Raw genomic sequence first — 115,343 nt, 5'->3', positions numbered from 1 at the left:
ATTCAGGAGCGATATGGCTACCGCATCCGGGTGCGTCTTTTTTAATTGTTCGATTAAACCGGCAATCGTCTCATCCGACAGGGGCATAAGCACCTGTCCATCGGCTCCTGTGCGTTCGACTACTTCCAGCACCGATTCGTACAGGACTTCGGCGGGGGGGATGGCCAGTTGAAACAGGTCGGGTCGTTGCTGCGTTCCGATGAGCAGCAGGTCTTTAAACCCTTTCGTGACCAGCAAGGCAACGCGTCCCCCCTTTCGTTCGAGCAGGGCATTGGTTCCTTTCGTGGTGCCCAGTCGCATATCCAGGGGAGGAAACGGTTGGGTCAGTGGTGTTTTCGTGAGTAACCGGGTGGCCAATACGGGAGCTTCTTCGCCGGTGAACAGTTCAACGGTATGGGGTTGCCCGAATGGACCGGCCGGAGGTGGAGCAGGCTGGTCGTTTTCCAGGGTAATCTGCCCCTCCGGGCTACAGGAGGCTATTGTATATAGGGCACTGGTTTCTAGAAGCCGCAGCTGGTAGCCATCGAAAATGGGGGCCGTAAGCCAGGGAGCTACTAATTTGCCATCGAGTAACTGGCCCCGCAATCGGCTGCTGCTCAGAACTTTGGTGCGGTGCAGACTGCCGTTGGGGGCCAGGGCCAGGCCATCCGTAAAGGTACCGCCCGTATCAATCCAGATTTGGTACATGGGTCAATGAGCCGTTGACAACCAGTCGGGCAAAGAGAACAGGAGGCTGAATCCCGAACAATGTCCCACCTGCCAACACGATAGTTTGCATTAGGCGAACGCGCTGCTGGGTCCAATCGAACCTTTAGGCCGTGCGTACCGCCAAAAATAGCCAACCTTTAGCGTTTCACAGGACTTATTTCTGCCAGCACCAAACGAGTTGGTGTATAGTCTAACCTGACTTAACCCGTAAATGATGCTTTTGGTGAGGTTTAGTTAGGCATCATTCTTCAGCACCATTATTTATCGAACACCACTTTATAGACTGCAAAGCGCAGGGTTTGACTCGTTACATCATTGTTGGCAATTACGTAGAGCGTGCCGTCGGGCGCGATGGCAATGTCGAACTGGTCGAAGCGGAACGCCATCCGGTTGCCCCTGCCGGACTTGGTCGCTCCCGTTTGCCCGAAGAATTTTTTGTTGCCCACCACCGTCGTCACATTCCCCGACGCATCCACCTTCCGCACACAGCCCGACCCGTAATCGTTCACGTACACATTGTCGCTTTCATCAACGGCAATGGTATTGCCTCGGGCGTAGCCGCCATCCTGGAACCGGGCTGCGCTGCCTGCGCCATCTACGTAGCCTTTCTGGCCCGCCGTTCCGGCCACAAGTTTGAGGGTATTGTCGGGCTGGAGTTTCCAGAGGGCCTGGTTGCAGAAAACGAAGACACTTTTAGCGTTGGTACCCAACTGGGCGTTGGCCTGGTCGGGCGTGCCTTTGAGCTGGCCGTTCACCAGCGTTGTCGAGAAACTGGACGCTGTATTGCCCCCTGCTGTTCCGTTCACAATGCCTACCAGTTCATTGTTGAAATTGGCGCAGATGTAGCTGTATTTGCCCGTTGCTCCACCCGGCTTGAGCGAGAAAGATTGAGCTTTGGGGTCCGCGGCTGCTGACTTGGTGAAGTTACCAAAGCGGTAGGTGTAGTAGTAACCCGCGCCCGTGTCGCCAACGTAAACCTGATCGCTGGACGTGGCAATGCCAACGGGGCTATCGGCCGTTGTCTGGAAGGGGGCCACGCCCAGGGTGGTGAGGTCCATCCGGTACACGGTTTTCTGACCGGGGCCGGTTATGTACAGTAGGTTAGGTGCATACGCCATCCGAACGCCATCGGCCCCGGACGTGGCAAACGCCGGAATACCCGCCAGTTTGGTAACCGTCGCTTTGGCCGAAAGTGGAACAATCACCGTAAAGTCGGTGGGCGAGGTGCCGGACTTGCCCGCGTCCTCCAGCGTGATTTTTCCCGTTGTAGCACCATCGGGGACAATAACTTTCAGGGCGGTCGTGCTGGTTCGGGTAATGCCTGTAGCCGCAATGCCGTTGAATTTCACGGCTGTATTGTTGGTGAAATTCAGTCCCGTAAGGGTAATCTGGTCGCCTTCTTCACCCTGTTCGGGTGTGAAACTTGTAACGACGGGGCCGTCGATGAACGTGAAATCGGTGGCGGAGGTGGCTGTTCGTCCCTCTGTTTCAACGGTTATTTTTCCGCTCTGCGCCGTAGCCGGAACCGATACCACCAACTGCGTGGACGAAGCTGTTGTAACCGTAGCGACTCCAGTGCCAAACTTCACGACGTTTTTAACCGGATCGGTAGAGAAACCCTCTCCGCTAATGGTTACGGCTGTACCCACAACACCCTGCACGGGCGTGAAACCCAAGATTGAAAAGGGTGATGGCTCCGGTTCGCTTTTCTTGCAGGACAGGAGTACGCTCAACAGGAATACGATGGTAAGCAAGGCGTTTTTCATGATTTCAAGCGGTAAGTATATTGGTCAATCTGTATGACACATAGTGGATTATGGCCGTTGATAAGAAAGGTAATGAGAACTTTAGGAGAGAGTACTGGCCATTTGAGCAAACGGCGACATTGGCTTAGCAACCGGTAGCATAGGCCCCAAGCGTTTGTGCCCACCGTTGCGCAGGAGCAACTGGGATTGGGAGGCTAACTTAGCTTGTGCCGCTACGATGGGTACCACTTCACCGTCTTCTAGCTCGAACCTAATTGGGGCCTACCGGGCTAAACAGGTTGTTCGCCGATCACTACGGGCGCATCCGGATTACCTCAGAGCAGAGCGATATCAATGTCTTTGCCCCCTGAACAGGCTCAGGGGTGAGGTGATGACCAGCTACAGAGGTTTGTGCGTTAACTCAACTACTGGCCGGAGGGTTGTCGGTTCGTAGTGCGTATCAACTGGGTTGTATTGTTGTGCCAAGCCAATGGCCTGATTATTCATTGTCTGGCTGCGGTTAATTCGGTACCAACTAAAGACGAGTATTACTCCTGTTCCTGTTTACGACGTGTCCACTTGATCGGATTCACTAACGGAAACGGGTATGTGGTGCCCAACTCAACGCCCCAATTGGCCAACTCCTGAGCACTGTTGAGCGATAACAGATGAAGCTTATCGGCGGGTACGTGCTGGAGTTCGGGGCACCAGCGTTTAACATACTCGCCCTGGGGATCGTAGCGGGTGGCCTGGGTATACATGTTAAAATAACGGTCGCCGTGCGCATCCGCTCCAACCTGGGCCACCATGTTCCAGTTTCCCCAGTTGCTGGCCGGATCGTAATCGATCAGCAGGCTTTCCATGTAGGCTGCTCCCCATGGCCACCACACGCTCAGGTCAGACTTTTCGCCCCGGTGGAGCAGTAGGCTGGCCACGTTCTGACGACCCCGGTTAGACATATAGCCCGTGGCGTTTAGCTCCCGCATGTTAGCATCCACGAATGGAATGCCGGTTTGACCAGCGGCCCATCTGGCAAACAGGTCATAATCCTTTTTCCAGCCATCCGTCGGTACATTCCGTGGGCCGCTGGCCAGAAAAATACGGTTGCCCTGCCGGGCGGCCTGAAACCGAAAATAATCCCGCCAGATCAGTTCAAAGATTAGCCAGTACGTCGATACATTTTTTTTGCGCTCCTGTTCGTAGCGCCTGACTTCCCAATATACCCGGCGGGGGGATAAGCAACCGTTGGCCAACCAGGCCGAAAACTTACTCGAATAGTCTTCGCCCAGCAGCTGATTGCGGGTATGTTTATAGGTACGGAGCAGGTCCCGTTGCCAAAAATACGTCTCTATCCGTTGCAGGGCTGCGGTTTCGCCCCCTACGAAATGGATGGCGGCCCGGTCGTTCGGCGGGGGTACCTCCAGGCCCAGGGTCTCCAGGGTGGGCAACTGACCGACGGCAATATCGGGCAGGGGAGGCAAGGTGGGCATGGGCGTTTCTTCCCGTACCCGGGCCTGTTTTTCGCAGCTTTTCCGGAAATCCCGGTACGCATCCGGTACCTGAGCTATGCCAAACGGTAAATCGTCCGGATGATACAGCGAGAGCATCCAGACCAGGTTCAGTTGCGCGCCACTGGGTTGCAGCGCCTGTCGGACCTGCTCTTCCAGGCGTGTTTCTTCGGTGGTGGCTTCCTGTCCGGCGTAAACGGCGCTGGCCCGGTGCTGCTCTGCCAGTTCGGCCAGCACCTGAGGGGGCGCGCCCGTGCGAATCAGCAGATCGGACCCTTGCCGACGCAGATTATGGCGTAAATCGGCCAGACTTTCGAGCAGAAAGCGCATCCGGTGCTCCCTGGCTTTGGGAAAAGTACTACCCGGCAGGGTTTCAATCGAAGCAGGATCGAGGATATAAACGGGCAACACGACCTGAGCGTCCTGACAGGCTTGATACAACGCGGTATTATCGTGCAGTCGCAAGTCGTTTCGAAACCAGTGGATAATGGTATTTTTCATGGAATTAGTCGCTCTGCCAGACGGGTCAACGCGGTTGTTTCGAACGAATCACCTCGTTTGAGAGCAGGCCCGCCTATAATCGTATGCTCGCGTTAACTGGCTGTAATTCACTTACGAAACGTGGTGATCGCTTCCTGGTAGATTCGAATGCCCGGAATGTCCCTGGTTCCATCGGCAATCGCTTTTTTTATCAGGCTCTCATCAATACTCCAGTAGCCATTGGGCACTTGGTTGGAATCTACAATGGTAAAAGCCCATCGCATCTGAACGCCCTTGGGCAGGGGCGAAAGCGTTACGTCAGGATTCAGCCAGTCTGTTTCGGAGGCATCAGCCGATTCGGTAAGCGCACGTTGCCCATCCGCTTCGGCCTGCTGGTGTTCCCGGATTCGCACCACTTCCTGATTATACCGCTCAACGGCTTCTTTCAGGGGTTGCATAGCGGATTCGATGGGTGCTACCAGTTGTTTCTCCAGTTCCATCCAGTCATGTTTCTGGTGGTCGATTTCGCGGGTAATCTTCAGCCGCTCGGCAGCGATGAGCTTAATCAGGTCCTGACCCCGGGCTACGTGTTTGATCAGGTTCTCCTGCTGCTCCGGCGTTCCGCAGAAGGCAGGTTGCCGACGTAAAAACGCCAGGTACTCGGCAATAGATTTGTCCAGAATTTCACGGCCAGGGTCCTGGGTGAGCGAGACGAGCGACAGGTCGGAGGAGGGTGACGTTGGGTTGTTCATAATCCAATAATCAATTAGTGGGCGTAAATGTTGGCACAAACCGGTTGGCCAGGCAGTTTGCTGGCTTTGACCAAAACAAACATTCCTGCGCCGTGAAGAACCCGGTCCCGCTTAACGCACTGGTAATCCTACACTCATCCTTTCCGGACTGGTGCATTATGACCGGCTATACGTTCTCCCTGAGCGGGGCCTTTTCCTACCTGTTTGGCTACCTGTTTTTTCTGATCTATCCGGCCTGGACCTCCGTGCAGGCCGGATGGCAAACTGGCCCGTCATCCGCTTTTATCGGGAACAAAACCGCCAATAACCCCGTATTTGCGTAAGTTTGGGGTATACTAACAACAACCTATCCGATGCATGGCTGAACACAAGCCTTTAATATTAGTCACGAATGATGATGGCATTACGGCCCACGGCATCAGGACGCTCGTTGAACTAATGAAGCAACTGGGTTCGGTGGTGGTCGTAGCACCCAACAGCCCCCAGTCTGGTATGGGGCACGCCATTACGATTGCGAATCCAATCCGCCTGTATCCCTCTGATTTGTACGGCGAAGTGCCCGCGTACGAATGCTCCGGCACCCCCGCCGACTGCGTGAAACTGGCGAAACACCACGTGCTGAAAGACCGCGCCCCTGACCTGGTCGTGAGTGGTATTAACCACGGCAGTAACTCGTCGATCAGCATTTTGTACTCCGGCACGATGTCGGCGGCAATCGAAGCGGCCATCGAAGGTATTCCGGCCATTGGCTTTTCCCTCGGCGATTTTACCCGCCAGCCTGATTTCTCGCATACGCATGAGCACATCCTGAGCATCGCCCGCAATGTGCTGGAGAAAGGATTGGAGCGCGGAACGGCGCTGAACGTGAACTTCCCGGCCCGTGCGGCCGAGGCTCTGAAAGGAATTCGTATTTGTCGGCAGGCGAATGCCAAATGGCAGGAGGTGTTTGATGAACGGCGTGACCCGCACGGGCGACGGTATTTTTGGCTGGCCGGTGATTTTGTTAACTTCGATACGCACGCCGAAGACACGGACGAGTACGCACTGGCTAATAACTATACGTCCGTTGTACCCTGTCAGTACGACCTGACGGCCTACCGCATGATGGACACGTTAAAGGACTGGAAACTTTAAACTTAATGATGAATTATAAATGATGAATGAGTGATTGCTAACGTGATTTCATCATTCATCATTCATAATTTATAATTCAGCTATGGCTCTTTTAGGAAACATGCTTAAAAGTGGCATTCGCTTGACGAATGTCGTCCGGTTGCGAACGGCTTCCCCTTTTCGGCAGCAACGGAAAACGTTTCGGAAATTAGTCCGGAAAGCACAGTTCACGAAGTTCGGGGAGGCCTATCGCTTTGAGGAGTTACTCCGGTCGGCCGAGTTTGGCCCTGCCCGCGAGTTCTACGAAAAGTACAAGCAACAGGTGCCTATCCATGACTATAATAGGATGTTCGATGGCTGGTGGCACCGGACGCTGGCCAACGAAAAAAACGTAACCTGGCCGGGTAAAGTAAAGTATTTTGCCCTGAGTTCGGGTACGTCGGAGGCCTCCACCAAATACATTCCCGTTACCCGGGCCATGACCAAGGCCATCAAACGGACGGGTGTCCGGCAGATTCTGACGCTTGGCCGATACCAGAACTTACCCCCAACCCTGTACGAGAAAGGGTGCCTGATGCTGGGAGGCAGTACCCAGTTAAACAGGCGGGAGGGCCATTTTGAAGGCGACCTCAGTGGCATTACAGCGGGTAAAATTCCCATCTGGTTCGAGCGGTTTTACAAGCCGGGCCGGAACATTGCTCAGGAACGCGACTGGGCACTGAAGCTGGACGAAATCACGGAACAGGCAGGGAAGTGGGATATTGGGTACGTGGTGGGCGTTCCCGCCTGGATTCAGTTGCTAATGGAAAAGATCATTGCCCGCTATAACGTCAAAACTATTCACGACGTATGGCCTAATCTGATGGTTTTTTGTCATGGCGGGGTTTCGTTTGAGCCGTATAAAGCGGGTTTCTCTAAGCTCCTGGCGCACCCCATTACTTACATCGAGACCTATTTAGCTTCGGAAGGGTTCATTGCGTACCAGACGCATCCGGATGCGCGTGGGATGCAACTGGTGCTTAACAACGGGCTGTTTTTTGAGTTCATCCCGTTCAACGAGCAGAACTTTTCACCCGATGGCGAACTGGTGGAGAAGCCCAAAACACTCATGATTGACGAGGTAGAGGAAGGTAAAGAATATGCCCTGCTCATTTCGACCTGCTCCGGTGCCTGGCGCTATTTAATTGGTGATACCATCCGGTTCATCGATCCGAAACGGGCCGAAATCGTCATTACGGGCCGTACCAAGCACTTCCTGAGCCTGTGTGGTGAACACCTGTCGGTGGATAATATGAATAAGGCCATTGAAACCGTAGCCGATGCCCTGGGCATTTCGGTGCGGGAGTTTACAGTGGCGGGTGTAACGCACGATACGCTGTTTGCCCATCAATGGTACATCGGCACTGACGATGCCGTGGATGCTAACGAGTTTCGCAATCAGCTCGATGCCAAGTTGAAGGTGCTCAATGACGATTACGCCGTGGAGCGTAAACACGCGCTTAAAGACATCAGCGTGACGGTGTTGCCCACAAAAACCTTCTACGACTGGATGGCCTCAAAAGGAAAAATGGGCGGTCAGCACAAATTCCCCCGCGTCCTGAAAAAAGATATGGTGAAGGAGTGGGAAACGTTCTTAGGTAAATGATGAATTATAAATGATGAATGCCCACAAATCATTCATCATTCGATACTCACCAGTTCAACGCTTTCTGCAATGGTTCGAGCAACCGCGAATAGGTGATGTTGGCGGCTCCGATCAAGAAAACGATACCGGTTGTGCGGTTGAATATCTTGACGACGCGTGGCGTAAAGAGCCGTTTGAGCCGATTGGCGTAATAAGCCAGGGCCGTTTCGGTAGCGAACACACCCACCAGGGCAGCAATCATAAACCCGTATTGCTGGGCATCGGAGTAGTGCAGGTGCGAGCGAATATACGCCACTATAGCTACCCAGGCCACAAAATTGACCGGGTTGAGCGCGTTCAGAAAAAAGCCGGTCGTGAAGTAATACACGAAATTACCAAACCGGGTTTTGGGATAGGCCAGCCGGGGCGTTCCTTTCAGGATATTGACCAGACCCAGGGCAATCAGAAAGACAACGCCCACTACCGCCATCAGATTCTCGAACCACTGCGCCTTTGGGATAAAGGCCGTTCCCAGCAAAGCCGCTGCAACAAACAGAATATCGCCGACAATAACGCCAAAAATGATTTTCATCCCCGACCGAAATCCGTTGTCGACACTATTCTGAATCAGGGCAAAAAACACCGTCCCGAACGTCAGGCAAAGGGCGGCACCCAGCAGAAAACCAAGGAGTATAGGAAGAAACAAAATCAGTTTACAGTTTGCGGTTTGTAATTTACGGTTCCTGGTTTAAGCCGGGCCACTGGCACGGTTGGGGTGGTATGTTGGCTACTTTATGCGTAAGCCAACCGTGCGACGGACCGCCGTAAACCTCAAACCGTAAACCATAAACCCGGTACCATGTTTAAATTCCCCGCAACCGGGCCACGATTAACAGGCCGCTTACGCTGAGCGAATCGGTAATCTGACTGCTCATCGCCATCTGTACCGCGTCGGCTAAGGGAAGTTTCCAGACACGCAGGTCTTCGGTTTCTTCCGGGGCGTGTTCGCCCTGCTGCAGGTCTTCGGCAATGTACAGAAACCCTTCCTCGTCGGTAGCCGAGTTGGACGTATGAATCCGGGCAATCTTAGTCCATTTGCTGGCTTCGAGTCCTGTTTCCTCTTTCAGTTCGCGCCGGGCCGATTCGAGCGGGTCCGTACCAAGCGGAGAACCTCCTTCGGGAATTTCCCACGAATATTCATTGAGCGGATACCGGTACTGGCCAACGAGGTAAGTATTCCCATCGGCATCAATCGGGATGACACCCACCGCTTTGTTCTTAAAACTAACCACGCCGTAGATGCCGGGTGTTCCGGCTGGGGTCACCACGTCTTCGTGCCGGATGGCCAACCAGGGGTTTTCGTAGGTAACCGACGATTGGAGCGTTTGCCAGGGGTTTTCAGTCGAGTTCATGCGGACGAAAGTACAAACATTCCCGCTACGAATGGTTAACTTTGTCTAAACTAACCGCCACCAGCTACCCTTCATGAGTGCCAGTCAACAAACAAAATACCGCTGGATGGGCATCTCATTGGGACTGAGTATCGTTCTGCTGGTCCTTAAATTCACGGCCTATTTCCTGACCTATTCAACGGCTATTCTGACGGATGCGGTCGAATCCATCGTCAACGTAATTGCCAGTGGATTTGCGTTTTACAGCATCTACCTAGCCAATCAGCCCGCTGACCAAAACCATCCCTACGGACACGGGAAAATCGAGTTTTTATCGGCGGGGTTCGAGGGGTCAATGATTCTGTCGGCGGGGCTGGTCATTATGTGGCAGGCTATCCTTAGCTTTTTCGAGCCGAAAACGCTCACGCACCTCGACTGGGGTATCGCTCTGGTGGGGCTTACGGCCATCGCCAACGCCTTTGTGGGCTGGATGCTCATCCGAACGGGTCGGCAGGCTGACTCTGCCGCGCTGACTGCCGACGGCAAGCACCTGCTCACCGATACGGTTAGTAGTATAGTAGTCATAATTGGGGTTGGTCTGGTGGCGCTGACGGGTAAAGGGTGGATTGACAGCGCCCTATCGGTCGTGTTGGCCATCGTCATTATTTACAACGGATTTATGATTACCCGTCAGTCGGTGGCCCGGCTCATGGACGAGACCGATGTGCCAACGCTGCACCGGGTAGTCAATTTGCTGAATGTTCACCGGGACCACAACTGGATTGACGTGCATAACCTGCGCGTTCAGAAATACGGTGCCGACCTGCATATAGACTGCCATCTGACGCTTCCCTATTACTGGGAACTGACGCAGGTACACAACGAAGTTCACCACTTTGAAAATACCCTGAAAGCAGGGTTTCAGGGTGAAGTTGAAATTTTCGTTCACACTGATCCCTGCATAAAAGAGTGCTGCCATTACTGCCGGGTAGCCAACTGCCCCGTGCGGGCCTTCGCCTTTGTGGGCGACGTTAACTGGACGGCCGAAAATTTGCCCCTGAATCAGAAGCACTTCGTGCCGCTAGTAGCTCCTGCAGCCTCCGGTTAGGCGTAAATGGTTATGCAACCGTATTGGTCAGCGTACCAATTCCTTCAATCGTAATGCTTACTTCATCGCCGGAACGGAGCGTGAAATCGTCACCCGGTACAATGCCGGTGCCGGTCATCAGGTAGCAGCCGTTCGGAAATGAACACTCGCGGTAGAGGTATTCAACCAGTTCGGTATGTTGCCGCTTCATCTGGTTGATGGCGATATTGTTAGTAAAAACGGCCTGCCCATTGCGCACAATTTCGAGTCGAATCTGGGTGTCTGGGGCTATAGGGGCTTCGGGGACGTGCAGGCAGGGACCTAAAGCCGCGCTGCCGTCGTATGACTTGGCCTGCGGTAGGTACAGCGGATTTTCGCCTTCGATGCTCCGCGAACTCATGTCATTGCCACAGGTGTACCCCACAATTTTGCCGGATGAACTGATGAACAGCGTTAGCTCCGGTTCCGGTACATCCCAGGTCGAGTCGGCGCGGATACGCACGTTGCCGCCCGGACCCACGACGCGTTCGGCGGTGGCTTTAAAAAACAATTCGGGCCGCTCGGCATCGTAGACACGATCATAAAAGTTGTCCCCTCCGGACTTCTTCGACTCTTCCATGCGGGCATTGCGGCTGCGCAGGTACGTAACACCCGATGCCCACACTTCCTGGCGGCCAATGGGGGCCAGCAGTCCCGTTTTTGTCCAGTCCTGGTATTCATCGCCGGGTGTAGCGGTGGCAATCAATTTCTGCAAATGAGCATGAAGGTCGTCGCGGTTGATCAGCGTGTCCCAATCGGCAACGGGCACGGCATAAAATTGATTCTGGGACTCAATAACGAAGCCGGAGCGGGTTTTGTAAAGTTTCATGGAAAGAAATAATGTACAATCTACAAAGATTTCTTGCAGTAGACTTTACTCTATCGTACTATTGCGATGTATTAATTCAGACTTATAACTGATGGGCCTGTAACCGACATGGGATTAGCGAAAACCGACCTGTTTACCAATCAGCAAAACCGCGTGGCAGAACTGGCCAAAGCCTTTGCCCATCCGGCCAGGGTGGCTATTTTGCAATTGCTGGCCGAGAAAAAAGCCTGCGTCTGTGGTGATTTGGTAGACGAACTGCCACTGGCGCAGGCTACGGTATCCCAGCATTTAAAAGAACTCAAACGCATTGGCATCATTAAGGGCGATATTGACCCACCCCGCGTGTGCTACTGCATCAATGAGCCAGTCTGGGAAGAAGCCCGGCAGGTATTTGGGCAGCTACTGGATACGTTTCGGGTGGAACAAAGTTGTTGTTAAAGAAATGCAGGTATCCTGGACTTCAGTCCGGCAATCGTAGGTTAGTGTTTCCAGCCACAACCCAGCCCATGGTTACCGGACTGAAGTCCGGAATACCTGATAAATCGTAGCTATTTTTTTGCCTTTACCAATCGTAATAGTACGATAAATTAAACCACATTAACCATGAACACAGCCGAAGAACTCAAGGAACTAGTACGCCAGAAATACGGCCAAATTGCCCAGGCCGAAAACGCACAGGGTGTAGCCGTTGGTGGGTGTAGTCCGGGACCCTCCAGTCCGGGACCCTCCAGTTGTTGCGGGCCAGCCGCAACAGATGCTTCTTATAGCATTTTGATGAATGACGAATACGCGTCGGTAGAGGGGTATGCGGTTGAAGCCGATTTGGAATTGGGCTGCGGCCTGCCCACGCAGTTTGCCCACATAAAGGCCGGTGATGTGGTTGTTGACCTTGGTTCGGGTGCGGGGAACGATTGCTTCGTGGCGCGTGCCGAAACGGGTGAAACGGGCCGGGTAATTGGCCTCGATATGACGCCTGCCATGATAGACCGCGCCCGCAAAAATGCCAAAACGCTGGGCTATGCCAATGCGGAATTTGTGTACGGCGACATTGAAGAAATGCCCCTGCCCGAATCGCTGGCCGATGTGGTTGTGAGTAACTGCGTCATGAACCTCGTGCCCGATCAGAAAGCCTTTGCCGAAACGTACCGTATTTTGAAGCCGGGTGGCCATTTCAGCATGTCGGATATTGTGCTGGTCGGTGACTTGCCCGATGGATTACGGCGCGACGCCGAACTGTATGCGGGTTGTGTGTCGGGGGCAATTTCGGAACAGGATTACCTGCGCCTAGTGGCCGAAGCTGGTTTTACGGGCGTGTTGGTGCAAAAGCGGAAGGAAATCAATTTACCCGACCAGCTTTTGCTCAACTACCTTAGCCCGGATGCGTTGCAGCAGTACAAAATCAGCTCGGAGCAAGGCATTTTCAGCATTACGGTGTATGCGGAAAAACCGGGTACTTTGCAGCCAAAACCCTGTTGTGAAGCTTCTGCCAATAAGGTAACTGGAGCTGCCTGTTGCTGATTTTATGCTCATTTCTGCCCGTACATTTATTGAATTATGAGCACAACTATGGCTATAATCATTCAACCTGCCCGCCCGGAAAATTTGCCTGAGCTAGTACAGCTGCTAACCCAAAATCAATTACCCGTTGAGGATCTACCAGTCGATTTGCCCAATTTCTGGCTGGCCTTTGACGGAGAAAAACTCGTTGGTTCTATCGGGGTTGACGTCTACGAAAACGTTGGCCTGCTACGCTCGCTATGTGTGGATGCAACCCATCGGAACCGCCCCGTTGCCCGCCAGTTGTGCGACCGGGCATTTGACGAAGCGAAAAGACAGGCTATCAGTACCTTATATTTGCTCACCACTACTGCCGACCAGTATTTTCAACGTCTGGGTTTTGCGCCGGTAGACCGCTCTACCGTACCCGATGCCATCACGAAAACCAGTCAATTCAGTAGCCTTTGTCCATCCTCGGCCACTGTGATGAAACTAACACAGGCTGTATGAAACGAATTTTGGTGCTTTGCACGGGCAACTCGACCCGCAGCCAGATGGCACATGGGTATTTGCAACGCTTTGCCGGAACGAATGCCGACGTACTGAGTGCGGGCGTCGAAACGCACGGCCTGAACCCGAAAGCGGTGCAGGTTATGGCGGAAGATGGCGTAGATATCAGTCATCATACCTCCAACCTGGTGGATGAATACGCTCACCTGCCCATTGATTTTGTGATTACCGTGTGCGACAGTGCCAATGAGCGTTGCCCGGTCTGGATTGGCCGGACGCACCGCACACACCACAATTTTGAAGACCCGTCAAAAGTAACGGGCGACCCGGAAGTGGTCATGAACAACTACCGGCGTATCCGCGACCAGATTAAGGCATTCAGTCAGGCGTTTATTGAGCTGAACGTACCGGTTTGAGTGAGTTGCCAGGCGGTTTTGACGGCTAAAAGCCGTATCTTGTACGATGCTTGCCGGAAAGCAGGCATCGTACCATAATGCTCCAAAAAACCAGAGGAATCGCCCTCAGCTACATCCGCTACCGCGAAACCTCCATTATCGCCCGCATCTATACCGAAGAGTTCGGTCTGCAAAGTTACATTGTCAATAGTGTACGAACGGCCCGCAGCAAGAACAATCGGATTGCCCTGTTTCAACCGCTGACATTGCTGGAAATGGTCGTGTATAATAAACCCGACCGGGATTTGCATCGAATATCAGAAGTGAAGACCAGTGCCCCGTTTCAGAGCCTTCCGTTCGACGTGTCTAAGTCGACTATTGCGATGTTCGTGACGGAGTTTCTGAACAAGGTACTGAAGGAGGAAGCCAGTAGCCCTATGCTCTTCCGGTTTCTGGTTGAATCCGTGCTGTTCCTAGAGGAGGCCCAACTGAACTACGAGAATTTTCATATCGCTTTCCTGCTAAAGCTGTCGTTTTTTCTGGGCTTCGGTCCGGAGTCGGCCCGTGAGTTCGAGGGCCAGCTCCGCGAAAATGCCTACCCTTTTTTACCCGACAATGAGATGGACACGGCGCTGAACATCATGCTTCGGCAATCGTTGGGAACACCCATCAAACTAAGCCGGGCCGCCCGAAACGAACTTCTTGATGCCCTGGTTGCCTACTACCATATTCATATCGACTCCCTCGGCGAAGTGAAGTCATTACCCGTGCTGCGGGAAGTGCTAGGGTAGAAGGAAAGCGCTTGCTCGTTTAACTGGAAACCATTCCGGTACGCTTCTGTACACAAAAAAATGATAAAACGATCAATTGCGTCTGTTCTGATCAGTGCCTTACTCTGCGCCTGTAACGGAGAAACGAAGAAAAACGATGGCGGAGGATTGTCCGGGTCACTCGTTGGGACCTGGCAGTTGCTGTCGGGTACGCTGATTGAAAAAGGGGATACGTCGGTGACGGATTACACAAAAAACACCTCCTTCATCAAAATCATCAACGGCTCCCACTTCGCTTTCTTAAAACATAGCGTGAACAAAGACTCGGCGGCTAATTATGATTCAGGAGGGGGGCGGTACACCCTCGTGGATAGTTCGTACACCGAGCACCTGGAGTACTGCAACGAGCGGGAGTGGGAGGGCCATGACTTCACCTTCACCGTTTCCCTGAAAAATGATACCCTCGTTCAACGGGGTATCGAAAAAATAGAAAAGGCGGGTATCGACCGGTTGAATATCGAGAAATACGTGCGGTTGAAAAACTGAACGCGTAAGCTGTCTGTAAAACACAGAAACGCCGGGCTTTCAGGAGCCCGGCGTTTCTGTATCCATCTGTGCAAAAATAAAGACTATTCGTTGGCAGCTTCGATGGCGGCCTGAGCTTCCAGTGCTTCAATAGCCGATTTGTTCTTTTCGGCATACTCATCGCGCTGCTCTTCAAAGTGAGTAAAAATGTTGGATACGGCATCAACATTTTCGGCTACTTTGCTGTGCATCTCGCCAAGGTTTTTCTCCAGGAACCTGTCGTTCAACCCGTTCATATTGTCTACCTCAATTTTACCAATCTTCTCGATCAGGGCTGTTTGACTATTCTGTAGGTCTTCCAGTTCACGAACAATCTTGTTCATCAACTCAAACTTTTGTAGCTTATCCATTGTGCTTTTAATTAAGTACTGGATTAATAACTCCTGATGAGGCAAATGGTTTGACTTGATACATTCTCACCCGGTTATTCTCACCTCATTCGGGTTTCCGGGTGCTGTTCGCAACAAAGAACGCCGGACTTTCTAGTCCGGCGTTCCTGGGTTACCTACTGAGTTTATCCTTCGCTGGGCGGGTCGAGTGGGGTAATCTTCTTTTTGCCCAATACGTCGTCGATGGTTGCTTCGGCATCGGGGAAGTTGGCTTTCAGCATGTCTGATAACTGCTCTTTCAGCTTGTCGAAATAATCCGGAGCATGGTCAACGGCTCCTTCGGCTTCCGTTTTGAGCTGCATCCCTTTTTCTTTCAAATCAGTCATCAGTTTCTGGCCATCTTCCGACTGAGCGTATTTGTTAAGGGCCACTCCGGCGGCTGCGCCAAGGATAAAGGTGGCCAAATGTTTCGCGTTGACAGGCATGATTTCTACGTAGTTAGATTATGAACGAAACCTACCGAAAAGTTTTGACAAAGCAACACAAAGAAAGTACGTACCTATGCACTAGTGGTGAACTCCGCAAGAATCGGGTTTTTCTGCTACGGACTTATGGTGACTTTTGTACAGGTAAACGTCAACCAAATGAACACCAGCAACGCCTACACCTACCGGCAGATTGCCCGCGCCATCGAGCACCTGACCACCCACTTCCGGGAGCAGCCATCCCTGAGCGAACTAGCCGAAAAGGCCAACCTGAGCGAGTTTCATTTCCAGCGTCTTTTCACCGAATGGGCGGGGGTAAGTCCCAAGAAATTCGGACAATACATGACGCTCGAACACGCCAAAGCCCGACTCCGAAACGGTGCTCCCCTTGCCGATGCGGCCTATGAAGCGGGCCTTTCCGGTACGGGTCGTCTCCACGATTTATTTGTGAGCATCGAAGGCGTAACGCCGGGGCAGTTTCGGCAGGCGGGTTTGGGGATAGTGCTTTCGTATGGCGTGTTCGATAGTCCGTTCGGGCATTACGTGTTGGGCACTATAAGCGGAAAAATTGCGCTGCTGCACTTCTTGAGCGAAGGCGATGAACCCGAAACGATTCTGGTAACGGCCTGGCCCGAAGTAACCCTCCAGCACGAACCTGCCTTGCTGCAACCGCTGGCCGACCAGATTTTTTCATCTCCTGCAGCGAACGGCGCGGTACAAAAAGACCGGTTACCGGTTCTGCTGCGTGGCTCGGCGTTTCAGCTCAAAGTGTGGGAAGCCCTGCTGAAAATCCCCGAAGGCCACTTGGCCAGTTACGACCGGATTGCCGAAGCTATCGGGCAACCGACGGCTTCGCGGGCAGTAGGAACGGCCATTGGCAGCAACCCCGTTGGCTACCTGATTCCCTGCCATCGGGTTATCAAAAAGACTGGCCTCTTCGGTGGGTACCGATGGGGAGCAGAACGTAAACAGGCGATGCTTGGCTGGGAAGCCGCCCGAACCGATTCTCATTCGTAACGCATGGATACGTATACGCTCAACTGGACGGACCATCTGCAGACTTTATCCGAAAGGGGATTTGCGCTGTTGCCACCCCTTCTCTCGGCCGATGAGTGCCGTAAACTAGCTTTTTTGTTCGACCTACACGAGCACTTTCGTAAAACGATTGTAATGCAAAAGCATGGCTTTGGCCGGGGTAAATACAACTACTTCAACTATCCGCTGCCACCCACTATTGATGCGCTTCGACACGAACTATACCGGCAATTAGCCCCGGTTGCCAACGACTGGAACGGGAAACTCGGCATTACCCAACGTTATCCAAACACGCTGGATGAGTGGCTAGCCATTTGTCACGAAGCCGGACAGAACCGCCCCACACCGTTGATGCTGCAATACGGCACGGGCGACTGGAATGCCCTCCATCAGGACATGTACGGCGAGTTGTACTTTCCGTTTCAGGCCGTGTTGATGCTGAGTGAACCAGGCCCCGAATTTTTGGGGGGCGAGTTTGTGCTGATGGAGCAGCGGCCCCGGATGCAGTCGCGGGCCATTGTCCTGCAACCCAGCCAGGGTCAGGTTGTGTTGTTTACCACAAAATTCAGACCCGAGAAAGGGACGCGGGGTTATTACCGCATCGGGCTGCGGCACGGCGTCAGCGAAGTGAAAAGCGGGCAGCGTATGACCTTGGGTCTGATTTTTCATGATGCACGATAAGCTGGATGGTAAAACATACTGACCTGGGACCAACTCGTTACACTCAGGTAAAAGCATTGGCCAGACTGAAACGAAGTGGTAATATTACGCTGGCTGGCCATGCCCCCGGAAAAATATATGGCCGTCTGAATTGCCGGGCCGGGAAACGGATGAAAACGGACAATCGGGTATTTTTTCGCGATGCAGCAGAGGCAATGACCCAGGGTTTTCGGCCTTGCGCCATTTGCATGCGGGCAGCGTACCGGGCGTGGGTACCGACTACTCAGTAATCCTTGTTACTACCCTCTTTTTCTCCTAAACTTGTCAGACTGAGTTGCTTTCAAAGCCTGTTCACCTGATGAGTTGTCCATGAAAAATATCTCCCGCTGGGCCAGCCGCCACACCCGTACGGCTATTCTGTTATTAGTAATATGCGAAGTCGGTAACGCGGTCAATGGCCTGTTGCTGGGTATGAATCTGCTGGACGACTGGTCTGAAGGCGGGTTGCTACTTTCGGTTGCCGGGTTACTGACCGGGGCATTCTTCCTGCAAACCCAATCGGCACGGGTAGCTAGCATGCCTTATTGGGTCGGACGAAGGTGGCTGTTTGGGGCATTCATGACCAACTTTTTCCTGTTCGTCCTGCTGGGTGGATTATGGGCTTCTGGTGTTCAAACCCCCACTGCCAGCCATACCGCATGGGGTAGTAGAGAAATAATCATGCGGTCGGACACGCTCGTACGTCCGAAGGATGCCCGGTCTACAAACCCGGCTTATTACGAAGAACGAACGGTGATAAACGAGCAGCCCGTTGGTAATCAGGCGGGCAAGCGAGTGGGGTTTGTACTACTGTTCCTGCTGGGTATTATACTGAGCGGTTACGCAGTTGGGCTGGCCTGTAATCTGGCCTGCGCTGGAAATGGCGCATTTGCTTTCGTCGTTGCTCTCTTGGGTACGGGTATATTGGCGGGTAGTTTCTTCCTGCTGAGTCGTGCTTTTGGTAAAGTCGTCAAGCCCTGGAAGCAGATGAACCGACTTGAACGAAAGCGAACGTATGTACGTGCTTTATTTCTGTTAGGTGGTTTTTTTGCGCTATCCATATTACTGGGCCGCATTTTTAACTAGAAAACGGGTTTTAGTTTTACCAATCCAGTAAGGTCAGTCAACGAATAGAGCCTTTAGAAAGCAGCTTTTTCAGGATTAGTACACTTTGCTCCAGCTCATCCTCCGTGCTGGAGGCAAATCCCAGGCGGGTTCCATTCAGTTGCTGACCAGTCGGGTTGTGCGACTGCCCGCTTGCCATATAAAGCCCCTTAGTAGATGCCTGCCGGGCCAGTTGTTCCATGTTTACGGTCGGATTGAACGTAGCCCAGACGGCCATGCCCCCATCGGGTTTGGTAAACTGTACGGTATCAGGTAATTCGCTGGTCAGCAGGTCGCAGAAGTAGTCCCGCCGGGCGTGGTACGTGCGTAACGCTTTCCGGAAGTGACGTTTCAACTCACCCGTTTTGAACAACTGCCCAATGGCAAACTCAAGCATTGGGTCGCCCTGCCGGTCGATGATGCGCCGAAGCCGGGCCAGCTCGTCAATCAACGACGTGGGTGCTACCACATAGCCCACCCTAAACGCGGGTGCCACCGACTTGGTAAGCGACCCTACATACACGACCATGCCCTGCCGGTCGGCACTGGCCAGGGGCAGGATGGGGCGTCTCAGGTAATGAAAATCATAATCGTAATCATCTTCCAGAATGGCAAAACCGTACTGTTCCGCCAGTTGCAGCAACCGTATACGCCGGTCGGCCCGGAGCGTTACTGTGGTGGGGTAGTGATGGTGGGGATTCACGAATACCAGCCGAATCCTGTTTCTTTGACAAAGATCCGCCAGTGCATCAACATCCATCCCATACCGGTCGACGGGTACGGTTTTTAGTAATGCGCCCGTTTTCTGGATATTCATGGTTGCACCCGCCCAGGTCGTTTCACCCGTCACAACGATATCGCCCGGTCGGAGGAGTATCTGACAGGTGAGGTGCAGGCCCATAATACTGCCGCGCGTGATGAGAATATTGTCTGGTACAGTGTGCAGGCCCCTCGTTTCGTTCAGGTGCAGCGAGAGCTGTTCGCGCAGCAGTGGATGCCCTTTGGTATCGCCGTAGCCGAAGTGTGCCTGCGGATTGCCCCACCTAAAATACGACCGGTAAGCACGGCTTAGCTCATCCATCGGTGCCAGTCGGATATCGGGAAGGCCATCATCCAGTCGTAACCCCGCCGACTGAGTCAGGACGGGACGATGTAGAAAAGCCGTTGATTCGACCGGGTAACCAGGTTGACTGCTTATCGGTTTGTTCCGGAGTGGGTTGTCTCCCAGTGCCAGCGGCTGCGGCCTGACTTCGGGAAAATGCGCGGCTACGTACGTGCCACTGCCCGACTGGCTTTCGAGCCAGCCCTGCGCTAAGCCTTCATCATAAGCCGCTACGATTGTTTGTCGGTTTAGTTCCAGCAGCGTAGCCAACTGGCGGGAACCGGGTAACCGCTGACCGGGTAGGAGCATTCCCCGCTGAATGAGCAAACCAAGCTGGTCGCTTACCTGCAAAAATACGGGCGTACTCAATGACCTGTCGACCTGAATAAGTGATTTGAAGGGGACCATAACCGGACTAGCTGTTATCTTGAAATCGGACGGTTCTGCTAGTCCGGCAAAGAACGACATTTGTAGTCTAAATCAGCGAATCCTATGCAAACGTCCCGTACAACCCCCAGCCGGTTGGCCAAACGCGCCCACTACGATGAAACAACCATCCATTCCATTCTGGACGAAGCCCTTTTTTGCACCGTAAGCTTTTCCGTTGATGGGCAACCGATGGCGATTCCTACGGCCTTCGCCCGGCAAGAGAACAGCCTGTACATTCATGGTTCGGTAGGGAGTCACTTTATCCGGGCCATTGAAAACGGGGCACCGGTTTGTATTACCGTTATGCTGGCCGATGGACTGGTCCTGGCAAAATCGGCTTTTCATCACTCAGTAAACTATCGGTCGGTGGTTATCTTCGCCAATGCAGAAAAGGTGACGGATGAAACCGAGCAAATGAACGCGCTTGCCCTGATTACCGACCACCTTATACCCGGCCGGTGGGACGACCTGCGGCCTACTACAACTAGTGAAATGCGAAAGACGACGGTATTGCGTTTTTCACTGGCCGAAGCCTCTGCCAAAATTCGCGCTGGTGGCCCTAATGATGACCCCGAAGACATGAATTTGCCCACCTGGTCGGGCGTGGTGCCGTTGCAAACTGTACGATTAACACCCGTTCCCAGAGAAGATACAACGGCCGTACCCCTACCGGATTATCTGGCATGACTATCGTAGAATTGACCGTTACCGATCAGGTTCAGTACAAAACCACCTTCACCAGTGGCCTAGTTCAGCACCGCGACTGTTTCCGCATCAGCCCCGCCGATGAAGCCCGCGAACCCTTCCCAACCACCGGACAGCCTGATAGTTTTACCCTGGGTTTGCTGACAGAGACGAATGAGCTGGCGGGTGTGGTGAGCTTTGAGCGGGAAGGAAGAAATCGCGAAAAAGTTCGGCATAAAGGATTGCTTTTCAGGATGTACATATCGGCTCAGTACAGCGGTTGCGGCTACGGACGACTGTTGATGAACGAGGTGATAAAGCGCGTACTTGAACTAGGTAGCATCGAGCAGATAAACCTCACCGTTGTTGCCACTAATTACGCGGCAAAACGGCTGTATGCGTCGCTTGGTTTTACCGTATTCGCGCACGAAAAACGGGGGATTAAAGACGGGGATGCCTATTATGATGAAGAACAGATGGTGCTATTTTTGCAAACCGGCCCTGCCTGATCCCTCACAATAAATTATGACGAAACAGCATCAGTACGCACTGACCATCGAATGGACCGGCAATACCGGCGAAGGGACAGCTTCGTACCGGTCTTACGAACGAAGCCACCGTATTTCGGTCGGGAACAAGCCAGATATACCGGCCTCTTCGGACCCGGCCTTTCGGGGCGACCGGACGCGCTACAATCCGGAGGAGTTGCTAGTGGCTGCGTTGTCCAGTTGCCACATGCTGTCGTACCTGCACATGTGCGCGGTGGCGGGGATTGTGGTTGTAGCGTACGAGGATAATGCGACTGGTACAATGGCCGAAACGCCGGATGGGAGTGGGCAGTTCACGGAGGTTACGCTGAACCCGACCGTGGTCGTAACGGAAGCATGGATGGTGGATAAAGCCAATGCATTACACCATCAGGCCAACCAGGTATGCTTTATTGCCAACTCCTGTAATTTCCCGGTACGCCATAGCCCAACCTGCCGGGTTCGGGACAAGGGTTAATCCGCGTTTTTGGTTTAAAAATCAACAAGCCGGGTCTCAGACCCGGCTTGTTGATTTTGTTATTTATCCGCCAGCACTTCCTGATTCTTGAATTTGTACCAGTATTCGATCAGGTCGGCAATCAGGCCCGTCCAGCCCGTTTGGTGACTGGCCCCCAGCCCCATGCCCGTGTCGCCATTGAAATATTCGTAGAACAGGTAGAGGCCCTGGAAATTCGGGTCATCCTGCATCTTTTTGTCGTCGCCATACGCGGCTACTTTTCCGGTGGCATCACGCCGGAAAATATTGAAGAGTCGCTCTATAACCAGCATGACGGCATCTTTTACGCTCATAATGTGCCCCGAGTTGGTTGGGTACTCGACCTCAAAATCATCGCCGTAGTATTGGTAGAATTTCAATAAGGAGTCCATCAGCAGAAAGTTAACCGGGAACCAGATAGGGCCGCGCCAGTTGGAATTACCGCCAAACATGCTCATCTCCGATTCGGCGGGTACGTAGCGTACCTGATACACTTCACTGTTCAGTTCAAACTGATACGGGGTGTTTTCGTGAAATTTCGATAATGCCCGGATACCATAATCGGACAGAAACTCGGTTTCATCGAACATCCGTTTCAGAATCATTTTCATCCGGTGACCGCGCAACAGGCTCAGCAGGTGCGTTTCTCCCTTGCCCGGCTCGTGCCAGCGCGACACCAGCGAAGCCAGGTCCGGGCGGTTGGTAAGTACCCACTCCACCCGGCGTTTGAAAGCGGGCAGTTTGGACAATAGCTCTTCGTCCAGAATTTCAACGGCAAAAAGTGGAATCAATCCTACCATCGACCGGATTTTAAGCAGTCGGGCGTTATTGTCGGGCATGTGCAGCACATCGTAGTAGAACTGGTCTACTTCATCCCAGAGGCTGATATTTTGCCGACCCAGGTTGTTCATGGCAGAGGCAATGTGCAGGAAGTGCTCGAAGAACTTACTGGCCATATCCTGGTAACTGGGGCGCGTGAGCGAAATCTCGCAGGCAATACGCAGCATATTCAGGGTATACATGGCCATCCAGCCCGTACCGTCGGCCTGCTCAATGCGCCCGCCCATCGGTAACGGCTGACTCCGGTCGAATACCCCAATGTTGTCCAGCCCCAGGAACCCACCGCCAAAAATATTATTTCCCGAAACGTCTTTCTGGTTGACCCACCACGTAAAGTTTAGCAGCAGCTTATGGAAAATCCGTTCCAGAAAATTAATGTCGCCAACCCCATTCAGGTCGCGGTCAATTTCATACACCTGCCAGGTAGCCCAGGCGTGAACGGGTGGGTTTACATCGCCAAAATTCCATTCGTAGGCCGGAATCTGGCCGTTGGGGTGCATGTAGTATTCCCGCAGAATAACCGCCAGTTGTCGTTTGGCAAAGTGAGGGTCCAGCCGGGCCAGCGTGAGGGTGTGGAAGGCCAGGTCCCAGGCCGCAAACCAGGGATATTCCCACTTGTCGGGCATGGAGATGATGTTGGCCGTGTACATGTGCCGCCAGCCTTCATTGCGGGCGTACACGCGTCCCTGAAACGGAACCGGCATCTTGGGATCACCTTTCAGCCACTCATTTACATTGTAATAATAAAACTGTTTGTTCCAGAGCATACCGGCATAGGCCTGCCGCTGTATGGCCTGTAATTCCGGGTCGATAACGTTTTTCTGTAGTTCAGCATAAAAGAGATTTGCCTCTTTCAATCGCTCGTCGTGAATAGACGCAAAGCTGGCGAAAGGCTGCGCCAGTTGCGTTTGATCGCTGAAGCGGAGTCGTATACTCACACTCCCTTTTGCCGGAACCGTACGTTTATAGAGCGCGGAGGCCTTCGTACCAATCTGATTAGGATTGACAAACGATTTTTTACCCCCCGAGGTGATGAAATTGTTGATACCATCTTTGGTATACTTCGATACGTTGGGACGACCGTACAGCTGTTCTGTGTTAGTATCGTTGTCGCAAAAAAGCAGAGCATCCGCATTTTCGCAGTAGAGCTTGTACTTTCCTAACTGCTTATGGTTGACCTCAATCTGGTTATTGGCAATGCCGTGCAGCATGGGCCGAATGTTATACTGCTCGTACCCCCACGCCCATGTATTACGGAACCAGATAGTTGGCAACAGCGTAAGGGGCGCGTCTTTTTCAGACCGGTTGTGAGCCGTAACGGTTACCAACCAGTCATTTTGATCAGCTTTGGCGTATTCGATAAAAATATCGAAATATTCATCCTGATCGAAAATGCCGGTATCGGTCAGTTCAAACTCCGGCTCCTGTCGGCTCCGGCGCATGGATTCGATGACCAGCCGGTTATAGGGAAAATCCTGCTGTGGGTACTTGTACAGCATTTTCATGTACGAGTGCGTAGGGGTACTATCCAGGTAATAGTACAGTTCCTTTACGTCTTCGCCGTGGTTTCCCTCCGGCCCCGACAGGCCAAACAACCGTTCCTTGATGATATTATCTTTATGATTCCAGAAACCCAGGGCAAAGCAAATGTTCCCCTTGTTGTCAGAAATGCCGCCAATCCCTTCTTCACCCCAGCGGTAGGCGCGGGAGCGGGCCATCTCGTGCGATACGAAATTCCAGGCATCGCCGTAGGGACTATAATCTTCCCGTACAGTACCCCAGGCACGCTCGGATAAGTAAGGACCCCACTTTTTCCAGCCTTTGTTATCGGCTCGTTCGTAAATTCGTTCGCGTTCGGCAGTAGACATAATTTTCAGGAATATCAACCCGGCTGGTTGATGGGGGTTAGTCACCTGGCAGGCACATACACCAAAGGTAGCAGGCTTACGGTATTTTGTTTCGAAAAAGAAAGGTTGTGCCCGGATGTTTGTTCACTGCAATTGTTTTGCCAACAGCGATAAAATAATAACTAAAACTACATTTACCCATACTTTACAGCATGAATCCGCAACCCAATAACCCACTTCACGGTAAAACACTGGAAGCCATTTTAACCGAACTGGTTGATCATTTCGGTTGGGATGAGCTAGGCCAGCGCATCAGAATCAACTGCTTCCTGAACGACCCCAGCATCAAATCAAGCCTGACGTTTCTGCGCAAAACCGATTGGGCCAGAAAGCAGGTAGAGGAGCTGTATTTGTCTACGGTTTGAAGTTTACAGTTGGCCGACGCATCTACACGCTAGCACGTCAGCCAACCGTAAACTTTAAACCGTAAACCGATTTAACGCTCCAGCTTAAATCCGGGGTCTACTTTTATACGGTCAGGCCGGTTGGCAATGTCCCAGCCGGTGAGGTACATCCAGCGGGCAATACGCGTCACTTTGGCCGTGTTGATACGGTCGGGCTCGTCTTTTGGGGTGTGGTAATCCGCGTGGAGCAGGGTGGTGAATGCAATGGCGGGCACCCCGGCGCGGGCGTAGGGCAGGTGGTCGGAGCGGAAATACCAGCCTTCGGGGTGATCCGGTTTGTCCCAGAGGGTGTCGAGTTTAAAATGCGCTTCCGATTGATTGTAGGCCAGCGCGGTATTGACCAGCTCGGTCGAGTTGCGGTGGGGTACTTGCTGACCCAGAATGGCCGCGCTGTCGGGGTCATTCCGGCCAATCATTTCGGCATTCAATACCGCCACGATGGATTCTTTCGGTACCGTTGGGTGCTCCACGTAGTACCGCGAACCGAGCAAGCCCCGTTCTTCGGCCCCGTGAAAAATAAACAGCGCCGAGCGCTTACCTGGTTTCCGGGCAAATGCCCGGCCAATAGCCATCGTAGCCGTGCAGCCACTGGCATTGTCGTCGGCCCCGTTCCAGATAGAATCACCCGCAACTGCCCGCCGGACACCGTCGTGGTCCTGGTGGGTGCTGTAGAGTACATACTCGTTTTTAAGCGTCGGGTCGGTGCCGGGAGCTTTGGCGATGATGTTGACGGACGGGTAGCTAAAACTTTCTACGTTGACCACGTTGGTAAACTGCTGGCCGGGCTGTTTGATCCAGTCCAGGGCACTGGCCGGAAGCCAGACGGTGGGAGCCTGCGAAAAAATGCGGGTGTTGGCCCCGCCGGGTAAGTCGTAGCGCCCCCGTTCCAGCCCCGTTGTCCACCGCTCAAAATACGACTGTGCTGCTGCGTCCGATACCCATACCACGGCCAGTGCCCCGGCTTTGATGAGTTCAGCCGCCCGGCGGTTCATGGTGCCGAACAAATACCGGCGATAGCTGATTTCGGGTGGCCCTGTTCCGGAAAATTCCAGGGCTACGGCTTTGCCTTTTATATCTATGTTGGCCAGTTCGTCGGGTGTTCCTTTGCCTGCGAACACCAGCGGGGCATCCACGGAAGCAATGGCGGGTGCCAGGATAAAGGCGTCCTGACCGTGTACGAGCTGGTGCGTGCCAATGGCTAACCGGCTGGTTTCGGTGATGCGGGTACGCTGGATGTGAAAAAACTGGAAGAATGTGCCATCATCGCCACCGGGTTGCAGGCCCATAGCCCTGAGCTGGTTGGCAATCCAGACGGAGGCTTTCAGTTCGTCTAGGGAACCGCCTTCCCGGCCCCGGAAATGATCGTCTGCCAGGGAAAAGAGGTCACGTTTGATGTCACTTTCCTGGATAGCTGCAATGGCGTTGGGTGCTTTGGCTGAACCAGGTTTTGACTGGGCGTAGCCCGTTAACGCACCCAGGAGCAGGGATAGGGTAATGACTGTTGCCAGCCGTTGGCAAAATTTCTGACAATTCAGGTAATCCATGTTGTATTGGTTGAGAAGTGATTGACACGCAACAAATCTACGGACAGACGTACTATTTTAGGTCTATTTTGCCGAAAAACCTTACCTTCGGCAACCAAACAACCTGCTATGAAATGGACTCTTTTGGGAGTAATACTACTGTGGAGCGGCATTAATGGCCAATTTATTTCGGTACAATCCAGTAAAAATACGGTTGTCCTCATTGCTCGTTACGCTTCGGCTGGTCTTTAACCAGATCCAAAAATCCCTGGAAAGCACCCGTTAACATCAATCCAATCAATTCATCATGTCCGTGAAATTTTTACCCATTTTACTGCTGTTTACATCCGTTACCATTTTTTGTCAGGCTCAGTCGGCGCAGGAAAAGGTACGTCAGTATCGGCAGGCGAACGAAACCGCCCTGATGGATGAATACCGCCAGTTTCTATCCATTCCCAACGTTTCTGCCGACTCGGTTAATATCCGTAAAAATGCGGCTTTCATTCTCCAGATGATGAAACAGCGCGGTATAGCCGCCCTGCTGCTCGATGGCCCCACACCGGGCATAACCCCGGCAGTATTTGGGGAGGTTAAGGTGCCCGGAGCGACGAAGACCATCATCTTTTACGCCCATTACGACGGGCAACCCGTCAACCCAAAACAGTGGGCCGAGGGGCTGCAACCCTTCGTACCCGTTTTTATTACGGCTCCCGCAGAGCAGGGGGGTGAAATTATAACGACCTATAAATCGGGGGATGCCATCGACCCATCATGGCGGCTTTCGGGCCGGGGAAGTGCCGACGACAAAGCGGGAGTCATGACGATTCTGAACGCCTACGATGCCCTGGTGAAGACGAAAATGGCTCCTGCCGTTAACGTGAAGTTTTTCTTTGAAGGTGAAGAAGAAGTCGGCTCGACTCACCTGGGAGAGATTTTTGCCAAACACAAAGATAAACTGACCAGCGACCTCTGGGTAATTGCCGATGGACCCCGCCACGTGTCTGGAAAAAGGGTTGTACAGTTTGGCGTTCGGGGTGATGTAAATATGAGCCTGACGGTGTACGGGGCCAAACGCCCGCTCCACAGCGGAAATTACGGCAACTGGGCGCCCAATCCGGCCATGCGCCTGGTAACGTTACTGGCCAGTATGAAAGACGGGAAAGACCATGTGCTGATAAAGGGATTTTATGACGATGTGGTACCGCTAACAGCCAGCGAGAAGGAGGCACTGGTCAAAATACCCAACGTCGAAGCGTCTTTGAAACAGGAACTGGGCATCGCCCAACCCGATGGTAACGGCACCCCCTTTGTGGAGTTACTGATGATCCCGACGCTGAATATCAACGGGATTCAGAGTGCCAACGTCGGGGCTATGGCAGGTAATATTATTCCTACTAAAGCCGAAGCTGTCCTTGATTTGCGGCTCGTGCGGGGGAACGATACCGACCGCCAGATAAGCCGGGTTAGAGACCATATTCAGGCCCAGGGATACCACATCATTGATCACGAGCCAACGGATGCCGAGCGGCAACAGTACCCAAAGCTGATCAAAATAAGTCACGGGCATGGCTACAATGCCCAGCGGACACCCATGGATTTGCCCATTGCCCAGAAGGTTATTGCCGCCGTGCAAACCACCAGTCCCGATCCCATCGTGCTGTCGCCATCGGCGGGGGGGAGCTTACCATTGTATTTGTTCGACACCGTGCTGCATGTTCCCGTTGTGTCGGTGCCGGTAGTGAATTACGACAACAACCAGCACGCCGAAAACGAAAATATGAAGGTGCAGTACCTATGGGAAGGTATTGAGATAATGGCCGCTATTATGCAATTGAAATAAGTGTAACGGTCTGACGAACTCTGACAAATTTTTGAACTTTGTCAGAGTTCGTCAGACCAGCTCTTCATCACCGAATTAAACAAAAAAGTTTTTATTCATTGAAACAATTTAGTGAAATTAAATGTATATACATGAAATGTTAAAACACGAAATTAATTAACGCCTATTATTATGGAAACTGCAACAGCCACCACCTGGGTAATTGACCCCTCACACTCGGAAGTTCAATTTAAAGTAAAACACCTGGTTATCTCGACCGTAACGGGTTCGTTTGGCCAGTACGAAGGTCAGGTTGAATCACACGGTGATGACTTTACCGATGCTAAAGTCTCTTTTTCGGCGGATATTGCCAGCATTAGTACCGGAGCAGAACAGCGGGACGGCCACCTGAAGTCGGCTGATTTTTTCGATGCGGAGCAGTTTCCCAAGCTCACGTTTGTATCGACCAGCATGACCCCAACGGGTGATGACACTTTTAATGTAGCCGGGAATTTGACGATGCACGGCGTTACCAAACCGGTAACCCTGAAAGCGGAGTACGGTGGTCAGACACAGGATTTTTACGGTCAGACCAAAGCGGGCTTTGAATTGACCGGTACAATCAAGCGGAAAGAATTTGGCCTGACCTGGGATGGTATTACCGAAGCCGGGGCCATCGTTGTCAGCGATGACGTTAAACTGGTCATGAATATACAGTTGACGAAACAGGCTTAATTCAGTCGGCTTCGGGTTAAAATCCCATCACCAAAAACGCGCGTTTTTGGTGATGGGATTTTTTTATTGGCAACGGGTCGTGTTCCCTGGCATCTGGTTGCTACGGGTTCATAGGTACAAAACAGTAGGGTTAGGTAACGGCAAAAAACCTGATGGACGAACCAAAACAGCCAGGCAGGCTCCGGATGGCTGGCAGCGCCTTTTTTTATGACTACAACCACCCACAGACCCCAAATGATAAAAGTTATAAACCATAGCGCTGTTCAATCAGTTAAGCAGTCTATGTTGCCGATGGGCTAACGTACTTCACTCTATTGCTTATTTCAACGTTATGAAACCTATTTTGAAATGGACGCTGGGCACGGCTGCTGGGTTAGGGCTTGTGCTGGCCTGTACCAAGGGAGCCGACATCTTTAAGGAGATGATTCCTGAAACCGACGATCAGCCCACAACCGCCCAGGTGCAAGGCTACGTGTTCCGGCCCGCCCTTGTGCCGGCTACCGACGAAAACATCCGGCAACTGAAAGTCCCGGCGGGGTTCACCGTTACCAAATACGCCGACCAATTGGGCAAACCCCGCATGCTTGCAATCAGCCCGGCGGGTCACGTTTATTACACCGACCGGGAAGCGGGAACGGTTTCGCTGCTTCGAGACTCGAACAACGATGGAGTGGCCGACAGCAAATCAGTCGTGGCGAACCTGAAACAGGCCCATGGTCTGGCCATTTATAGTGGGAAGCTCTACATCACAACCGTAAAAGAGGTTTACTCGGCTGCCATGAATCCGGACGGTACCCTCGGCCAGCCGCAGCAGTTGATTAACGACCTGCCCGATGGTGGTCAGCATCCAAATCGGACCATTGGCTTCGGACCTGATAACCTGATGTACCTCACCGTGGGCAGTACCTGTAACGCCTGTCCGGAACCCAACCCCGAAAACGCCACCATCCTGCGGGCTAACCCGGACGGGTCAAACCGGAAAATTTTCGCCAAAGGTCTGCGCAACACCATTGGCTTCGGCTGGCACCCCACCACCAAAGAACTTTTCGGACTGGACCATGGCATCGACTGGCTGGGCGATAACGAACAGAAAGAAGAGGTGAACAAATTGGTACAGGGGGCCGATTACGGCTGGCCCTACATTTACGGAGAAGGGAAGTACAACCCCGCCGACCGGCCTAAGGGGGACACCACCTACCAGCAATACTTACAGAAGACCACCCTGCCGCTGCTCACCTACCAAGCCCACAGCGCCCCGTTAGGGATGGTGTTTTATACCGGCACAAAATTTCCGGCCGAGTACCGAACTGATGCTTTTGTGACCATGCGCGGCTCCTGGAACCGGAGTGTGCCGTCGGGTTACAAGGTGGTGCGGCTCCGTTTTGAAAACGGCCAGCCCACGCGCTTTGAAGATTTCCTGATGGGTTTCCTGATCGATAATAACCGCTCCCAGTTTGGCCGACCTGTAGGCATCGCTGTTCACACGGATGGCTCGCTTCTGGTAACCGATGACAACAACGGCGTTATTTACCGTGTGAGCCACAGCGGCTAAATCAGTAGTGAGTTGCGTCTATCAACCTTATTTACGGGGCTGCTCTCTCACGGGAGCAGCCCCTTTTCTGCTTCCTTTCACCGTACCAGCATCAGGTTACCCCGAATCACGGGTTTGGCGGGAACGGTATGGATGGTATAGACATACATACCCTGGGGCAGAGAGGTGCCGTTCAGGGTTCCGTCGAAGGGATGCGTGTACCCTTTGTCTGACGAATAGATTATTTCTCCCCACCGGTTGAAAACCGTTACGACAGCATCGGGGAAGGCTTCGATACCGGGAAGTTCCCACTGGTCGTTCATCCCATCGCCGTTGGGCGAAAACGCGTCGGGTACGTACAAGCGCGCCAGCACCGTGATGTGGATAGTATGGGTGGCATCGCAGCCCGTACTGTTTTTTACATCGACGGTATACGTAATATCATTGGTGATATCCTGCACGGTAGGATTGGCCAGCGTCGGGTTATCCAGGTATGTGGATGCTGTCCAGCCAAACTGGGTTGGATTTCCGGTATAGACAGGATTCAGGGTGAAGGTATTGCCTTTGTAGGTGGTTATCGTATCGACCAGCTGAATAGTCGGTATGGGGGCTACTACGGCTGTTCGGGTGGCGGTTACGTTGACACACTCCGGGGCCGCCTTAACGCTGTAGGTGATGAGGTGATTGCCAACACCTGCCTGCTTCGCACTGAATACCGTGCCCGTTACGCCCGTGCCCGTAAATACACCCCCTGCCGGATTCCCGGCGAGCGTATACGTAGGAACATCCGGGCCACAGACACCCGGAATAGAATCGAACCGGATAACCACGGGGGGGAGCAGCGTTAGTGATACTGGTGCAGATGTACCCACACACCCGAATAAATCAGTCGCTGTTACTACATACGACCCCGCACTGCTGGCAGCATACCGGGCAAGGTCAGTGCCCACCGCCACGCCCTCTTTTTTCCAGGCGTAGCTGATTCCACCCGTAGCAGTCAGCATAAGTGAATCCTGGGGGCAAATCCGGTTAAGACCCGTGGCTGTCTGGATGTTGGGTACCACGGCCGCCGAACGTGCCAGGTTAACGGTGTCGGTATTGGCTTTGCAGCCCAGGGTTGTATGCGTCAGAACGGCAAAATAGCGGCCTTCCTGATTCGTCTGGAGGGAATCGCCCGTGTGCGAACCCGGCACTAACTGACTGTTGCGGTACCATTGGTATTGTACGTTGGCGTCCTGGGTGGCATACAGGCCTACGGTTCCGGTAGTGGCGCACAAATGACCGCTAAGGGAAAGTTTTGCATCCTTACCAATAACACCGATGGTCACCGTTTCTGAGTTACCTATTCGGCTACAGGACGTTTTGGGCGATACCAGCACGGTATAATCACCGGCTTCGCGCACGGCCAGCGATGGTTTGGTGGCTCCCGCCAAGTTAATGCCATCCTTACGCCATTGATAGTTCCAGGTGGTGTCCAGCGAGGCTCTGAGAATGGCCGAATCGCCCTGGCAGATGGTGGCACTGCGCAATGCGGGTCTGTTGGCAATCTGGACATCCGGTTTGGGCGTTGTTTGGGGAGGGCAGTCAATAACCAGCAGCTGAAAGTCGCGCCTTACTTCCCCAATTTTTATCCCGTTGCGATACTCCTCTACTTTCACCGCGAAAACGAACAAACCCAGTTGCGTAGCCGTAACGGATAGCTGCCCCGTTCTGGCATCTACGCCCAATGCCGGACTACCCTGAATGGCATTGGCAGCACTATAGCCCGGTATCCAGCTTACGTCCGGGTAGGGGGCGGGAGAAACGGAATTCTGATTCGTACCTTTCTGATTGAGGGGCGTTATCATAGAGTACCGAAGTTCATCGCCGTCGGGGTCGGTGCCACCGAATGGAAAGGTGAATGGGTCACCCAAACAAACGTACTCGCCGTTTATGGGGCCGAAATGAGGGGACGAATTAACGAATGGCGTCCCGTTTCGCTGGAGAGCCGGAAATTCGAGGTAAAAGGTGAAGCCGGTCTGGTCGGGGCTGTTGATGTTGTTGATTCCCGCATTCCGGTTCCGTGTCTGGTAGGATATGTAGTACCCCTGCGGATCGGCGTAGGTGCTCGGATTGAGTTGAATATCGGCTTCGTAGGTAAGGGCAATAAATTTGAGGTTACGCTGGGCTGCGCAAAATTCGTTGGCGTAGATAACAGGTTCGCGGGCACTCGTCTGCCGAACGGTAAAGGTGGTCATCTGAACGTTATCCCGCTTCCGGAAAATACCCAGTATGCCCGTAGTTGCCTGTAGGGCCGCCCCGCGCGTCCCGTCTTCCAGGTAGTTGGTAACGATAATCCGGTACTGCCCCGGCACATTGGCAACGGCCCGCATTTCCAGCTGCCCTCCCACCTGGTGCGTTGCCAGCGAAGCCAGGGGGATACCCATAACAAAAAGCCAGAACAGGAAGCAGACGGTAGAAAAACGCATAATCAGATCATGCAAGGTTAAGTACGGGCTATACAGGAAACAGGCTTTAAATATACAAAGGAAATGTAGTACTAATTGACTGACTGTCCGGCAACCTGGCTTTCCTGTAAAAAAGTATACCTAGGGTCGGGTTGTGACGGCCAATCTGTTTATCAGTTGAGTAGAGTCCGCTTCTGGTGATTGGTACTCAGGTACATTTGTTGATAGGATTACGGCGAATAAACATAATTCGTTGCACGAAAAAGGGGGCCTGATGAATCATTGCTTCTCGCCTGCCCGGAGGTAGGGGAATTTTGCAACACCTTTCTCAGGATAAAACCGGTATAGTGTGCTTTATCAGGGTGGCAGCTTTTTGTGCTATACCTTAAGCGGTAATCCTGCCCAAACTACGTCTATGAAACAAATCGCCCGTGTACTCCTGTTTCTTACCATTTCTCCGTCGTTGTCGGCCCAATCGAGTCTCAAATTATGGTATAAACAACCCGCTGCCGTCTGGACGGAAGCTTTGCCCGTTGGTAACGGCCGCGTGGGTGCCATGATATTTGGGAAAGTGGACGAAGAACTAATTCAACTCAACGAGAGTACCCTGTGGTCGGGTGGGCCGGTGACGGGAAATGTCAACCCCGATGCTCCTACGTATCTGCCCCAGATTCGGCAGGCACTGGCGGAGGAGAAGTACAAGCAGGCAACCGAACTGGCCAAACGCATGCAGGGACTGTACACCCAGTCGTACCTGCCCCTCGGGGATTTGATCCTGAAACAGGACACCAAAGGAGCCACACCATCGGCTTATTACCGAGACCTGGATTTGCAGAAAGCAGTGGCCACTACGCGATTTACGGTCAATGGGACGAACTACGTACGGGAAATCTTCAGCTCGGCCCCCGATCAGTTGCTGGTCATCCGCCTGACGGCCAGCAAGCCCGGACAAATCAGTTTCGATGCCGCCACCCGGAGCCAGCTTCGGGTTAAGAATAGCGGTAATGGGCCTGGTGAATGGGTGATGCGTGGGAAAGCACCCACGCAGGTAGATCCCAACTACTACAATCCCAAAGACCGTGAACCTGTCGTTTACGATACCACCCAGGACTGTAAGGGAATGCGCTTCCAATTGCGACTGAAAGCCCTGAACAAGGGCGGAACGGTGCAAACCGACACGGCTGGTATCCACATCCGGAATGCCACGGAAGTGCTGTTGCTGGTAACGGCTACGACCAGTTTCAACGGCTACGATAAATGCCCCGATAAAGACGGAAAAGATGAAAATAAGCTGGCAGAAGGCATTATCCGAAACGCCGTTGGAAAAGACTATAAAACGCTGTTGAGTCGGCACATGACGGATTATCAGGGATTTTTCAACCGGTTTTCGCTTCAGATAACTGATACAACGAGAACGAATCCGGCTATTTCTCTACCCTCCGATGAACGGTTGCAGGCGTATAGCGCGGGAGGCTACGATCCTGGTCTGGAAGCGTTGTACGCTCAGTACGGACGGTACTTACTCATCGCCAGTTCGCGGGTGCCGGGTGTACCGGCCAACCTGCAGGGCATCTGGAACAAAGAACTGCGGGCACCCTGGAGTGCCAACTACACCATCAATATCAACACCCAGATGAATTACTGGCCGGTGGAGGTAACGAACCTGTCGGAGTTGCACCAGCCATTGCTCAGCTTCATTGGTGAACTGGCTAAAAATGGGGCTGCCGTGGCCAAGGAGTTCTACAACATGAACGGCTGGGTAGCGCACCACAACAGCGACATCTGGGCCATTGCCAATCCCGTTGGCGATATTGGACAGGGCGACCCGAAATGGGCCAACTGGAACCAGGGAGCTGGCTGGTTGAGTCAGCACTTGTGGGAGCATTACCGGTTTACGGGGGATAAAGCATTCCTGAAAGAAATGGCTTACCCGATCATGAAAGGAGCTGCGTTGTTCTATCTGGACTGGCTGGNGGNGGATAAAGACGGGNATTTGGTAGCCTCGCCCTCCAATTCGCCCGAAAACGATTTTATCGATTCAAAAGGAGAGCACGCTTCCATTTCGGTAGCGACAACGATGGATATGTCCATCATGTGGGATTTGTTCACTAACCTGATTGATGCGTCTACCGTGTTGAATACCGAGCCTGAATTTCGTCAGTTGCTGATCGAGAAACGAGAGAAGTTTTACCCCCTTCACATCGGTCATAAGGGTAATTTGCAGGAGTGGAACAAAGACTGGGAAGACGTTGACCCGCGGCACAGGCACGTGTCGCACCTGTTTGGGCTGCATCCCGGCCATCAGATAGCGCCGATTACCACGCCTGAATTTGCGGCTGCGGCCAAGAAGACCCTGGACATACGGGGGGATGCCGGAACCGGCTGGAGCCGGGCCTGGAAAGTAAACTTCTGGGCCCGCCTGCTGGACGGCAACCACGCGTATAAACTGCTGCGCCAACTGCTGAATTATACCAGCCAGACAGGGACCAAATACGGTAGTAAAGAGGGGGGAGGCACCTACCCTAACTTCTTCGACGCGCACCCGCCCTTCCAGATCGATGGTAATTTTGGCGGCACGGCGGGCATGGCCGAAATGTTGATCCAGAGCCACCTGAATGACATTCATTTACTGGCTGCCCTGCCCGATGCCTGGAAAGAAGGGAAGGTTGCGGGTTTGAAAGCACGAGGGGGTTTTGAGGTGGGGATTCAATGGAAGAACCACCGGCTCACAACGGCAACGGTTAAATCCCTGAATGGAGAACCCTGTACAATCAGAACCAGTCAACCGGTGGCAATAGACGGGAAAAAAGCCAATTCCAGAGCTACTGAAATTGGCTTTGTCACGGAGTTTTCGACAAAAAAGGGTCAGACGTACAGGCTATCAGCGTTGTAAGAGCCAGCCAGAGCTAACACGCTAGGTACCCGAGGTAATAAACAGTTGCACCTTCAACTGGTCGTTCTGTTTTTGCTGGTCACCCAATACTACCCGCTGCACGTAATCCTGTAGGGAATAATTCCGCTGACTAATCTGCTGAAACTCCGCCGATGTAGGAATCGTCAGTAACAAAGGCTGGTTCAAGGCTTTACGCTTGATGATCTGCCCAATGTAATACGTAAGATCGAACGTGTAGGAATCCATTAGCGTCAGCGCGTTTGGATCATTGATGTACGTGGTTACCGCGGCTGAACTCCCGGTTACACCACCCGGAAACGAAATGGGTAGAATATCATTCTGGGTATTGGTGAAGAACAGAGCCAGGGGAGGAAGCGGCATGTTGTCGTTCAGCGTTTTCCGAACGGGGCTGATAACCAGCAGTGCTTTGTTAAGATCGGCAAACTTCTCCGGCCGGTCAAACTGATTGAGATACGGGAATTCGATACGCGTTTGCAATTCAGCCCCCGGCATCACAAAAGAGGTGTTACCCGTCTGGCGACTGCTAACGGCATCGGTACGGGTCTTGAGCGCACTTAGTACGGTGCCACTCCGGTCATTCTGTAGCTGCGAAAAATAGTTGGCCGAAAAGGGAAACAGCAGTGTAGAGGCTGTTTGCTCAATTTCCGTCGTGCGGTAATAAAACCGCAGTCCACTGCTGGCAGTTGCGAAGCCAACAAATGTGTTGGCGGCTGAATTACAGACGAGGGCAAATCCCGGCAAAAAATCAGCTAGTGTCGTAGCATCGTTTATCGTGCCGTTTTGTAGTCTGGTGAAAAAGGTCTGCGTCAGGGCATCAGGCATCCGAATCCGCACCTGTCTGGTACGACTCAGCGGCTGGGGAATGAACGTTTTTTGTACAATTGCTTTGGGGTCGTAAGCTAACGAGCTGGTGTTATAGTACAACTGGTTTTCCATTGGCCGAAGCAACGGATGAACACTAAGATTGAACTGCGACGTGGAGTCCCCGTACACAAAGGCATACGTCAATTCCAGCACCAGCGAATCCAGCCGGATGTTGGTTTGCGTGTTCAGCGAGTTAGCCGCGTAATTGACTGCCGCAAAGCTCCGGGCGTTCATCTTACCGGTTTGCGGGTCCGTCCAGCGCCCCACCAGCAGATTTGGGTCGCTCGACGTAACAAACGAGTCAGGTCTCAACACCGTCGACAGTTTGACGGTTACTGAATCCACCGACTGCACAAGCAGTTCCTGTGGTTTGATAACCGACTGCCCTACGTTGAGATCGCCCGTTTGACAGGAAAACAGCACAATACCGGTCAGCAACAGCAAACCGGCGTACCAGAATGTACGCATAATCAAAGAATTCAGGGAATTTTTACGCCTAACTGACGTAACTCTTCATTAGTCAGCGTAGGCAATGCCTCCGTCTGCGCTATTTTTTCCACTACCCGCTCACCGACCCGACGGGCCTGCTCCTGGCTGGAAAAAGCTACCATACCAGGTACTCCCGGTATGGTAGGCTGATGAATGAATGGTTTTCCATGGTTCAGAATGTCGTAGCCCCAGCCGTTGGGAGACCTGATTACCTGAACCTGGTACTGATTTTGTTGCTGGTCATATAGCTGGTAAGCCGTGGTAACGGCCAAACCCATCAATACCAGCAGTATTAACAGCCGAATCAACGTTGTTTTTGTGCTGGTTGTTGCCACCGGCATTACTGAACCTGCTCAACGGTTGGGTCAAAGCTCCAGAGATCATCGAAGCGACTGCTGGCACTGCCTCCGGTCGTAACGTATCCTTGCCCACCGATGGCAAAGCCTACGCCATAACTCCGGGAAGCGCCTTCAAACACACCTCTCGTGGTCCATAAATCGGTTGCTGGATCGTATTCCCAAACGTCTTTGGTGGTGCTGGTGCCACTGCCCGTAACGATGTATCCTTTTCCGTTAACGGCAAACCCTACCCCATAACTCCGGGCAATACTGGCCTGATCCGTTGTGAAATCCAGTTTCTGGGTCCATAAATCCTGCGCCGGGTCATACACATACCAGTCTTTCTGGTCGATGGCATTGTTGTTTCCGGTACCTACGTAAGCCATGTTATTGATGACGAAGGCAACAGCTCCTACGCGTTTGGCCCCACCATAGCTGGCTACTTTTGTCCAGGCGTTGGTAGCCGGGTCAAAAGCCCACATATCTTTCAGGTAGTTACCATCGAAACCGGTACCTACGTAGCCCTTGTTGCCAATAGTAAAGGCAACGGCAGTCTGGCGGGCGGTACCACCAAAATCAGCTACTGCTTTCCAGGTATTGGTCGTTGGGTTGTACTCCCAGAAATCTTTCAGCCGGTCGCTATTGGCGTTGATACCCGTGCCGATGTAGCCTTTGCCGGCAGCGGCAAAACCAACACCTACGTTGCGGGCTACGCCACCAAAGTCGGCTTTCTGCGTCCAGGCGTTACGAGTGGGGTCGTAGGCCCAGAAATCCTTCAGGCGGTTGCTGTTGGCATCGGAACCCGTGCCCATGTAAGCGATGGTGCCAATAACAAAACTGGAGGCTCCAAACCGGCTCACACCTTCCAGTTGCGATTTTGTGGTCCAGTCTCCCAGCGTAGACACAACGTCGGTTGTTTTACAGCCTACGAGCGCACCCGCCCAGCCGAGGCAAAGTATCCCTAGTATCCAGTTAGTGCGATTGGCCCGGCGGGTAGTGGAAGAGAGTGAAGTCTCTGCTGATGTAGATTTCGACTGGGATTTAGTAGCCGAAAGAAATCGGAATGGTAAATGAATCATGAAAAAACGAGCGTGACGAACGAATTAAAACGTAAAGGTATAGCAATTTGAGTTAACAACGACGATGCTGGATACCTGACCAGCCTGTGTAACCCGCTTGACTCTATAATGCCACCAAAGCAATGAATTGATCCGGTTCCGCAAAATTACACCAACGGGGTACTATCTTCCAACGAGCCATTCTCATAAAAATTCTTAATTGACACCGTTGATTTAAGCCTTACTGCTGATAAAACTCAACGGCTACAACCTAAAGACCCGCTTCAGGCTGTAGCCGTTGGAATACGACTGAAAAAAAATTAGAACGTCAGATTTCTGAGTTGCCGAATCATAGAATGCCCGCCTGCTTTGCGTTGCAGGGATGAACCCAGCGTTACCAGTGAATTGCCAGGTGTTGTTGCCCGACGACCACCGGCTACAGAAGAGCCTGAAATCTCATAAAGCGCTTCGTTCAGCAGGGCTTCTTTTGTATCGCCCAGTGGCAGCAGGGTAAGGGACTCTTCCACCGCTGTGTTGGGCGTGAATCCGGTAGAATAATCGGACTGGCCCAGGCTATTATACGACTTGAAGACGATGGGCTGCATTCCCCACTTTATCTTACCCGAATCATCGGTGATCGTAATAGACCCCACATTTTTGCCGTAGGTAGTCGTGCCAATGGTCGTCACGGTCATATAAGGCCGAAGGCCATTGATGATTAGCTCACTGGCAGAAGCTGTTTGGTCCGTTGTCAGGACGAAAACCCGTGAGAGGTTGTTGCCAATGTTCTGCGACTTATCGAGGAAATTCGTGATGAAGAAACTGCTGCCGTATTCTTTTTGCAAATAAGGGGTGATGCCGGCGTTCCATTCTTCCCGGAAATACAGCTTGCTGGAGCTAACCCCTTTCCCAATCAGGCTGGCCAGATTAGCCGAGGAAGAGGTGTAGCCGCCCGGATTATAGCGTAAATCCAGCACCATTTCGTTGACTCCCTGCGCTTTGAACTTGGAAAAAACCGCATCAACCTGTGCATCATATTCGTTGGCCGTGCTGCCATTGGCACCCGGTACAAACTGATTGTACACCAGATAGCCAATTTTTTTGCTCCCGATGGTATACACAGAATCCAGGAAAACCGGATTTTCCTGGAATGTAGTAGCCGTTACGCTGATTGTTTTATCGGTATCGACCAGCGTTGTGCCACTTGCACTGGCAAGACCAAAGGTATAAGCCGTTGCACCACCGTAGAGCAGGTCAGCATAATTGGTGGTACTCAGTAGCTGTCCGTTTACTTTCGAGATGATGTCGCCCCGTTTCAAACCGGCTTTCTGTGCCGGAGAACCCGGCAGTACGTATAAAACCTGCGCAATAACCCCTGTTCCGCCCGATGTCCGCAGGTATAGATTGTATTCCATACCGGTCGTCAGCGTCTGACCACTTAATTCGGCCGTTAATGTATTCGCATCATTCTCAATCCAGGAAAACCGGTCGCCCGTTGGGTTGGTGGTCGCGTTGTATTTGTTCAGGATGGAGTCGAAAAATACGTCGGGGGCAAGAGTCGTGTCCGGACTAGCCGGAATTTTGGTGTTCCAGTAATACACGTCCCGCATGTTTGACAGAATCCAGGAATCAACGGTCGTGTTCTCGCTCGTCGAGGCTGTCGTTTGTGGCGTAATAGTATCCGGGTTTTTGGTGCAGGCCGAGAGTAAACCAATAAATCCAGTCATTAAAAAGAGCTTCGTTGACCAGTGCTGAAAAGAACGCCTGTTTTTTCGGGTGCTTTGGGTAAATGTCATCGTTTGTTGTTCCGTAGAGTTAGTAGATAAAAACATCATTTTATCTACTATGAATACGACAGGAAAATGAACAATGTTGCATCGTGCGTTTTAGTGGGGCAGTATTTAACGGTCATTTAATTCATATCTATCCCCTTCAGCAGCGTTGTGAATGCTAGGGTATTCCCTTGACTTTGTGAGTACAAACCGACTTTTGCGTCTAACGGGCACGATAAGTAGTCCGGTGTGTGTTATATCTTTGGTAGAAAGAATAGCCTGATTTTGATATAAACTAACTATTGTGGAAAGACGTAACGCGTTAAAAACAATGGCCGGGGCCGTTGGTGGATTGATTAGTCTGCCTGCCTGGGCCAACGGCTGGACGGCGGACACTGTCCGTTCGACTCCCCAATTGATTTCTCGTAGCCAGGATGGTCTGTTGGCTGAACTGGTTGAAGCCATCATCCCGGTTACCGATACACCAGGGGCGAAAGCACTAAACGTACACCAGTTCGTGCAAAAAATGATTACTGACTGCTATCCCGTAGCCGCGCAGGACACCCTGCGAAACGGACTGGACTCACTGGATAAGCTGGCAAAAACGGCGTATGGTAAATCATTTGCCGAAGGCGATGCTACCCAGCGTACGGCTTTGCTTACGCAGTTATCTCAATCCACGGATGCGGGGCAAAAAGAATTTTATTCACTGGTGAAAGGGCTGACTATTCGGGGCTATATGAGTTCGGAATACGTGATGACCAACCTGACTAATTACCAGTTCATCCCCGGCCATTACTACGGCTGTGTACCCGTTGCCCAGAAGAGTCAAAAAACAACCTCGCAGGGAAAGTAACTATCCGTTTTTGGTTTACGGGTTGTGCCGGGCCGCCGGTGCGGTTAGCTGACGCATCAGCAACATTTTTGCGTCAGTAAACCTCAAACCAAAACCATAAACCGTAAATCATACAAACCACAAACTAACCAGACATGTCTTACTTAAACATAGATGCTCAGGCGCAGAATACGTATGATGCCATTGTGATTGGCTCGGGTATTTCGGGTGGCTGGGCCGCCAAAGAATTAACCGGTAAAGGACTCCGCACGCTGGTGCTCGAACGTGGTCGCGATGTGCGGCACGTAACGGATTACCCCACCACCAACATGCAGCCCTGGGAGTTTGAGCACCGCAACCAGCTCACGCGGGAGGTACGGGAGGCCAATCCTATCATTAGCAAATGCTACGCTTTTTACGAAGGGACTCAGCAGTTTTTCGTGAAAGATGCCGAGCATCCTTACGTGCAGGATAAGCCCTTCGACTGGATTCGCGGCTATCAGGTGGGGGGGAAATCACTCATGTGGGCCCGGCAAACCCAGCGGTGGAGCGACTTCGATTTCGACGGGCCCGCCCGCGATGGCTTCGCCGTTGACTGGCCCATTCGCTACGCCGATATTGCGCCCTGGTACAGCTACGTGGAGAAATTTGCCGGTATATCGGGCAACAAAGACGGAATTGCTACGCTGCCCGATGGGGAGTTTCTGCCCCCGCACGAGTGGAACTGCGTGGAGAAACATTTTCAGCAAAAAATAGCGGGTCGGTACAAAGATCGGCACGTAATTATGGGTCGGGCGGCTCACATTACCCAACCCCAGCCGGTTCACTTCCAGCAGGGCCGGGCGCAGTGTCAGCACCGGACTATCTGCGAGCGGGGCTGTCCGTTTGGCGGGTACTTTAGCAGTAACTCGTCTACCATTCCCTGGGCGGCCAAAACGGGCAAAATGACCCTGCGGCCCAATTCGGTGGTGCATTCCATCATCTACGACGAAAAGAAAGGAAAAGCGACTGGGGTACGTATCATTGATGCCGACACGAAACAGATGCAGGAGTTTTACGCCCGCATTATCTTCCTGAACGCGGCCGCCCTGAACTCAAACCTGGTATTGCTCAACTCCACTTCAAACCGATTCCCGAACGGACTGGGTAATGATAGTGGCGTACTGGGTAAATACGCAGCTTTCCACAACTACCGGGCCGGTGTATCGGGGGAGTACGACGGCGATCTTGATTCGACTACCGATGGACGGCGGCCGAACAGCCCGTACATTCCGCGTTTCCGAAACGTGCAGAAACAGGAAATGGGCTTTTTGCGGGGATACGCAGCTGGTTTTTCGGCGGGGCGCAGTTCGCGTTCCGACCAGAGTGGGGTAGGAGCCGATCTGAAAGAAAGCTTGCTGAACCCAAAATTGGGTGGCTGGCACGTTGGGTCACACATGATGGGCGAAACCATTCCGAAAGAGTCGAATTACCTGGCCCTCGACCCGAACCTGAAAGACCCGTTTGGTATTCCGCAGTTGAAAATCTCCATCGTTTACGACGACAATGACGATAAGATGGTGAAGGATTATCAGGAGCAACTGACGGAGATGTTCACGGAAGCTGGTTTTAAGAATATTCGCGTGCGTGATGATAAGCGCAACCCCGGCCTTGATATTCATGAGATGGGAGGTGCCCGAATGGGCAAAGACCCCAAAACGTCCATGCTGAACAAGTGGAACCAACTGCACGCCGTGAAGAACGTATTCGTTACGGATGGTGCCTGCATGACCTCCACGTCAACCCAAAACCCATCCCTGACGTACATGGCCCTCACCGCCCGTGCCGCCGATTACGCCGTGAAGGAAATGAAGAAAGGGAATATGTAGTCGTAGTCATTCGTATAATTTATCCTCCGGGAAAGCTTAGCAGGACTTGTAGCTGCGCTTTCCCAGAGGTTTTTTCTGCCATTCCGACGACAGGAGGAATCCTAAGTTCTCATTTTTTACGTTTGAGATTCCTTCTGTCGTCGGAACGACAGAAAAAACCTGTGCTTTGTTAGTAGTATTTCTTCTCCCCTGTCAACTTTTGGGAGCGATATACTGCAATCTCACATTTCTATTAAATCATGACCAAATCCCCATTCGGCATTCTCTGCCTTATCCTATCGCTACTGACATTGCCCGGGCTGGCCGAAAACCCTCCCCACAAATCAGCTCACCCTGTACAGACGACAAAAAAGGCCGATGACCCGCTGGCACTGAAACTTCCGGCCGGGTTTGCGGGCAGCATCATTGCCCAGGATTTAGGCCCCACCCGGCACGTTGCCATCACCAAAACCGGCGATATTTATGTAAAACTCAATAAGCTGAAAGATGGGAAAGGGATTTACCGGCTGCGGGATACCAACAAAGACGGTGTAATAGATGAGCAGATGGGTTTTGGCGATTACCCCGGCACGGGAATTTTCCTCAAAGACGATTACCTGTACGCATCCTCCAATTCGGCTATTTACCGGTACAAGCTAACTGACAAGCAGGAGGTTATCAATCCTGATCAGCCCGAACTGCTCGTGTCGGGTTTGCGGGAAAAAGACCGCGATAAATCGAAGTCAATAGCGGTCGATAACAAGGGGAATATCTACGTCAATATAGCCTCGGATAATGATGCCTGTCGGGAAGCGGGAACCGGAAAAGGATTGATGCCGTGCCCGCTGCTGGATTCGGCGGCTGGCATCTGGCGATTTAAAGCGGATGTGCCTAACCAGTCATTCGACAAGGGTACGCGCTACGCTACCGGCCTCAAAAACGTGGTAGGGCTGGACTGGAACGATAAAACGAACTCGCTGTTTGTGACCCAGCACGGACGGGGCCGGTTCGATGATTTCTATCCCCAGCTATACACGCCCCAGATGAGTGCCGAACTCCCCGCCGAAACCATGTTTGAAGTACATCAGGGCGACGATGCGGGCTGGCCATATATTTATTACGACCCCATCCAGAAAAAGAAAATTATGGCCCCGGAATACGGGGGTGATGGTAAGAAAGTGGGTACGGCAAAAACCATTGATCCAATAGTAGCTTTCCCCGCGCACATGGCCCCGAACGGACTGCTGTTTTACACCGGAACCGCCTTCCCGGAACGGTATCGGAACGGTGCGTTTGTTGCCTTCCACTCTCAATCGCAGCCGCTGCACAAAGGGTATCTGGTGGGATTTGTGCCATTTAAGAATGGAAAACCATCCGGCCCCTGGGAGGTTTTCGCCGACAACTTTTCGGGTATCGATCTGGTTAAACCTACCGGCCCCGTACAGCACCGCCCCTGCGGACTAGCCCAGGGTCCGGATGGGTCCCTCTACGTGACCGACGACCTGAACGGAGCATTGTTCAAGATTAGTTATCAGGGAGGGGAAAAAGATAAGAAAGCAACGGCAAACATGAAAAAGAAATAACAGACGAGAATAGCTGTAGTTCAACCCCATAAAGCTGACATCGTTAGTTTTATGGGGTTATTTCTTTTACGATTCTGGTATAAGATTATGGGTATTCATATTGGTACATCGGGCTGGAGTTACGACCATTGGCAGGGGATTCTGTATCCGCATGGAACGCCCGTTCATGACCGGCTGGGGTATTATGTACAACGTTTTCAGACCGTTGAACTTAACAGTAGTTTCTACCGCTGGCCAAAGCAATCAACGTTTGCCAGTTGGCGACAACGGTTGCCGGAAGGCTTTCTGCTTACCGTAAAAGCCCCCCGTGGGCTAACCCACGCCAAAAAACTGTACGCCCCTGAGGTCTGGATGGAACGGATTAATGCCTGCTGGCACGAGTTGCGGGAAAAGCGGGCCATTCTGCTGGTGCAGTTGCACCCCAACCACCCCTGCGACTATGACCGGCTTGCTTATTTCCTGGACCAGATTCCCGACTGGATGCGCACAGCGGTCGAGTTCAGGCACCCCAGTTGGCACAACGAAGCCATCTTTAGCCTGCTGGAACAACACCGGGTTGCTTACTGCATCATGAGTGGCGCACACCTGCCCTGCATCCTTCGGTCAACGGCACCGTTTGTATACGTGCGCCTGCACGGGCCCGATACCGGGTATCTGTACGGTGGTTCCTATTCTGACACCGATTTGCACTGGTGGGCCGACCGAATCCGGGAATGGGCCAGTATGGGGAAAGAGGTATTCGTGTATTTCAATAATGACGGTGGGGGCAATGCCGTACGAAATGCCGAAACGCTGCGGTGGATGCTCGGGTAGCCGCTCCTGCCTTTCCCGTTGGTGTAAGTTCCGGTCTAAAACAGTAAACGTGACGGACCCTTATCTTTAGACACTACAGAGCACGGGTAGTTTCCCGATGCCGATAACCTGCACGTAGCATTTATGAATCAATCTCCAGACACTACCCGTCGCGCTTTTATTAAACTTGGAGCCCTGGCTGCTTCAGCCACTTTTCTGCCTCAGCTTGTGGGTTGTTCGAACAGCTCCTCATCCTCCTCTACGGAGTCAACAACCGTGGTGACCACATCGGCGGAATCAGCCAAAAAAGTGGGTCTGCAATTGTACACCTTACGCGAGCTGATGGGCAAAGATCCCGTAGGAACGCTTAAGAATGTGGCTGATATTGGCTATAAAGAAGTAGAATCCTTTGGGTATGGTGATGGCAAATTTTTTGGCAAAACGCCCAAAGAGTACGCGGCTCTGCTAAATGATTTGGGTCTTTCCGGCCCCAGTGGACACTACACGACCGGCAAAACCATGCCAAATGCCAAAGGAACGCTCACCAACGGCTGGCAGCAGGCCGTTGACGATGCAGCCGCTATCGGGCAGAAATACATGGTTTGTGCCTACCTGTTTCCGGAAGAACGGACCAAACTGGACGACTACAAGCAGTTCGTTGACCTGTTCAACAAATCAGCCGAGGTTTGTAAAGCGGCTGGGATTCAGTTTTGCTACCACAACCACGATTTTGAGTTTAAAGCGATAGATGGGCAGATGCCGTACGATGTGCTGCTGAGCGGCACGGACAAGGATATGGTGCAGCTGGAACTGGATTTGTATTGGGCTACCTTTGCTGGTCAGGACCCAGTGGAGTTATTCAAAAAGCACCCCGGCCGTTTCCCGCTCTGGCACGTGAAGGATATGGAAAAAACGGCTGAGAAGGCCTTTGCGCCGGTAGGCACAGGGTCGATTGATTTCCAGCGCATCTTTGATGCCCGGGAAACGTCGGGCATGACCCACTACTTTGTGGAGCAGGACGTATGCAAACTCCCTCCCCTGGAGTCTATTGCCATCAGCTATGAAAACGTGGGGAAACTGAAGGTGTAAACGGTATAAACCGTAAGTTGAAGCGGTATAAGTCAACCTGTACGCGGGTTGTGAGACATCAGGCGATGAGTGAAGCTGTCCCCTGCTATAAACCGGTACCGGTCTGTAGCAGGGGACAGCCGTATTTTCAGGACGTGTTACCGAAGAAAGGAATTGATTCCGTAACCTGTAAGGGGGCATACCGCCAGTGAATTACTTACGGGTATGGTTACCCGGCGTAGCTATCAGGGCTGGCACTTTAAGGACAACGGCGGCATTGCCTTTCGACGGACTAATTAGCTCTCTTTGCCACGCACGATTCCGGGGTTGGCATGATTGAAGGGTGTAAAACCATACTAACCTTTGGGCTGGCCAGCATCAAGGGCTAACTTGCGGGACTCTCGAACATACACTATGAGCCGCCTTACCCTTACATTATATCTGTTAATTACGACGGGTTCTTTCACCTGCTCCTTCGCCTGGAACAAAGCTACGCACATGGCAATCGGTGCAATAGCTTACCGCGAACTGAGTTCATCGTCACCCCAGACGGCCGCACGGGTTATTGCCATGCTGAAACAACACCCCGACTATGCCACCCGGTGGGCCGGTAAACTCAGCGATTCTACCCTGAATCAGAACGAGCGCGATGAGTACCTGTTTATGCTGGCCGCCCGCTGGGCCGATGATATCAAGACAAGTGGCAACCCGTACAACCAGCCGACCTGGCACTATGTCAATTTTATTTACGCACCCGATCAGGGCATTATCCGGTCGGATTCCACACTGGCCACCGGTGAGAACATCCTGCAGGCCTACGCACAGAATCAGGTCATAATAAAGAGTAACGCACCCGACAGTGTTAAAGCGATTGCCCTATGCTGGCTGTTTCACCTGACCGGCGATGTGGCGATGCCGCTCCACACGACCGCGCTCATTGACAGTCATTTTCCTGATGGTGACCAGGGCGGCAATCAGTTCCGGATTCGCGTAACGCCCGACGGGCAGACGATTAACCTGCACGGCTTTTGGGATGGTATGCTGCTCGGTGCAGAGGATTATACCTCAGTTCGAAATCTGGCTATTCAGGCGCGCAAAACCATTGACCGGAAGCAGTTGCCACAACTTTGTGAAAAGGGCATAACCGCCTGGGCCAGAGAGAGTTTTCAACTGGCGCAGGATAACGCTTACCGAAGCCACACGCTGCAAACCGGTACCGACCAGGAAGGGGCAATGCTCCCGGCTGATTACGTAGCCACGGTGAAGCCAATAGCTACGCGGCAGGTTATACTGGCAGGCTACCGGCTGGCGGATGAGCTGATGGCAGATATAGACAACTGACAATAGAAATACTGCCATCCAAAGGCGGGATTTCCTCTATAACGATACATCAATCCGTTTTGGCAAACACTTCCTGTTAAGATGGGTTGGTAATGAACGGCGCGCTGTGGCTCGCTCCTGACAATTCCCTTTATGGTCTCCCAATTCCTGTTTGCCACCGGTATTGAAAATAGTAATCCGACCATTGAGGGCGGAGCCTATCGGCAGGACGAATTAGAAAAGTGTGGTCATTACCAACACTGGAAGACTGATTTTGACCTGGTTGAACAACTGGGCATCCGTTTCCTACGCTACGGTCCCCCTATCCATAAAACGTTTTTGGGGGTAGGGAAATATGACTGGTCCTTTGCCGATGAAACCTTCCGCGATTTGCACCAGCGCGACATTGTGCCCATCGTTGATTTATGCCACTTTGGGGTGCCCAGCTGGATTGGTAATTTCCAAAACCCTGACTTTCCGGCTCTTTTTGCGGGTTATGCCCGCGCGTTTGCCCAGCGCTTTCCCTGGGTTCAACTCTACACGCCCGTAAATGAAATGTACATATGCGCGGAGTTTTCCGCCCTGTACGGCTGGTGGAACGAACAACTCCGCAGTGATCAGGCTTTTGTGAATGCGCTCAAACTTATCGTTAAAGCAAACATACTGGCCATGAGTGCCATTCTGGAAATTAGGCCTGATGCCCTGTTCATTCAGAGCGAATCATCCGAATATTTTCATGCCGAAAATCCGGCCGCTATAAAACCGGCTGAGATTATGAATGCCAAACGTTTTCTTTCCCTTGATCTGAACTACGGATGGCGGGTGGATTCGGAGATGTATGAATACCTGATGGATAACGGCATGACGCGCGACGAATATCATTTCTATCTCGGTAATAACCTGAAGCAGTACTGTATTATGGGAAATGACTACTACCAAACCAATGAACATCGGGTATCAGCCGATGGCAGCACCCGGGGCTCGGGCGAAGTGTTTGGCTATACGGTTATTACCCGCCAGTACCATGATCGTTACCGACTGCCCGTTATGCACACGGAAACCAATTTATGGCAGGGTCCCAATGGAGATGAAGCCGTTAACTGGTTTTGGAAAGAATGGGCCAATGTGCTGCGAGTACGGAATGACGGGGTACCCATCGTTGGCTTCACTTGGTATTCTCTTACGGACCAGGTTGACTGGGATTCGGCTCTGCGGGAAAATAACGGCACCGTCAATCCACTGGGCTTATACGACCTCAACCGGCAGATTCGACCGGTGGGCCAGGCGTACAAGCAATTGATTAGCGATTGGAAGCAGGTACTACCGACCCAGAGTGTCTGTTTGCAGGTGCCCATCATTGTGCCAAGTGAGAGCGAACAGCCCTGGGCCCGGCAGAAGAAAGAAGAGGCTAAACAGGCCCGTCAGAATGTGGCCAATACCGTGATTAAAACGAACCAGTCAGTACAATAACCCTTAGGCGATTTCAGGATAAAGTAGCCATTGTAACCGGTGGAGCCAGCGGTATTGGCCTGGCCGTAGCAAAACGGCTGGCTTCGGAAGGAGCCCGGCTGGTGCTGGCGGACCTAAACGAAGAGAACCTGGCAAAAGCCCTGCCCGAGGTGACCCTGGCTGGTGCACCGGCGGTATGGGGCAGCGTCTGCAATGTGGCTCTGGAAGCCCAGGTAGAAGCCACGGTTGGTGGAACACTGGAGCGATTCGGGCGATTGGATGTGATTGTTAATAACGCCGGGCGAATGCAGTTCAAATCTATAGAAACCCTAACGGGTGAGGATTGGCTGGGTATTCTGACTGTTGATTTGCTGGGGGCGTTTTATTTTATCAAACAGGCTTTTTTGCACATGAAACCCGGTGGCACAGTAGTTAACGTGGCCAGTATCCACGCCATTGAAACGGAACCGCTGGTAGCGCCTTCCGCAGCGGTAAAAGCGGCTGTCTTATCGCTCACGCGTTCTTCGGCATTAGAAGGTAAACCAAAGGGCTTACGCATTAACGCCGTCCTGCCGGGAGCCATTGATACGCCCATGCTGTGGAATAATCCCAACGTAAAATCGGGGGTAGAAAAAATTGATCGGGAGGATGTGGGCCAACCCGAAGATGCAGCAGCAACGATTGCCTACTTAGCCTCCGATGATGCCGCCTTTGTGCAGGGGGCCGAAGTTCGGGTGGATGGTGGGCGGCTGAACCGATTATAAACGTAGCTGCCAGCGTAGCCTTCTATTGGCTTATTATTAATACTCATCTATTCCTGATAGTAAGCATGAAGATGGCTGATAGGAAACGGTACGCTTAGAACAAGATCACGCTCACCGGCAAAAAAAAGGCCAGCTACCGTTAAGAGCTGACCTATAGAAACCTATCGATTAAACGCACTTAGTATCCACCCTTAAGCGAATGAGATTCGTTCTAGTTAGAGGAAGTGTTTGACTTCGCTTTCGTCATTCTACCCTTACGATTAGTACGTCCCTGACTTTGAGTTGAGGTCTGTCCCGTTGACGCTTCCTGGGTTGAGGTGGCGTTTCCACTTCGGGTTCCGTTTTGATCCATTGTGGAATTACTACGCTGACGCGTACTGCCATTCGTGGAAGAGCCGTTGTTCATCGAGCCCGTACCGTTGCCTGACCTACTGCGCCCCATCTGACCGTTGCTGCTGGAACCACTGGTCGACCCTGACTGCATGGTTGACCCATTACGACTATTCGTAGACGATGAGCCATTCTGGTTAGCTGATCCATTGGTTCCATTTCCCGTACCGCTACCCGTACTTCCTGAACCTGTTGTTTGTGCCTGTGCGCTGAACGTAGCTACGCCTATCAGCAATGCTCCTAAAATGATTACTTTTTTCATGACCTTGAGTTTTTTGACTGTTTGTTCTAAGTTTAACTGAACATGATAATAACTACATTTGAAGCATTTGCACTTATACGTAAGTTAAATTAATGATGTTTTAATTTTAAAATATGCTAATGAACGGCGGCTGTTTTAAAGACATGATACAGTCTTTTCTATTAAGGAAAAGATTGTATCAGTCTGGTTGTTAACAGTTTATTTTGCTGAAAGTCAACGAGTTACCGTATTGTCTATAACTGAAAAAAGCGTTTTAGGAAGCTTCCAGTGTTTTGGGGCGGGACAAAACCTACAATATCTTTCTCTGTCAATTAACAACCCGTTTACTGAACGTTCAGACCCGTTTCCTCACTAATCGCAAGGACTGATCTTAGTACCCAGGCGAGGCTAATCCCTATGGTACCCATAAGTCGATTAAAACCAGGCTCAGTCGGCAGTGCTGGTACCGTGCCGGCGCTGGTTTGGTACTATGATTCTTTATGCACCTGTCCAAAGGCCGCTTCGTAACGCCTACCCAGGTCAACAAAGCAGCGGCAAAGGGTGCTCCGGAAACCACCACGTTAATAAGGACAATCAGGCCCCGAATGTAGTAAACTAGTTCTGGGCGGAACAGAACGGAGATTCTTCTAAAATGCAACAACGCGCCAGAGGACTGTATCCTACAATGGCTCTAGTTACCTGGTTTATGCCAGCCCGTGTTCAACGGCAAACTTTACTAAATCGGCGGGTTTGTTGATACCCAGTTTGAGGTTGATATTGTTGCGGTGCGTTTTCACCGTAGCCACGCTCAAAAACAGTTTGTCGGCCATTTCTTCGTTGGTGAAGCTCTGCCCCACCAGACCGATAATCTCGATTTCGCGTTTGGTCAGCTGAAACTGCTTCATGAACGAGTCGTCGGCATGCAGGTTTACCTTGTGGGTCTGGGTGAGTTTGGGGTCGTAGTATTTTTTGTCGGCGCACACGGTTTCGATGGCGTTGATGACCTCGTCTACACCCGAGTTTTTTAGAATATAGCCGTGTACGCCCATCTTTTTGCAGTCCTCCACAAACTTGCGGTCATTGTACATCGTCAGCACAATTATCTTTAAGGCGGGTACCTGTTTCAGCAGTTGCGCGGCCACGTCCAGGCCGTTGGTATGGGGCATGTTAATGTCCAGCAGCAGCACATCGGGTCGGAGCCGGTTCACGGCATCCGGCACGTCTTTGCCACTGAATACCTGCCCCACCACCTGTACATTATCTTCGGGCGAAAGCATCATTTTCATGCCATCATTGAAGAGTTGATGGTCGTCGGCAATCAGAATTTTCGTTTGTGTGTCCATATACAAAGAGTGAAAGAGTGTAGCAGAGTATGATTTTAAGGGGTAGTTATGGCTCGGAATTACTGGTACGGAATTTCGATGATGGTGGTTACGCCGGTGGGCGATGTATCGATAGCGAGGGTGCCCTGGACGAAATCTACTTTAGAGGTGAGGTTATTGTAAACCGGGGTGCGGGGGCTATCGTCTTCGGTAATCAGGCTCAGTGTCTGATGGTTAAACACTAATTGCAGGGTAGCCTGCGTAGCGGTCGAATTTTTGATAATGTCGTTGATGAGTTCCGAAGCAATCCGAAATACCTGCACTTCGGTGGCCGCATCGAATCGGCGTTCCTGACCAACAATCACATACTCAAACTGAACGGGGCTGCTGTGCTGTATCTTATCCACCGTTTCGGCCAGCGATTTGGCTAGCCCCAACTGGGCAAAATTCTTGGGCATCAGGTTGTGCGAAACCGTACGCAGATTCTCCACGGCCCGGTCCAGCAGGCTGCGGGCTTCGCTTAGCATCGGGAACCGCTCCCGAACGTCGGGTTTGCGTAACGTACTCGATACATACCCGATGGCCGTGGAGAGCATGGCTCCTACGTCGTCGTACAGGTCTTCGGCCATGCGGTTGCGCTCAATTTCGAGCGCGTCGATAATCCGTTGCGACTGGGCCTGTTCGCTCTGGTGAAGGGCAGTTAGCAGCAGCCGGTTTTGCCGCTGGTATTTCTGAAACCAGAAGAACAGGATACCCGATGTAAGCACCAGCAAGTCGAACAGAAGATTAATAACGATAAGCATATAGCTATCGAATTGAAACAGCGGCTCCTTCCCACGCGTGAAGGCCAGGTTAATAAAGAAAACCAGCAGGTAACCCACCAGCTGAATTGAAAAAGTAGAGGTGTAAAAAATAACCACCTTTTCGCCTTGCCGAATGCGCTCAAAGATAGACCAGAAGGCCAGCCCGATGCTGACCAGAATGAGGGCTAACGTTGCATTAAACGTCCATTGAAAATGGTGCCGCGGGAACACGTCGACAATCCGCAGGACAACGTTCAGTACCAGTAGCAGCGTAAGCCCGTATTTGAACCCGTTCACGGCGTAATACGCCCGGCTTTGCCCGGCTTTCTGCCCGATGAACTGCTGCATAAACTGTAACTGCGTCAGCATAATGAGCCAGCCCGATAACAATTGCGGATCGAGTCGGTTGAAGGCCGGGCTGTTGGGCCAGAGGTATTGAAATCCCAGACCCGACTGCCCCGAAATATGGAAGGCAATGGCCAGAATAAGGCAGATAAACCAAAAATAGGTCCGGTCTTTCGTCGCCACAAAAGCGATGGTGTTGATGAGCAGAATCAGGAGGCTGAATCCGGTCAGGAAGCCCCAAAACAGGTAATCATTCCGGTCGTGTTGCTCAAAGGCATCATTCCCCCACAGACTGACCCGAACACCCAGCACTTCGTGTCGTTTGGCCACCATTATAAATAAATCAGTGGGGGTAGTAGCGGTCAGGGGAATTGGAAACAACCAGTTTCGACTCGGAAAGGCCCGCGAATCGAAGGGCTGGGCATCGCCCGTGAGCACCCGACGAACCAGGCGATTTTCGGTCAGCTGATAAAACCACAACTCATTGATGCGCGGATTGTCGAGTGCCAGAAAAACGGGTTGGGATGTGTTGGCCTCTAGCCGCAGATGAATCCAGTGATTCGAAGCCGTGTAGCCCTGGTTCAGCAGGCTGGACGGTAATGGCTTGAAACGCCCCTGTTGATGAAGCCGGGTTATTTGCTGAATGGAAAGGCGTGTAGTCGTATCCTCAAAATAACTGATGAAGCCGTCCAGTACATACCGTTTAGCGGGCGTGACCCGATAGGTTTGCTGGGCTTCCACGCCAGAAAGCGATACGATGAACAGGAGCAGTATGACAACAGGATGTCTCAAATACAGTGGGTGATTTGGGCAAAGCTAACCGAATATGCCCCGCTAAAACATACTAACTTGTTTGTATTTTTTGCGGAAGCCGAACGACTATGGTGGTCCCGTCTTCTCCCGAATTGAGGGTTACGTCGGCGTGTAGTTCGCGGGTACGGGCGTACAGATTTTTCAGGCCAATACCGGTGTGACTTTCTCCAGCCGACGTTGCATCAAATCCCCGGCCATTGTCGCTCACGGTCAGCGAAACGTCTCCAGCCTCATGCGCCAGCAGGACCCGCGCCTGCGTGGCCTGCGCGTGTTTGCGTATGTTGTTCATCAGTTCCGTGGCAATGCGGTACAACTGCACGTCCTGACTAACCGATAACGCGGGATTTCCGCCCGTTTGGACAAACGTAAACTGCACCGGCTGCGTCTGATTGAGTTGCTCGATCAGTTCAGACAGGGCAGCGGCCACGCCTTTTTCGGCCACTGCAACGGGCAACCTATTCTGGGCAATTTCGTCCAGGTCGGCATCTGCTTTCTGAATAAGCCGAACCGAATCGGTAAGCTGTGCCGACGGAACTACGCTGGTGAGGAGGTGCCGGGCCTGCTGAAGTCGTTGGCTTACATCGGCGTGGAGGAGGTGTTGCACCTGTTCACGTTCCGCATCGAGCATCTGGATAATTTTCTGGTTCGTATGCTGCTGCGTCCGTGTCAGGTTCAGCGTCAGTGTTTGGTGTTCCCTCAACGACTGCCGGTAGCGGTACGCCAGCAGGTACGTAAACACCACTAAGTCGATAAAAAAGATGACGACGGTAAGCAAATACGGTTCAACCAGGTAAATGCCATCGGCCTGGTTGCGCGACACATTCTGGATAATATTCACAAACTGGCCGGTCATTTGCAGGGCCAAACCAGCCCCGTACAGTTGCCGGAGTGCATCGGCTGACTGTAAACTAACCACGATAACCCACAGAAACGCTAAAACAGCCGCATTGGCCAGTATGGAATGAATGCGCGTAACTACCTGAACCAGTTCCGGATAGTGCTGCGGCAGGTGCAGCAGCTGCGCGGCAAGCAGCCCCACAAAACCAGCCCAGAATGTGTACTTCAGTACCTGCAGAATCTGAAACAACCGTTTGTTTTCCTGCCTTAGATTCAGAAAATACTGCTGAAACTGAATCATGGCCGGTACATACAGCCAGAGTGCCTGAATGATTGGGTCAGGCGCGTTGAGAGCGGGAAACCCCGGCCACAGGTACTGGAAGCCCAGCCCCGAATCGGCGGCCTGCCGCAGAAAAAGACCGGTCACGTAAATAGCGTACCAAAGGTAAACAGGGTCATTGCTGGTACGCCAGAACAGTACATTGAGCAGAACCACCAGTGCCACAATACCCACAAAAATGCCCCACAGAAAATACTCGCGCTGCTCTTTATCGTCAAAATCGCTGGTACGCCAGAAGGTCATTTCGGTCGCTAAATTCTCGTACCGCTTGTCGAGCCGGAGGTAATAATCCGTAGGCTGGCGGGGACTGTTCTGGAGTGGGAAAGCGAAGGTTTTAGTGGGTATGGGGCGCTGACTGAACGGAAACCGGTCGCCGGTTTTGGTGAGTGAAATTACGTGGCCATCTCGCACCGTAATCAGTTGCAGCGCATTGATGGCATGATTCCGAACGTCGAGAGTCAGTTCCGTTTCCAGGCTGTCGGGCGGCAACCGAAACCGGTACCAGTGAATCGACTTTGTATAGCCCACGTTTTGCCGCCGGTGCCGGATGGGAGCAAACCCCGCCGACTGCATAACCGACTGGATGGTGGCCCGCGCCGTGGTATCTTCCCAGTGAAACAGCGCTATCGGAAGGGCTTTTATGGGCGCCATAGAGCGGGCATGGTACCATGCAAAGCCCCAAATGGCCAGTATTACCACGCCAAACAGGCCAATCAGGTTCCGAACCATATCAGGTAGTGGGAAAAGGGACGGTTAGCATGACGGTATGCCCCTGGTCATTGGCTTCAATTACTAAGTCGGCGTTCAGAAACTCCGCTTTCGTGAGCAGATGGGGTACACTGCGTTCGTCATGATGGGCAGGCTGTGCGGGGCCATTATCTTCAACGGTCAGGTTCAGGTGGCCGGGGTGGTAAATCAGCTGTACAGTAGCCTCGGTAGCCTGGCTGTGGTGCTGAACCTGCTGAATCAGTTCCGTAGCGATGCCAAATAGTAACCGTTCCGTTTGGGCGGGTAGCCGTTTAACGTCTCCCAGGCTGATAAACTGAAACTGCGTACCCATGCCCGATTTTTTGCGTATCGTTTCGTCAATGGCTTCGGCCAGGCCCGTCTGTTCGAGGTGCCTGGGCATCAGTTGATGCGACAGCGTGCGCAGTTCGTGGGCGGCTTCATCGAGCAGGGTCTGCGCGTGCATCAACCGGTCCGTTTTTTCAGTACGGGTCAGCACCGACAGGTATCCCTTTGCCACAGACAGGGTAGGGCCAATGTCGTCGTGAAGGTCCTGCGCCAGTCGTTGCCGTTCCTCTTCCAGCGCGCCGATTACCCGTTGCTGGGTTTGCTGGTGGGCGGTGAGCAGGTCGAGTTCGAGGGTGCGGTTGGTTTGGCGGGCCACCCGGTAGCGATAGGCCAGGCCATACGAGAAAAAGACAATATCCAGAAAAACGGTTACGCCCATGATTACATACGTCAGCACGTCGAACGGCAGGGGCCAGCCTTTATCCTGGCATAAGTTGATGAGCGACACCAGCACGAAGCCCGAAAACTGAATCAGCAGCGCGTACGTATAATACCGGACCAATTTTTCCTGTTGCCGCAACGAACTCCGGCGTTTGTGCTCCCACAAGCTAAGAGCCGTCAGCGTAATAAGGGCTATCACAAAATAGCGCGTAGCCGACGCGATAAACTTGTACAGGAACAGTTCGCGCCCGGCCACGTCGGAAAGCTGAATGCCGATCACTACCAGCAGGGTTGTCAGCACTATCAGTTTGAACCCGTTATTCCAGCGATAGATCCGGCTCTCCTGGGCGGTTTGCCGGATGAAAAACTGCATGAAAGTGAGCTGGGCAATCATGGCTGCCCAGATGTAGAGGTAGACCGGTGCGAACTCGTTGATATGGGGGGTATTGGGCCACAAATACTGAAACCCCAGCCCGGCATCGGAAAACAAATGCATGGTCATGAAGTGAATATACAGCCCGAACCACAGGTAAATCCGGTCTTTGGTAGCCAGCAGCATCACAACCGCTACGATAAGAACAAGGCAGATAATGCCGATGTAAATACCCCACGCAAAATACTCGTCGCGGTCGGTATGCAGGAAAATCGTCCGGGGCCAGAGCCGGATAAAGAAGGACAGAATGGCGTTGGGACGGTCGAAGCGCAGGTAGTACCCGGTCCGTTCGCCTGCCAGCAGCCGGAGCGGAAAAACGTAATTGTTGTTGATATAAGGCCGCTGACTGAATACAAATCGGTCGCCGGTATGCCCCAGCGACTGGATGACGCCGTTCCGGATGCTGAACAGTTCGAGGTCGTCGATGTTGGCGTACTCTATTTCGAGCATCAGGCTGGCTTTTTGCCTGGTTTCCAACTCGAAATAAAGCCACTGCACAGCGGTGTTGTAGCCAAAATCCTGCCGGACCGTAAGGCTGCTGGAAAGCCCGAATTGCCCCTTCTTCTGCCGTTCGACTGCCTGCTCAATAGTGAGTTTCCCCGTCGTGTCTTCAAAATGATACAGGGCTTCCCGGAGCGGTAATTCGCCGGAGGGCAGGGTCGAAGCACCAACCAAAAGGGGCCGGGTGCCGGACTGCGCCCAGGCTGCGTGGCTGAGCCAGACGCACAGCCAAAAACACCGGAAACGGTTCATGAGGAAGGAAGAATTTGCCGGGATAGATGCGAAACTCCCTCAAAAGAAAACCTTTTCTGGTGAAAATACAAACAAGTTGGTATGGATTTGCCCCTGCCTCATCCGCCACCTTTGTATCACCCAAACGGGATAATTTCTTTCTCTTTTTTAACCAAATCAAACCAAACAAAAATCATGAAAAAAGTAAGCTTATTGCTCGCCCTCGTTTTCGGCTTCGCAGCCACGTCATTCGCTCAGTACAGCTCGGCAAAATGTGCCTGGAATATGGAAAGTGCCCCGTATAATTCAAACCAAACAATAATACAGTTCACCAACATTGTTCTGCTCGGGATTTCGGATAGTGAGGGTGAGCCTGCCTATTCTGTTTCACTAACGGCAAATTTCAGCACCAGTAAGGCATCCAACGTTACGCTTACCGAAAGCAAAACGGGAAAAAAGTGGCTGATGAATCAGGTTAGCCCCGGGGGCAAACCCTTACCAGCTCCCTGCAATGGTAGCCAGGGGGCAGACTTCAGTGATGCCATGGTATACCGGTCAGCCATGACAAACGTAGTGGTTTACGTGTCCGTACGGGAAAACAGCAAAGCGGTGTACGTATTCGCTCATAAACCGCAGGATACCAAGCTGAAACTCTAACCGGCCCCCAGCCCCGTTCATACAAAAAGCCGCCCGATAGGTCAACCTTTGGTATGAAGGGGGCTGGGGAAAATACAAACAAGTTAGTATGGATTTGCCCTGCCCAACCGGCCACCTTTGTATTACCCAATCGGGACAATCTCTTCCTCTTTTTTAACCAGCTATAGTCATGAAAACACAAAAAACAATCGGCATTATCGGAGCCGGAGTCAGTGGCCTGGTAACGGCCAAAACCATGCGCGAACACAGTTTCGAGGTGGTGCTGTTCGAGAAAGAAACCGAACTGGGTGGTGTCTGGACCAGCACCCGCCGGTATCCGAATGTGACGACCCAGAACACCCGCGATACCTACACGTTTTCGGATTTTCCGATGCCCAAACATTACCCCGAGTGGCCCACCGGTGAGAACGTACAGGAGTACCTCACCAACTACGCCCGCCATTTCGACCTGCTGCCCCACATTCAGTTCGGCACCACCATTCGGCACGCCGAACCTATCAACGGCGGACACGGCGGCTGGATACTGCACACCACGCAAAACGGGGTTTCGGGCCAGGTAGAAGTCGATTTTCTGGTGGTTTGTAATGGTGTTTTCAGCGAACCCAACATGCCGTCTGTTCAGGGGCGGGAGTTGTTCGGCGGGCAGGTGATGCACAGCACGTCCTTCCGGCAGGAACACCTCGACGCGGCCAAAACGCAGAAAATAGCGGTGGTGGGCTTTGCCAAATCGGCCCACGATATTCTGTCGCAGGTGAGTTCGGTTTCTCAAAAGCCGGTGTGTATTTACCGGGAAGCGAAGTGGAAAATGCCGCGTATCTTCTGGGGTCTTAATTTTAAATACCTGCTGCTGCACCGGTTCGGCGAATCACTGTTTCCGTACCGGTTTCTGTACGGTATCCACAAGTTTCTGCACGGGCCAATGGGCAAACCCGTCACCAATTTTCTGGTCAAAAGTATCGGCAACCTGGTAGCCGCCCAGTTGAAACTCAAAAAAAGCGGACTGCTGCCCGATAAACCCTTCGACAGCATCGCTAACTGCTCCATTGGCCTGACCTCCGATAATTTCTACGAGCGGGCTGCTACGGGCGATATCCAGCTGGAGAAGGGCGAAATCAGCCGGTTTGAAACCGACGGCGTTCGGCTGACCAACGGCAAAAAGATTGAGGCCGATGTGGTGGTATTTGCCACCGGATTCCGGCAAACGGTGCCGTTTTTCGACGCTGACATCAGCCGTCGACTGCGGAACGCCAAAGGCTGGTTTCAACTCTACCGGAACGTGTTGCCCGCCGACGTGCCTAACTTGTCCTTTGTGGGGTATAACCCTTCTCTGTTTACGCCCTTTACCTCGGAACTGGCCGCGCATTATTCGGCGCAGTACGTTAAAAATAAGCTTAATTTGCCTGATGCCGACGGGATGAAAGCAGAGATTGCCCGGCATCAGGAATGGCTCATGCAACGGGTGCCGCACGGGCATTCCTCAGGTACGTGCATCATCCCGTTCTCGTTCCACCACGCCGACGAACTGATGCGCGATATGGGCCTGAAAACCCGCCGTACCGGTAACCCGGTGACCGAGTTTATGGCTCCGTTCAACCCCGGTATGTATAAGGGGCTGACGCAGGAGTTGCAGCGGTTGCCCGCAACCCGATCACAGCCCGGAATGGAGCAGATGCTGACTAATGAAGTAGCCGTAGTTTGAGGTAGTAAACAAGACAGAACCCCTTATTAACTGATTTCATCCCTGACTTTTCTGAAGGCAATTCAGGGTTTACCAATTATCACCTACACCCGAACCACTTCCTGGCTATGATACCCGTTACCAATTTTCTGAACCGCCTGGCCAACTGGAAAACGTTGCTGTTTCTGGGGGTAATTTACGTAAGTTTTCCCGCCTACTGGTTCAAAAACGCCGGAGCCACCATCAGTCAGTTAGCGGGGAAGCCCGTTGATCCCATCGACCTGACGTTTGGGTTCAACCCCGCGCGGACGCTGGCTATGGTGGCCGATTACGGCCCCGCTGCCCGTGCCTTTTATGCCCGAACCGAACTGACAATTGACCTGATTTACCCCATTGTGTACAGTTTTCTGCTGGCCATAATCCTGACGATGCTGTTTCGCCACCGGTCTAACAGATTGATTGGTCTGTTGCCCTTTGTCGTTCTGTTGTCCGACTACCTCGAGAACGCGGCCATTGTCACGCTGCTGACCAGCTACCCTGCGCAGTCAATGACCGTGGCAGTGCTGTGTGAGGTGGTCAAATTAATAAAGTGGCTTTCGTTCGGGATTACCGTTGGCCTGATTATTTATGGTCTCTTCCTGAGAGGTTTTAACCGGGTAGTGCCCGCAAAATAGTGACTGTTCTTTAAGAAAAATTTAACAGCCGCTCCTATGTACAGGAGCGGTTTTTTTGTGAACAATTAGCTCATTATCAGAAAAATACAAACAAGTTAGTATGGATTTACCCCTCTTCCATCCGCCATCTTTGTATCACCCAAACGGGACAAACATTTCTCATTTTAACCAGCGGCCAACGGCCACAAACCAATCAGTATCATGAAAAAAGTACTCAGTATCCTCGCCCTTTTTTTGGTTGCCTTATCCGGGTTTGCACAACCTGCCAACTATTCCTTTGAGGAAGTATCGTACAGCTCCCGCGATAAGTCAAAATGGGTGCAGTTTTTTTCGACAGATATTAGTGATGCCAGTGGCGCAGCTAAGTACAAGGTAACGGCCATCATCGACATTCCGACCAACAAAGTGAAGGAATTTTCGGTGTACCTGGAGGAGACAGGGAAGCCCGGTTCACTTTGTATGAGCACAATTACGCACGTTAGCCATCTCTATTTAGGTACGCCCGATACGGGGGGCGTTGAGGCTTATGCCTGTCGCAACAAGTTCACGAATGTAGTCATCTATTTTCTGGCCGGTGCCACTACCCCTGACACGCTCAAGTTCCTGATTTACGCACCATCGAGTCCGCCAAATATTAAGCTGTAGTCAGATTCGGAACCACCGGTTTGAACCCGGCACGAATTAGCCTCTTTTTAACCTGTTCAAATGCCAGTGAATGACTTCGGTCTGTTCGCTGGCATTTGTGTTTATACCTGCCTGAACCCAGAGTAGGAGCCATGGCTTTTGTGCTGATAATGAGTAAAATACAAACAAAGCTGTATGGATTGGCCGGAGGTGAAAACACCACCTTTGTCTGGTAATCCAGACACATAAACTCCTGTGAAAACGTCTCTCCTGTTCCTCTTCCTCAACCTACTATCAAGCGGTCTGACAATGGCCTGTAACGGATTGATCCGGCCTGATACCACAACGCTGCCGCAACCGGATTCCACCCGCCCCGCCCAACCTGCCCTAACCATTACCGGCGATGTTAACCTGACAAAAAGCAGCTACGCCATGCGGGGTCAGGAAGGGTCGTCTGTTCAGCATTTGCCCTGGTACCTGACGGGCAGTGTGATACTGGCAACGCGCTCTGGCTGGGTTATTCCCCTTCAGGCCGTGTGGAGTTCGCCCACCAGCGGCTACGGGCAGTCGTACAACAGTATTGGCGTTAGTCCACGCTACAAAAACTGGCTGACATTACACGGTGGCTACCGCAATCTGACGTTTTCGTCGTTTACGCTGGCGGGCCACACCGTGCTGGGCGTGGGCGCCGAACTGAATTCGGGCCTGCTGCGGGTTGGCCTGATGGCGGGGCAGTTCAACAAAGCCGTTTCGGCAACCGCAGCCGACCCCGAGCGGGTGGCCACGTTCCGGCGGATGGGCTACTGCGCCAGGGTTGGTGTCGGTAATGACCGGACTTACCTCGACGTGATTTTGCTCAACGCAGCCGATGATGCCCGGTCCATCCGGCCCGATACGCTGAATTCCCTGGCCCCCGCCCACAACGTAGTGCTGGGACTGAGCGGCCGGATTCGGACCAGTCGGAAACTGATGGTCGAGTTGGATGCGGCTGGCAGTGCCTACACCAGCGATACCCGCGCTGAACCGCTATCCGCAACACCTGCCGACAGTCGACTGCACGCTATCAACTCCCTGAATGGGGTCAAAAAATTAATCCCCGTCAACGCGTCAACCAGTATCCGCACGGCAGTACAGGCCTCATTGAACTACCGCCTGAACTGGGCCGACCTGCGTTTGCGCTATCAGCGCGTTGAACCCGGCTACCAGTCCATGGGGGCGTATTACATGCAAACCGATATAGAACGAATTACAGTAGCTCCCACTATTCGGCTGTTTAAGAACCGGCTCCAGTTTCGGAGCAGCGTGGGGTGGCAGCACGACAACCTGACCAATCAGAAGCGTACCCGCACCAACCGGCTGATTGGCTCTGTAAACGTCTCCTATGCAACGGACAAGAACCTGACGCTCGATCTGTCGATTTCAACTTACGGCGTTACGCAGCGAGCAGGTTACCGGCCCCTCAATGACACTACCCGCGTGGCCCAGAACAACCGGACCCTGTCGGGCAGCGTGTTCAAGTCCTGGACCGGACAACATCAACTGCACAGCCTGAATGGTTCGGCAACGTACCAGGAATTACAGGACCTTAACCCATTTACCGTCGACAACAATCACAGTCAGAACTGGAATTACTCTGTTAGCTACACCCTGCAAAATACCGAAGCCGGTCTGGATCTGAACCTGGGCTACAACTACACCCACAGCCGGTCGACGGAGTTAAGTTTGCTGTTTCACGGCCCCACCGTGAGCGTACAGAAGAAACTCTTTGCCAATAAGTTAAGTGTACTGCTGATGGTTAGTTACCTCAAAAACAGCGAAACCTTTACTGGGGAAACGCAGCGGGGGTTAACAATAAACAACACCATTACGCTTGATTACCAGCTAACACCGGTACACCGCCTGTCGATAGGTGGAGCGGATAATCGCAATCGGGGAGCGCAGTCCTACAGCCAGCAACAGGCTACCGTTCAATATACGGTGTCATTCTGACGAGATGACTTGTCCTATGAAAAGTTAACCACAAACTAAGGTAAGTGAGATAAGTGTAGCCCCTTACTCCTGTAGTAACAGTAGTGGTCGAAATACTACGCTGTCTTGTGCGTAGGTCGCTGGTCGGGGTGGGGTAGTTGTTGAAATCCGGAAAATAGCAGAGACAAAACCCTGTTAGGCCGTTTAACCAGTGGCCCGTGCGATTCCTTCGGCTCATTATGTCGGAAGGGTGCTTTCCCATCCCGCTTTTTTCGTGGCACCGTTCCTGCCTTCGGGTATTGAGGATCTTACGCCGTAGTTGCTCACCCTCCTGCCGATAGTTGGCAAAGTAGGCAAATACTAACCGGGCAATAGTGGCGCGGTTGGGTCGGCTCTTTTGCGCCCCGGTTGGCCGGTTGATTGTCAGGGCTAAACCGGGTTTTGATTCCATCCTGCCAGATGTCTTGTCTTGTCATTCGTCTTGTTTCTTACTAATTAAATAGCCGTTTTTCACGATGTAACCAAAACCAAACTACTTACCACCCCTCCCCACCTATTGGCCATCGGCCAAAAAACGGGCCGGTCAACAGGCCGATAAATCACTACCCAGCCAAGGGGTAAATCTTATTTGCCGTTCACACAAATAGTTGATTGCATTGATTAGAACTGTTTTACATTAGGTCTGATCATCGAATTAATCTATTTACATGAAAAGGGAATTAGCATTAGTGATATGTGGTATTCTTGTCTCCCACATACTACTGGGTCAGGGCAATTATGTGGCCAACACCAGCAACTCAGCCACGCCCGGCACGTTCAATACACTGGTAGGGCCGGGGGCGGCTGGCAATGGCAGCCTAACGGGGGACCGTAATACGGCGGTTGGCTATTATGCCGGCTTATTTCTCAGTACGGGTAAAGCCAACTCCTTGTTCGGGGTGGATGCAGGCCGGGGTATCACCAGTGGCTGGTGGAACACCATGATCGGCTCCGAGGCAGGCCTCAACACGGGCTCCGGCTCAAACAACACCTTTGTTGGCTTTGGTGCAGGGCGTACTAACACAGGCGAATCCAACACCTTTTTAGGTGTTTCGACCGGGGCAAGTAACAGCATTGGCCAACAGAACACCTTTGTTGGCGCTATTGCCGGTTACCGAAACGACAATGGTTCGTTTAATACCTTCATTGGTCACGGTGCGGGTGTTGACAATACAAATGGTGGCTTTAACACCTTCATTGGTCACAGTGCGGGGGCTGCCAACACATTGGGTGGTTTCAACACCTTTACCGGGGAGTATGCTGGCAATAATAATACAACTGGCTCGGTTAATACCTTCCATGGGTCTAGTGCCGGTACAGCCAATAAAACAGGTTCCCGTAATACCTATTTTGGCTCCCGTGCCGGTTTCAGCAACAGCAGTGGCTGGTACAATGTGATGTTTGGCGACAGTGCCGGTGCCAGCAACCTCGGCTCAGGCAATGTGATGATTGGCTCTAAAGCTGGAGCCCTTAATAACACGGGTACCCAGAATACGTTTGTAGGCTACCAGGCCGGCTTTAACAATAACGGCACGGCTAATCTGTTTGTGGGCTACTTAAGCGGTCGGGCTAACACCAGTGGCTCCTCCAACATTATGCTGGGGGTCAATGCCGGTAGCAGCAACACCACGGGGGGCTTCAATGTGTTTAGTGGCACGTATGCGGGCTCATACAACACCACAGGAAGTCAGAATGTATTTACGGGTAACGATGCGGGTTATTCCAATACTACGGGAAGCCGGAATGTGTTTACGGGTAGCAATGCAGGTTATTCCAGTACAACCGGCAATGACAATGTGTTTAGTGGCACGTATGCGGGTAACGACAATACGACAGGGAGCCAAAATGTGTTTAGTGGCTCTCTGACGGGCTTTAGAAACACCACCGGCTACAGCAATGTGGCCCTGGGCGGCAAGGCCCTCTACAACAACTCCTCCGGCGGTAACAACGTGGCCCTGGGCGACTCGGCCGGCCTCAACAACACCGTATCAGGCAATGTATTTGTGGGCTCCAAAGCCGGCTTCGCCAATACAAGTGGTACCAACAACACGTTCGTTGGGCGGCAGGCAGGAGCCACTGTAACAACGGGCAGTAATAACATTATCATCGGTCCTATGTCAGGTACGGCCATTTCCGATGGTAGCGAAAACGTACTGATTGGCTATGACAGCCAGGCTGAAGATGGACTCTACAATGCCACCGCTATTGGAGCAGGTAGTCGGGTAGCCAGTAGCAATGCCTTAATCCTGGGCAACAACGCCAACGTAGGTATTGGTACCTCAGCCCCGTCCACCCGGTTAGAAGTGGTTAGCCCTGATGACCATGATAGCGGATTGCGGCTGAGCAAACTCACCACCAATAGCCCCACTACCCAACATACCGATCAGTTTCTGACGGTCAATGAACGGGGTGATGTGGTCAAGGCCCGGTATCAGTTAAGAATTAACAATGCTACCGAGTGGAGCGACAACGTGTTTGCTCCCACGTATCAGCTACGCCCGTTGGCAACGGTTGCCAGGTACATACAGGAGAATGGTCATTTGCCAGGTGTCCCCTCGGCTAATGAAGTAGTCAAAGAGGGGGTTGATCTGGTCAGAATAAATGCCACCCTGTTAGAAAAGGTGGAGGAATTGACCCTCTACAGTATTCAACAACAGCAAATCAATCAGCAGCAGAAAGAGATTGATGCATTAAAACAACTCATTCGTAAGGTAGTCAAACCTTGATTGAATTAGCGCATACAGCACTGGCAATCAAATCAGTTATTTTGTTTCCAATCAGCTTAAAATCAGTCATTTTATTCAAAAACGATTCAGCCCCAACTGCATAGCATTTGTCTATTTCCAGTCCACTTGCCTCGGCAGACAGTATAACAACCGGAATCGCCTGGTAGCCAGGTTTCTCCTTCAAATAAATCAGGGTTGCCAGGCCATCCATGCCGGGCATGTGGTAATCGAGTATGATTAAGCTGGGAAGCCGTGCAATTTTTGATAACTCGTCTAAAAAAATAGTACCGCTAGCAAACAATTGCGTACAAGAGTCAGGGAGATACCGCTTGATCAGCAATTGAATTAGATAACGGTAGTTGACGTCGTCATCAACAATACAGATCAATGGAGTTGCTGTCATACAGGTTGTAGATTAAATCTACAACCTGTATGACAGCAACTTGTGGAAAATTGTCATTAAAAAGTGAGGAATCGGCACTTGATTAATGTCCAAAACGCACTACCCCCACCCCTGAATTTTGGCACCGTTTCTTTCGGCCTGGTTAACGGTGAATAAACCGGCGCGGCTGAGCCTATAAATGCCCCCACCCGCTAACTAGTCACCTGGACTTTGACGGTTCATGATTTGCAGCCAATAACCACTTGCCGTTCGATAAAATGCTACCTTAAAAATTACCAGTGTTTTACTACTATTGTTTCACGCTAGTAGTATCTAGCTGTGTCTCAGCGTACAAACGCCGGAATGGACGCGGGGTAGCATTGCCTGCCATTACGTTGTTTCAACCTTTTGAAAGAAGGTTGATTTAACTAAGCGCTGATTGGTTTCCTGTATTCAACACCCATTGTTAGGTCAGGATTAGGATACTCGTCAGGGTTTACTTCGCAGTTGAGTTTGGAGTAATTGTCTTAAACTTTCCTTTCCATGAATCCTTTTCTACCTATCGGCTTATTAGGCCGGAGAAGTCCCTGTTTATTAAGTAGTGCAGGCAGCTTTGGTTTATCCAGTCGCTGGTGGCTCCTATGGTTGCTCGTAACTACACTTAGCCGTATAGGTTGGGGGCAATGTTTTACGACTACAACCATTCCTCATGGTTCTAACCCCTATACCGTCGCCGTGGGCGATTTTAATAGCGATGGCCGACCTGACCTGGTTACCACAAATTTCTTTTCTCATACCGTCTCGCTATTACCAGGTAATGGCAGTGGTGGCTTTGGAGCCAAAATTGACTTCCCTGTTGGCACTGCTCCCACTTCTTTAGCAATAGGTGACTTTAATAACGATGGCCGACCCGATCTGGCGGTTGCCAATACTTCTTCCAATAATATCTCCATACTATTAGGTAATGGTAGCGGGAGTTTTAGTGCCTCAACTAACTTTCCCGTTGGCCCTTCCCCTTCTTCCGTAGCTGTGGGTGATTTCAATAACGATGGTCGAACCGACCTGGCGGTTGCAAACTTTTTTGAATCCTATGTCTCCGTACTACAAGGCAATGGCAGCGGGGGCTTTGGCCCACCTACTACGTTTACTACAGCAACCAGTGGCTCTGAATCCATAGCGGTAGGTGACTTTAATGGCGATGGTTGGCCCGATCTGGCCCTCGCGCCCCGTTATAATTCTATTGTCTCAGTGCTATATGGTAATAGCAGTGGGACCTTTAGCCCGCCAGTCAACTTTCCAGTTCGCGCTCAAGCCACTTCCATTGCGGTGGGCGACTTCGATAATAATGGACGGCCTGATCTGGCGGTTGCCATTAGATATTTTAACACCGTCTCGGTGTTACTGGATAATGGCAGCGGTGGCTTTGATCTTTTCACCGACTTTCCGGTTGGTAGTGAACCCACTTCTGTAGCTGTGGGTGACTTTAATAGTGATGGCAGGCCTGATCTGGCGGCTGCCAACTCTGGTTCCAGAAGCATTTCAGTGATTTTAGGCAATGGCAGTGGAGGCTTTGGTTCACCGACTAACTATAGTGTTGAAAGTGGGCCCCTTTCTGTAGCCGTGGGTGACTTCAATAGCGATGGTAAGCCCGATTTAATTACGAACGGCGCAAGCATCGTCACAGTACTACTTAACTGCGCCACTACCCCGACCTTACCCTTTAGCATTACCGGTGTCACCACGGTGAGCTGTACGACCGTGACGGCTACTGAGCGCCAACTGACGTTTACACCCCGGTACGCGGGCGTAACGGGCCAACCCATCAGTTTCTCAGTCGTCAACGAGCTGTTGCCCACTACCGCCCCTGGCCCCTACACCCTGCGGCTGTACACCGACAACCCCACTGTTACCCTCAGGGCTACTCAGACCGGAACTGCAGGTGAGGCTACCTTTAGCTACGACTGGCTGGCCCTCTGTAGTGGGGGTTCCCCCCCGCCGACCTTACCCTTTAGCATTACCGGTGTCACCACGGTGAGCTGTACGACCGTGACGGCTACTGAGCGCCAACTGACGTTTACACCCCGGTACGCGGGCGTAACGGGCCAACCTATCAGTTTCTCAGTCGTCAACGAGCTGCTACCCACTACCGCCCCTGGCCCCTACACCCTGCGGCTGTACACCGACAACCCCACTATTACCCTCAGGGCTACTCAGACCGGAACTGCAGGTGAGGCTACCTTTAGCTACGACTGGCTGGCCCTCTGTAGGGGGGGCGGTGCGCCCCGGCTGGGTGTGGGCACAGAACCCACAGCTAGACTACAGATTAAGGTGCTGGGTAATCCGGTGCGGGAGAGTATTGAAGTTGAGGTAACGGGTATCGAAAACCGGTCGATACAGCTGTCCCTGGCTACTACGAGCGGCCGCATCATTGGTCAAAGACGGACTGAGCAAGCTGGTATCAGCGAACACTATCGGTTCGATGTGTCGAGCTTGCCTACAGGTCCACTTTTACTAAGGGCCAGTAGCCAGGGACAATCCCAAACCGTCAGGATTCTGAAAGTGAATTGATGCCCCTGTTATTTCGGTAGTCAAAAGGCTCCCGCTGTTAGTGGGGGCCTTTTAGCTGTTTAGTGCCCCCGACTAATTAAATCACGGATAAAGTGTTACCCGCAATCGTTTTTTTTCGGGCGCATTAACCTTTGTCTGTTTTGATCACACCCGTTCGTAGTTTGTTTACCCGTGACTTATCCTGAATTTGAAGCCCGCTGGAAACCGGCTGGCGGTGCCGAACGCGCCAATTATGGCCTGTTTCTGCAAGACCTTTGCGACCTCATTGGCGTACCCCGCCCCGACCCCACGACCGACGACCCCGCTCAGGATGCCTACGTACTCGAACGGGCGGTGGAGTTTAACGACAACGGTAAACGCAGTACCGGCCGGGCCACGATAGGCCGGATTGACCTCACAAACGCGGCTGTTTTGTGCTGGAAACCAAACAGGGGTTGTCTGTCGATACGGATGATACCCCCGATTAACAAAAGACACAGGACCATGCTGAATTAGGGTTGCCGCCCTTTCTGCGAAAACACCCCCCGAAAAAGTATAACCGTTACTAGATACCTTAGCCGCCCTCGTACGCCAAACTCCCGACTGGACTTGCACGATATAAGTGATTGTCTTATAGCTAGTTATATATGATTGGATTATACTATTACAACCGGTAATTTGTCATGCTGAGACACGAAGAATCTTCGCTAAGAGCCAAAAAGCCGAACTTACCCGAAGATTCTTCGTGTCTCAGTATGACCAGAAATACGGTAAACTAGTTGTACTGAGTCCCTATTAAACGTGAACACGGGATTAGTTTTTGCCCCGTATTCACATTACAGTACTAACGCAAACCAAGTACCTTTCCCGACGTTAGGTATATGGCGTTTGCTACCGCTCACAGATGAAACAGCTACGTAATTCACGGCCTTTCAGCCTAGCGGGATTCGAGCCAGCTTCCGTTTGATAAATAAACGGAATTATTATTATCTTAATTAATAGCATTATTGTTATAGGAAATGTATTTTTCCAGCGCACGCGATTGTAGCCTCCCGGCATAGTCGTGCCTCAGTATTGTCGGCCAGTACAGTACGTTGTTTTGCCCTCATTCTCCGTGAGGTCAATTTAGCCAGGCACTGATCAGTTATCCCTGTGCTGACCTGATAACCCGTCAGACTGGGTTTCTTTTCCGTGTCTACTGCGTGTCTAAATCAGGTGTAGTTACCCTAAATGTTCATCCCTTTTATGAAAAATTCTCCATCAATCCGCCCCCTGGGGTGCCGAAATCACTATTTAGCCAGCAAGTCGGTCAGCGCGGGTGCAGTTCCCGGCTGGTGGCTGGTGTGTTTGCTCTTAACCGGACTCAGCAACGTAGGTTGGGGGCAATGTTTCAATGCAACAGCCGTACCATCGGGCGGTAATTTTCCCCATTCGGTGGCATTGGGCGACTTTAACAGCGATGGCCGGGCCGACCTGGCCACACCGAACGCGGGTTCCAACAACGTCTCGGTGCTGCTGGGTAACGGCAGTGGTGGCTTTGGCGCACCCACTAGTTTTGCGGTCGGTGATGACCCCGAATCCATCGCCACAGGCGACTTTAACAGTGATGGCCGGGCAGATCTGGCAGTGGCAAACGTACGGTCTAACAACGTCTCGGTGTTGCTGGGTAACGGCACTGGCGGCTTTGGAGCTGCTACTAATTTTGCAGTCGGTATCGGCCCCCAATCGGTGGCGGTGGGCGATTTCAACGGCGACGGCCGACCCGACCTGGCGGTAGCCATCCTTAATTCTGACTACGTTTCGGTGCTGCTGGGTATTGGCAGTGGAAACTTTAGCGCACCAACTAATTTTTCTGTCGGAATGAAACCCTATGCTGCCGTGGTGGGCGATTTCAATGGCGATGGCCGTGCAGACCTGGTCACGCCAAATTCGGGTTCCAACAACGTCTCGGTGCTATTGGGTACGGGTAGTGGCGGCTTTGGGGCCGCTACCAATTTCCCCGTCGGTAGTGATCCCACTTCAGTAGCAGTAGGTGATTTTAACGGCGATGGCCGACCCGACCTGGCCACCGCGAATTTTAATGGTAACGATGTTTCGGTGCTGCTGGGTAATGGCAGTGGCGGCTTTGGGGCACCCACTAAATTCCCCATCGGTAGTTTTTCCTATTCAGTAGCGTTGGGTGACTTCAACGGCGATGGCCGGACAGATCTGGCTGTCGTCAAAACGGGTTCCGGTAGCGTCGCGGTGCTGCTGGGTACTGGCAGCGGGGGCTTTGGCGCACCGACTAACTTTGCTGTCGGTGTTGATCCCTTTCAGGTGGTAGTGGGTAACTTCAACGGTGATGGTAGGCCCGACCTGGCCACCGCGAACATTAATTCGAACAACCTCTCGATACTGCTTAATTGCGCCCCGCCTGCCAGCTTTGCCATCGCGAGCGTGACCCCGGTACACTGTACGACGGTAACGGCCACGGAGCGTCAGTTTACCTTCACCCCCCAATACGCAGGACTGAACGGCCAGCCCGTTAGTTTCTCGGTAATCAATGAGATGCTGCCCACTACCAACCCCGGCCCCTACACCCTGCGGTTGTACACCGATAACCCCATTATCAGGCTTAGGGCCACGCAGGGTGGCACACCCGGTGAGGCTAGTGTCGACTACAACTGGCTGGCCGTTTGTCAGGCCGGTTTCACTCCACCGGCGCCCTTCGGTATCACGGGCGTAACATCCGTGAACTGCACTGCGGTAACGGCCACGGAACGCCGGCTGACTTTTACCCCCCAATACACCGGCGTAAGCGGACAGCCCATTAGTTTCTCAATCATTAATGAGATGCTGCCTACTACCAACCCCGGCCCCTACACCCTGCGTTTATACACCGACAACCCCATTATCAGGCTCAGGGCCACGCAAAGTGGCACATCGGGGGAGGCCAGTTTCAACTACAACTGGCTGGCCAACTGCATGGGACTGGGTGTTGCCCGGCTGGGTACGAGCCCGGAACCGACAGCCAGACTACAGGTGAAGCTACTGGGCAACCCGGTGCATTATGCTGTGGAGGTGGAGGTAACCGGTAGTGAAAATACCACCCTACAGCTGTCCCTGACTGACCTGAAGGGGCACATTGTTGACCAAAGACGCACGGAGCAGGCAGGAGCCAGTGAGCACTATCTGTTCGACGTGTCGAAACTACCCACAGGCTCCCTTTTGCTGCGAACCAGCAACCAGGGCCAGTCACAAACTGTCAGGATTCTGAAAGTGAATTAGCACCCATATTACTCAGGTCAACAACAGGCCCCGACTAGCAGCCGGGGTCTGTTGGCTATTTGACGCTACAAAAACATTTCGTTCGCCGTTGAAACCGCGTTCGGTGTTGCCTGGATATTTACCGGTGGATGAGTTGAAGAAACCTGTACTTCATTGGGCAACCGGCAATCCAATGGTGCGGACTGGTTGACGCATTTACGTTGATTTATCGCCTTGTTTTCAACAAAGTACAATCAAAAAAAGGCTAACCAGTTGATATTGAGTTAGTTTAACTCTAATCCTGATTAGCCTTGAAATGTAAAAAGTGATCCCGATTGGATTATAACCTAGCAAGTCAAGTAATTGATAGTCAATAGATTAAAAATAATTATTTTGCCAGTTGACGGATTGGTTGACGGATACGCAAACAATACCACCTGGTTGACGGGTTGGGTTGACGGATTGACTGTTGTATCTTTGAATCAAACGAGCGGCCTTTAGGGTCACTTGGTTTGGTCAGAGTCGTAAGGGTGGTTCCTGCGGCTCTTTGGGTCGGGTGGGTGGTTCCCCCGGCCTATTTTTTTGGGAGCAGGTGACGGTTCTCTGATTAGTTTGATACCGATTATCTAATCTGGTCAATCTATTGTCTACATATGAAAAGACGATGCACCCCCCCTTGAATTTTGACCGCGTATCTGTGCGACTGGGCTAACGGTTCACGGACCGGCCCTGCTGAAGATACAAGGGTCCCCTTCCCAACAGTTGAGTTACTTCACTTGACAAAACAAATTGATCGTTTGTAATCGCGCTCATGTTCAGACCAATTACCGTTTGATAAAAACAGCCAAGTATCATCATATTTTTTATGAATATTATTATACGTTGATATAGTGTATCTGTACCTTCACGCATGCGACTTCATCCTTTCGGAGTTAGGATGGGTTAGTGCTGTCTGCCTGTAAAATTACTTTGTTTCGACCTTGTTTGCTGGAAGGTTGATTTAGCTAAACGCTGATTAGCTCCTATATTCTTACCTAAATGCAGGTCAGATTTGGTTGTTCTTCCGAGTTTACTGTGTATGCGAGTCTAGTGTAATTGTCTCAAACATCCATCTTTTTTATGAACCCTTTTCTACTTACCCGGCCCCTAGGCCGACGAAATCACTGTTTATTACGTAAGCCAGTCCGCATTGGTGTAGTCCCCTGCTGGTGGCTGATGTGTCTGCTCTTCACCGGATTTAACAACATAGGATGGGGGCAGTGTTTCAATACGACAACCCTACCCGCAGGCCGTGGTTTGCCCTATTCGGTAGCAGGGGGCGACTTTAATGGCGATGGCCGGGCTGACCTGGTTGCCGCCAACTTAAATACTGATCGAGTCTCGGTGTTATTGGGCAATGGCGGTGGTGGATTCGGGGCACCGACTGACTTTGCCGTCGGTAGTTCTCCCCACAGGATCGCAGTAGCTGACTTCAATGCCGACGGCCGGGCTGATCTGGCCGTCGCTAACTTAGCGTCTAATTACATTTCGGTACTGCTGGGTACTGGCAGTGGTGGATTTGAACCCGCTGTCAGCTATACAGTCGGTACCAGCCCAAGTGAAGTAGCCGTGGGCGACTTCAACGCTGATGGTAAGGCTGACTTGGCCGTGGCGAACTATAATTCAAGCAACGTGTCGGTGCTGCTGGGCAATGGCAGTGGTGGATTCGGAACCGCCACTAACTTTCCTGTTGGCAAGGATCCCATTACAATAGCCCTGGGCGACTTCAACAGCGATGGCAAAGTCGACCTGGTAGTTGCTAACCAAAGTTCTAATACCGTCTCGGTGCTGCTGGGCAACGGGAGTGGCGGATTTGGAGCGGCTGCTATTTTTGCTGTTGGTTTGCAGCCCGGTGGTATAGTGGTGAGCGACTTCAACGCCGATGGTAAAGCTGATCTGGCCGTGGCGAACTACATATCAAACAATGTGTCGGTGCTGCTGGGTACAGGCGGTGGCGGATTTGGAGTGCCGACTAATTATCCCGTTGGCAATAATCCTATTTCGGTCGCTCTGGGCGATGTCAATGGCGATGGTAAAGCTGATATGGCCGTCTCCAACTATGCGTCAAACAACATCTCGGTGCTGCTCGCCAATGGCAGTGGCGGATTTGGGGTTGCTGTCAACTTTCCCGTCGGTACCGGTCCAAATGTCGTAGTGGTGGGTGAATTTAATGGCGATGGCCGGCCTGACCTGGCCGTCTCCAACTTTAACTCAAACAACGTCTCGGTGCTGATTAACTGCTCCTTTACCATTACGGGCGTAACACCAGTTAGCTGTGCGACGGTCACGGCCACCGAGCGTCAGCTGACCTTTTCCCCCCAGTACGCGGGTACAACCGGCCAGCCCATCAGTTTCTCAGTTGTCAATGAGATGCTACCTACCACCAGTCCTGGTCCCCATACCCTGCGCCTGTATACTGACAACCCCACAATCACTCTCAAGGCTACCCAGAGCGGTACACCGGGCGAAGCCGGCTTCAATTACAACTGGCTGGCAGCCTGCGGAGCATCGCCCCCACCTGCTGACTTCGCCATCACTGGAGCCACGGTGAACTGCCAAACGGTGAGTGCAACCGAACGGCGGGTAATGCTGTCTCCCCAGTACACCGGTGTAAGTGGCCAGCCCATCAGTTTCTCGGTGGTTAATGAGATGCTGCCCACCACCAGCCCCGGCCCCTACACCCTGCGTTTGTATACCGACAACCCCATTATCAGGCTCAGGGCCACGCAATTTGGCACAGCCGGTGAAGCCAGTTTCAACTACAACTGGCTGGCCAACTGCATGGGGCTGGGTGTTGCCCGGCTGGGTACGGGCCTGGAACCCACGGCCGGCCTGCGGGTGAGGCTCCTGGGCAACCCGGTACACACTATGGTGGAAGTGGAGGTAACAGGAAGGGAAGACAAACCTCTGAACCTGTCCCTGACCGACGTGAAAGGGCACCTTGTTGACCAAAGACGCACGGAGCGGGCGGGCGCAGGGGAGTACTACCGGTTCGACGTATCGAACCAGCCCGCAGGTATACTCTTATTAAGAACCAGTAGCCAGGGCCAATCGGAGACGGTCAGGATTCTGAAAGTGAATTAGTTTGTCTTTTACTTAGGCAATCAAAAGGCCCCCGCTGATAGTGGGGGCCTTTTGGCTGTTTGGGGGATGCACGTATGGTCAGCGCGTCGCTACGGCTGCCATTCGATGTTGCCGTTGACTTTCAATTTCAGCACCTCCACACTCTCCAATCCATCGTTGTCAACATTATCACGACCAACAGCCTGAAACAGACGTTTAACCGGCGCGTGATGCAGCCGTTTTTTTGCCCAGTAGCGTTCCCGCCGTAGGGCGTTACGATGGTCCCGCCGTTCCTGCTCAATCCTCTGCGTAGCATCCTGAATAACTTTCATCATTACCCGCAAAAGTGTTGCCCGGTTGGGTTTGCCTTTTTTGCGCCCCCGGTTGGCGGGTTGATTCTCGGAGGTGAACCGGGTGTTTATTCCATCCTGCCAAATGTTATACCTTGCCATGTTTCGTCCTTCTACCTTCGTTGTTATTAACCGTTTTCCAGCCTTTTACCGCTATTCCGTTCGTCCCGTTTCTATTCCGTCTTATAACCGTTTTTATTCCGTATGTCACTAAAGTACTCATTTCAGTACAGGGGTAATAAACGGCGAATTTTGACACCGTTTTTTCTTCGCAGGACTAACGGTGGTGATTTGGGCACTTGCTAGGGACTTACAACCATATACCCCCACCCCTGAATTATGGCACCGTTTCTTTGTTGCTAGGCTAACGGTTGACCTTTGGGCAAACGGTAGAGAATAAATGTACCCCTCCCCGTACATATGATGAAGATGTACCCCCCTCAGCAGTATTGCACGAATAAGAACTAAACAGGCCAACGGTTGACAGTCCGGCGCGGCTGGAAATATAAATGCCCCTCCCTTTTGTGACTATTCCACTTTGTCTTACAAAGTGGAATAGAAAGGGTAAACTACGTTGACTATATCCTTTGATGAAAAACACGCCATTATGAAACTTGGATTTATGACCTCCTTTTTGGTCAACAGCCTTCCGGCAACAACTTCGATTGAATTGAAAAGAACTAAAGGAAAGATACACATTACTCCTCAAACACTTTTGAGGGCGGTATCATTGATGATTCTTTCCATCTTCACTATCTGCTGTTCTCCTAAATTAAAATCAATTTCTGGTAAGGAAACATACACGCGGTACTATTACGTTTTCCTGAAACCTTGTGATGTTTATGAAAGGCCAGAAACAACTAGTCGTCGGTTGACGTCCCTTTCAGTTGGAGACACAATCAGCACATTGTATGAGCCTATACAGTTGCAAGGTTGGCAGGGTGTTGAATATCACAATTACCTATTCTTCATCCGTGATCAAAGTGTGTACGCTGTTGCTCAAAAGAAGTTTAAAGAAAAGGCAGGTTATCGCCCTACTTATAATTCCATAGACAAATACCCTTCCTACAGAAACACGAATACACAATCTGCCAGTGACAAAACGGAGTCAACAATGTATAGTACACCTACTACTGGTGCAACTATTCATACCGGGCCGCGTGGTGGAAAATATTATTACAACAGCAAAGGGAACAAAACTTATATACGCCGTAAATGATAGCCCTCAAACTCCTATAGCTAGTTGTTTGCCTCAGTCCCGCGCGCGTGTCGTGTCGAAAAAATCTTCTATTCACTCGGTTGTATGTCGTGATCATGTTGAGATGTTGGCTAACATGCGCGTATTGACTCGAGAAAAATCATTAATTCGCTCAGATCGGTAATTCAAACCGGGTGCCCTTCCAATAGTCGAGCGCGGCCCGTTCTTGGTCTGTGATTCTTACCATGTCTGATGCCGCAAACAATGACAACTGACCTCCCCCCGGCCCGTAAATTGTTCGGATCAACTTTCGCCGTAGGTTGTTGCGGATGTTGCTAGGTATGTTGCGAACATTGTGAGCGGTGCGGGTGGGTTGGTCCTCCTTTGACCCTTTACGGTAGCAGGTAAACAACTGTTCCAACTCCGTCAGCAGGTCGCGGTCGGTGCGGAGGGTGGTTTGTGTTACAAAGATTTGCCCCGGCCATGGGTCATCTATTTTCACCTTTGTTACTGGGCAAATGATAGCCCCCGGTCCGGTGGTGGTGTGGGTGTTGGAGGTGTCATGTATTACTCCTAAATACAAGGGGTTATTTCGTGACAAATCGGGTTTTTCGGGGGTGGTTAATTCGTGACAGGTTGCAGGTAAATTCCCTGAAAAAATCCCATAAACGGGAATTGTCAAGTTGGTTAATTCGTGACAGGTTTCGGGCGGGTTTATGGCAGCTCCATCACAGCTATTGGGTATTTTTTGGGTGTCCGTATTTTGCGGGTTTTTCTTATTATCCTCTAATTTCTCGGCCTGAATTTTATCGCTCAAAAGTAACCCAAAAGTAAGGTCAGTCCATGCCGCCCGGTGTTGGTCAATACGGGTCAGCAGGTCGTCGGAAACGGTGGTTAATTGCTCCCATGTTTGGGCAATTAATTCGGCTGTTTTTGTCTGCCAGTCAGCCCCCCGTCGGTAGTGGCTCAGGAGTGCCCGGTAACGTTGTTCTGCGCGGTGCAATCGTTGGCGGTTGGTATTTGCCTGGGTGGGGGTCAGGTCGTCGGGTATATGCCAAAATCGGGGGTTGCGCCCGTTTTCGTAGATGCTCCGTTCGCGGCTGGTTAGCCGGGTGGGGTCAATAGTGGGGTCGTCAAAAATGATAGCCTTGAACGTGTCGACTAGTAACGCCCCAATGGTTTCGTAGTTGGCAACATTCAGCAAGTCCGCTAACGTAGTCAGGCATACGCCCCGGCTCCGTAGGTATTCCATTCGCAAAACCTTCACCTCAACTCGTAGCAGATTTGTTGTCAGTCCGTACTGGTGGCCCTTGTCGTATAGTTTGACAACGTAGCGTTGAGTTTCGCACTGGTAGTAAAGGGTATCGCTGCGGGTGTCGCGGGTGAAGGGACGGTTCTTGTAGCTGACTAGGTTCTGTAAGACGAGCGCAACCGGAAAAGGTAACGCAACATTCACCCCAAATTCAATATTATTTAGTTTAGAGTTGAACGGGTCAATCTGGTAGGCAGTCACCAAGTGATCGAGCGCGGTCAGCAGGTGGTCGACTATGAACTGATCGGAGTTACCCAGCGCGGCCCTATCCCGTACATGGTTGTAAAAGTTGTGCAAACTTCCTTTCAACTCAACCCGGTAACCGTTACCTGATAGTTGCGGAATCAACGTAAAAGTCAGCCCCCGGTCGTCAGCCCGTCGCGGTCGTCTAATGACTTCGCCCGTTTGTTCGTTAATGGGTAAGGCAAATTTCAGCCGGTCAATGGATAGCAGTAGTGTTGCACTTGCTGCCAGGTGGTTTATTTTTGTTCCGTCGTACATAGTGGTATTGTTCGCCCCCGATTCGTCACAATCGGGGGCGGTGGTTTATGTGGTTGTTTGATTGTTAGTTTGGTCCGGTGGGGTCAGAGTAGCCCCCGGTCAAGAACGGCCGACACGAATGCGGCCCGCCCGTCAGGATAGGGATAATAGGCGGGAAAGTAGCGCAGGGTCATTCGGCCGGCATCGGTCGAGAAACGCAATAGAACGCCGTTGCGGATGCGTTCGCCGTTGCGCCCAAAGGTCAGCACGTTTCCAAGGAAAACGCCCGTCTGGGTGGTCGGTAGCAGTCCGGTAAAGAATTTGACCGAACGCCCCCCGGTTTTCTTTTCCGTTTCGGTGCCCCGCAGGATGAGGTTGGCGTTTATGTCGTCGTTGAATCGTCGGTCCTCTACAATCAACTCACGAGGGACACGGGTAAATCCGGGTTCACAGGTTTCAACGGTATAACGGCCTTTGTCGGCATCGAGCGCGAACGTGACCATGTGGGATGCGGGTATATACGTCATTTGCCCCGGCCCTCCACTGCCTTAGTGTGTTTGAACCGGCGCGGCTGTTTGAGTGCCGCCAGTACATCAACCCGACGATAGCGGACCCGCCCGTTTATTTTGAGGGGTAACAATACGGCCGAACGTTCCTCTGTATCGAGTGCCCAATCATGGAGGGTTGTTAGTGATACCTGCAAGGTATCGGACGTTTGCCGACGGGTTAGCAGTTCGGGGAGGTCAGAGCCTTCCGGCGCGGGTGGTGTGTAGGTCGCTAACTCTGAGCGAACCGCCCCGCGTACCAGTTCGCCTAACTGATCGGGGGTCATTGTGATTTGAATTGTTTGCTGAAACATAGCATTTGCGTTTGTTTCAGTAAAGGTGTAGGTCTACGTAAAGGCAAAAAATACGCCGTACTTTTTGGCGTATCAAATTCGACGTACAATCAATCCGGTTCGGTCAAGTCAAGGTCAATTCGGTTGAAAGATTTCTTAGGCCGTTTATTTTTGGTCAGTTCCCCCCTAATTGTTGAAGTCTCTACTCCATCAAACCCAGTAAATACCTGTTTGATAAAAATAGCTATGTTGTCATAACTATCCTCAACCAGTGCCGAACCGTTTGGCAAATGATGGTTTTTTAGTTGCCTGAAAATATCGTAAAGAGTATCAGCCGCCCCGTTCCATTGAAGTTTTACGCACGGTTCTGAGTTTAATAGTGCTGTATTTAATTCTTGATTTATCGGTTCAGAGCAGAAAACTTCAATATTTTCATTAATTATTCTTTCTACTCTATCGGCCATCCTCAAGGTATCTTCCATATAGTATACAAATGTTGATACCCTACTATGATTGTAATCAATAATTTGATCTCGATCAACTAACCCGTTTTCAATATCAATTTTTAATTCTTCCAGTGATTTAATAGTTTTTTGCTCCTCTTCTTTTAGATATGAAAGTTTGTGTTTCAGTAATTTGATGTAGTTTGATTTCTGTTGTTCATTCACAGAAAGAAAGTTGTCTTTTATTTCTGATTCGAGAGCATATGGGTCGAGGACCAACGTTCTATTGTCCCTCCATGTATTTGTTAGCGATTGATAATAAACATATAATTTGCATAAAGGACTACCTAAACTCCCATTATTCCACCTGGTACGAAACTCATATCTTGAATCAACAAAAATGTGATCCAGTGTCTGAATAATTAATTCTAACCTATCTGTTTCAATTTTCATACTTGGTTTGGTCAATGGTTTATAATTATTACTATCCAATCTGGTTGAATTGGGTGGGTTGTAATCAGTATTCGAATAATTCGGAATTGCCTTAGTTTCTAAATTTGACTTATTGGAGTATTGTACCACCAACCCTTCTAGAAAAGGTACAATCTGGCAATTCAAATATCCTTTAGCTGCACCTATGACATCTTCGGGTAGATCAACGAAATGGAATAAATAAGGACCTTGGGCATAGCGGCTAACTGCACTCAAATTTGATATTGAAGTCTCACTGCGATTCCATATTTTGTAGTCGTTCAAATTTAGACTATCTGTACCATCTCGAAATGAATCACTCCATTGGTGTTCTTGGATATCCAAAAAAACGAGTCTATTGTTGTGATCTGAAAATTTCTTCTTTACTTCATTTAGGTCATTCTTTATTCTGTTCAATAGGAATGCGCTACTTCTATTTTCTTCTAATAATGCTAAGTAATCACTTTTGTACCTGTCAAATGATCCGGTGTATTCAAGTCCGGTAGCTATATTCTTTAAATTAATTTCTACTACTTCTAGTGGGGTCGATGGATAAAGTGCGAAAACAATGTCTGGACTTGGTGGACCCAATTCTGTTTTGTATCTGACTTCTTCCCGGTTTTCTCCCTCAACAAGTGATGATGTATCACAAAGCCAAATGTGAGTCACGCATATTTTATTATTTAACCAAAAGGTTAGTTTCTCCGTGAATGAAGTAGACTCACTTACTTTTTGTAGTCTCTCAATCAGGTCGTTGGTTTCGGAAGTATTTAATGAGCGGTCATTCGATAAAAAAAGAATGCCGAATTGAATGATGGAGGGATAGAATCCAATAGCCCTATCTATTGATATGGTTCTAATCATTCGGTTGAACTTGGTTTGGTCGTTAATTACTTCTTAATGGTTAATTGGCCGGCAGCGTCTTTTCAAGTGGGTTATTTGCGGCATTCCCGCCCTTACTTACCCCCATACCCCTTGTAGTTACTGTAGTGTTTTGCCCCCTTACTTGTCACCTTTGTAACGTTTCACCCCCGGCGCGGGTAGTCAAATGTTAAGTTTTGTTAAGGTGTCAGGCTATTTTCAGCGCGGTCGGTACTGGTATGCCAGTCCCGCCAAAGTGCGGATGCTCCAGCAACAACCGGGCGTTCTGTTCGCCCGTTACTTTGATGTACTTCATGAATTGCGTTTCCGACTTGTGCCCGGTTATTTTCATAATGGATACCGGCGAAACACCCGCCAAGAATGCGTTTGTAGCGAACGAACGCCGGGCGGTGTGGGTGGTTAGCAATTCCCACTTTTGCGCTGTCAGAGTCGAACGTATACCGCCCTGGGTGCGGGTCCGCTCAACCGGTGCCGTTAGTCCGGCAACCTTTCCCAATTCTTTGAGGTATTGGTTAAACTTCTGGTTCGACATGGTGCGAGGTGGTACGCCCTTGTATTTATCGAGCATCTCCAACACATTCGGGTTTAGAGGTATCGAAACCCGGGCGGCTGTCTTTTGCGTCGTTACACTCAAGATACGGCCCCCAAACGATATGTTGAGCGGCCGTAATTCGGTGTAGTCCGAAAACCGTAATCCGGTGTAGCAACCAATCAGAAATAGATCCCGTACCCGGTCGAGCCGAACATCATTGGTCAGATCAAGTGCATACAGGTTCGCCAGTTCCTCATTGCTGAGGTAAATAGTATCTACCTCCTCTTCAATCTTTCTAAAGTCCTTGTGCTGAAAGTCGGTGCTATGGTGAAGTCCCTCACGGTATGCCTGTTTGAGTAGCATTTTAACCCCGTTCAAAATCGCACCCACGTAATTGAGCGAATGCCCTTGTGTAGTCAGGTACTTTTTGAACCGGTCGTAAAAGTCGAGCGTAAAGGAATCGTAGTTGATGGGGTGGCGGGTATTTGCCTGATAGTCGGTCAGTATGTTTCGGAACTTCATGAAGTTTTTCAGCGTCCCATTGGCAAACCGGGCGTTTTTGGCGTTCAACCGTCGGCCCGCCCGGGCATCCTCCACAAATCGGGATATGTACCCCAAAAAGGTTTCTTTATCCTCTTCCTTTACCGGTGCAGGTTTGGCGGCTCTTACGCGGCCCAACTCCTTATCAAGATGAAATTTGATTAGTGGATTGTCGAGCGGTAACCCGGCCAACTGTATGCCGTTCATTACCCGAACCAGTGCGGCCCGATGTCGGTCGAGGTGGGCGTTAATCGTTTCGTGCTGGTGGCGTTCGGTACGGTTCTTCTGGTTGGCGTAGGCCCGTTGGTTTTCGGTGTCCCATTGGTACGGATCAACAAATTGCCCGGTCGAGTAAACAAACCGTCGGTTGTCGTAACGGTAAATCAGGGAAACAAGGGTTGGCTCGGTAGAACGTGGGTCTTTGAGCAAAAATTTAACGTCGGTTGCAAGAGTGGTTTGCATGTCCTTTTACTTGGTTTGGTCGATACCAAGTTACGAACTAAATTAATCCAGTTGACGGATTGGTTGACGGATTAACTTTATTTTATCGTATTATTTCTAATAAAGTACAATTAACAAAAAAGGCTAATCAGTTGATAATGAGTTAATTTAACTCTAATCCTGATTAGCCTTGAAACGCAAAAAGTGATCCCGATTGGATTCGAACCAATGACCGCCTTCTTAGAAGGAAGATGCTCTATCCAGCTGAGCTACGGGACCCGTTCAATGCCGCAAAAGTACGTGGATTCGCGCCGTTATGCAAAACCGATGCGTCAATTTCGTTTTATGGAAAGCCCGGACCCGCTAAAAACCGTACATAACTTTAATAGCTCTCTGGCCGTTAACCAGGTATAAATCCATTAACCCAGTAACAAACAATGAGTAGTCAATCCGAGAAACTGAAAGTTATCTTTTTTGAGCCTGCATTCGATACTAATCCCGGCCGGGTAGTAGCTGATGGCTATTTTAGCTTTGTGCCCACCTTTAAGGAAGGCGAGAGCATCAACATGACCTTAACCCGAAAAGAACCAGCAACTACGCCGATACATGATCCTATCGGGCATAAAACTCACCGCATCATAAAAACAGACTGGGTGCTCATGATTGACCCACGCACGAAAGAAGCCCTGGCAACGCTTGTCGTATCGGTCGAGAAAATCGATATGATCAATAAAGTTGATGATATGTCGTCCGTTGGTACGCTACCTGACCAGTCAGGCACTATCTGATTTTTTTCAAATTTATCTGTGACGCTCCGAAAAATATGGGTCTTAATTGTACTTTATCCAATAAAGCTAACCCATAAATAAAGCAACAGAAGCTCCCCGGTATGGGGAGCTTCTGTTAGTTTGTAGAAACCCCAAACCGGTTTATTCGGTCGCTCGTATTCTTTGCCTAACTTTGAGTCAGGTACTATTCATAGCACTAACCCCTTTCCATGAACGTTGTCTTTCTATTCGCGTTGCTTTGGTTGGCCACGCTGCCCGCCCTGGCCCAGACCATACCCTCCAAGGTTTACGCCTGGCATCAGTCGCCCGTTGTGAAGCAGGCTGGCATGGAACATAAAACGATACTGGAAGGTACTACCCGTGATTTTGCCAGTTTATCCGTCCACGCCATTACCCTGCAGGCGCATCTGCCGACGCAACCGGAGCAGCAGTTGGACGAAGAAGCGCTGATTATCGTAAAAGCGGGCGCACTGACCCTGCAGCTGGGCAACCGGCATAAAACCCTGGGCCCTGGTAGTGTAGTGGTCATTATGCCCGGTGATTCGTACCGCCTGGATAATAAAACGACCGAACCGCTCACCTACTATATCATGCGGCTCACCTCGAACGAAGTGCCCGATTTGGACCTGTACCGGCTAATGGGTGGTTCATTCTGGGTTGATTGGAACGATGTACCGTTCATCCCCCACAGCGAAGGAGGCATCCGCCGGATGTTTGACTATGGAACCGTGATGACGAAACGGTTTGAGATGCACGTTACCACTCTTAACCCCGGCATGCAGAGCCATCCACCCCACACGCACCGGGCCGCCGAAATTCTGCTCATGGTTGACAATAGTGCCCAGGAAAGTATCAATGGCGTGTTAAAGACGGCAGCTACGGGCGATGTCATTTTTCTGGAATCCAATGTACCGCACACCATTCAAAACAATGGTCAGCACAGCTGCACCTACTTTGCCTTTCAGTTCGAGTGAGAAGTTTCCCCGATTGATTTCGTGAATAACCGCTGATTGTCAGCCCATTTCGGCGGTTGATTAGGAAGGTGTTCAAACCACTTTATCCATGCAGCCGTCCTTTCACTAGTCGCTGATCAAGTCCGGGGGCTATAACTGCCTGACATGGCGCATTGATCCGGTATCAGCCCTGCCGTTTATTCATTTGTTCATTCAGGGCCGCTAGCCCACGAGACTGCCAGGGGCTTGCTTGGAAACCGGAAGCGAACGGGCAGAACAACAACTGCATCGGGAAGCACTCGCTGTGTGGGACCATTTGCTGGTTTTTTGGCCAATCAGCTATCAATATGACTGTCTGTTGGTTGATTCGGAAATTAATCTACAAGCGCTATGGTAGCAAATCCATTAGTCTGCGTTGTTGATGATCAACACGATTACTGTCTTTTACTCCAGCGACTGTTCAGCCGGTTTTTACCCGCTTATTCAACTCGCTTCTTCTCTAGTGGCATTGACCTACTGGCTACGTTAGCCGAACTGGAACCGCCACCCCGTCTTATTATACTAGACCGGCATATGCCCAGAGTGGATGGGTATCAGACGCTGGTTCACCTGAAAGAGAATAGCACATTCAAAAAGATTCCTGTTGTCATGATGAGTCATGATGCTTCCAGCCACGAAATGGAAAGCTGTTACGAAGCAGGGGTAAATTCATTTCTGCTGAAAGGAATGGATTTTAATTCAATCAGGAAAACAATAATCGATGTCTGTACGTACTGGGTAGACATCAACAAAATTCCGGGTAATGTACAAGACTGACTGTTGGGAGGGCCGGTGAAATCCCTTACACCCTGCGGTCTTGAAGCAGCCAGAAACCAATGGCAATAACAGCAATGATCAACACTATGTGAATCAGGATGCTACACGACGTGCCCGCACCCGAAACACCAAAAATTCTAATGGCCAGGGGGTAATCGATCCGGCAGTGATTGGTTATAGAAGGTTATCCAGCCAGACTGCGTGTACGGGTGAAAATAAGTGAATTGGCCGCCAAACATCAGATTCGGCTAGTATGTTATGAAAACTAATTGACTGGTACGCAGCCCAGCTCAGTAGACGAATTTCCAGTGCCACTTCCTCAATTTTATTAAACAAAGTTCTCTGTCGCCTGTTGGTTATTAGCCGACCTAGTTTTGTCGGCTTACATAACAAAACCATATAATCCTTATGACTAGTCAACCAAATAACACCGGTACTAACTACTCTTCATCGACCGGATCATTCTCCCTGATGACGGCTATTTTCAACGATCGTGACGCGGCCGAGTCGGCTTACGACTCCCTGTTATCGCACGGATTTTCGAGAGATGACGTGAATATCGTGATGACGGATGAAACCCGTAAGCAGCATTTCGATACCAGTGATACGGATGGCTCGGCCTTATCGGATAAAGCCATGGAGGGAGCAGGTAAAGGGTCGGCCATTGGGGGTACAGTGGGTGCGGTAGCAGCCGCTATTGCCGCAATTGGTACTACGTTGGCTTTGCCCGGTCTGGGTTTACTGATTGCCGGTCCGCTGGCAGCCGGTTTAGCCGGAGCCGGAGCGGGTGGTTTGGCCGGTGGCCTGATTGGTGCTTTGGTAAATTCGGGTATTCCGGAAGAAACTGCGAAATCGTACGAATCCGGTCTTAAGAACGGTGGTATCGTGGTAGGCGTGCATCCTCGGAATGAAGCCGACCAGGCGTATTTGACCCAGCAGGGCTTTCACTAAGCCTGATAACGAATCAACTTATTGATTTCTGACTAGCAGGAATCAACAGGTAATTTTGTTTTTCGAGCCAAAGCGATCTCAATCCGAGTCGCTTTGGCTCTTTTTATTGCGCTCAGCGTAGCGTTTATCACCCTGTTGCTGAAGATGAATACCCTATTCGGCTATAACAAACTCTTTAGGTGGTACGGGCTGGCTCCTGATAGTTACATAAACATTGTCTGAATCTCTTCCTTCAATGTTTTAAGCGCCGTGGAGGTGGGTTGCTTATCCAGCTGAATGATCCGCTCGAAGATGCGCTTCGACAGGTCGAGGGCGGGGGCATCAGGACGAGTATCGCCCGATGCCTGATTGATGAGCATCATAACATCGTTCATGGCGGCCTGAATCTGATCCCAAACGGCCTGACTCATGTATACCTGTTGCGACAGGTTGTGGTTGTATTCATCCCGGATTTCCTGCAACAACCGCTGTTGAAACTCCAGCACCGTAGTGGAACTGCCCCCCATCCGCAGCAATAAATTATTGGGGCTGATACGTTCCAGAAACAGAACCATTCGTTCGTAGGCCTGTAGCCGGATGGGTACAACCGTTTCGGTATAGCGGGCCTGCACATCGAAGCGATGACGCCCGGCTTCCCGTTCCAGCAGTAACTTAACGGTCAGGTACATGCCATACAGGACTAAGCCAGCGGGTACAATCAGTTTCAGAAAATCACTCAGTAAGTCCATAGAAAGAAGGAACGTTATCCGTAAAATAGGTAATTTTGAAAAAAGGGTTACTACTGCTTTATGTTGACAATTGATAATCCGGTTTACGTTCGTCCCGCAGCGCGTCAGCAAATTCTGGACACCCTGCTGGCCAATAAAATTCCGGCAGACTATGGCTTGCGTGTAGGGGTGCGGGGGGGCGGCTGCGGAGCCTCCTGGTTACTGGGACTTGACCTGCCCGGCCCCTCCGACGAAGTGTATAACGTAGAAGGGGTGCAGGTCATTATTGATCGCAAGCATTTACTGTATGTATTAGGTGCCGAAATTGGGTACGAATCAGGTGGGTATACGGTTGATAAGCCGCCGTCCGTTCCCTAAATTAAACGCGTGCCGCCAGCCAGAACAAACACTTGTCAAAAACTTGGCATGATTTTAGGGCGATATCTGGTTAAGATACCTCTACCCATTAAGTGAAACGGATCGAAAACCATATTTTCCTGTTGTTGGCAGCACTGGCCTTTGGTTTATCGGTCCTGTATTTCCTGCTGCTGGAGCAGAATGCGCCGGGTGCTACGGATGAGCAGTACGTGAGTGCCGTTCAGCAACGGGTGAAGGCCGAGATGCGAATCGTTACGGACGAACTGGATACCCTGTCGGGTTTACTGGGGCGGAATCCGAATCCAACGTTTACCGATTTAGTTAAAATTCCGGCCAAGTACCCTTACTTCATATTCCACAACAAGCAGTTAGTATACTGGTCCGATTACCGCTTTGTTCCCGATATAGCCCAGCTTTCTACGGTTGCCAGCATACCAAAACTTATCCAGTTCAATCAGGGACGCTACATCGTCAGCCACCGCCGGGTACCAGCCGGTAACAAACAACTGGATGTTTTCTCGCTGGTCAATATTTATCGCATATACCACACTAACAATTCATATTTACAGTCGGGCTTTAATCCTGAACTGTTTGCTATTGATCCGCTATCGGTTACTGACAGGAGGCAAAACACCTATCAGGCCATTTATGACAATGCATCGGCATTTCTGTTTTCGGTGGTGCCTCCCAAGGTAGATGCGTACCGAAATCACTCCACGCCGGTCAACACCGTTATTCTGGCCACACTGGGTATTATTTTTCTGGGTCTCTACGTGTTTCAGCTCATGATTCGGCTGAGAGACAGACGTCAGTACGAATGGGGGCTGGTGGCGCTGGCTCTCTATCTGGTATTATTGCGGGTCGTGATGCTCTATTTTGGTGTGCCGTTTTTGTTCATAGAGTCCGATTTGTTCAATGCCAAATATTATGCGGCTTCGGTGCTGAATCCCTCCCTGGGCGATCTGCTGTTCAACGCACTGGTGGTGGCCATACTGGTATTTTACTGGGTCAGGTACTACTATTGTTCAAAGACGTATCTCTTGCTGGTCAATCTACCCAACTGGCTGAAAGTGGGCCTGTCGATAGGGTTCGTTGTGCTCAGTCACATTGCGTTTACACTCTACTACAAAGAGCTGAACAACATCTACGAAAAGTCGCAGTTTACGCTCGACATCACGCTCAACATCCATTTCTCTTTTCTGAAAATAGTTTGCCTGGGCATTTTCATCCTTATCTCCTGCATCTATTTTCTGGTCATTCATTTACTGGCCAGTCTCTTCATTCGGTACAACCGGTTTCATCATGTTGGCATCGGTTTTCTGCTCATTCTGGCGGGTACGTTTCTGAGTGGCGGAATTTGGTTGCTCATGGGCAAATCGCTGGATAGTATCTTCCTGCTGAACAGCATTTATTTCCTGATCGTATACACCAGTAAACTTCCCGGAACACTGTACGCATTTCGCTACACAACCTCGATATACCTGTTTCTGGCGGCTTTCATCTGTGCGCTTATCACCACGTATGTTGTGTACAACCAGGAAATTCGGAAGCAACTAAACCGTGAGCAGGAATATGCGGAGCAATTACTAGCCGAAAACGATGCGTACGGTGAGTTTCTGTTGAATAGAGCGCTGGAGTTAATTAATCAGGATGCCGAAATAGGTAATGCGCTGCAAACGGATACTTTGCTAGTACGCGAACGTATTCAGCAACGGGTAAAAAGCTTACACCTCGACAAGTATTTTGACAAATATGATATTGAGGTGTTCTCGTTCCGGGCCAATGGCCGCCCGCTCGATAGTAGGCCAAGGCCAGTGGCGCTGGCAACGTTTAGAGCCCGCTATAAACAGCCTGGTTATAAAACAGAATATCCGAATGTGTTCTTCATCAACGAGGTAGGGAACCACTTTGTCAAGCAATATGTGTGCTTTGTGCCGGTTCAACGGCCTCCTGTTCCGCCCGCAAAGGCGCGTAGAAAAAATCTTCCTGTAGTATCGGATACGCTGGGGTATGTTTTGCTGGATCTGAGGCTGCGTAATGAACGGTCAAAAAGTGTATATCCTGATCTACTGGTCAATACAAAGTTTACCCAGGACCCTGAAACGCCTGACTATAGTTACGCTTTTTTCTCCACTTCGCGTCAGGGTACCACATCGCTGGGTTCAGCGCGTCACCGGCTTTTATACAGTGGGAACGGTACGTATAATTATGACCGGAAGCTGGATATTTCGTTACTGAACAATCCTGCCTTATTTACCACGGGCGTGTCGAGTAATAAATACCAACACGTTGCTCAGAGAAGCAAAGGTGGTCGTATTGTCGTGGTGTCCTCGCCCGAGTATCCATTCGGAAATATATTCTCCAACTTCTCCTTCCTGTATCTGCTGCTGGTTTTTACGGTCATTCTGGTTATTCTGGGGTACGCCGTCAATTACCGCTTCTCCAGACTGAATATCAACTATTCGACCCGGATCCAGATTCTGCTGAACCTGGCGTTTTTTATGCCGTTGATCTTCGTGATTCTTATCATTCTGGGGGTTATCAGTTCCACGTACATCGACGATCAGCGGGATACGTACATCAGTAATACGCGTAACATTGCCTCTAACTTCCTGCCCTATCTGGAAGAGTTCAACGCCCAGAAGCGCAGTAAAGGGTCGATGGAGGAGGAGCTAAGTAAAATTGCCCGCGATGCCAGTATCGACATTGATCTGTTCGACACGCAGGGGCAGTTATACACGTCTACGCAACCGCTTATCTATGAAAGTGGATACCTCTCGAAACACATCAACCCGGAGGCTTATATTCATATTATAGAGGATAAAGAAAATCAGATACTGCTGGATGAATCGCTGGGTAGCAAAAAATATCGAACGGCTTATGCAGCGGTCAAAGCGTTCGATGGGCGGCTGCTGGGCGTACTTAGTATCCCTTATTTTTATGCTCAACCCGAACTCGACCGGAAAATTATCGAAGTGATTTCTACCTCGCTCAGTATTTTCACGGCGCTGTTCATCTTTTTTCTGGTGCTGTCTTATTTCGCATCGCACATGCTGACCAGACCGCTTCGGATGCTGACGCAGAAGGTCAAGAAAACGAATCTCGAATTACCCAACGATCCGCTGCCCTGGCAATCGGATGACGAAATTGGATTGCTCATTCGTGAGTACAACCGCATGCTGCTCAAACTGGAAGAAAGCAAACAGGCCCTGGCTCAGACCGAAAAACAATCGGCCTGGCGCGAAATGGCCAAGCAGGTAGCCCACGAAATCAAGAATCCACTGACACCCATGAAGCTAACGCTGCAGCACTTGCAGCGCACGTTTCCTAATGCCAAAAATAGTACGGCAGGAGCCAATGACCCGGCTCGCGGGGTTATTCTGAGAACATTCGATTCACTACTGGATCAGATCGATAACCTAAGCGATATAGCCACGTCCTTTTCAGAATTCGCGAAAATGCCTTTACCCAAGCGGGAGGAATTTGAGGTGACGGGGGTGTTCAATAAAACAATCGACCTGTACGCTGACGATGTGCGGATTTTCCTGCATCGGGAAGTAGAAACCGGCCCCGTTATAGCCGTTGGTGACCGGCAGCTCATCGGGCGTATTCTGACCAACCTGCTCATCAACGCTATCCAGTCGGTGCCGTCGGAGCGCAAACCGGTTATCAACGTTAAACTTTATACAAACAGCGACGCGGTACAGATTGAAATCCACGACAATGGTGCGGGTATTCCGGAGGCCATTCGTAGTAAGGTATTCCTGGCTAACTTCAGTACAAAGCGGGGCGGGTCGGGACTAGGGCTGGCTATTGCCAAACGGGGCGTTGAACACGCAGGCGGCACAATCTGGTTCGAGACTATCGAGAACGTAGGCACTTCTTTCTTTGTGTCGTTACCCTTAGCAGGGGTGCCAGGCCAGATGGTTGGCGAAGCCGTCAATTACTGATCAGAACCGGACTGGTGTTAACCACCGCCAGCGGTATCCGAATCGTTTACGGCCGAATCATTCCAGGGTAACGTGCTTCCAGTTCTCGCCCGACCGAATCCGGTTGAGCTGGGTGTGGGTAATGCCAAACTGCTTGGCTATCATTTTCAGGCGATTCTTGTCATTCAGCAGTAACTTCTTGATAATCTTAACCTTCGTTTCGGTCAGCTTGTAATTACGGGTCTGGCGGGGGAGCTGGCGGTTTTTCAGACTGGGATTGTTTCTGTTGTGCTCAATCATCTCCGCTTTGGTGACCCAGCGCAGGTTTAAATGGTAGTTGTTCTGCTTGTCGTGGTCGAGGTGGATAACAAAAATCTGGTCGGGGTCAGAGCGGCTGACAAAATGCTCGGCTACCAGTTTATGAACGTATCGATTCAGGGTTTTCCCTTCCGACCGGATATTGAGCGACCGATACCCCTGAATAACCGATCCTTTAATCAAACGGCTGGTTTTATCCGCATCGGTCGCATTGGGTTGGGCGGACGACGGCAACTGGAAACTGCGTAATCGCCCATAGCTAGATACGTCATAGCGGGGAGGGTTCTCAATACCGTCAAACACAATCGGTGTCCATTTCTCATTCCAGAAACTTTGGCTCCCTCTGTTATCCATAACCGGCGTTTTTTGTTGTAGGTTGGACTTACGTGGCAACACGCGATCTGTTAATCAGGCATGTGTACACAATGAATAGGTAACAACTGCCGGATGAAATAGTTGTCAGTTTATCAATATATTGATTGGGTTGATCAGGCTGGCATTATGCATTCAGTCGGCCGAACAAGCTGTTTATCAGCAGTGTATTAATAGAGCAGTAGATGCGATTGATGAATTTTCCGGTACACCCGGTACGTGGCAACTGAAACTACCCGACTTCCGGACGAGTTTAACAGAAAGCAGTAAATCTATCTTTTGTTAGAGCGATGAATACAGATGAAAGGAAGACAATGGTTGTGGGGGCAACGGAAAAACCGGGCCGCTACGCCAACTTAGCGGCTCATAGCCTGCTGAGGCATGGCCATACTATCGAGCTGATAGGCTTGAAAGCAGGGCAGATTGATGGGAATCCGATACAGACGGGGCAACCGGCCATCAGCAATGTTGACACGATAACCATGTACGTTGGGCCACGAAATCAGCCCCCGCTGTACGAGTATATCAAAAGCCTGAAGCCCCGTCGGGTAATATTTAATCCCGGTGCCGAAAATCCGGAATTTCAAGCGCAGTTACGGGCCGAGGGCATCGAGCCTATCGAAGCCTGTACCCTGGTTATGCTGTCAGTAGGCACGTATTAATGGTAGAGACACAAGGTATTGTGTCTCAGGGTGCGTCAGCTATCTGAAGATGTATCGCTCTTGGTTAGATACAATAGCTGACGCACATAAGACACAAAGTATTGTGTCTCTACGGGTTTACCACTTGATAAGGGCCGATGCCCAGGTGAAACCGCTGCCAAAAGCCGCCAGGCAAATTAAATCGCCGGGCTGAACGTGGCCTTTCTCAAACGCTTCGGTCAAGGCAATGGGGATGGAAGCCGCCGTGGTGTTGCCGTATTGCTGAATGTTGTTGAACACTTTCTCTTCCGGTAAGCCCATCTGCTGGCGCACATAGTCAGAAATGCGAATATTGGCCTGATGGGGAACCAGGAGTGCAATATCCGCTGCTTTGTAGTTATTGGCTTCCAGGCTCTCGTTAATCACCTCCATAAACCGGACAACGGCGTGTTTGAAAACGGTATTGCCGTTCATGGTTACGTTATACTGCTTATCGGCTAAGGTTGTTTCATTGATCCACTGCCCCTCGCGACTGCTACCCGGATCGCGTACGTACAACTCTTCCGCATAGCGACCGTCGGCGTGCAAATGGGTCGACAAAATACGGTGTTCAGGATCGGTAGTGGCCTGAACGACAGCGGCTCCGGCCCCATCGCCAAAAATAACGGCTACGCCCCGGCCCTCGTTACTTTTGTTCAGGTACGACGATTGAATCTCGGAACCCACCACCAGAACGGTTTTGTACATACCCGTTTTTATAAACTGATCGGCAATGGAGAGCGCGTATATAAAGCCGGAACACTGGTTACGAATGTCGATAACGCCGATACCCTCCAGACCCAGCTCACGCTGCATCAAAAATGCCGAACCGGGAAAATAATAATCCGGCGTTATGGTGGCGTAAACAATCAAGTCAACGGCTGATGCATCAAGGCCGGCCCGGTCCAGGGCCATGCGGGAGGCTGCCGTTGCCATGCTGGCATTGGTGTCCTTCCCGTACGTAAAATAGCGTCGTTGTTTGATGCCCGTCCGTTCCTGAATCCAGGCATCAGACGTGTCCATATACTGCGTCAGGTCATCGTTCGTAACGACATTGTCCGGAACGTAAAACCCTAATCCTTTTATAGTTGTGTAAACCGTGTTCATTTAATACGAATAAATCCCCCACAAAAATAGTACTTATTGTGGGGGATGTTCTCCTGATAAATTCCTTTGTACAACGAATGCCGGAAAAAGACAATCGCAGATCCGCTCTCAGGCGGGGTGCAGTTCAAAAGAATATTCTTCCATGATAAGGTTGGCCAATAGTTGTTTGCAGGCTTCATCAACGGTTTGACGGGCTTGCTCTTCGGTATCGGCTTCCACGTTGAGCCGGATGTGCTTGCCAATACGAACATTGTCGATAGTATCCATGTGGAGGTTATGAAGCCCCAATTTGACCGCTTTTCCCTGAGGGTCCAGAATTTCGGAACGGGTCATGATGTTGATTTCTGCGATGTATGTCATTTGCGAAAGAGTGAAACCGGGCCGCCGGTGCGGAGTAAAAGAGTGAAAGAATGAAAAGGGAGCCAGTCTGGATTTGGACGACTTTCTTTCACTCTTTCACACTCTCTCTCTTTGAAAATAGTGAAACAAGGATGTACAATAGGATAATGAGCGGGATGGCTGCAAACTGCAAAATTAACAGCAGTAAGACGGACGCAATCAAAAAACTGTATTTAACACGATTTTCGGCCCAGCCAAAGGATTTAAACTTGAGCGCAAAAAGCGGTAAGTCCATGACCATCATAAACGAGAACGCAATGATCATTCCCCAGGCAATGTCGTTTTGCCAGATAGCATTGTACTGCGGCTGATACCGTTCCATCAGCGGAAGGGCGGCAATCAGCATGGTGTTGGCAGGCGTGGGCAAGCCAATAAACTGGTCGCTTTGGCGGGTGTCGATGTTGAATCTGGCAAGTCGCAGGGCGGATAAAACCGCAATCAGGAAAGCCCCGTACGAGATGGGTCCTAACCCCTGAAACCAGCCGTATTGAAAAACGATGGTAGCGGGCAGTACCCCGAACGTAACGATATCGGCCAGTGAATCGAGTTCTTTGCCGAACGGTCCGGAAACGTTGACCAGGCGGGCCACAAAGCCATCACCAAAATCCAGTATTAAGGCCAGTCCAACCAGCCAGGCAGCCGTATCGAGATGCCCGCGCAGTGTCATTACGATGCCAATGCACCCGCACAACAGGTTGCCGCAGGTCATGACGTTGGGAAGATGCTTCAATTCTTAGTCGTGTATGATAAGTTATGAATGATGAATGATAAAGTTTAAATGATACGTGTCAGCGTTATTTATCATTCATCATTAGTTTAAAAACGGGTTTGTCTTTTTCTCTTTTCCAATAGTGGTTGGTTCCATGTGACCGGGATAAACAACGTAATCATCAGGAAGGGTAAAGAATTGGGTCCTTATGCTGTTCAGCAGGGCTTCGTGGCTACAAAAAGGGAAATCGGTTCGCCCAACGCTCCCATTGAACAGCACATCACCCCCAATAACGTAGCGGTCGGCATGATTGACAAACGCTACATGACCCGGCGCATGGCCCGGTACAAAGATGACATCCAGAACAGTATTGCCGAAGCGTATCGACTCACCTTCTTTCAGGGGTTCGTCAATTTCAGATGGTTCGTACCCGCGTAATCCGTACAGCGCGCAGCGCGTGGGCACATCGTCGTAAATAACATTATCCAACGGATGGAGGTATGCTTTAACCCCGAATGTTCGCTTCACGTAAGCTACACCAAACACATGATCGAGGTGAGCATGGGTGAGCAACAGGTACTTAACGCTGAGTTTATGGTCCGTAATGAATGTACTCAGCGTCACTTTCTCGGCCTGGTCATAACAGCCGGGATCGATAATGACCGCTTCACCCGTAGTGTCATCGGCAACAACGTACGTGTTTTCCTGAAAGGGCGAGAACGTGAACGATTGAATCATAGACACCAGGTGAGTTGGGTAGTCAGTTGTTTAGTTGGCCAGTCGGTGATTTGATCGGTTAGGGAGTATGTGACCAGCTGACTGACCAACTGACTTACAAAAGTAGAAATACCGTTGGTTTTTTGCGTAAATCGGGAACAGCCGATTTCCATTCCTTAACAGTCAGGGTGCGGACAAACGCATCGGGGGCGGTCACGTTGCAGGCCACGCACAGGCGGGTGTTTGCCTGGCAGTTGGCCAGGACATCGGCAAACAGCGCATCATTCCGGTAAGGCGTCTCCATGAAAATCTGCGTCTGTATACGTTGCTGCGCTTCTTTTTCGAGGTTTCGTATGGCGCGGGCGCGGTCCTGCCGTTCGATGGGCAGGTAGCCGTGAAAAACAAACGACTGCCCGCTCATGCCCGATGCCATCAGGGCCAATAAAATGGAGGATGGTCCCACCATCGGTTCTACCCGCCAGCCCAGCGAATGCGCCATGCTAACCACAACGGCACCGGGATCCGCCACGCCGGGGCAGCCCGCTTCGGACAGCACACCCGCATTTTTTCTTTGCTCCATAGTTGCCTGAATCTGACGGCGTGTATCGGCGGGGGGCGTATCTTTGTCGAGGTCGAAAAACGTGGTTTCGTCGATGATCCGGCTCGTTTTCAGGCCCGTGATAAACCGCCGGGCCGACCGTACATTTTCCACGAAATAGGTGTCCGTTTTTTCAATAACGTCCCGAATGGTGGGTGGTAAAACGAAATCCGCCGTATCGTCGGCCAGCAGGGTAGGGATGAGGTAAAGAGTAGGCATATTTTGTCATGCTGACGAAGGAAGCATCTTCGGGTGAGCAAATACTATTTCTTTTACCGAAGATGCTTCCTTCGTCAGCATGACAAAACTAACTGCTAATAAAGTTGAGGAGCACCTCCACAAACTCGGCGGGCTTCTCGGCCTGTATCCAGTGACCGGCACCCTGAATGGTCTCAATCCGGACATGGGAGAAAATTTGCCTGATGGCCGGTATGTCCTCATCCAGAATATAGGGCGACTCACTACCCCGGATAAATAACGTTGGCTCGGTCACGATTTGGGGATTGGTCAGTTCTCCGCCTACGCCATGCAGTTCGCGCTCGATAACGGGGAGGTTCAGTCGCCAGGCAAAGTTGCCTTCTTCGTTTCGGTACAGGTTCTTGAGTAAAAACTGCCGCACCGTCAGGGAGGGTTCGAAGGCGGTGAGAGCGGCATCGGCATCACCCCGACTTTTAATGGCTGCCAGGTCAATGGAGTTCAAACCCCGGACAAGCTCGGCATGATGGATCGGGTAAAACTTGGGGGCAATATCGACCACAACCAGTTTGGCAAACGTGCCCGGATAGGTCATTGCATACTGCATCACCGTTTTGCCACCCATCGAGTGACCAATTAATACTGGTTTTTCCAGGTTGTGTTCAATGAGGAATTCACGCAGGTCGGCGGCCATACTCTGGTAATCCTGGTCATCACCCCGGGGCGATTGTCCGTGATTCCGCTGATCAACTGCGAAGATGCGGTACCCCTGAGCCGCAATGGTTTTGCTGATGGTTAACCAATTGTCCGAAGAACCAAAAATGCCATGAAGAATGACAAGGACCGGACCGGTCTCCCCAATTTGACGAAAATATAATTTCATTTTTAAAGAGCGAAAGAGCAAAAAGGTGAAAATTCAGCGCAATCGCTCTTTATTTTACGTATACTACGTTATCCTGCTTTTTCACCAGTTCGCCAAACGATTGGAGGCTCAGCCCGTTTTCGGTAGCTACGCGTTCGAATTCTTCAGTGTCTCTCGACTCAACGGCAATGAGCAGGCCGCCCGAGGTTTGCGGATCGGCGAGTATATATTTCTGTCGTTCTTCCAGTTCACTGATTTTGTGGCCGTAACTGTCCCAGTTGCGGACGGTGCCGCCCGGAAAACTTTTCTGAGCCAGATACTCATCCACCATGGGTAGTTTGGGTACCGCATCAAATTCAACGATAGCACTGAGTCCCGACCCTTCGGCCATTTCAACCAGGTGGCCTAGCAAACCAAAACCCGTTACATCGGTCAGGGCTCTCACGTAAGGCAACCTGCCCAGGGTAGCCCCAAACCTGTTGAGTTGCGCCATCTGAGCGGGTGCCGTGTTGGCATGTTCGGGTTTGAGGATGCCTTTCTTCTGAGCGGTTGTCAGGATACCCACACCCAGTGGTTTGGTCAGGTATAGTTTACAACCCTCGGTTGCGGTGTTGTTCTGTTTGAGGTGGTCGATGCGTACTTTGCCCGTCACGGCCAGGCCAAAAATGGGTTCTACTGTGTCGATACTGTGCCCACCCGCCACGGGAATGCCAGCTTCCCGACAAATAGAACGTGCCCCTTCCATCACCTGTCCGGCTACGTGGGGGGGTAATTTATCTACCGGCCAGCCCAGAATAGCTATCGCCATAATGGGTTCTCCCCCCATTGCGTACACGTCACTGATGGCGTTGGCGGAGGCAATACGGCCAAAGTCGAAGGCATCATCCACGATGGGCATGAAAAAATCGGTGGTACTGATAATGGCTTCCCCATTGCCCAGGTCCAGAACGGCGGCATCATCGCGGGAGTCGTTGCCGACCAGTAGACTCGGATAGGCAGGCTGAGAACCGGTGGCGTTGCTGTGCAGAATCTGATCCAGTATTTTCGGCGAAATCTTGCAGCCACAGCCCGCGCCATGACTGTATTGAGTGAGTTTATAGGAAACGGATTCAGTTGCTGTCATAACAGGATAAAACTAAGAGCGAAAAAGGTAAATGGATGGTCATTCCCTCGTATAAGTACACTTGAAAATAATTAATGATTCTCTAACGGGCGGAAGTTATCTACGTGATACTGTGTTGCTAATAATTTGATAATACAGATTGGCAGGAAGTAGACCGCCTTAAATAAAACTATTCTAAGGTAAAGTTTCAATAAACTGTGTATAGTAGTACTTTCTTGAGATAATCTCTTTTACGTCATCAAAAAAAAAGAGCATCTTTGCACCTGAATGGATAAGCTGACTACTTAAGCTTACCCCTTCAAACTACTAACAAAACAAACACTTCTATGTCTAAAAAACTACTGCAATTTCGGGTAGCCCTGGTGCTGGTCGGCGGTATGATTCTGGCTTTGCTCAGTGGGAGCGGAGCTATGGCTCAGGTAACCTCGTCTGCCATCAATGGGTTTGTAACCGACAAAAAAGGGGATGGTCTGCCCGGTGCTACCGTAGTCGCCGTTCATACCCCATCAGGTACTCGGTACGGTGCTGTAACCAATACGGCGGGTATTTACAACATGCCTAATGTTCGGGTTGGTGGACCCTACACAATTACCGTATCGTACGTTGGTTTCAAGGAGAGGATTCAGGAGAACGTCTTTGCTGCTTTGGGAACAACGGCCAACAACAACTTCAAACTTGATGAAGAAGGTACGAACCTGAGCGAAGTAGTCATATCAGGAAACCGGAGCGAACTGATTAGTTCAGACCGTACGGGCGCAGCCTCTTCGTTCAATCGGGAAGCTGTCAATACCATTCCAACTATCAGCCGTACCCTGACTGACATTACGAAGTATAACCCTTACGGGAATGGCCAGTCGTTTGCTGGTCAGGATGCTCGTTTCAACAATTTCACTATTGATGGAGCAACATTCAATAATGGCTTTGGTCTGGGTAACTCGGCACTGGCCGGTGGCCGGACGGGTACAACAGCTGTTTCGATTGATGCTATCGACCAGATTCAGGTAAACGTAGCACCGTTCGATATTCGGCAATCGGGCTTTACGGGTGCTGGCATCAACGCCGTAACCCGGTCTGGTACCAATGATTTCTCGGGCTCAGTCTATCACCTCTTCCGTAATACAAGCATGGTCGGAAACACGGCAGCGGGTACGTCGATTGGTACGGTTAACGTAGATGAGAAAACGTACGGTTTTCGCTTGGGTGGTCCAATTATCAAAAACAAACTGTTCTTTTTCATCAATGCCGAACAATTTGATAGTAGCAACCCGGCCTTGACTTACGTAGCCAATCGGGGAGAAACAAGCGGTAACATTTCCCGCGTTCTGGCTTCTGATCTGACCGATCTGAGCAGCTTCATGCAAACCAACTTCGGGTTTGATTTGGGTGCTATCGATAACTACAACAATGAAGTGAAGAGTACTAAGGGGCTGATTCGTCTTGATTATAACATCAATGAAAGTAACAAGCTCTCGGTTCGGTATTCGCACCACAATTCATCGTCGGGGCAAGTGATAAGCAACAGTAACAGTAGTAATACGGCGGGTAATGGCAACCGAATCTTTCAAAACCTCTCTCTTTCGGCGCAGAACACCGGCTACATCATTGCGGATAATACCCGCTCGATAGCCGTTGAATTGACGTCTAACTTCAGCAACAAGTTTTCGAACAACTTGGTAGGTACGTATAACAAACAGATTGAAGACCGCACGTACCGGACGAAAGTGTTCCCAACCATCGATATTCTGAAAGATGGTAGTACGTACACGTCTGTTGGTTTTGACCCGTTCACGCCCAATAACAAGCTGAACTATTCAACTTTCAACATTACGGATAACCTTAGCTATTTTGCTGGTAAGCATACGCTCACGGCCGGTGTAGTATTCGAGCATTATACGTCAAACAACGTCTTCTTCCCGTCATCGAACGGCGTGTATGTGTATAATTCGATTGCTGATTTCAAGCAGGCTGCTTTAGCCTCTATCACTAATCCAACAGCTACTTCGTCGCCCGTTGTTCTGAATAAGTACAATCTTCGTTACTCATTATTGCCCGGTGGGGCTGAACCACTCCAGCAGTTGAAGCGGAACCTGTACAGTGCTTATGTGCAGGACGAATATCTGGCTAGTCCAAACTTAAAACTGACGCTTGGCTTACGGGGTGATATCTTCGATTATGACAACAGTACGGCTGTTGCCTTCAACAACCCCGTTGTTGCTGGCTTAACGTTCAATGATGAAAACGGAGCGCCTTATAAAATCACTACCGGTGCATTCCCTAAACCAAAGTTGTTATTATCACCGCGTTTTGGTTTTAACTATGATGTAAAAGGGGATAAGACAACCCAAATTCGCGGTGGTACGGGTATTTTCGTATCCCGTATTCCTGAGGTGTTGGTTTCTAACCAGTTGGGCAATAACGGGGTCAACACCATCCTGACTACCGTGAACAGCACAACGGCTATTCCGTTCAGAACCGATCCGAGCCTTTTACCGGCTGCTGTTCGTCTTGATCCGACGACGGTTAATATCAATACCCTACCTCCCTACACGATCAATGCCTCAGATCCTAACTTGAAATACCCACAAATCTGGAAAACGGACGTTGCTGTCGATCAGCGGTTACCTTTTGGCCTTGTTGGGACCGTCGAGTTTATCTATAACAAAAACCTTCAGGCCCTGCGTTATATCGACGCCAACCTGAAAGCGCCGACCCGGACGCTGAGTGGCCCCGATACCCGCTCGTTGTTCCCCGCTTTTGGGGTTGCCAGTACGGGTGGGAATACACCTACCAATCCACAAAACGTTGCCCGTTATATTAATCCACAGATTGCTAACGCCTTCGTATTGAAAAACACGACGAAGGGAGAATCGTACATAGTTACGTTCAAACTGGAGAAGCCCGTTGCCCGGAATTTTGGTGGTGTAATTTCCTATACCTACGGACAGGCTCGTGACCTTGCTTTTGTAGGCAGCACGGTACAGGCTAACGTGCCGACGGCTTATGGTCAAAATTACCTGACCACCTCGTACGCTGACAATGACCTGCGGCACCGGATTAACGGGTATGTAAATTACCGGCTGAACTACGGTGGTAAGTTTGGTGGCTCAACGGCCTTCACGCTGGGTGGTACGTATGCTAGTGGCAGTAAAATATCGTACACGTATAACCAAGACGTGAACGCTGATGGTCAGAACAATAATGACCTGATTTATGTACCAAGAAATGCATCTGAACTAACGTTTAGCCCGCTTACTGTCGGTACAGGTACCAGCGCAGTAATTTATTCGCCGGAACAGCAGCAGGCTGCTTTTGATGCCTTTATCAATGGCAATGATTACCTGAGTACCCGCCGTGGTCAGTATGCTGAGCGGAACGGTGGTGCTTTCCCCTGGCTGGCCCGTTTCGATTTTACAGCTATTCAGGAATTCTACGTGGCCGTTGGTGCTAAGGGTAAGCGGAATACAATCCAGTTTCGGGTTGACATCCTGAACGTGGGTAACCTGCTCAACAACGCGTGGGGTGTAGGTAATCTGGCTACTACGTTTAACCCACTGGTTTTGGCCAGTACCAGCACTGCAGGTGTGCCAAGCTACCGGTTGGCTACACAGAACATCGGCGGTCAGAACGTACTGCTCAAAGACTCATTTGTGAAAAGTGCCTCGCTTAACAATAACGACGTATATCAGGCGCAGATTGGCCTACGCTACATCTTCAATTAAAAGAAGAGTTAGTTTAACAACTAAAAACGGCCCCGGTCTTTATGACAGGGGCCGTTTTTAGTATCCAAGGTACCTTTATTTTAGAATAGATGTATCGGCGGTCTTCTTCATTTTTAGCATGACAACACCCGCCTGATACCCCTGCACGATCATCCGGCCAATATCGTCGGAGTCGAACTTCATCAGGTTGAGAGAAAGGGGTTCCGTAGGTCGGATAATGGTCAGTTTGAGGTCGCGTCCATGCAACTGTTCCCGCTCGGCAAACCGTTCGGCCCAGGCAATGTCATTGTTGACCAACTGATTGACGGTGATATCTTTAACCCGGTCCATCAGGTTCAGTAGGTTGCGGTAGTTGAACTTCTCGTTGTATATTTTTTTGGCGTGGCAGGCTACGCAGGCAATATCCGTTGCGCCATCTTCAATGGCTACCCGCAGCGGGGCCACTTCGCGGAGGCCCCCGTCCAGAAACGCCTGCCGGTGATCCCCCCCAATTTGCATGGCTGGCATCAGGAAGGGAATGGAACTGCTGGCGTACACGAAATCCAGAAAATTTGGATCGTTCAGGTCAGCATAGTACATATCGCCCTCAATAATATCAACGGCACCTACCTTTAGGGTTAGCGGTCCGGCTCTGAGGGCGTCAACATCAACGTTTTTTCTAATTAAGTTATGAATGGGTGAATTATCCAATAACCCATCAAAACGACTCATCAGGGTATTATAACCCATGCGGAACCGCGACCGGATAACGGCTACATCATCGGGCCTGGTGATATTCCGAATCCAGAACTCAATTAGATATTTGCCAACCTTTATCCAGTCAATCTGGCCATTAGCGGCATACTGACGGGCCGCTTCATTAGCCAGAAATGTGGCATTGAGACTGCCTACGGAGATGCCGTACAGGTGATCGGGAACGAATCCCGACTCAAAAAGGGCCATAGCGGCTCCCGCCTGAAAGGCTCCTTTGAGCGAACCACCCCCCAGCACGAGCGCACAGCCAGACGATTGGGGTTTAGACGCAATGCTGGCCGTTTTCGGAACGGGAGGTATTGGATTGTCGATCATACAGGGAAATGGCAAAAGGTGTACGCTGGCTGAGTAGCTGGTAAATTGAGGCTTTTCGTGGAATAAACAAAACGAATTGACAGCAGGGGGGGTTATCAGAAAGGGTAAGTGCCACTATGAATAGCTTTTCGGTGTCTGCTGTTTCCTTGCTAATATTGCCAAAAAATAGCTGGCAGGCTGAATGATACAGGCGTAGGTCTTGAAAGTTGTAGAGTAATCATTGGGGGGGCGCATCGGTATTGCCCTTGCCAGCTTCTCACTACTCCTGACTTTTACGACGTATGGCTCCTGCCACTTATGACTTGTACGACTACTTATCATACCCTCTCCAATGCCCCTCACCGTCGCTGATATACAGGCCCCTATTGCTGCCGAAATGGAATTATTCGAGCAGAAGTTTCGGGGACAGATGAAAAGCGATGTGATGCTGCTCGATCAGATCATGAAGTACATCGTGAAGCGGAAGGGGAAGCAGCTTCGGCCAATGTTCGTTTTTTTGATGGCGGGCGTATGCGGAACGATTACTGAAGCGACGTACCGGGGAGCATCACTGATTGAGTTACTGCACACCGCCACACTGGTTCACGATGACGTGGTGGATGAGTCAAATTACCGGCGCGGGTTTTTCTCCATCAATGCGCTCTGGAAAAATAAAGTTGCCGTACTGGTAGGCGATTATCTATTGTCCAGGGGATTACTGCTTTCTGTAGAAAATGGGGACTACGAACTGCTTAAAATTGTTTCGCGGGCGGTTCGGGAGATCAGTGAGGGCGAATTACTCCAGCTCTATAAAGCCCGGCGATTGGACATTACCGAGGATATATACTACGAAATAATCCGCCAGAAGACGGCATCCCTCATTGCCGCCTGCTGCGCGGTGGGAGCCCGCTCAGTGGATGTTGGAGCAGAGCTGGTTGAGCAGGCGCGGGTATTTGGGGAGAAAGTTGGCATCGCTTTCCAGATTAAAGACGACCTGTTTGACTACGGTACGGCCGAAATCGGGAAACCGCTGGGTATCGACATTAAAGAGAAAAAAATGACGCTCCCGCTCATTTATGCGCTCAACAACGCTGGTTTTCTGGAAAAAAGACGGATCATCAATATCGTCAAAAACGAAAGTGAAAAACCTAAAAAGGTAGACGAGGTCATCACCTTTGTGAAGCAATCGGGCGGTATCGAATACGCCACGGCAGCCATGAATAGCTACGTTGCCGAAGCGCAGACGCTGCTCAACTCATTTCCCGAATCCCCCTATCGTCAGTCCCTATACCAATTGGTGCAGTATACGATTGACCGGAGCAAGTAAATGAATGATGAACAGTTTTTTGTAAATCATTCATCATTCACCTACTTGCTCCGGCGACCCGGACTTCATTCCTTTCGTTTTCTCTTTAAACAGCCGGTGGAAGTCGGGGCTTTCCGTATGCATCCACTTATCCCAGAAGGTGAAATAAAGTCCGTAGTTAAACCGGAACTGCGTGTGATGCAGGCTGTGGTGGGTAGCACCGATAAGCCATCGCCCCAGCCAGTGATTATTGAAATTGGCGGGATATATTTCGGTATTAAGGTGGTTAATGGCACTCGTAACCGTCATGATGAACAAAATGATGCCCACAGCCGATAGGTGCAAGGGTATCACAAAAGTCAGTAGCGGGATAATAATAGCCTGTAACGTACTTTCCGTCGGGTGGAACGAGAAGGCAGTCCAGGGGGAAGTAGTCAGGCTATCGTGGTGCGTTTTGTGTACCAGCTTATACACACCGGGCCGGTGCATCCAGCGGTGAAGCCAGTAATAGTAGGTTTCATGGATAAACAGGACCAGTAAAATGCTGAACGGATACCACACCAAGGGATAGGCGTCAAAATCGGTGTAAATCAGGCTGTAGCCAGCATTATAGGCCTGAATCATAGCCAACGCCATACCGGTAAAAATGAGCGATGTCAGCACAGACCAGCCTATCTCACGCCAGTCCTGACCCGGCTTACGGGGGCGCGTATGCACCGCACGATGGGTGAATTGCTGTTTCATCGACACGTTGAACAACCACCAGAATCCCAGCGAAAACAGGACATACCGACCAAAAATGGCGGAGAAAAATAGTAAGCCTGTCAGCCACAAAGAATCCGAATCAAAAATCTGAGTCATACTGTCTATATTGATTGACTACCCTAAAACCAGTTTGTAAGCAGAAAAACTGACAAAGCTAATACGTCTTACGCTGGTTTTCGACGTTCAGTTCACCGTACCTGTGCGCCAGGGCTTCTCCCTTTGTCAAACGTCAGTGGGCATACTTCACATACATACCATCTGATGAAATCGATTGTCCAGAAATTTGTTTTGTACATTTGTCAAAGCATGACTAAATCATTTACAAACGGCTATATGCGCCTGATCTCCCCGGCTCTTTTTCTGGTTTTACTGACCCTGACCACCTTTGCCCAATCCCGTAAAATAGCCACTACCACGGCAAAGAATGCGACTGCAACGCAGGTGAACCCACCAATGGGTAAGCCAAAACTGGTAGTAGGCATCGTCATCGACCAAATGCGGTACGACTATCTCTATCGGTACTATACTAAGTTTGGAACGGCCGCTACGACGGGGAGCGGATTCCGGCGATTGATGGATGAGGGATTCAATGCCCGAAATAATCACTACCATTACGCAGCTACTTACACCGGTCCTGGTCATGCGGCCATCTACACGGGGTCGGCCCCCGCCATCAACGGTATCGTGGGTAATGACTTTTACGAACGAAATCTGGGCCGGTTAATGTACTGTGCCGAGGATACTTCGGTAAGTACGGTGGGAAACACCGGTACCGCCGGTAAAATGTCGCCCCGCAATTTGCAGGTGACTACCATCGGCGATCAACTTAAACTGGCCACCGACGGGCGGGCCAAAGTAATTGGTATTGCCCTGAAAGACCGGGGGGCTATCCTGCCTGCCGGTCATGCGGCCAATGCCGCTTACTGGTTCGACTCGAAAGACGGCAACTTTATCAGCAGCACATTTTATCAGAATGAGCTGCCAAAATGGGTGCAGGATTTTAACGCCCGGAAGCTGGGAGATCAGTTTCTGGGTCAGAAATGGGAGCCTGTACTGCCCCTGAATCAATATACCGAAAGTACTACGGATGATCAGGCGTATGAAAACATGATGCCCGGCGAAGCTAAACCCGTTTTTCCGCATGAGTTTGCGGTTCAGGCGGGTGGCAGCAAATACGAAGTGCTGCGCACCAGCCCCTACGGCGACCAGATTACGAAAGAGTTTGCCCTGGCTGCCATGAAAGGGGAGCAATTGGGTCAGCGCGACGTAACGGATATGCTGTGCGTCAGTTTTTCGTCGCCCGATTACGTTGGTCACGCCTTTGGGACACATGCCATAGAAACGGAAGATCAGTACATCCGGCTCGACCGGCAACTGGCCGATTTGTTTGCGCAACTGGATGCCAGTATGGGTAAGGGACAATGGCTGGCGTTTTTGTCGGCCGATCATGGTGTAGTGGATGCGCCGGGTTTTTTGCAACAGTACCGCATTCCGGCGGGCGTTAAAGGGTATGGCGAAATTGGCGAAACGGTGAAAGCATCGCTCGAAAAAGCCTACGGACCCGGCAAATGGATGCTGTCCTACATCAATCAGCAAGTGTACCTGAACCACGCCCTGCTGGCCGAAAAGAAGATCGCGCTACCGGACGTGTACGCGCTGCTGCGAACGGATCTGCTCCGGCAGAAAGCCGTTGTCAATGTTATTAATCTGCACAATCTGGGGGCAGAGGCCCTGCCACAGTTGCAGGAAAACCTACTGCGAAATGTGTATTACCCAAACCGAAGCGGTGATTTTTACATCCTTCAGTCCCCCGGCTGGATTGAGGGGCGTGCCAGGGGAACAACCCACGGGAGTACCTATGCCTACGATACCCACGTTCCTTTTCTGCTCTACGGCTGGGGTATAAAACCGGGGCAAACGCTGCGCCGAACCCATATTCATGACATTGCCCCCACCATAACAGCCCTGCTCGGACTGCTCGAACCCAGCGGCTGCATTGGTAACCCGGTCGAGGAAGCAATTAAATAATGATGACCGGGCTGGCGTTCCAATGATGAATGATTTTACAAAAAAACTATGCATCATTTATAATTCATTATTTAAAACTCACTTCTTTGAACCCGAAGAGCCGCACCTGTCCCTGGCTGGCAATGGCTAACTGGCCAGTATCATCTACGCCTACGATAGTTCCCGGAAATGAATGGCCATCGGCTTCGAAAGTATGCTCCTGGTGGTATCGGTAAAGTACGTCCAGATAATCTTTTTTCAATGCATCCCGTTGTCCCGCACGCAGGTGTAGATAGCGCTGTTCCAGCGTTTCGCACAGGCGGTTGAGCAGGCCCGGCAGGTTGTATCCGTTGGGTAGGGGAGCCTGCAATTGCAGCGATGTAGCGGTTGGAAACGTAAAATCGGTCTGATTCACGTTCAGGCCAATTCCGGCTACCGACCAGGCAATGCCGTACCCGTGCAGGGTGTTTTCAATCAGAATGCCGCCAAGTTTTTGATTGCCCACGTACACATCATTAGGCCATTTAATGCGAAGTTGTTCCCCCAGTAGTGGCTGGAATGCATCGTAGACACCCATAGAAATGGCCATGTTGAGCCAAAACTGCTCGCTGGCAGTCAGGAAACTAGGTTTCAGGATGAGCGAGAAGGTCAAGTTCTGCCCCGATTTAGCCTCCCATTGATTCCCCCGTTGCCCCCGACCGACAGTTTGGTTATCCGTTATGACAAGCAGCCCTTCGGCCGGGTCCTTTTGAGCAATCAAAGCAGACGCTTCGTCGTTAGTAGACTGACAGCTTGGCAGGTATTGGATTATTTGGCCAAGAAAAAGGGTTTTGGGATAGATTTTGTACAAAATATTGTATAGTTTAGTATAGGGCTAGTAAATGGTGCTCAGGGCTTTTGGCCCTCAGGCAAAGTACCCGCTGATTAGCGTGGCAATGTTAAATCGAAAGTATGAGAATCAAGAATAATAAAGAGTTTACCGCCGAGCAAATGCGTGATTTCGTTGTTCGGGGCATGCAGGAAAAAAAAGCGCAGGACATCGTAGTAATGAACCTGCGCAACGTCAAAAATGCCATCTGTGATTACTTCGTTCTGTGTTCAGGCACATCCGATACGCAGATTGATGCCATTTCAACATCCATTGAAGAAGAAGTCTACAAAGCCAGTCAACAGGACCCCTGGCATAAAGAGGGTAAGCTCAATCGGGAATGGATTCTGCTCGACTATGTTGATGTAGTCGTTCACGTGTTCAAGAAAGATCGTCGGGAGTTTTATGATCTTGAACAACTTTGGGGCGATGCCGAGATTTATTCCGTTGCTGATAACGATTTGATTGAAGCGTCCTGAGTGAAAAAGGATTTAGCACGGTCCCGCAAATCACCAATAAAAAGTGCCCGCTACGGGCCGTTTATTGGCTAAGAAGACCGCTTATCCCAACCGTTTGCAGGAAGAAACATTCATCTGCAAAACGGTGTTACTTTTTTGAAATCCGTTTGTATAACCTAAAAGATGGCAGAAAATAATAATAGGAATCCATTAGTACCCCGTGGTGGGCCACGTAAGCCCAACTTTCAGGGTTGGATTGTTGCTTTACTCATTGCCGCTATCCTTGGCATCACATTCTTCAACAAAAGTTCAGCCGTTCGCGAAACATCGCAAAAACGGTTTGAAGCCATGGTGAAAGATCGTGAGGTGGCTCAGGTATCGGTGGTAAACGATAAAATTGCTGAAGTGACACTCACGCAGCAAGCCGCGCAAAGTCCGAAATACAAGGCCATGTTTACAGACAAACCTTATTTCGGCTCAAATCAGGGTCCCCATTTTCAATTTCAAATTGCCTCCAGCGAAACGTTCAAGAAAGACCTGGAAGCGATGCAGGAGGGTATACCGGCCAGCGAAAAAGTTGATTATAAATTTGAGCAGCGCAGCGACTTTGGCAGTATCATCAGCACATGGGGATTTTTAATCGTCATGATTCTGGCCATGTATTTTTTACTGGGCCGGATGTCGGGCGCGGGTGGTCCGGGTGGTCAGATTTTTAACATCGGGAAATCCAAAGCGGCTCTGTTCGACGCGGATAGCAAGGTGAAGATAACGTTTAATGATGTGGCCGGGCTTGATGAAGCGAAAGAAGAAATCAAGGAGATTGTCGATTACCTGAAGAATCCGACCAAGTTCACGAAGCTGGGTGCCAAGATTCCCAAAGGTGCGTTGTTGATAGGCCCTCCGGGTACCGGTAAAACCTTGCTGGCGAAAGCTGTAGCGGGCGAAGCGGGTGTTCCCTTCTTTTCGCTGTCGGGTTCCGACTTTGTCGAAATGTTTGTGGGTGTTGGTGCTGCCCGGGTGCGTGACTTGTTTAAACAAGCCAAAGAGAAAGCTCCCTGCATTATTTTCATTGACGAAATTGATGCGGTAGGCCGTTCGCGGGGGCGGGGTTCAATGCCCGGTGCCAACGATGAGCGCGAGAACACACTGAACTCACTGTTGGTAGAAATGGACGGTTTTGCTACCGATTCGGGTATTATTATCCTGGCTGCTACCAACCGCCCCGACGTGCTTGACTCAGCGTTATCGCGTCCCGGTCGTTTTGATCGTCAGATTAGCATCGACAAGCCAGATATTATTGGTCGGGAAGCAATTTTCCGGGTTCACCTGAAGCCTATCAAACTGTCGGCCGACGTTGATCCCAGGGAACTGGCCGCTCAAACGCCGGGCTTTGCCGGTGCCGAGATTGCCAACGTCTGCAATGAAGCTGCGCTGATTGCCGCCCGTAGTGACAAGGAATCCGTTGATATGGTCGACTTTCAGTATGCTATGGATCGGGTAATTGGTGGCCTTGAGAAGAAGAATAAAATCATTTCGCCGGAAGAGAAAGAGATTGTGGCCTACCACGAAGCGGGTCATGCCGTAGCGGGGTGGTTCCTTGAGTTTGCCGACCCACTGGTGAAAGTGTCAATTGTACCGCGTGGTGTAGCCGCTCTTGGCTATGCGCAATACCTGCCCCGTGAGCAGTACCTGTATCGCACGGAGCAGCTGATGGATGAGATGTGTATGGCACTGGGTGGCCGGGCGTCCGAGGACATTATCTTCGGTAAGGTTTCGACAGGTGCTTTGAGTGATCTGGAGCGTATCACTAAGCTGGCTTACAGCATGGTAACTATGTACGGCATGAACGATAAAATAGGTAATATATCGTTCTATGACTCAAAACAGTCAGAATACGCCTTCAACAAGCCCTATTCGGAAGAGACGGCCAAACACATTGACGATGAAGTTCGTAAGATTGTTAGTCTGGCCTACGATCGGACGAAAGCACTCTTGACCGAACACAAGGATGCGCTGGAAATTCTGGCGAAAGAATTGCTGTCCAAAGAAATTCTGTATCAGAATGACCTTGTTCGGCTGATTGGTAAGCGTCCGTTTGAGCGCGAAACCGTCTACGAAGCTTACAAGAATAAGGGCATTGCCGAAGAAGTTAAAGAGCAAATTGGTAAGGAAGCAAAACCAGAAGCCATTGAGCCGCAAACGCTGCCCATCTGACGGTTATAAGTAAACGAAAAAGGGGATTCCTACATGGGAATCCCTTTTTTGTTTGTATCACAGACTTCAGTCTGTAGGAATACATAATACAGTGCTTACTGTTTTTACTTTTTTCCCAGCTCAATCACCTGCATGTCCAGAATCTTTCCGGCATCCAACGAAAAACGGATGGCTGTTCGCAGGAGGTGAAATCCCGTTTTCCCAGCTGCACCGGGGTTAACGAAAAGCAGGTTATTCAGGGTTGAGTCGCGCACTACTTTTAGAATGTGCGAATGACCGCAAATAAACAGGTCAGGCGGGTTTTCCTGTAAGACAGGCCTGACTACCGGATTGTATTTTGGTGGTGAACCACCAATATGAGTCATCCAGATGGTTAGCCCTTCGAGCACGAAACGCTGGTTAAGTGGTAATTCCGCCGATTCCCGATCAATATTCCCCGATACAATACGTAACGGACGAAATGCCCGTAACTGATCCGCAACCGCCAGCGCACCCACATCGCCCGCATGCCAGATCTCGTCGCAGGCCGCAAAATGGGTGAAAATCTGGGGGTCCAGGTAGCTGTGGGTATCGGATAGAAGGCCAATACGAGTCATAATTACGATGCTAAAATGGCTTCCTTCATCTCACTGCGGATTCGCTTTTTGTCAATCTTGCCGACGCTGGTTTTCGGAATTTCCTGAACGATCAGAATATGGTCGGGAACGTACCATTTATGGAGTTCTCCCCGCGCTACTCTGGCCTGCAATCCCTCTTTTATGCCTGCTGCCGTTAATTGGAAGCCTGGCTTCTGCACAACGAGCGCGTGGGGTCGTTCGCCCCACCGGTCGTCGGGAAGGCCAATAACGGCAGATTCTGCCACGCCTTCTACCTGCGAAAGAGCATCTTCCATATCCAGCGAGGATACCCACTCGCCCCCGGTTTTTATCACATCTTTAGTACGGTCGGCCACCACAATCCAGTGATCCGGAGTAATACTGGCCACATCACCGGTATGGAGCCAGCCGCCCTTCCAAAGTTCGGCTCCCCGCTCGGAGTCGTTGAAATACCCCTGCGTCGACCAGGGCGTACGCACCACTATTTCGCCCAGCGCATGGCCATCGTGGGGCAGAAAATTGCCGCTATCGTCCATCAGCCGTGCATCCACGAAGGGAGCAACCCGCCCCGCCCGGACCCGAAGGTCTATCTGCTGGTCGGGGGGTAACTGACGTTCGGCATCATTCAGGTAAACGACAGATAGGATAGGGGCCGTTTCGGACATACCGTAGCCCGATGATACATTAATGCCCAGGTCCGTCGCCATTTTGGCCAGTCCTTTCGTCAGCGCCGAGCCACCAATCAATACGCTCCATTTGCTCAGCGTATCCCGGAATTTCTGCGCGGCCGGATTACTGACCAGCATATTCAGGATGGTAGGTACGCAGTGGGACAGCGTTACCTTTTCCGTAACCAGTAGCTTCAGCAACATGTCCGGCTCGTATTTGCCCGGATATACCTGTTTGGCCGCCAGCAGTGTGGCCAGGAATGGGAAGCCCCAGGCATGCACATGGAACATGGGGGTGATGGGCATATACACATCCGTCCGGGAACGGAAGGGCAGGGCCTCATAGCCAATCAGGTACGTTAGCAAACACATTGTGTGCATGAATAACTGGCGGTGGGAGAAATAAACACCCTTCGGATTGCCCGTTGTGCCCGTTGTATAGAACGTAGTAGCCCAGGTATTTTCGTCGAAGTCCGGGAATTCGTATTCCGGACTTTCTGCTTTTAACAGGGCTTCGTACTCGCCCGAAAAATAGTCCGGAACGTCAGAAAGTGCTGTTACTGCGTTTTCTCCGTACACTTTGTCACTCAGAATAACGTACGTATCAACGGTGGAGATCTGGGTTTTTACAGCGGTCAGAATGGGCAGGAAATCTTCATGTATCAGGATAACCTTATCCTGAGCGTGGTTGATGGTGTACAGAATCTGAGCGGGCGACAGGCGTACGTTGATGGTGTGTAGAATAGCACCAATGCCGGTAATGGCAAAATAGCTTTCGAGGTAGCGGTGGCTATCCCAGTCCATAACGGCTATAGTATCACCCGGTTGTACGCCCAGGCTGGTGAGTGTATTGGCCAACTGCCGAACGCGCTGATTGAACTGGCTATAGTTCATGCGAAACAGGTCGCGGTAAACGATTTCCCGAGTGGGTTCGTACTTGAGCGACTCGGCCAGAATATTCTTTATGAGTAGGGGGGGCTCACTGGCTTCCGCCGTGCGTGGGATTAGTTTTGTCTGAATCATTCGAATCAACGGGTTTCGTAAATGAATGCGTTGACCGAAGATATGGTTGAACGATGTAAAGAAAAAATAGTACTGCCCGTAGCTGAGCTATTTGCCGGGCAATTGAACCTTCTCACTAATTTTATGTGGCTCTATCAGGTTGTATTTGGTGTACTGACCCCTTAATTGCTGGACAGAATTTCCTATTTGTTAGTTGTAACATTTTCTGCTTTTCAGGTCTCGCATATCAACTCCGCTTTCCAACAGAAAGCGATACGGACTCCGGTAGTGGAGCCCCGAATGAATCCGCTCCAAGTTATAAAAATCTCGGAAACGATTCAGCCTCTCAATGGCTTTGGCCAGACTCTCCAACTCATATCGCTTACAAACGGCTCGTTCCATTTCGGAAATTATGTCCAGATAAGTAGGAGCTTGAGAGGATAGTACAACGCGACAAGAGTTCTACGATAGTCAGTATTCCCAACAGCCCGTAAAACTCCCCACTGTGTATAGCGTGGCCGAAGTAAAAGTTATTATTTCCAAGGCCGGATAATTCTTTTAATGATACCACATTAGTAGTTCACTATAGAGTTTTACAAATGCCCAATGGATTCTAATAATATCAGTTCGGAGCGGGAAGATATTCTTAAGCACTAATTTCAAGCTTATATCCTTTGCCGCGTATGACAACAATCTTGATGTTCGGATCAAATTCCAGTTTTTTTCTAAGTTTAGAAATGAACATATCCAGACTTCGGCCTACTATAACCCCTTCATCTTCCCATATCTCTTTTTGTAGCCGGCTTCGCTCTATAGCCTCGTTAGGAGACAACGCGAAAATGCGAAGTAAACGAGTTTCAGTTCTGGTCAAGTCTTTGGTCTTTCCATTTATCATGAGCTTACGGGTCTCTGCGTCGAACGACATTGACCCTAAAGTGAATATACCAGTAGGCTGACTGTCAGCTAAGGCCCTCCGCGGCTTAACAGATCTTAAAAAAATAAATCCAACAAATGCTAAAACTGTCAGGCTGCCCAGAATATATCCATTCTGTGCTGTAATTATTCCTGTCGGTTTGAATTTAATATTAATCATGTAACACGCCGTAGGTTGCCTTCTTCCTATACAGGCTACAATATCATCTTTCTTATTTTTTGATACGGCATATCCATAGGCTACACTGGCATCGGCACAGTTCAATACGTTAACAACATAATCACTTGCGAGCGGGTCTTCGGCTAACAAACGCTGAGTAGTATTCACGAGGGATTCGGGTTGAAAAGTAAAGGCATTCTCAAAACTGATCTGGTATTCATTTTCGGCGATCTTTTTTATTGGAAGTACCCGTGATATACTGTCGCCCGACTGAATGAGTATTTCATGTCCGATCCGGCGAAGCAAAATTTCCCTTCTGGCAAACTAAACGACTATGGACTGGAAGTCCATAGGTTTAAAAACGAATGGAATTCGTTTGTTTCGGCTGAAGCCGACTGAAGGTATACCACTTTAAGTGACCTACTCCAGAATGAAATTCTCATCCCCATTAGGATGATCCTTGTGATGATCTAAATACGATTGCAGCAACTCGTCGGTGATACTACCCACACTCCAAGCACCGTAACCAACACCCCAGAAGTGACCGCCCCAATACCGACGCTTCAGTTCAGGAAACTCGTGCAAAAGCAACTTCGCACTGCGGCCTTTTAGCCGCCGGACTAAATCGCTCAAACTTAACGAGGGCGAATACGATACGTGCAGATGAATATGATCTTTACTCACAACGCCTTTCAGAATCTGCACGTCCAGCACATTGCAGGTCTGCCGCAATAAGTCCCGACAACGCAACTGTACATCACCTGTCAGCACATGGTAGCGATACTTAGTACTCCACACCAAATGGACTTGTAAATTATAAACCGAATGACTACCAGACCGTTGCTGCTTCATCAAGCAAAATTACCAAAATTGAGTAGCAACTAAAGTCTTGCCCTAAAGGGCATAGCTTGAACTAGCGTACGTGAAAAGTCAAA

Annotated in this window: 99 protein-coding genes and 1 tRNA gene (1 of these 100 running past the window's edge); 53 read left to right on the top strand and 47 right to left on the bottom strand. The window is 51.0% G+C overall.

Features of this window, described 5'->3' with window-relative positions:
• The 4 genes from B156_RS0109395 to B156_RS0109375 all read right to left on the bottom strand — a co-directional run.
• Positions 1-687 carry the 5' portion of a hydantoinase B/oxoprolinase family protein gene (locus B156_RS0109395; RefSeq protein ID WP_018619431.1) on the bottom strand. 3,177 nt of this gene lie to the left of the window's left edge, so only the first 687 of its 3,864 coding nucleotides appear in the window; it begins with the start codon at positions 685-687; its stop codon lies beyond the left edge, outside the window.
• 278 nt (positions 688-965) lie between these two features.
• Positions 966-2,474, bottom strand: coding sequence for an IPT/TIG domain-containing protein (locus B156_RS0109390; protein ID WP_026260724.1), 1,509 nt, complete (start codon positions 2,472-2,474; stop codon positions 966-968).
• Between the two features lie 527 nt (positions 2,475-3,001).
• A complete protein-coding gene (locus tag B156_RS0109380) occupies positions 3,002-4,462 on the bottom strand; it encodes a DASH family cryptochrome (protein ID WP_018619430.1) in 1,461 nt (486 codons plus the stop codon).
• Positions 4,463-4,569: 107 nt separating this feature from the next.
• Positions 4,570-5,193: a hypothetical protein gene (locus tag B156_RS0109375; RefSeq protein ID WP_018619429.1), complete on the bottom strand. Its 624-nt coding sequence runs from the start codon at positions 5,191-5,193 to the stop codon at positions 4,570-4,572.
• A 92-nt stretch (positions 5,194-5,285) separates the two neighbouring features.
• Here B156_RS0109375 and B156_RS0109370 point away from each other — a divergent pair, with 92 nt between their 5' ends.
• The 3 genes from B156_RS0109370 (at position 5,286) to B156_RS0109360 (ending at position 7,951) form a co-directional block, all read left to right on the top strand.
• Positions 5,286-5,516 (top strand): hypothetical protein, encoded by a 231-nt coding sequence (locus B156_RS0109370; RefSeq protein ID WP_157626976.1) that lies wholly within the window; start codon positions 5,286-5,288, stop codon positions 5,514-5,516.
• A 34-nt stretch (positions 5,517-5,550) separates the two neighbouring features.
• The gene (surE, locus tag B156_RS0109365; protein WP_018619427.1) at positions 5,551-6,327 is read left to right on the top strand and encodes a 5'/3'-nucleotidase SurE; all 777 of its coding nucleotides are present in this window, start codon (positions 5,551-5,553) and stop codon (positions 6,325-6,327) included.
• Positions 6,328-6,409: 82 nt separating this feature from the next.
• Complete coding sequence (locus B156_RS0109360) at positions 6,410-7,951, top strand: GH3 family acyl-acid amido synthetase (RefSeq protein WP_026260723.1); 1,542 nt, start codon at positions 6,410-6,412, stop codon at positions 7,949-7,951.
• Between the two features lie 46 nt (positions 7,952-7,997).
• Here the strand turns inward: B156_RS0109360 and B156_RS0109355 are convergent, their stop codons facing one another.
• Both B156_RS0109355 and B156_RS0109350 read right to left on the bottom strand, forming a co-directional pair.
• Positions 7,998-8,636, bottom strand: a complete 639-nt coding sequence (locus B156_RS0109355; protein WP_018619425.1) for a LysE family translocator — start codon at positions 8,634-8,636, stop codon at positions 7,998-8,000.
• Between the two features lie 157 nt (positions 8,637-8,793).
• Positions 8,794-9,342, bottom strand: a complete 549-nt coding sequence (locus B156_RS0109350) for an NUDIX domain-containing protein (protein WP_018619424.1) — start codon at positions 9,340-9,342, stop codon at positions 8,794-8,796.
• Between the two features lie 73 nt (positions 9,343-9,415).
• On the opposite strand from B156_RS0109350, the gene B156_RS0109345 reads away from it, so the two are divergent.
• The gene (locus tag B156_RS0109345) at positions 9,416-10,429 is read left to right on the top strand and encodes a cation diffusion facilitator family transporter (RefSeq protein WP_018619423.1); all 1,014 of its coding nucleotides are present in this window, start codon (positions 9,416-9,418) and stop codon (positions 10,427-10,429) included.
• Positions 10,430-10,439: 10 nt separating this feature from the next.
• On the opposite strand, the gene B156_RS0109340 is transcribed toward B156_RS0109345, so the two are convergent.
• The gene (locus tag B156_RS0109340; protein WP_018619422.1) at positions 10,440-11,276 is read right to left on the bottom strand and encodes a fumarylacetoacetate hydrolase family protein; all 837 of its coding nucleotides are present in this window, start codon (positions 11,274-11,276) and stop codon (positions 10,440-10,442) included.
• Between the two features lie 108 nt (positions 11,277-11,384).
• Here B156_RS0109340 and B156_RS0109335 point away from each other — a divergent pair, with 108 nt between their 5' ends.
• From B156_RS0109335 to B156_RS0109310, 6 genes are all read left to right on the top strand, one after another.
• Complete coding sequence (locus B156_RS0109335) at positions 11,385-11,714, top strand: ArsR/SmtB family transcription factor (protein WP_018619421.1); 330 nt, start codon at positions 11,385-11,387, stop codon at positions 11,712-11,714.
• A 165-nt stretch (positions 11,715-11,879) separates the two neighbouring features.
• Positions 11,880-12,794 (top strand): arsenite methyltransferase, encoded by a 915-nt coding sequence (gene arsM, locus B156_RS0109330; protein ID WP_018619420.1) that lies wholly within the window; start codon positions 11,880-11,882, stop codon positions 12,792-12,794.
• A gap of 36 nt (positions 12,795-12,830) precedes the next feature.
• Complete coding sequence (gene arsN2, locus B156_RS0109325) at positions 12,831-13,283, top strand: arsenic resistance N-acetyltransferase ArsN2 (protein ID WP_245563708.1); 453 nt, start codon at positions 12,831-12,833, stop codon at positions 13,281-13,283.
• A complete protein-coding gene (locus B156_RS0109320; RefSeq protein ID WP_018619418.1) occupies positions 13,280-13,699 on the top strand; it encodes an arsenate reductase ArsC in 420 nt (139 codons plus the stop codon). The genes arsN2 and B156_RS0109320 overlap by 4 nt, the downstream gene beginning before the upstream one ends.
• Before the next feature lie 77 nt (positions 13,700-13,776).
• Positions 13,777-14,469 carry a DNA repair protein RecO gene (recO, locus tag B156_RS0109315; RefSeq protein WP_018619417.1) on the top strand — a complete coding sequence of 231 codons (693 nt, stop codon included), beginning with the start codon at positions 13,777-13,779 and terminating at the stop codon, positions 14,467-14,469.
• A 60-nt stretch (positions 14,470-14,529) separates the two neighbouring features.
• Complete coding sequence (locus tag B156_RS0109310) at positions 14,530-14,994, top strand: hypothetical protein (protein ID WP_018619416.1); 465 nt, start codon at positions 14,530-14,532, stop codon at positions 14,992-14,994.
• Between the two features lie 83 nt (positions 14,995-15,077).
• Here the strand turns inward: B156_RS0109310 and B156_RS0109305 are convergent, their stop codons facing one another.
• Together B156_RS0109305 and B156_RS0109300 are read right to left on the bottom strand one after the other, a co-directional pair.
• Entirely contained in the window at positions 15,078-15,383 is a 306-nt protein-coding gene (locus B156_RS0109305; RefSeq protein WP_018619415.1) for a hypothetical protein, read from the bottom strand.
• Between the two features lie 164 nt (positions 15,384-15,547).
• Positions 15,548-15,847, bottom strand: coding sequence for a YtxH domain-containing protein (locus B156_RS0109300; protein WP_018619414.1), 300 nt, complete (start codon positions 15,845-15,847; stop codon positions 15,548-15,550).
• Positions 15,848-16,006: 159 nt separating this feature from the next.
• Between B156_RS0109300 and B156_RS0109295 the strand changes: the two genes are divergently transcribed.
• The 4 genes from B156_RS0109295 (at position 16,007) to B156_RS0109280 (ending at position 18,667) form a co-directional block, all read left to right on the top strand.
• A complete protein-coding gene (locus B156_RS0109295) occupies positions 16,007-16,864 on the top strand; it encodes a methylated-DNA--[protein]-cysteine S-methyltransferase (protein ID WP_026260721.1) in 858 nt (285 codons plus the stop codon).
• Positions 16,865-16,867: 3 nt separating this feature from the next.
• Positions 16,868-17,563, top strand: a complete 696-nt coding sequence (locus tag B156_RS0109290) for a 2OG-Fe(II) oxygenase (RefSeq protein ID WP_018619412.1) — start codon at positions 16,868-16,870, stop codon at positions 17,561-17,563.
• A 5-nt stretch (positions 17,564-17,568) separates the two neighbouring features.
• Positions 17,569-17,832, top strand: coding sequence for an Ada metal-binding domain-containing protein (locus tag B156_RS32385; RefSeq protein ID WP_018619411.1), 264 nt, complete (start codon positions 17,569-17,571; stop codon positions 17,830-17,832).
• Between the two features lie 79 nt (positions 17,833-17,911).
• Positions 17,912-18,667, top strand: coding sequence for a hypothetical protein (locus B156_RS0109280; RefSeq protein WP_018619410.1), 756 nt, complete (start codon positions 17,912-17,914; stop codon positions 18,665-18,667).
• A gap of 37 nt (positions 18,668-18,704) precedes the next feature.
• Here the strand turns inward: B156_RS0109280 and B156_RS0109275 are convergent, their stop codons facing one another.
• A complete protein-coding gene (locus B156_RS0109275) occupies positions 18,705-20,255 on the bottom strand; it encodes an aminotransferase-like domain-containing protein (protein WP_026260720.1) in 1,551 nt (516 codons plus the stop codon).
• 24 nt (positions 20,256-20,279) lie between these two features.
• Here B156_RS0109275 and B156_RS0109270 point away from each other — a divergent pair, with 24 nt between their 5' ends.
• Genes B156_RS0109270 through B156_RS0109260 form a run of 3 tightly spaced genes read left to right on the top strand, consistent with a single transcriptional unit; the run spans position 20,280 to position 21,905 of the window.
• On the top strand, positions 20,280-20,903 hold the full coding sequence (locus tag B156_RS0109270; protein WP_018619408.1) for a pyridoxamine 5'-phosphate oxidase family protein: 624 nt from the start codon (positions 20,280-20,282) through the stop codon (positions 20,901-20,903).
• A complete protein-coding gene (locus tag B156_RS28960; protein ID WP_018619407.1) occupies positions 20,900-21,409 on the top strand; it encodes a GNAT family N-acetyltransferase in 510 nt (169 codons plus the stop codon). The genes B156_RS0109270 and B156_RS28960 overlap by 4 nt, the downstream gene beginning before the upstream one ends.
• Before the next feature lie 16 nt (positions 21,410-21,425).
• Positions 21,426-21,905: an OsmC family protein gene (locus B156_RS0109260; protein WP_018619406.1), complete on the top strand. Its 480-nt coding sequence runs from the start codon at positions 21,426-21,428 to the stop codon at positions 21,903-21,905.
• Positions 21,906-21,964: 59 nt separating this feature from the next.
• Here B156_RS0109260 and B156_RS0109255 read toward each other — a convergent pair whose 3' ends face one another.
• Positions 21,965-24,631, bottom strand: coding sequence for an MGH1-like glycoside hydrolase domain-containing protein (locus B156_RS0109255; RefSeq protein ID WP_018619405.1), 2,667 nt, complete (start codon positions 24,629-24,631; stop codon positions 21,965-21,967).
• Between the two features lie 191 nt (positions 24,632-24,822).
• On the opposite strand from B156_RS0109255, the gene B156_RS0109250 reads away from it, so the two are divergent.
• Complete coding sequence (locus B156_RS0109250) at positions 24,823-25,035, top strand: VF530 family protein (protein ID WP_018619404.1); 213 nt, start codon at positions 24,823-24,825, stop codon at positions 25,033-25,035.
• Positions 25,036-25,106: 71 nt separating this feature from the next.
• On the opposite strand, the gene B156_RS0109245 is transcribed toward B156_RS0109250, so the two are convergent.
• Complete coding sequence (locus tag B156_RS0109245; protein WP_018619403.1) at positions 25,107-26,618, bottom strand: M28 family peptidase; 1,512 nt, start codon at positions 26,616-26,618, stop codon at positions 25,107-25,109.
• Between the two features lie 286 nt (positions 26,619-26,904).
• Here B156_RS0109245 and B156_RS0109240 point away from each other — a divergent pair, with 286 nt between their 5' ends.
• From B156_RS0109240 to B156_RS0109225, 3 genes are all read left to right on the top strand, one after another.
• On the top strand, positions 26,905-28,437 hold the full coding sequence (locus tag B156_RS0109240) for a M20/M25/M40 family metallo-hydrolase (RefSeq protein WP_018619402.1): 1,533 nt from the start codon (positions 26,905-26,907) through the stop codon (positions 28,435-28,437).
• A 171-nt stretch (positions 28,438-28,608) separates the two neighbouring features.
• Positions 28,609-29,151: a YceI family protein gene (locus tag B156_RS0109235; RefSeq protein ID WP_018619401.1), complete on the top strand. Its 543-nt coding sequence runs from the start codon at positions 28,609-28,611 to the stop codon at positions 29,149-29,151.
• Between the two features lie 331 nt (positions 29,152-29,482).
• Positions 29,483-30,703 (top strand): PQQ-dependent sugar dehydrogenase, encoded by a 1,221-nt coding sequence (locus B156_RS0109225; RefSeq protein ID WP_018619399.1) that lies wholly within the window; start codon positions 29,483-29,485, stop codon positions 30,701-30,703.
• Positions 30,704-30,780: 77 nt separating this feature from the next.
• Here B156_RS0109225 and B156_RS0109220 read toward each other — a convergent pair whose 3' ends face one another.
• On the bottom strand, positions 30,781-33,150 hold the full coding sequence (locus tag B156_RS0109220) for a T9SS type B sorting domain-containing protein (protein WP_018619398.1): 2,370 nt from the start codon (positions 33,148-33,150) through the stop codon (positions 30,781-30,783).
• 394 nt (positions 33,151-33,544) lie between these two features.
• On the opposite strand from B156_RS0109220, the gene B156_RS0109215 reads away from it, so the two are divergent.
• Positions 33,545-36,022 (top strand): glycoside hydrolase family 95 protein, encoded by a 2,478-nt coding sequence (locus B156_RS0109215; protein WP_018619397.1) that lies wholly within the window; start codon positions 33,545-33,547, stop codon positions 36,020-36,022.
• Positions 36,023-36,043: 21 nt separating this feature from the next.
• Here B156_RS0109215 and B156_RS0109210 read toward each other — a convergent pair whose 3' ends face one another.
• The 4 genes from B156_RS0109210 to B156_RS0109195 all read right to left on the bottom strand — a co-directional run bounded on the left by B156_RS0109210 (position 36,044) and on the right by B156_RS0109195 (position 40,519).
• Positions 36,044-37,375 (bottom strand): DUF4270 family protein, encoded by a 1,332-nt coding sequence (locus B156_RS0109210; RefSeq protein ID WP_018619396.1) that lies wholly within the window; start codon positions 37,373-37,375, stop codon positions 36,044-36,046.
• Positions 37,376-37,386: 11 nt separating this feature from the next.
• Positions 37,387-37,737, bottom strand: coding sequence for a DUF4907 domain-containing protein (locus B156_RS0109205; RefSeq protein ID WP_018619395.1), 351 nt, complete (start codon positions 37,735-37,737; stop codon positions 37,387-37,389).
• Complete coding sequence (locus B156_RS0109200; RefSeq protein WP_026260718.1) at positions 37,737-38,813, bottom strand: Kelch repeat-containing protein; 1,077 nt, start codon at positions 38,811-38,813, stop codon at positions 37,737-37,739. The genes B156_RS0109205 and B156_RS0109200 overlap by 1 nt, the downstream gene beginning before the upstream one ends.
• A 299-nt stretch (positions 38,814-39,112) precedes the next feature.
• On the bottom strand, positions 39,113-40,519 hold the full coding sequence (locus B156_RS0109195) for a S41 family peptidase (protein ID WP_018619393.1): 1,407 nt from the start codon (positions 40,517-40,519) through the stop codon (positions 39,113-39,115).
• A gap of 376 nt (positions 40,520-40,895) precedes the next feature.
• Between B156_RS0109195 and B156_RS0109190 the strand changes: the two genes are divergently transcribed.
• The 8 genes from B156_RS0109190 (at position 40,896) to B156_RS0109155 (ending at position 50,222) form a co-directional block, all read left to right on the top strand.
• A complete protein-coding gene (locus tag B156_RS0109190; RefSeq protein ID WP_018619392.1) occupies positions 40,896-41,420 on the top strand; it encodes a gluconate 2-dehydrogenase subunit 3 family protein in 525 nt (174 codons plus the stop codon).
• Positions 41,421-41,554: 134 nt separating this feature from the next.
• Complete coding sequence (locus tag B156_RS0109185) at positions 41,555-43,267, top strand: GMC oxidoreductase (protein ID WP_018619391.1); 1,713 nt, start codon at positions 41,555-41,557, stop codon at positions 43,265-43,267.
• 239 nt (positions 43,268-43,506) lie between these two features.
• Positions 43,507-44,829, top strand: coding sequence for a PQQ-dependent sugar dehydrogenase (locus B156_RS0109180; protein WP_018619390.1), 1,323 nt, complete (start codon positions 43,507-43,509; stop codon positions 44,827-44,829).
• Positions 44,830-44,880: 51 nt separating this feature from the next.
• Positions 44,881-45,642: a DUF72 domain-containing protein gene (locus B156_RS0109175; protein WP_018619389.1), complete on the top strand. Its 762-nt coding sequence runs from the start codon at positions 44,881-44,883 to the stop codon at positions 45,640-45,642.
• 123 nt (positions 45,643-45,765) lie between these two features.
• Entirely contained in the window at positions 45,766-46,710 is a 945-nt protein-coding gene (locus B156_RS0109170) for a sugar phosphate isomerase/epimerase family protein (protein ID WP_026260715.1), read from the top strand.
• 393 nt (positions 46,711-47,103) lie between these two features.
• The gene (locus tag B156_RS0109165; protein WP_018619387.1) at positions 47,104-48,030 is read left to right on the top strand and encodes a S1/P1 nuclease; all 927 of its coding nucleotides are present in this window, start codon (positions 47,104-47,106) and stop codon (positions 48,028-48,030) included.
• A 132-nt stretch (positions 48,031-48,162) separates the two neighbouring features.
• Entirely contained in the window at positions 48,163-49,479 is a 1,317-nt protein-coding gene (locus B156_RS0109160; RefSeq protein ID WP_018619386.1) for a family 1 glycosylhydrolase, read from the top strand.
• Entirely contained in the window at positions 49,476-50,222 is a 747-nt protein-coding gene (locus B156_RS0109155) for an SDR family oxidoreductase (protein WP_026260714.1), read from the top strand. Before B156_RS0109160 ends, B156_RS0109155 begins: the two co-directional genes overlap by 4 nt.
• 211 nt (positions 50,223-50,433) lie before the next feature.
• On the opposite strand, the gene B156_RS31290 is transcribed toward B156_RS0109155, so the two are convergent.
• The 5 genes from B156_RS31290 to B156_RS0109135 form a co-directional block, all read right to left on the bottom strand.
• Positions 50,434-50,874, bottom strand: a complete 441-nt coding sequence (locus B156_RS31290; RefSeq protein ID WP_157626975.1) for a hypothetical protein — start codon at positions 50,872-50,874, stop codon at positions 50,434-50,436.
• Positions 50,875-51,557: 683 nt separating this feature from the next.
• Entirely contained in the window at positions 51,558-52,196 is a 639-nt protein-coding gene (locus B156_RS0109150; protein ID WP_018619384.1) for a response regulator, read from the bottom strand.
• 59 nt (positions 52,197-52,255) lie between these two features.
• Complete coding sequence (locus B156_RS0109145) at positions 52,256-54,115, bottom strand: sensor histidine kinase (protein WP_018619383.1); 1,860 nt, start codon at positions 54,113-54,115, stop codon at positions 52,256-52,258.
• Between the two features lie 52 nt (positions 54,116-54,167).
• Positions 54,168-56,042 carry a sensor histidine kinase gene (locus B156_RS0109140; protein ID WP_018619382.1) on the bottom strand — a complete coding sequence of 625 codons (1,875 nt, stop codon included), beginning with the start codon at positions 56,040-56,042 and terminating at the stop codon, positions 54,168-54,170.
• Position 56,043: 1 nt separating this feature from the next.
• Positions 56,044-57,954: a sensor histidine kinase gene (locus tag B156_RS0109135; RefSeq protein ID WP_018619381.1), complete on the bottom strand. Its 1,911-nt coding sequence runs from the start codon at positions 57,952-57,954 to the stop codon at positions 56,044-56,046.
• A gap of 174 nt (positions 57,955-58,128) precedes the next feature.
• On the opposite strand from B156_RS0109135, the gene B156_RS0109125 reads away from it, so the two are divergent.
• The 5 genes from B156_RS0109125 to B156_RS0109105 all read left to right on the top strand — a co-directional run bounded on the left by B156_RS0109125 (position 58,129) and on the right by B156_RS0109105 (position 63,555).
• Entirely contained in the window at positions 58,129-58,590 is a 462-nt protein-coding gene (locus B156_RS0109125; RefSeq protein ID WP_018619379.1) for a hypothetical protein, read from the top strand.
• A 169-nt stretch (positions 58,591-58,759) separates the two neighbouring features.
• A complete protein-coding gene (locus B156_RS0109120) occupies positions 58,760-60,289 on the top strand; it encodes a flavin-containing monooxygenase (protein WP_018619378.1) in 1,530 nt (509 codons plus the stop codon).
• A gap of 107 nt (positions 60,290-60,396) precedes the next feature.
• Positions 60,397-60,942, top strand: a complete 546-nt coding sequence (locus B156_RS0109115; RefSeq protein WP_018619377.1) for a hypothetical protein — start codon at positions 60,397-60,399, stop codon at positions 60,940-60,942.
• Positions 60,943-61,143: 201 nt separating this feature from the next.
• Positions 61,144-61,587 carry a hypothetical protein gene (locus tag B156_RS0109110; RefSeq protein ID WP_018619376.1) on the top strand — a complete coding sequence of 148 codons (444 nt, stop codon included), beginning with the start codon at positions 61,144-61,146 and terminating at the stop codon, positions 61,585-61,587.
• Between the two features lie 234 nt (positions 61,588-61,821).
• Positions 61,822-63,555: a porin family protein gene (locus tag B156_RS0109105; RefSeq protein WP_157626973.1), complete on the top strand. Its 1,734-nt coding sequence runs from the start codon at positions 61,822-61,824 to the stop codon at positions 63,553-63,555.
• A 302-nt stretch (positions 63,556-63,857) separates the two neighbouring features.
• Here the strand turns inward: B156_RS0109105 and B156_RS31285 are convergent, their stop codons facing one another.
• Positions 63,858-64,010, bottom strand: a complete 153-nt coding sequence (locus B156_RS31285; RefSeq protein WP_157626971.1) for a hypothetical protein — start codon at positions 64,008-64,010, stop codon at positions 63,858-63,860.
• A 231-nt stretch (positions 64,011-64,241) separates the two neighbouring features.
• Here B156_RS31285 and B156_RS0109100 point away from each other — a divergent pair, with 231 nt between their 5' ends.
• Complete coding sequence (locus tag B156_RS0109100; RefSeq protein WP_018619374.1) at positions 64,242-66,299, top strand: beta strand repeat-containing protein; 2,058 nt, start codon at positions 64,242-64,244, stop codon at positions 66,297-66,299.
• Here the strand turns inward: B156_RS0109100 and B156_RS30245 are convergent.
• Complete coding sequence (locus B156_RS30245) at positions 66,289-66,702, bottom strand: response regulator (protein WP_018619373.1); 414 nt, start codon at positions 66,700-66,702, stop codon at positions 66,289-66,291. The genes B156_RS0109100 and B156_RS30245 overlap by 11 nt on opposite strands.
• Positions 66,703-67,224: 522 nt before the next feature.
• Between B156_RS30245 and B156_RS0109090 the strand changes: the two genes are divergently transcribed.
• The 4 genes from B156_RS0109090 (at position 67,225) to B156_RS0109075 (ending at position 75,597) form a co-directional block, all read left to right on the top strand.
• Positions 67,225-69,249 carry an FG-GAP repeat domain-containing protein gene (locus B156_RS0109090; protein WP_026260713.1) on the top strand — a complete coding sequence of 675 codons (2,025 nt, stop codon included), beginning with the start codon at positions 67,225-67,227 and terminating at the stop codon, positions 69,247-69,249.
• Between the two features lie 171 nt (positions 69,250-69,420).
• Positions 69,421-69,744 carry a type IIL restriction-modification enzyme MmeI gene (locus tag B156_RS0109085; protein WP_026260712.1) on the top strand — a complete coding sequence of 108 codons (324 nt, stop codon included), beginning with the start codon at positions 69,421-69,423 and terminating at the stop codon, positions 69,742-69,744.
• A 729-nt stretch (positions 69,745-70,473) separates the two neighbouring features.
• On the top strand, positions 70,474-72,495 hold the full coding sequence (locus B156_RS0109080; RefSeq protein WP_157626969.1) for a T9SS type A sorting domain-containing protein: 2,022 nt from the start codon (positions 70,474-70,476) through the stop codon (positions 72,493-72,495).
• 1,098 nt (positions 72,496-73,593) lie between these two features.
• On the top strand, positions 73,594-75,597 hold the full coding sequence (locus B156_RS0109075; RefSeq protein ID WP_026260711.1) for a T9SS type A sorting domain-containing protein: 2,004 nt from the start codon (positions 73,594-73,596) through the stop codon (positions 75,595-75,597).
• An 89-nt stretch (positions 75,598-75,686) separates the two neighbouring features.
• Here B156_RS0109075 and B156_RS0109070 read toward each other — a convergent pair whose 3' ends face one another.
• Positions 75,687-76,028, bottom strand: coding sequence for a hypothetical protein (locus B156_RS0109070; RefSeq protein WP_018619369.1), 342 nt, complete (start codon positions 76,026-76,028; stop codon positions 75,687-75,689).
• 505 nt (positions 76,029-76,533) lie between these two features.
• On the opposite strand from B156_RS0109070, the gene B156_RS0109065 reads away from it, so the two are divergent.
• The gene (locus B156_RS0109065) at positions 76,534-77,145 is read left to right on the top strand and encodes a hypothetical protein (RefSeq protein ID WP_018619368.1); all 612 of its coding nucleotides are present in this window, start codon (positions 76,534-76,536) and stop codon (positions 77,143-77,145) included.
• Between the two features lie 151 nt (positions 77,146-77,296).
• On the opposite strand, the gene B156_RS0109060 is transcribed toward B156_RS0109065, so the two are convergent.
• From B156_RS0109060 to B156_RS0109035, 6 genes are all read right to left on the bottom strand, one after another.
• On the bottom strand, positions 77,297-78,937 hold the full coding sequence (locus B156_RS0109060; RefSeq protein ID WP_018619367.1) for a hypothetical protein: 1,641 nt from the start codon (positions 78,935-78,937) through the stop codon (positions 77,297-77,299).
• An 83-nt stretch (positions 78,938-79,020) separates the two neighbouring features.
• Positions 79,021-79,419 carry a hypothetical protein gene (locus B156_RS0109055; RefSeq protein WP_157626967.1) on the bottom strand — a complete coding sequence of 133 codons (399 nt, stop codon included), beginning with the start codon at positions 79,417-79,419 and terminating at the stop codon, positions 79,021-79,023.
• A 20-nt stretch (positions 79,420-79,439) separates the two neighbouring features.
• Positions 79,440-79,775 (bottom strand): helix-turn-helix domain-containing protein, encoded by a 336-nt coding sequence (locus B156_RS0109050; RefSeq protein ID WP_018619365.1) that lies wholly within the window; start codon positions 79,773-79,775, stop codon positions 79,440-79,442.
• An 89-nt stretch (positions 79,776-79,864) separates the two neighbouring features.
• Complete coding sequence (locus B156_RS0109045; RefSeq protein ID WP_018619364.1) at positions 79,865-81,532, bottom strand: hypothetical protein; 1,668 nt, start codon at positions 81,530-81,532, stop codon at positions 79,865-79,867.
• Between the two features lie 205 nt (positions 81,533-81,737).
• On the bottom strand, positions 81,738-83,084 hold the full coding sequence (locus B156_RS0109040; protein WP_018619363.1) for a site-specific integrase: 1,347 nt from the start codon (positions 83,082-83,084) through the stop codon (positions 81,738-81,740).
• Positions 83,085-83,268: 184 nt separating this feature from the next.
• Positions 83,269-83,342, bottom strand: a tRNA-Arg gene (locus B156_RS0109035).
• Between the two features lie 158 nt (positions 83,343-83,500).
• On the opposite strand from B156_RS0109035, the gene B156_RS0109030 reads away from it, so the two are divergent.
• From B156_RS0109030 to B156_RS0109015, 4 genes are all read left to right on the top strand, one after another.
• A complete protein-coding gene (locus B156_RS0109030; RefSeq protein ID WP_018619362.1) occupies positions 83,501-83,851 on the top strand; it encodes a hypothetical protein in 351 nt (116 codons plus the stop codon).
• Between the two features lie 209 nt (positions 83,852-84,060).
• On the top strand, positions 84,061-84,825 hold the full coding sequence (locus B156_RS0109025; protein ID WP_018619361.1) for a cupin domain-containing protein: 765 nt from the start codon (positions 84,061-84,063) through the stop codon (positions 84,823-84,825).
• A gap of 369 nt (positions 84,826-85,194) precedes the next feature.
• Complete coding sequence (locus tag B156_RS30240; RefSeq protein WP_018619360.1) at positions 85,195-85,620, top strand: response regulator; 426 nt, start codon at positions 85,195-85,197, stop codon at positions 85,618-85,620.
• 408 nt (positions 85,621-86,028) lie between these two features.
• The gene (locus tag B156_RS0109015) at positions 86,029-86,571 is read left to right on the top strand and encodes a hypothetical protein (protein WP_018619359.1); all 543 of its coding nucleotides are present in this window, start codon (positions 86,029-86,031) and stop codon (positions 86,569-86,571) included.
• 203 nt (positions 86,572-86,774) lie between these two features.
• Here the strand turns inward: B156_RS0109015 and B156_RS0109010 are convergent, their stop codons facing one another.
• On the bottom strand, positions 86,775-87,299 hold the full coding sequence (locus tag B156_RS0109010; protein ID WP_018619358.1) for a DUF7935 family protein: 525 nt from the start codon (positions 87,297-87,299) through the stop codon (positions 86,775-86,777).
• Positions 87,300-87,359: 60 nt separating this feature from the next.
• On the opposite strand from B156_RS0109010, the gene B156_RS0109005 reads away from it, so the two are divergent.
• Both B156_RS0109005 and B156_RS0109000 read left to right on the top strand, forming a co-directional pair.
• Positions 87,360-87,656 carry an iron-sulfur cluster assembly accessory protein gene (locus tag B156_RS0109005; RefSeq protein WP_018619357.1) on the top strand — a complete coding sequence of 99 codons (297 nt, stop codon included), beginning with the start codon at positions 87,360-87,362 and terminating at the stop codon, positions 87,654-87,656.
• 92 nt (positions 87,657-87,748) lie between these two features.
• Entirely contained in the window at positions 87,749-91,606 is a 3,858-nt protein-coding gene (locus B156_RS0109000) for a sensor histidine kinase (protein ID WP_018619356.1), read from the top strand.
• Between the two features lie 57 nt (positions 91,607-91,663).
• On the opposite strand, the gene B156_RS0108995 is transcribed toward B156_RS0109000, so the two are convergent.
• Complete coding sequence (locus B156_RS0108995) at positions 91,664-92,257, bottom strand: HNH endonuclease (RefSeq protein WP_018619355.1); 594 nt, start codon at positions 92,255-92,257, stop codon at positions 91,664-91,666.
• A gap of 308 nt (positions 92,258-92,565) precedes the next feature.
• Between B156_RS0108995 and B156_RS0108990 the strand changes: the two genes are divergently transcribed.
• Complete coding sequence (locus B156_RS0108990; RefSeq protein WP_026260710.1) at positions 92,566-92,937, top strand: CoA-binding protein; 372 nt, start codon at positions 92,566-92,568, stop codon at positions 92,935-92,937.
• 117 nt (positions 92,938-93,054) lie between these two features.
• Here the strand turns inward: B156_RS0108990 and B156_RS0108985 are convergent, their stop codons facing one another.
• The 7 genes from B156_RS0108985 to selD form a co-directional block, all read right to left on the bottom strand.
• Positions 93,055-94,062: a 3-oxoacyl-ACP synthase III family protein gene (locus B156_RS0108985; RefSeq protein ID WP_018619353.1), complete on the bottom strand. Its 1,008-nt coding sequence runs from the start codon at positions 94,060-94,062 to the stop codon at positions 93,055-93,057.
• 108 nt (positions 94,063-94,170) lie between these two features.
• Positions 94,171-94,422 carry a phosphoribosylformylglycinamidine synthase subunit PurS gene (gene purS, locus B156_RS0108980; protein WP_026260709.1) on the bottom strand — a complete coding sequence of 84 codons (252 nt, stop codon included), beginning with the start codon at positions 94,420-94,422 and terminating at the stop codon, positions 94,171-94,173.
• Between the two features lie 88 nt (positions 94,423-94,510).
• Positions 94,511-95,170 carry a CDP-diacylglycerol--serine O-phosphatidyltransferase gene (gene pssA, locus B156_RS0108975; protein WP_018619351.1) on the bottom strand — a complete coding sequence of 220 codons (660 nt, stop codon included), beginning with the start codon at positions 95,168-95,170 and terminating at the stop codon, positions 94,511-94,513.
• A gap of 102 nt (positions 95,171-95,272) precedes the next feature.
• Positions 95,273-95,908 carry an MBL fold metallo-hydrolase gene (locus B156_RS0108970; RefSeq protein WP_018619350.1) on the bottom strand — a complete coding sequence of 212 codons (636 nt, stop codon included), beginning with the start codon at positions 95,906-95,908 and terminating at the stop codon, positions 95,273-95,275.
• A gap of 94 nt (positions 95,909-96,002) precedes the next feature.
• On the bottom strand, positions 96,003-96,704 hold the full coding sequence (locus B156_RS0108965; protein WP_018619349.1) for an SAM-dependent methyltransferase: 702 nt from the start codon (positions 96,702-96,704) through the stop codon (positions 96,003-96,005).
• A gap of 88 nt (positions 96,705-96,792) precedes the next feature.
• Entirely contained in the window at positions 96,793-97,563 is a 771-nt protein-coding gene (locus B156_RS0108960; RefSeq protein WP_026260708.1) for an alpha/beta fold hydrolase, read from the bottom strand.
• Between the two features lie 49 nt (positions 97,564-97,612).
• Positions 97,613-98,665 (bottom strand): selenide, water dikinase SelD, encoded by a 1,053-nt coding sequence (selD, locus tag B156_RS0108955; protein ID WP_018619347.1) that lies wholly within the window; start codon positions 98,663-98,665, stop codon positions 97,613-97,615.
• Between the two features lie 326 nt (positions 98,666-98,991).
• Between selD and B156_RS0108950 the strand changes: the two genes are divergently transcribed.
• Complete coding sequence (locus tag B156_RS0108950; protein ID WP_018619346.1) at positions 98,992-102,384, top strand: TonB-dependent receptor; 3,393 nt, start codon at positions 98,992-98,994, stop codon at positions 102,382-102,384.
• Positions 102,385-102,459: 75 nt separating this feature from the next.
• Here the strand turns inward: B156_RS0108950 and B156_RS0108945 are convergent, their stop codons facing one another.
• Complete coding sequence (locus tag B156_RS0108945) at positions 102,460-103,452, bottom strand: patatin-like phospholipase family protein (protein WP_018619345.1); 993 nt, start codon at positions 103,450-103,452, stop codon at positions 102,460-102,462.
• A gap of 331 nt (positions 103,453-103,783) precedes the next feature.
• On the opposite strand from B156_RS0108945, the gene B156_RS0108940 reads away from it, so the two are divergent.
• Positions 103,784-104,758, top strand: a complete 975-nt coding sequence (locus tag B156_RS0108940) for a polyprenyl synthetase family protein (RefSeq protein ID WP_018619344.1) — start codon at positions 103,784-103,786, stop codon at positions 104,756-104,758.
• Between the two features lie 33 nt (positions 104,759-104,791).
• On the opposite strand, the gene B156_RS0108935 is transcribed toward B156_RS0108940, so the two are convergent.
• Complete coding sequence (locus B156_RS0108935) at positions 104,792-105,598, bottom strand: sterol desaturase family protein (protein ID WP_018619343.1); 807 nt, start codon at positions 105,596-105,598, stop codon at positions 104,792-104,794.
• 237 nt (positions 105,599-105,835) lie between these two features.
• Here B156_RS0108935 and pafA point away from each other — a divergent pair, with 237 nt between their 5' ends.
• Positions 105,836-107,530 (top strand): alkaline phosphatase PafA, encoded by a 1,695-nt coding sequence (gene pafA, locus B156_RS0108930; protein WP_026260707.1) that lies wholly within the window; start codon positions 105,836-105,838, stop codon positions 107,528-107,530.
• A gap of 67 nt (positions 107,531-107,597) precedes the next feature.
• Here pafA and B156_RS0108925 read toward each other — a convergent pair whose 3' ends face one another.
• Entirely contained in the window at positions 107,598-108,359 is a 762-nt protein-coding gene (locus B156_RS0108925) for a biotin--[acetyl-CoA-carboxylase] ligase (protein WP_018619341.1), read from the bottom strand.
• A gap of 101 nt (positions 108,360-108,460) precedes the next feature.
• Between B156_RS0108925 and rsfS the strand changes: the two genes are divergently transcribed.
• Positions 108,461-108,856 carry a ribosome silencing factor gene (gene rsfS, locus B156_RS0108920; RefSeq protein ID WP_018619340.1) on the top strand — a complete coding sequence of 132 codons (396 nt, stop codon included), beginning with the start codon at positions 108,461-108,463 and terminating at the stop codon, positions 108,854-108,856.
• Between the two features lie 162 nt (positions 108,857-109,018).
• Positions 109,019-111,049, top strand: coding sequence for an ATP-dependent zinc metalloprotease FtsH (gene ftsH / locus B156_RS0108915; RefSeq protein ID WP_018619339.1), 2,031 nt, complete (start codon positions 109,019-109,021; stop codon positions 111,047-111,049).
• A 104-nt stretch (positions 111,050-111,153) separates the two neighbouring features.
• Here the strand turns inward: ftsH and B156_RS0108910 are convergent, their stop codons facing one another.
• From B156_RS0108910 to tnpA, 4 genes are all read right to left on the bottom strand, one after another.
• Positions 111,154-111,645, bottom strand: a complete 492-nt coding sequence (locus B156_RS0108910; protein ID WP_018619338.1) for a metallophosphoesterase family protein — start codon at positions 111,643-111,645, stop codon at positions 111,154-111,156.
• Positions 111,646-111,647: 2 nt separating this feature from the next.
• Complete coding sequence (locus tag B156_RS0108905; protein WP_018619337.1) at positions 111,648-113,336, bottom strand: long-chain-fatty-acid--CoA ligase; 1,689 nt, start codon at positions 113,334-113,336, stop codon at positions 111,648-111,650.
• 625 nt (positions 113,337-113,961) lie between these two features.
• Positions 113,962-114,576 carry a winged helix-turn-helix domain-containing protein gene (locus B156_RS28945; RefSeq protein ID WP_245563707.1) on the bottom strand — a complete coding sequence of 205 codons (615 nt, stop codon included), beginning with the start codon at positions 114,574-114,576 and terminating at the stop codon, positions 113,962-113,964.
• Between the two features lie 252 nt (positions 114,577-114,828).
• Complete coding sequence (gene tnpA, locus B156_RS0108890) at positions 114,829-115,260, bottom strand: IS200/IS605 family transposase (protein WP_018619334.1); 432 nt, start codon at positions 115,258-115,260, stop codon at positions 114,829-114,831.
• Positions 115,261-115,343: the final 83 nt, after the last annotated feature.

Origin of the sequence: Spirosoma luteum DSM 19990 (assembly GCF_000374065.1) — a bacterium.
GTDB classification, from domain to species: domain Bacteria; phylum Bacteroidota; class Bacteroidia; order Cytophagales; family Spirosomataceae; genus Spirosoma; species Spirosoma luteum.
Note: the sequence above shows the minus strand (reverse complement) of the source record. Positions and strands in the feature narration are given on the sequence as shown.

Excerpts from the sequence above, each read along its gene's own strand:
- purS (WP_026260709.1), bottom strand. The coding sequence starts at position 94,422 with ATGACATACATCGCAGAAATCAACATCATGACCCGTTCCGAAATTCTG.
- B156_RS0108970 (WP_018619350.1), bottom strand. The coding sequence starts at position 95,908 with ATGATTCAATCGTTCACGTTCTCGCCCTTTCAGGAAAACACGTACGTT.
- B156_RS0109195 (WP_018619393.1), bottom strand. The coding sequence starts at position 40,519 with ATGACTGGATTTATTGGTTTACTCTCGGCCTGCACCAAAAACCCGGAT.
- B156_RS0108910 (WP_018619338.1), bottom strand. The coding sequence starts at position 111,645 with ATGACTCGTATTGGCCTTCTATCCGATACCCACAGCTACCTGGACCCC.
- B156_RS0108985 (WP_018619353.1), bottom strand. The coding sequence starts at position 94,062 with ATGAACACGGTTTACACAACTATAAAAGGATTAGGGTTTTACGTTCCG.
- B156_RS0109135 (WP_018619381.1), bottom strand. The coding sequence starts at position 57,954 with ATGAACCGTTTCCGGTGTTTTTGGCTGTGCGTCTGGCTCAGCCACGCA.
- B156_RS0109375 (WP_018619429.1), bottom strand. The coding sequence starts at position 5,193 with ATGAACAACCCAACGTCACCCTCCTCCGACCTGTCGCTCGTCTCGCTC.
- B156_RS0109335 (WP_018619421.1), top strand. The coding sequence starts at position 11,385 with ATGGGATTAGCGAAAACCGACCTGTTTACCAATCAGCAAAACCGCGTG.
- B156_RS0109055 (WP_157626967.1), bottom strand. The coding sequence starts at position 79,419 with ATGGTCACGTTCGCGCTCGATGCCGACAAAGGCCGTTATACCGTTGAA.
- B156_RS0109235 (WP_018619401.1), top strand. The coding sequence starts at position 28,609 with ATGGAAACTGCAACAGCCACCACCTGGGTAATTGACCCCTCACACTCG.
- B156_RS0108945 (WP_018619345.1), bottom strand. The coding sequence starts at position 103,452 with ATGATCGACAATCCAATACCTCCCGTTCCGAAAACGGCCAGCATTGCG.
- B156_RS0109340 (WP_018619422.1), bottom strand. The coding sequence starts at position 11,276 with ATGAAACTTTACAAAACCCGCTCCGGCTTCGTTATTGAGTCCCAGAAT.
- B156_RS0109190 (WP_018619392.1), top strand. The coding sequence starts at position 40,896 with ATGGCCGGGGCCGTTGGTGGATTGATTAGTCTGCCTGCCTGGGCCAAC.
- B156_RS0109170 (WP_026260715.1), top strand. The coding sequence starts at position 45,766 with ATGAATCAATCTCCAGACACTACCCGTCGCGCTTTTATTAAACTTGGA.
- B156_RS0109360 (WP_026260723.1), top strand. The coding sequence starts at position 6,410 with ATGGCTCTTTTAGGAAACATGCTTAAAAGTGGCATTCGCTTGACGAAT.
- B156_RS0109160 (WP_018619386.1), top strand. The coding sequence starts at position 48,163 with ATGGTCTCCCAATTCCTGTTTGCCACCGGTATTGAAAATAGTAATCCG.
- B156_RS0109260 (WP_018619406.1), top strand. The coding sequence starts at position 21,426 with ATGACGAAACAGCATCAGTACGCACTGACCATCGAATGGACCGGCAAT.
- B156_RS32385 (WP_018619411.1), top strand. The coding sequence starts at position 17,569 with ATGGTAAAACATACTGACCTGGGACCAACTCGTTACACTCAGGTAAAA.
- B156_RS0109065 (WP_018619368.1), top strand. The coding sequence starts at position 76,534 with ATGAAACTTGGATTTATGACCTCCTTTTTGGTCAACAGCCTTCCGGCA.
- B156_RS0109180 (WP_018619390.1), top strand. The coding sequence starts at position 43,507 with ATGACCAAATCCCCATTCGGCATTCTCTGCCTTATCCTATCGCTACTG.
- recO (WP_018619417.1), top strand. The coding sequence starts at position 13,777 with ATGCTCCAAAAAACCAGAGGAATCGCCCTCAGCTACATCCGCTACCGC.
- B156_RS0109210 (WP_018619396.1), bottom strand. The coding sequence starts at position 37,375 with ATGCGTACATTCTGGTACGCCGGTTTGCTGTTGCTGACCGGTATTGTG.
- pssA (WP_018619351.1), bottom strand. The coding sequence starts at position 95,170 with ATGACCTGCGGCAACCTGTTGTGCGGGTGCATTGGCATCGTAATGACA.
- B156_RS0109070 (WP_018619369.1), bottom strand. The coding sequence starts at position 76,028 with ATGGCAAGGTATAACATTTGGCAGGATGGAATAAACACCCGGTTCACC.
- B156_RS31285 (WP_157626971.1), bottom strand. The coding sequence starts at position 64,010 with ATGACAAGACAAGACATCTGGCAGGATGGAATCAAAACCCGGTTTAGC.
- B156_RS0108935 (WP_018619343.1), bottom strand. The coding sequence starts at position 105,598 with ATGACTCAGATTTTTGATTCGGATTCTTTGTGGCTGACAGGCTTACTA.
- B156_RS0109075 (WP_026260711.1), top strand. The coding sequence starts at position 73,594 with ATGAACCCTTTTCTACTTACCCGGCCCCTAGGCCGACGAAATCACTGT.
- B156_RS0109140 (WP_018619382.1), bottom strand. The coding sequence starts at position 56,042 with ATGGTTCGGAACCTGATTGGCCTGTTTGGCGTGGTAATACTGGCCATT.
- ftsH (WP_018619339.1), top strand. The coding sequence starts at position 109,019 with ATGGCAGAAAATAATAATAGGAATCCATTAGTACCCCGTGGTGGGCCA.
- B156_RS31290 (WP_157626975.1), bottom strand. The coding sequence starts at position 50,874 with ATGAAAAAAGTAATCATTTTAGGAGCATTGCTGATAGGCGTAGCTACG.
- tnpA (WP_018619334.1), bottom strand. The coding sequence starts at position 115,260 with ATGAAGCAGCAACGGTCTGGTAGTCATTCGGTTTATAATTTACAAGTC.
- B156_RS0108965 (WP_018619349.1), bottom strand. The coding sequence starts at position 96,704 with ATGCCTACTCTTTACCTCATCCCTACCCTGCTGGCCGACGATACGGCG.
- B156_RS0109185 (WP_018619391.1), top strand. The coding sequence starts at position 41,555 with ATGTCTTACTTAAACATAGATGCTCAGGCGCAGAATACGTATGATGCC.
- B156_RS0109090 (WP_026260713.1), top strand. The coding sequence starts at position 67,225 with ATGAATCCTTTTCTACCTATCGGCTTATTAGGCCGGAGAAGTCCCTGT.
- B156_RS0109100 (WP_018619374.1), top strand. The coding sequence starts at position 64,242 with ATGAAAAGGGAATTAGCATTAGTGATATGTGGTATTCTTGTCTCCCAC.
- B156_RS30245 (WP_018619373.1), bottom strand. The coding sequence starts at position 66,702 with ATGACAGCAACTCCATTGATCTGTATTGTTGATGACGACGTCAACTAC.
- B156_RS0109295 (WP_026260721.1), top strand. The coding sequence starts at position 16,007 with ATGAACACCAGCAACGCCTACACCTACCGGCAGATTGCCCGCGCCATC.
- B156_RS0109225 (WP_018619399.1), top strand. The coding sequence starts at position 29,483 with ATGAAACCTATTTTGAAATGGACGCTGGGCACGGCTGCTGGGTTAGGG.
- B156_RS0109080 (WP_157626969.1), top strand. The coding sequence starts at position 70,474 with ATGAAAAATTCTCCATCAATCCGCCCCCTGGGGTGCCGAAATCACTAT.
- B156_RS0109280 (WP_018619410.1), top strand. The coding sequence starts at position 17,912 with ATGAAAAATATCTCCCGCTGGGCCAGCCGCCACACCCGTACGGCTATT.
- B156_RS0109270 (WP_018619408.1), top strand. The coding sequence starts at position 20,280 with ATGCAAACGTCCCGTACAACCCCCAGCCGGTTGGCCAAACGCGCCCAC.
- B156_RS0109115 (WP_018619377.1), top strand. The coding sequence starts at position 60,397 with ATGATACCCGTTACCAATTTTCTGAACCGCCTGGCCAACTGGAAAACG.
- B156_RS30240 (WP_018619360.1), top strand. The coding sequence starts at position 85,195 with ATGGTAGCAAATCCATTAGTCTGCGTTGTTGATGATCAACACGATTAC.
- arsM (WP_018619420.1), top strand. The coding sequence starts at position 11,880 with ATGAACACAGCCGAAGAACTCAAGGAACTAGTACGCCAGAAATACGGC.
- B156_RS0109120 (WP_018619378.1), top strand. The coding sequence starts at position 58,760 with ATGAAAACACAAAAAACAATCGGCATTATCGGAGCCGGAGTCAGTGGC.
- surE (WP_018619427.1), top strand. The coding sequence starts at position 5,551 with ATGGCTGAACACAAGCCTTTAATATTAGTCACGAATGATGATGGCATT.
- B156_RS0108960 (WP_026260708.1), bottom strand. The coding sequence starts at position 97,563 with ATGAAATTATATTTTCGTCAAATTGGGGAGACCGGTCCGGTCCTTGTC.
- B156_RS0109310 (WP_018619416.1), top strand. The coding sequence starts at position 14,530 with ATGATAAAACGATCAATTGCGTCTGTTCTGATCAGTGCCTTACTCTGC.
- B156_RS0109320 (WP_018619418.1), top strand. The coding sequence starts at position 13,280 with ATGAAACGAATTTTGGTGCTTTGCACGGGCAACTCGACCCGCAGCCAG.
- B156_RS0109245 (WP_018619403.1), bottom strand. The coding sequence starts at position 26,618 with ATGGATTACCTGAATTGTCAGAAATTTTGCCAACGGCTGGCAACAGTC.
- B156_RS0109390 (WP_026260724.1), bottom strand. The coding sequence starts at position 2,474 with ATGAAAAACGCCTTGCTTACCATCGTATTCCTGTTGAGCGTACTCCTG.
- B156_RS0109250 (WP_018619404.1), top strand. The coding sequence starts at position 24,823 with ATGAATCCGCAACCCAATAACCCACTTCACGGTAAAACACTGGAAGCC.
- B156_RS0109060 (WP_018619367.1), bottom strand. The coding sequence starts at position 78,937 with ATGTACGACGGAACAAAAATAAACCACCTGGCAGCAAGTGCAACACTA.
- B156_RS0109345 (WP_018619423.1), top strand. The coding sequence starts at position 9,416 with ATGAGTGCCAGTCAACAAACAAAATACCGCTGGATGGGCATCTCATTG.
- B156_RS0109300 (WP_018619414.1), bottom strand. The coding sequence starts at position 15,847 with ATGCCTGTCAACGCGAAACATTTGGCCACCTTTATCCTTGGCGCAGCC.
- B156_RS0109220 (WP_018619398.1), bottom strand. The coding sequence starts at position 33,150 with ATGCGTTTTTCTACCGTCTGCTTCCTGTTCTGGCTTTTTGTTATGGGT.
- arsN2 (WP_245563708.1), top strand. The coding sequence starts at position 12,831 with ATGAGCACAACTATGGCTATAATCATTCAACCTGCCCGCCCGGAAAAT.
- B156_RS0109165 (WP_018619387.1), top strand. The coding sequence starts at position 47,104 with ATGAGCCGCCTTACCCTTACATTATATCTGTTAATTACGACGGGTTCT.
- B156_RS0109240 (WP_018619402.1), top strand. The coding sequence starts at position 26,905 with ATGTCCGTGAAATTTTTACCCATTTTACTGCTGTTTACATCCGTTACC.
- B156_RS0108995 (WP_018619355.1), bottom strand. The coding sequence starts at position 92,257 with ATGGATAACAGAGGGAGCCAAAGTTTCTGGAATGAGAAATGGACACCG.
- B156_RS0109015 (WP_018619359.1), top strand. The coding sequence starts at position 86,029 with ATGACTAGTCAACCAAATAACACCGGTACTAACTACTCTTCATCGACC.
- B156_RS0108990 (WP_026260710.1), top strand. The coding sequence starts at position 92,566 with ATGAATACAGATGAAAGGAAGACAATGGTTGTGGGGGCAACGGAAAAA.
- B156_RS0109200 (WP_026260718.1), bottom strand. The coding sequence starts at position 38,813 with ATGATTCATTTACCATTCCGATTTCTTTCGGCTACTAAATCCCAGTCG.
- B156_RS0109175 (WP_018619389.1), top strand. The coding sequence starts at position 44,881 with ATGGGGTTATTTCTTTTACGATTCTGGTATAAGATTATGGGTATTCAT.
- B156_RS28960 (WP_018619407.1), top strand. The coding sequence starts at position 20,900 with ATGACTATCGTAGAATTGACCGTTACCGATCAGGTTCAGTACAAAACC.
- B156_RS0109025 (WP_018619361.1), top strand. The coding sequence starts at position 84,061 with ATGAACGTTGTCTTTCTATTCGCGTTGCTTTGGTTGGCCACGCTGCCC.
- B156_RS0109005 (WP_018619357.1), top strand. The coding sequence starts at position 87,360 with ATGTTGACAATTGATAATCCGGTTTACGTTCGTCCCGCAGCGCGTCAG.
- B156_RS0108905 (WP_018619337.1), bottom strand. The coding sequence starts at position 113,336 with ATGATTCAGACAAAACTAATCCCACGCACGGCGGAAGCCAGTGAGCCC.
- rsfS (WP_018619340.1), top strand. The coding sequence starts at position 108,461 with ATGAGAATCAAGAATAATAAAGAGTTTACCGCCGAGCAAATGCGTGAT.
- B156_RS0109305 (WP_018619415.1), bottom strand. The coding sequence starts at position 15,383 with ATGGATAAGCTACAAAAGTTTGAGTTGATGAACAAGATTGTTCGTGAA.
- B156_RS0109150 (WP_018619384.1), bottom strand. The coding sequence starts at position 52,196 with ATGGACACACAAACGAAAATTCTGATTGCCGACGACCATCAACTCTTC.
- B156_RS0109010 (WP_018619358.1), bottom strand. The coding sequence starts at position 87,299 with ATGGACTTACTGAGTGATTTTCTGAAACTGATTGTACCCGCTGGCTTA.
- selD (WP_018619347.1), bottom strand. The coding sequence starts at position 98,665 with ATGACAGCAACTGAATCCGTTTCCTATAAACTCACTCAATACAGTCAT.
- B156_RS0108950 (WP_018619346.1), top strand. The coding sequence starts at position 98,992 with ATGTCTAAAAAACTACTGCAATTTCGGGTAGCCCTGGTGCTGGTCGGC.
- B156_RS0109380 (WP_018619430.1), bottom strand. The coding sequence starts at position 4,462 with ATGAAAAATACCATTATCCACTGGTTTCGAAACGACTTGCGACTGCAC.
- B156_RS0109040 (WP_018619363.1), bottom strand. The coding sequence starts at position 83,084 with ATGCAAACCACTCTTGCAACCGACGTTAAATTTTTGCTCAAAGACCCA.
- B156_RS0109030 (WP_018619362.1), top strand. The coding sequence starts at position 83,501 with ATGAGTAGTCAATCCGAGAAACTGAAAGTTATCTTTTTTGAGCCTGCA.
- B156_RS0108940 (WP_018619344.1), top strand. The coding sequence starts at position 103,784 with ATGCCCCTCACCGTCGCTGATATACAGGCCCCTATTGCTGCCGAAATG.
- B156_RS0109255 (WP_018619405.1), bottom strand. The coding sequence starts at position 24,631 with ATGTCTACTGCCGAACGCGAACGAATTTACGAACGAGCCGATAACAAA.
- B156_RS0109110 (WP_018619376.1), top strand. The coding sequence starts at position 61,144 with ATGAAAAAAGTACTCAGTATCCTCGCCCTTTTTTTGGTTGCCTTATCC.
- B156_RS0109350 (WP_018619424.1), bottom strand. The coding sequence starts at position 9,342 with ATGAACTCGACTGAAAACCCCTGGCAAACGCTCCAATCGTCGGTTACC.
- B156_RS0109205 (WP_018619395.1), bottom strand. The coding sequence starts at position 37,737 with ATGCCGGTGGCAACAACCAGCACAAAAACAACGTTGATTCGGCTGTTA.
- B156_RS0109125 (WP_018619379.1), top strand. The coding sequence starts at position 58,129 with ATGAAAAAAGTAAGCTTATTGCTCGCCCTCGTTTTCGGCTTCGCAGCC.
- pafA (WP_026260707.1), top strand. The coding sequence starts at position 105,836 with ATGCGCCTGATCTCCCCGGCTCTTTTTCTGGTTTTACTGACCCTGACC.
- B156_RS0109290 (WP_018619412.1), top strand. The coding sequence starts at position 16,868 with ATGGATACGTATACGCTCAACTGGACGGACCATCTGCAGACTTTATCC.
- B156_RS0109050 (WP_018619365.1), bottom strand. The coding sequence starts at position 79,775 with ATGTTTCAGCAAACAATTCAAATCACAATGACCCCCGATCAGTTAGGC.
- B156_RS0109275 (WP_026260720.1), bottom strand. The coding sequence starts at position 20,255 with ATGTCGTTCTTTGCCGGACTAGCAGAACCGTCCGATTTCAAGATAACA.
- B156_RS0109045 (WP_018619364.1), bottom strand. The coding sequence starts at position 81,532 with ATGATTAGAACCATATCAATAGATAGGGCTATTGGATTCTATCCCTCC.